At 69.0% G+C, this 115,343-nt stretch carries 100 protein-coding genes, 1 tRNA gene and 3 pseudogenes (2 of these 104 only partly in view); 63 read left to right on the top strand and 41 right to left on the bottom strand.

The window, feature by feature from the left end; translation table 11 throughout:
* The 4 genes and pseudogenes from glgX to OCQ_RS15175 form a co-directional block, all read right to left on the bottom strand.
* Window positions 1–269 carry the 5' end (the start) of a glycogen debranching protein GlgX gene (gene glgX, locus OCQ_RS15190; RefSeq protein WP_014385138.1) on the bottom strand. 1,942 nt of this gene lie to the left of the window's left edge, so only the first 269 of its 2,211 coding nucleotides appear in the window; its start codon is at window positions 267–269; its stop codon lies beyond the left edge, outside the window.
* 59 nt (window positions 270–328) lie between these two features.
* Window positions 329–2,515, bottom strand: coding sequence for an acyltransferase family protein (locus OCQ_RS15185; RefSeq protein WP_014385137.1), 2,187 nt, complete (start codon window positions 2,513–2,515; stop codon window positions 329–331).
* Window positions 2,516–2,847: 332 nt separating this feature from the next.
* Window positions 2,848–3,513 (bottom strand): annotated as a pseudogene (gene ripD, locus OCQ_RS15180) (NlpC/P60 family peptidoglycan-binding protein RipD); the annotation flags it as partial.
* Between the two features lie 332 nt (window positions 3,514–3,845).
* A complete protein-coding gene (locus OCQ_RS15175; protein ID WP_008257820.1) occupies window positions 3,846–4,283 on the bottom strand; it encodes a hypothetical protein in 438 nt (145 codons plus the stop codon).
* A gap of 62 nt (window positions 4,284–4,345) precedes the next feature.
* On the opposite strand from OCQ_RS15175, the gene OCQ_RS15170 reads away from it, so the two are divergent.
* From OCQ_RS15170 to OCQ_RS15150, 5 genes are all read left to right on the top strand, one after another.
* Complete coding sequence (locus OCQ_RS15170) at window positions 4,346–5,650, top strand: adenosylmethionine--8-amino-7-oxononanoate transaminase (protein ID WP_014385135.1); 1,305 nt, start codon at window positions 4,346–4,348, stop codon at window positions 5,648–5,650.
* Between the two features lie 144 nt (window positions 5,651–5,794).
* Window positions 5,795–6,952: an 8-amino-7-oxononanoate synthase gene (locus tag OCQ_RS15165; protein ID WP_014385134.1), complete on the top strand. Its 1,158-nt coding sequence runs from the start codon at window positions 5,795–5,797 to the stop codon at window positions 6,950–6,952.
* 9 nt (window positions 6,953–6,961) lie between these two features.
* Window positions 6,962–7,642: a dethiobiotin synthase gene (bioD, locus tag OCQ_RS15160; protein ID WP_014385133.1), complete on the top strand. Its 681-nt coding sequence runs from the start codon at window positions 6,962–6,964 to the stop codon at window positions 7,640–7,642.
* Window positions 7,642–8,151, top strand: a complete 510-nt coding sequence (locus OCQ_RS15155) for a 2'-5' RNA ligase family protein (protein WP_009954660.1) — start codon at window positions 7,642–7,644, stop codon at window positions 8,149–8,151. Before bioD ends, OCQ_RS15155 begins: the two co-directional genes overlap by 1 nt.
* A 271-nt stretch (window positions 8,152–8,422) precedes the next feature.
* Complete coding sequence (locus OCQ_RS15150; protein WP_009954662.1) at window positions 8,423–8,932, top strand: methyltransferase family protein; 510 nt, start codon at window positions 8,423–8,425, stop codon at window positions 8,930–8,932.
* Between the two features lie 66 nt (window positions 8,933–8,998).
* On the opposite strand, the gene OCQ_RS15145 is transcribed toward OCQ_RS15150, so the two are convergent.
* The 6 genes from OCQ_RS15145 to OCQ_RS15120 form a co-directional block, all read right to left on the bottom strand.
* A complete protein-coding gene (locus tag OCQ_RS15145) occupies window positions 8,999–10,414 on the bottom strand; it encodes a mechanosensitive ion channel domain-containing protein (RefSeq protein WP_038536589.1) in 1,416 nt (471 codons plus the stop codon).
* Between the two features lie 11 nt (window positions 10,415–10,425).
* Window positions 10,426–12,609: an adenylate/guanylate cyclase domain-containing protein gene (locus tag OCQ_RS15140; protein ID WP_014385131.1), complete on the bottom strand. Its 2,184-nt coding sequence runs from the start codon at window positions 12,607–12,609 to the stop codon at window positions 10,426–10,428.
* Window positions 12,610–12,660: 51 nt separating this feature from the next.
* Window positions 12,661–14,025 carry a hypothetical protein gene (locus OCQ_RS15135; protein ID WP_014385130.1) on the bottom strand — a complete coding sequence of 455 codons (1,365 nt, stop codon included), beginning with the start codon at window positions 14,023–14,025 and terminating at the stop codon, window positions 12,661–12,663.
* Window positions 14,022–14,384, bottom strand: coding sequence for a hypothetical protein (locus OCQ_RS15130; RefSeq protein WP_014385129.1), 363 nt, complete (start codon window positions 14,382–14,384; stop codon window positions 14,022–14,024). The genes OCQ_RS15135 and OCQ_RS15130 overlap by 4 nt, the downstream gene beginning before the upstream one ends.
* A 4-nt stretch (window positions 14,385–14,388) precedes the next feature.
* Window positions 14,389–16,221, bottom strand: coding sequence for a hypothetical protein (locus tag OCQ_RS15125; RefSeq protein WP_041785706.1), 1,833 nt, complete (start codon window positions 16,219–16,221; stop codon window positions 14,389–14,391).
* A gap of 113 nt (window positions 16,222–16,334) precedes the next feature.
* Window positions 16,335–16,535 (bottom strand): hypothetical protein, encoded by a 201-nt coding sequence (locus OCQ_RS15120; protein WP_009954668.1) that lies wholly within the window; start codon window positions 16,533–16,535, stop codon window positions 16,335–16,337.
* A 134-nt stretch (window positions 16,536–16,669) separates the two neighbouring features.
* Here OCQ_RS15120 and bioB point away from each other — a divergent pair, with 134 nt between their 5' ends.
* From bioB to OCQ_RS15105, 3 genes are read left to right on the top strand one after another with little or no spacing between them, the layout of a single operon-like run.
* Entirely contained in the window at window positions 16,670–17,707 is a 1,038-nt protein-coding gene (bioB, locus tag OCQ_RS15115) for a biotin synthase BioB (RefSeq protein ID WP_009954669.1), read from the top strand.
* Window positions 17,708–17,737: 30 nt separating this feature from the next.
* The gene (gene bsaP / locus OCQ_RS15110; protein ID WP_008257787.1) at window positions 17,738–17,965 is read left to right on the top strand and encodes a biotin synthase auxiliary protein BsaP; all 228 of its coding nucleotides are present in this window, start codon (window positions 17,738–17,740) and stop codon (window positions 17,963–17,965) included.
* Window positions 17,962–18,627 carry a DUF2567 domain-containing protein gene (locus tag OCQ_RS15105; protein ID WP_014385127.1) on the top strand — a complete coding sequence of 222 codons (666 nt, stop codon included), beginning with the start codon at window positions 17,962–17,964 and terminating at the stop codon, window positions 18,625–18,627. The genes bsaP and OCQ_RS15105 overlap by 4 nt, the downstream gene beginning before the upstream one ends.
* Here OCQ_RS15105 and OCQ_RS15100 read toward each other — a convergent pair.
* Both OCQ_RS15100 and OCQ_RS15095 read right to left on the bottom strand, forming a co-directional pair.
* Window positions 18,622–19,962: a lipase family protein gene (locus OCQ_RS15100; RefSeq protein WP_009954672.1), complete on the bottom strand. Its 1,341-nt coding sequence runs from the start codon at window positions 19,960–19,962 to the stop codon at window positions 18,622–18,624. The two genes, OCQ_RS15105 and OCQ_RS15100, sit on opposite strands and share 6 nt — an antisense overlap.
* Window positions 19,963–20,125: 163 nt before the next feature.
* Window positions 20,126–20,851, bottom strand: coding sequence for an NUDIX hydrolase (locus OCQ_RS15095; RefSeq protein ID WP_014942362.1), 726 nt, complete (start codon window positions 20,849–20,851; stop codon window positions 20,126–20,128).
* Window positions 20,852–20,896: 45 nt separating this feature from the next.
* On the opposite strand from OCQ_RS15095, the gene nadA reads away from it, so the two are divergent.
* Genes nadA through nadC form a run of 3 tightly spaced genes read left to right on the top strand, consistent with a single transcriptional unit; the run spans window position 20,897 to window position 24,380 of the window.
* Window positions 20,897–21,946 (top strand): quinolinate synthase NadA, encoded by a 1,050-nt coding sequence (gene nadA / locus OCQ_RS15090; RefSeq protein WP_014385126.1) that lies wholly within the window; start codon window positions 20,897–20,899, stop codon window positions 21,944–21,946.
* Window positions 21,943–23,523: an L-aspartate oxidase gene (locus OCQ_RS15085; RefSeq protein ID WP_014385125.1), complete on the top strand. Its 1,581-nt coding sequence runs from the start codon at window positions 21,943–21,945 to the stop codon at window positions 23,521–23,523. Before nadA ends, OCQ_RS15085 begins: the two co-directional genes overlap by 4 nt.
* Window positions 23,520–24,380, top strand: coding sequence for a carboxylating nicotinate-nucleotide diphosphorylase (gene nadC / locus OCQ_RS15080; protein WP_009954930.1), 861 nt, complete (start codon window positions 23,520–23,522; stop codon window positions 24,378–24,380). Before OCQ_RS15085 ends, nadC begins: the two co-directional genes overlap by 4 nt.
* Before the next feature lie 126 nt (window positions 24,381–24,506).
* Here the strand turns inward: nadC and OCQ_RS15075 are convergent, their stop codons facing one another.
* Window positions 24,507–24,920 carry a nitroreductase family deazaflavin-dependent oxidoreductase gene (locus OCQ_RS15075; protein ID WP_009954931.1) on the bottom strand — a complete coding sequence of 138 codons (414 nt, stop codon included), beginning with the start codon at window positions 24,918–24,920 and terminating at the stop codon, window positions 24,507–24,509.
* Window positions 24,921–25,028: 108 nt separating this feature from the next.
* Between OCQ_RS15075 and hisD the strand changes: the two genes are divergently transcribed.
* From hisD to OCQ_RS15030, 9 genes are all read left to right on the top strand, one after another.
* A complete protein-coding gene (gene hisD / locus OCQ_RS15070; protein WP_014385124.1) occupies window positions 25,029–26,432 on the top strand; it encodes a histidinol dehydrogenase in 1,404 nt (467 codons plus the stop codon).
* Complete coding sequence (locus OCQ_RS15065) at window positions 26,429–27,562, top strand: histidinol-phosphate transaminase (protein WP_014385123.1); 1,134 nt, start codon at window positions 26,429–26,431, stop codon at window positions 27,560–27,562. Before hisD ends, OCQ_RS15065 begins: the two co-directional genes overlap by 4 nt.
* A complete protein-coding gene (gene hisB, locus OCQ_RS15060) occupies window positions 27,559–28,191 on the top strand; it encodes an imidazoleglycerol-phosphate dehydratase HisB (protein ID WP_008257768.1) in 633 nt (210 codons plus the stop codon). Before OCQ_RS15065 ends, hisB begins: the two co-directional genes overlap by 4 nt.
* On the top strand, window positions 28,188–28,808 hold the full coding sequence (hisH, locus tag OCQ_RS15055; protein WP_008257767.1) for an imidazole glycerol phosphate synthase subunit HisH: 621 nt from the start codon (window positions 28,188–28,190) through the stop codon (window positions 28,806–28,808). Before hisB ends, hisH begins: the two co-directional genes overlap by 4 nt.
* 82 nt (window positions 28,809–28,890) lie before the next feature.
* Window positions 28,891–29,634, top strand: coding sequence for a bifunctional 1-(5-phosphoribosyl)-5-((5-phosphoribosylamino)methylideneamino)imidazole-4-carboxamide isomerase/phosphoribosylanthranilate isomerase PriA (gene priA / locus OCQ_RS15050; protein WP_008257766.1), 744 nt, complete (start codon window positions 28,891–28,893; stop codon window positions 29,632–29,634).
* Between the two features lie 7 nt (window positions 29,635–29,641).
* Window positions 29,642–30,442, top strand: a complete 801-nt coding sequence (locus OCQ_RS15045; RefSeq protein WP_008257765.1) for an inositol monophosphatase family protein — start codon at window positions 29,642–29,644, stop codon at window positions 30,440–30,442.
* A gap of 1 nt (window position 30,443) precedes the next feature.
* Window positions 30,444–31,232: an imidazole glycerol phosphate synthase subunit HisF gene (hisF, locus tag OCQ_RS15040; RefSeq protein ID WP_008257764.1), complete on the top strand. Its 789-nt coding sequence runs from the start codon at window positions 30,444–30,446 to the stop codon at window positions 31,230–31,232.
* Complete coding sequence (hisI, locus tag OCQ_RS15035) at window positions 31,229–31,576, top strand: phosphoribosyl-AMP cyclohydrolase (RefSeq protein WP_008257763.1); 348 nt, start codon at window positions 31,229–31,231, stop codon at window positions 31,574–31,576. Before hisF ends, hisI begins: the two co-directional genes overlap by 4 nt.
* 61 nt (window positions 31,577–31,637) lie before the next feature.
* Window positions 31,638–32,744 carry a calcium:proton antiporter gene (locus OCQ_RS15030; RefSeq protein WP_014385122.1) on the top strand — a complete coding sequence of 369 codons (1,107 nt, stop codon included), beginning with the start codon at window positions 31,638–31,640 and terminating at the stop codon, window positions 32,742–32,744.
* Between the two features lie 9 nt (window positions 32,745–32,753).
* Here the strand turns inward: OCQ_RS15030 and OCQ_RS15025 are convergent, their stop codons facing one another.
* A complete protein-coding gene (locus OCQ_RS15025) occupies window positions 32,754–33,212 on the bottom strand; it encodes a peroxiredoxin (protein WP_014385121.1) in 459 nt (152 codons plus the stop codon).
* A gap of 53 nt (window positions 33,213–33,265) precedes the next feature.
* On the opposite strand from OCQ_RS15025, the gene OCQ_RS15020 reads away from it, so the two are divergent.
* The 11 genes from OCQ_RS15020 (at window position 33,266) to usfY (ending at window position 45,076) form a co-directional block, all read left to right on the top strand.
* Window positions 33,266–34,804: an anthranilate synthase component I gene (locus OCQ_RS15020; protein ID WP_014385120.1), complete on the top strand. Its 1,539-nt coding sequence runs from the start codon at window positions 33,266–33,268 to the stop codon at window positions 34,802–34,804.
* Entirely contained in the window at window positions 34,797–35,477 is a 681-nt protein-coding gene (locus OCQ_RS15015) for a TIGR02234 family membrane protein (RefSeq protein ID WP_020188592.1), read from the top strand. Before OCQ_RS15020 ends, OCQ_RS15015 begins: the two co-directional genes overlap by 8 nt.
* Before the next feature lie 113 nt (window positions 35,478–35,590).
* Window positions 35,591–36,409, top strand: coding sequence for an indole-3-glycerol phosphate synthase TrpC (trpC, locus tag OCQ_RS15010; protein ID WP_008257758.1), 819 nt, complete (start codon window positions 35,591–35,593; stop codon window positions 36,407–36,409).
* Window positions 36,410–36,479: 70 nt separating this feature from the next.
* Entirely contained in the window at window positions 36,480–37,742 is a 1,263-nt protein-coding gene (gene trpB / locus OCQ_RS15005; protein WP_014385119.1) for a tryptophan synthase subunit beta, read from the top strand.
* Complete coding sequence (trpA, locus tag OCQ_RS15000) at window positions 37,739–38,554, top strand: tryptophan synthase subunit alpha (protein WP_014385118.1); 816 nt, start codon at window positions 37,739–37,741, stop codon at window positions 38,552–38,554. The genes trpB and trpA overlap by 4 nt, the downstream gene beginning before the upstream one ends.
* Complete coding sequence (locus tag OCQ_RS14995) at window positions 38,551–40,185, top strand: prolipoprotein diacylglyceryl transferase (RefSeq protein WP_014385117.1); 1,635 nt, start codon at window positions 38,551–38,553, stop codon at window positions 40,183–40,185. Before trpA ends, OCQ_RS14995 begins: the two co-directional genes overlap by 4 nt.
* Window positions 40,186–40,236: 51 nt before the next feature.
* On the top strand, window positions 40,237–40,692 hold the full coding sequence (locus tag OCQ_RS14990; RefSeq protein WP_014385116.1) for a DUF2752 domain-containing protein: 456 nt from the start codon (window positions 40,237–40,239) through the stop codon (window positions 40,690–40,692).
* Window positions 40,693–40,758: 66 nt separating this feature from the next.
* Entirely contained in the window at window positions 40,759–42,177 is a 1,419-nt protein-coding gene (pyk, locus tag OCQ_RS14985; protein WP_008257742.1) for a pyruvate kinase, read from the top strand.
* 26 nt (window positions 42,178–42,203) lie between these two features.
* Window positions 42,204–43,079: an acyl-CoA thioesterase II gene (locus OCQ_RS14980; protein ID WP_026071347.1), complete on the top strand. Its 876-nt coding sequence runs from the start codon at window positions 42,204–42,206 to the stop codon at window positions 43,077–43,079.
* Between the two features lie 143 nt (window positions 43,080–43,222).
* On the top strand, window positions 43,223–44,620 hold the full coding sequence (locus tag OCQ_RS14975) for a bifunctional lysylphosphatidylglycerol flippase/synthetase MprF (protein ID WP_014385115.1): 1,398 nt from the start codon (window positions 43,223–43,225) through the stop codon (window positions 44,618–44,620).
* Between the two features lie 144 nt (window positions 44,621–44,764).
* Window positions 44,765–45,076, top strand: a complete 312-nt coding sequence (usfY, locus tag OCQ_RS14970) for a protein UsfY (RefSeq protein ID WP_014385114.1) — start codon at window positions 44,765–44,767, stop codon at window positions 45,074–45,076.
* A 26-nt stretch (window positions 45,077–45,102) separates the two neighbouring features.
* Here usfY and cydC read toward each other — a convergent pair whose 3' ends face one another.
* From cydC to OCQ_RS14940, 6 genes are all read right to left on the bottom strand, one after another.
* Entirely contained in the window at window positions 45,103–46,776 is a 1,674-nt protein-coding gene (cydC, locus tag OCQ_RS14965; protein WP_051019743.1) for a thiol reductant ABC exporter subunit CydC, read from the bottom strand.
* On the bottom strand, window positions 46,763–48,352 hold the full coding sequence (gene cydD / locus OCQ_RS14960; RefSeq protein WP_014380352.1) for a thiol reductant ABC exporter subunit CydD: 1,590 nt from the start codon (window positions 48,350–48,352) through the stop codon (window positions 46,763–46,765). The genes cydC and cydD overlap by 14 nt, the downstream gene beginning before the upstream one ends.
* 86 nt (window positions 48,353–48,438) lie before the next feature.
* Window positions 48,439–49,443: a cytochrome d ubiquinol oxidase subunit II gene (gene cydB / locus OCQ_RS14955; RefSeq protein WP_407665065.1), complete on the bottom strand. Its 1,005-nt coding sequence runs from the start codon at window positions 49,441–49,443 to the stop codon at window positions 48,439–48,441.
* A gap of 78 nt (window positions 49,444–49,521) precedes the next feature.
* Window positions 49,522–50,994 (bottom strand): cytochrome ubiquinol oxidase subunit I, encoded by a 1,473-nt coding sequence (locus OCQ_RS14950; RefSeq protein WP_008257715.1) that lies wholly within the window; start codon window positions 50,992–50,994, stop codon window positions 49,522–49,524.
* A gap of 86 nt (window positions 50,995–51,080) precedes the next feature.
* Complete coding sequence (locus tag OCQ_RS14945) at window positions 51,081–51,686, bottom strand: HdeD family acid-resistance protein (protein WP_026071350.1); 606 nt, start codon at window positions 51,684–51,686, stop codon at window positions 51,081–51,083.
* Between the two features lie 38 nt (window positions 51,687–51,724).
* Window positions 51,725–53,056, bottom strand: coding sequence for an adenylate/guanylate cyclase domain-containing protein (locus OCQ_RS14940; protein WP_008257712.1), 1,332 nt, complete (start codon window positions 53,054–53,056; stop codon window positions 51,725–51,727).
* A 197-nt stretch (window positions 53,057–53,253) separates the two neighbouring features.
* Between OCQ_RS14940 and OCQ_RS26610 the strand changes: the two genes are divergently transcribed.
* Window positions 53,254–53,448, top strand: coding sequence for a hypothetical protein (locus tag OCQ_RS26610; RefSeq protein WP_131810781.1), 195 nt, complete (start codon window positions 53,254–53,256; stop codon window positions 53,446–53,448).
* A 341-nt stretch (window positions 53,449–53,789) separates the two neighbouring features.
* Here OCQ_RS26610 and OCQ_RS14935 read toward each other — a convergent pair.
* Window positions 53,790–53,866: transfer RNA gene (locus tag OCQ_RS14935), tRNA-Leu, on the bottom strand.
* A 113-nt stretch (window positions 53,867–53,979) separates the two neighbouring features.
* Here OCQ_RS14935 and OCQ_RS14930 point away from each other — a divergent pair.
* Window positions 53,980–54,594: an ANTAR domain-containing response regulator gene (locus OCQ_RS14930; protein WP_008257686.1), complete on the top strand. Its 615-nt coding sequence runs from the start codon at window positions 53,980–53,982 to the stop codon at window positions 54,592–54,594.
* Between the two features lie 171 nt (window positions 54,595–54,765).
* Here OCQ_RS14930 and OCQ_RS14925 read toward each other — a convergent pair whose 3' ends face one another.
* Complete coding sequence (locus tag OCQ_RS14925) at window positions 54,766–55,968, bottom strand: lipid-transfer protein (RefSeq protein ID WP_008257683.1); 1,203 nt, start codon at window positions 55,966–55,968, stop codon at window positions 54,766–54,768.
* A 5-nt stretch (window positions 55,969–55,973) separates the two neighbouring features.
* Window positions 55,974–56,456 carry a Zn-ribbon domain-containing OB-fold protein gene (locus OCQ_RS14920; protein ID WP_009954952.1) on the bottom strand — a complete coding sequence of 161 codons (483 nt, stop codon included), beginning with the start codon at window positions 56,454–56,456 and terminating at the stop codon, window positions 55,974–55,976.
* A 164-nt stretch (window positions 56,457–56,620) separates the two neighbouring features.
* Between OCQ_RS14920 and polA the strand changes: the two genes are divergently transcribed.
* The 5 genes and pseudogenes from polA (at window position 56,621) to coaE (ending at window position 64,256) form a co-directional block, all read left to right on the top strand.
* Window positions 56,621–59,281, top strand: a complete 2,661-nt coding sequence (polA, locus tag OCQ_RS14915; RefSeq protein WP_008257678.1) for a DNA polymerase I — start codon at window positions 56,621–56,623, stop codon at window positions 59,279–59,281.
* Between the two features lie 13 nt (window positions 59,282–59,294).
* Window positions 59,295–59,924 (top strand): TetR family transcriptional regulator, encoded by a 630-nt coding sequence (locus tag OCQ_RS14910; protein ID WP_029384787.1) that lies wholly within the window; start codon window positions 59,295–59,297, stop codon window positions 59,922–59,924.
* Between the two features lie 17 nt (window positions 59,925–59,941).
* Window positions 59,942–61,477, top strand: a pseudogene (locus tag OCQ_RS14905) (carotenoid oxygenase family protein).
* A gap of 103 nt (window positions 61,478–61,580) precedes the next feature.
* Window positions 61,581–63,023, top strand: a complete 1,443-nt coding sequence (gene rpsA / locus OCQ_RS14900) for a 30S ribosomal protein S1 (protein ID WP_008257673.1) — start codon at window positions 61,581–61,583, stop codon at window positions 63,021–63,023.
* An 18-nt stretch (window positions 63,024–63,041) separates the two neighbouring features.
* The gene (gene coaE / locus OCQ_RS14895) at window positions 63,042–64,256 is read left to right on the top strand and encodes a dephospho-CoA kinase (protein ID WP_008257672.1); all 1,215 of its coding nucleotides are present in this window, start codon (window positions 63,042–63,044) and stop codon (window positions 64,254–64,256) included.
* 12 nt (window positions 64,257–64,268) lie between these two features.
* Here the strand turns inward: coaE and OCQ_RS14890 are convergent, their stop codons facing one another.
* Genes OCQ_RS14890 through OCQ_RS14870 form a run of 5 tightly spaced genes read right to left on the bottom strand, consistent with a single transcriptional unit; the run spans window position 64,269 to window position 68,043 of the window.
* Window positions 64,269–64,682 carry a hypothetical protein gene (locus OCQ_RS14890; protein ID WP_008257671.1) on the bottom strand — a complete coding sequence of 138 codons (414 nt, stop codon included), beginning with the start codon at window positions 64,680–64,682 and terminating at the stop codon, window positions 64,269–64,271.
* Between the two features lie 47 nt (window positions 64,683–64,729).
* On the bottom strand, window positions 64,730–65,515 hold the full coding sequence (locus OCQ_RS14885) for an Fpg/Nei family DNA glycosylase (RefSeq protein WP_008257669.1): 786 nt from the start codon (window positions 65,513–65,515) through the stop codon (window positions 64,730–64,732).
* On the bottom strand, window positions 65,508–66,398 hold the full coding sequence (gene ligD / locus OCQ_RS14880) for a non-homologous end-joining DNA ligase (protein ID WP_008257668.1): 891 nt from the start codon (window positions 66,396–66,398) through the stop codon (window positions 65,508–65,510). The genes OCQ_RS14885 and ligD (OCQ_RS14880) overlap by 8 nt, the downstream gene beginning before the upstream one ends.
* Window positions 66,398–67,396, bottom strand: a complete 999-nt coding sequence (gene ligD, locus OCQ_RS14875) for a non-homologous end-joining DNA ligase (RefSeq protein WP_008257667.1) — start codon at window positions 67,394–67,396, stop codon at window positions 66,398–66,400. The genes ligD (OCQ_RS14880) and ligD (OCQ_RS14875) overlap by 1 nt, the downstream gene beginning before the upstream one ends.
* Before the next feature lie 5 nt (window positions 67,397–67,401).
* A complete protein-coding gene (locus OCQ_RS14870; protein ID WP_008257666.1) occupies window positions 67,402–68,043 on the bottom strand; it encodes a chemotaxis protein CheB in 642 nt (213 codons plus the stop codon).
* 86 nt (window positions 68,044–68,129) lie between these two features.
* Between OCQ_RS14870 and OCQ_RS26815 the strand changes: the two genes are divergently transcribed.
* Window positions 68,130–68,291: a hypothetical protein gene (locus tag OCQ_RS26815; protein WP_014385108.1), complete on the top strand. Its 162-nt coding sequence runs from the start codon at window positions 68,130–68,132 to the stop codon at window positions 68,289–68,291.
* 11 nt (window positions 68,292–68,302) lie between these two features.
* On the opposite strand, the gene OCQ_RS14865 is transcribed toward OCQ_RS26815, so the two are convergent.
* Both OCQ_RS14865 and OCQ_RS14860 read right to left on the bottom strand, forming a co-directional pair.
* A complete protein-coding gene (locus OCQ_RS14865) occupies window positions 68,303–68,743 on the bottom strand; it encodes a DUF402 domain-containing protein (RefSeq protein WP_014711906.1) in 441 nt (146 codons plus the stop codon).
* A 94-nt stretch (window positions 68,744–68,837) separates the two neighbouring features.
* Window positions 68,838–71,432: an FHA domain-containing protein gene (locus OCQ_RS14860; RefSeq protein WP_225346160.1), complete on the bottom strand. Its 2,595-nt coding sequence runs from the start codon at window positions 71,430–71,432 to the stop codon at window positions 68,838–68,840.
* Between the two features lie 157 nt (window positions 71,433–71,589).
* Here OCQ_RS14860 and OCQ_RS14855 point away from each other — a divergent pair, with 157 nt between their 5' ends.
* From OCQ_RS14855 to OCQ_RS14845, 3 genes are all read left to right on the top strand, one after another.
* Window positions 71,590–73,629, top strand: a complete 2,040-nt coding sequence (locus OCQ_RS14855) for a serine/threonine-protein kinase (protein WP_014380346.1) — start codon at window positions 71,590–71,592, stop codon at window positions 73,627–73,629.
* 343 nt (window positions 73,630–73,972) lie between these two features.
* A complete protein-coding gene (uvrB, locus tag OCQ_RS14850; protein ID WP_009954231.1) occupies window positions 73,973–76,150 on the top strand; it encodes an excinuclease ABC subunit UvrB in 2,178 nt (725 codons plus the stop codon).
* A gap of 57 nt (window positions 76,151–76,207) precedes the next feature.
* Window positions 76,208–77,626, top strand: a complete 1,419-nt coding sequence (locus tag OCQ_RS14845; protein ID WP_009954230.1) for an MFS transporter — start codon at window positions 76,208–76,210, stop codon at window positions 77,624–77,626.
* A gap of 11 nt (window positions 77,627–77,637) precedes the next feature.
* Here OCQ_RS14845 and OCQ_RS14840 read toward each other — a convergent pair whose 3' ends face one another.
* Window positions 77,638–79,221 (bottom strand): mannosyltransferase, encoded by a 1,584-nt coding sequence (locus OCQ_RS14840; RefSeq protein WP_009954229.1) that lies wholly within the window; start codon window positions 79,219–79,221, stop codon window positions 77,638–77,640.
* 284 nt (window positions 79,222–79,505) lie between these two features.
* Here OCQ_RS14840 and OCQ_RS14830 point away from each other — a divergent pair, with 284 nt between their 5' ends.
* Window positions 79,506–79,949 carry a universal stress protein gene (locus OCQ_RS14830; RefSeq protein WP_009954226.1) on the top strand — a complete coding sequence of 148 codons (444 nt, stop codon included), beginning with the start codon at window positions 79,506–79,508 and terminating at the stop codon, window positions 79,947–79,949.
* A gap of 18 nt (window positions 79,950–79,967) precedes the next feature.
* On the opposite strand, the gene OCQ_RS14825 is transcribed toward OCQ_RS14830, so the two are convergent.
* Entirely contained in the window at window positions 79,968–80,666 is a 699-nt protein-coding gene (locus OCQ_RS14825) for an MBL fold metallo-hydrolase (protein ID WP_041785038.1), read from the bottom strand.
* 133 nt (window positions 80,667–80,799) lie between these two features.
* Here OCQ_RS14825 and uvrA point away from each other — a divergent pair, with 133 nt between their 5' ends.
* Window positions 80,800–83,718 carry an excinuclease ABC subunit UvrA gene (gene uvrA, locus OCQ_RS14820; protein WP_014385103.1) on the top strand — a complete coding sequence of 973 codons (2,919 nt, stop codon included), beginning with the start codon at window positions 80,800–80,802 and terminating at the stop codon, window positions 83,716–83,718.
* Between the two features lie 82 nt (window positions 83,719–83,800).
* On the opposite strand, the gene OCQ_RS14815 is transcribed toward uvrA, so the two are convergent.
* Window positions 83,801–84,046 (bottom strand): hypothetical protein, encoded by a 246-nt coding sequence (locus tag OCQ_RS14815; protein WP_014385102.1) that lies wholly within the window; start codon window positions 84,044–84,046, stop codon window positions 83,801–83,803.
* A 337-nt stretch (window positions 84,047–84,383) separates the two neighbouring features.
* Between OCQ_RS14815 and OCQ_RS14810 the strand changes: the two genes are divergently transcribed.
* Both OCQ_RS14810 and OCQ_RS14805 read left to right on the top strand, forming a co-directional pair.
* Window positions 84,384–85,118, top strand: coding sequence for a hypothetical protein (locus tag OCQ_RS14810; protein ID WP_014385101.1), 735 nt, complete (start codon window positions 84,384–84,386; stop codon window positions 85,116–85,118).
* An 83-nt stretch (window positions 85,119–85,201) separates the two neighbouring features.
* Window positions 85,202–85,804 carry a class I SAM-dependent methyltransferase gene (locus OCQ_RS14805; RefSeq protein WP_009954197.1) on the top strand — a complete coding sequence of 201 codons (603 nt, stop codon included), beginning with the start codon at window positions 85,202–85,204 and terminating at the stop codon, window positions 85,802–85,804.
* A gap of 38 nt (window positions 85,805–85,842) precedes the next feature.
* Here OCQ_RS14805 and OCQ_RS14800 read toward each other — a convergent pair whose 3' ends face one another.
* Window positions 85,843–87,708: a putative bifunctional diguanylate cyclase/phosphodiesterase gene (locus tag OCQ_RS14800; protein ID WP_009954196.1), complete on the bottom strand. Its 1,866-nt coding sequence runs from the start codon at window positions 87,706–87,708 to the stop codon at window positions 85,843–85,845.
* A gap of 139 nt (window positions 87,709–87,847) precedes the next feature.
* On the bottom strand, window positions 87,848–89,218 hold the full coding sequence (locus OCQ_RS14795; RefSeq protein WP_009954195.1) for a cytochrome P450: 1,371 nt from the start codon (window positions 89,216–89,218) through the stop codon (window positions 87,848–87,850).
* Window positions 89,219–89,491: 273 nt separating this feature from the next.
* Here OCQ_RS14795 and OCQ_RS14790 point away from each other — a divergent pair, with 273 nt between their 5' ends.
* Window positions 89,492–90,334, top strand: a complete 843-nt coding sequence (locus OCQ_RS14790; RefSeq protein ID WP_225324252.1) for a class I SAM-dependent methyltransferase — start codon at window positions 89,492–89,494, stop codon at window positions 90,332–90,334.
* 40 nt (window positions 90,335–90,374) lie between these two features.
* Here OCQ_RS14790 and OCQ_RS14785 read toward each other — a convergent pair whose 3' ends face one another.
* From OCQ_RS14785 to lysX, 5 genes are all read right to left on the bottom strand, one after another.
* Window positions 90,375–92,507, bottom strand: a complete 2,133-nt coding sequence (locus tag OCQ_RS14785; protein ID WP_014380337.1) for an Rv1355c family protein — start codon at window positions 92,505–92,507, stop codon at window positions 90,375–90,377.
* Window positions 92,508–92,567: 60 nt separating this feature from the next.
* Entirely contained in the window at window positions 92,568–93,233 is a 666-nt protein-coding gene (locus OCQ_RS14780; RefSeq protein ID WP_014380336.1) for a TetR/AcrR family transcriptional regulator, read from the bottom strand.
* A gap of 135 nt (window positions 93,234–93,368) precedes the next feature.
* Window positions 93,369–93,788: a DUF6653 family protein gene (locus OCQ_RS14775; protein ID WP_026071355.1), complete on the bottom strand. Its 420-nt coding sequence runs from the start codon at window positions 93,786–93,788 to the stop codon at window positions 93,369–93,371.
* Window positions 93,789–93,792: 4 nt separating this feature from the next.
* Window positions 93,793–95,271: an alpha/beta hydrolase gene (locus tag OCQ_RS14770; protein WP_179960078.1), complete on the bottom strand. Its 1,479-nt coding sequence runs from the start codon at window positions 95,269–95,271 to the stop codon at window positions 93,793–93,795.
* Between the two features lie 77 nt (window positions 95,272–95,348).
* Complete coding sequence (gene lysX, locus OCQ_RS14765) at window positions 95,349–98,702, bottom strand: bifunctional lysylphosphatidylglycerol synthetase/lysine--tRNA ligase LysX (protein ID WP_372457224.1); 3,354 nt, start codon at window positions 98,700–98,702, stop codon at window positions 95,349–95,351.
* Window positions 98,703–99,162: 460 nt separating this feature from the next.
* Between lysX and infC the strand changes: the two genes are divergently transcribed.
* The 4 genes from infC (at window position 99,163) to OCQ_RS14745 (ending at window position 101,319) form a co-directional block, all read left to right on the top strand.
* On the top strand, window positions 99,163–99,768 hold the full coding sequence (gene infC / locus OCQ_RS14760; RefSeq protein ID WP_026071357.1) for a translation initiation factor IF-3: 606 nt from the start codon (window positions 99,163–99,165) through the stop codon (window positions 99,766–99,768).
* A 50-nt stretch (window positions 99,769–99,818) separates the two neighbouring features.
* The gene (gene rpmI, locus OCQ_RS14755; RefSeq protein WP_008257635.1) at window positions 99,819–100,013 is read left to right on the top strand and encodes a 50S ribosomal protein L35; all 195 of its coding nucleotides are present in this window, start codon (window positions 99,819–99,821) and stop codon (window positions 100,011–100,013) included.
* 88 nt (window positions 100,014–100,101) lie between these two features.
* Window positions 100,102–100,497: a 50S ribosomal protein L20 gene (gene rplT / locus OCQ_RS14750; RefSeq protein ID WP_008257634.1), complete on the top strand. Its 396-nt coding sequence runs from the start codon at window positions 100,102–100,104 to the stop codon at window positions 100,495–100,497.
* Between the two features lie 30 nt (window positions 100,498–100,527).
* Window positions 100,528–101,319, top strand: coding sequence for a TrmH family RNA methyltransferase (locus tag OCQ_RS14745; RefSeq protein WP_085978378.1), 792 nt, complete (start codon window positions 100,528–100,530; stop codon window positions 101,317–101,319).
* On the opposite strand, the gene OCQ_RS14740 is transcribed toward OCQ_RS14745, so the two are convergent.
* Entirely contained in the window at window positions 101,306–102,373 is a 1,068-nt protein-coding gene (locus OCQ_RS14740; RefSeq protein WP_008257632.1) for an oxygenase MpaB family protein, read from the bottom strand. The two genes, OCQ_RS14745 and OCQ_RS14740, sit on opposite strands and share 14 nt — an antisense overlap.
* Before the next feature lie 201 nt (window positions 102,374–102,574).
* On the opposite strand from OCQ_RS14740, the gene OCQ_RS14735 reads away from it, so the two are divergent.
* The 12 genes and pseudogenes from OCQ_RS14735 to argH all read left to right on the top strand — a co-directional run.
* A complete protein-coding gene (locus tag OCQ_RS14735) occupies window positions 102,575–103,495 on the top strand; it encodes an adenylate/guanylate cyclase domain-containing protein (RefSeq protein ID WP_014380329.1) in 921 nt (306 codons plus the stop codon).
* A 9-nt stretch (window positions 103,496–103,504) separates the two neighbouring features.
* Window positions 103,505–104,323, top strand: a complete 819-nt coding sequence (locus OCQ_RS14730) for a rhomboid-like protein (RefSeq protein ID WP_020188598.1) — start codon at window positions 103,505–103,507, stop codon at window positions 104,321–104,323.
* 139 nt (window positions 104,324–104,462) lie between these two features.
* Window positions 104,463–105,506, top strand: a complete 1,044-nt coding sequence (pheS, locus tag OCQ_RS14725) for a phenylalanine--tRNA ligase subunit alpha (protein ID WP_014380327.1) — start codon at window positions 104,463–104,465, stop codon at window positions 105,504–105,506.
* Window positions 105,506–107,992, top strand: a complete 2,487-nt coding sequence (gene pheT, locus OCQ_RS14720; RefSeq protein ID WP_014385098.1) for a phenylalanine--tRNA ligase subunit beta — start codon at window positions 105,506–105,508, stop codon at window positions 107,990–107,992. Before pheS ends, pheT begins: the two co-directional genes overlap by 1 nt.
* Window positions 107,993–108,022: 30 nt before the next feature.
* Window positions 108,023–109,082: pseudogene (gene argC / locus OCQ_RS14715) on the top strand (N-acetyl-gamma-glutamyl-phosphate reductase).
* On the top strand, window positions 109,079–110,290 hold the full coding sequence (argJ, locus tag OCQ_RS14710; protein ID WP_009954341.1) for a bifunctional glutamate N-acetyltransferase/amino-acid acetyltransferase ArgJ: 1,212 nt from the start codon (window positions 109,079–109,081) through the stop codon (window positions 110,288–110,290). The pseudogene argC and the gene argJ overlap by 4 nt, the downstream one beginning before the upstream one ends.
* Window positions 110,287–111,171, top strand: a complete 885-nt coding sequence (argB, locus tag OCQ_RS14705; protein ID WP_014385096.1) for an acetylglutamate kinase — start codon at window positions 110,287–110,289, stop codon at window positions 111,169–111,171. The genes argJ and argB overlap by 4 nt, the downstream gene beginning before the upstream one ends.
* A complete protein-coding gene (locus tag OCQ_RS14700) occupies window positions 111,168–112,361 on the top strand; it encodes an acetylornithine transaminase (RefSeq protein WP_014385095.1) in 1,194 nt (397 codons plus the stop codon). The genes argB and OCQ_RS14700 overlap by 4 nt, the downstream gene beginning before the upstream one ends.
* Window positions 112,354–113,280, top strand: a complete 927-nt coding sequence (gene argF, locus OCQ_RS14695; protein ID WP_014385094.1) for an ornithine carbamoyltransferase — start codon at window positions 112,354–112,356, stop codon at window positions 113,278–113,280. Before OCQ_RS14700 ends, argF begins: the two co-directional genes overlap by 8 nt.
* Window positions 113,277–113,771, top strand: a complete 495-nt coding sequence (locus OCQ_RS14690; protein WP_009954337.1) for an arginine repressor — start codon at window positions 113,277–113,279, stop codon at window positions 113,769–113,771. The genes argF and OCQ_RS14690 overlap by 4 nt, the downstream gene beginning before the upstream one ends.
* Before the next feature lie 27 nt (window positions 113,772–113,798).
* On the top strand, window positions 113,799–115,016 hold the full coding sequence (locus OCQ_RS14685) for an argininosuccinate synthase (protein ID WP_014385093.1): 1,218 nt from the start codon (window positions 113,799–113,801) through the stop codon (window positions 115,014–115,016).
* A protein-coding gene (argH, locus tag OCQ_RS14680; RefSeq protein ID WP_014385092.1) for an argininosuccinate lyase crosses the window boundary here: on the top strand, window positions 115,013–115,343 show its 5' end (the start). Its footprint extends 1,100 nt past the window's final position; only the first 331 of its 1,431 coding nucleotides appear in the window; its start codon is at window positions 115,013–115,015; its stop codon lies beyond the right edge, outside the window. Before OCQ_RS14685 ends, argH begins: the two co-directional genes overlap by 4 nt.

The following is a 115,343-nucleotide window of genomic DNA, read 5'->3' as shown; positions in this document are numbered from 1 at the left end:
CGAAACCCGTAGCGCTGGCCCGGGTTGATGTTGGGCAGATAGGCGTGCCAGACGTATCCGTCCACCTCCTCCAGCGGAATCCGCGATTCGCCGCCCCCGTGGTCGATCAGGCACAGCTCGACCTTCTCGGCGATTTCGGAGAACAGGGAGAAGTTGGTCCCGGCGCCGTCGTAGGACGCCCCGAGCGGATATGGGTTTCCCGGCCAGACGGTGGCGAGTTTGGGTTGTTGGTGACCGCCTGGTTCTGAAGCGGAATTGTTGGTGGACACCTATCGACCTTATCCGCGGCGCGGGATCCTCACGAACGTACGGCGGTCCGCGAGGCGGTTCACCACCAGCCGGTGTTCTCGGCGATCTGGCGGCCCAGTTCCGGCGCCATGGTCCGCATGTAGGTGGGGGACAGGTGGTGGGCGCCGTGGTAGACCAGGATGTTGCCCTCGACCGGGCGGCACACGTCGGCGCGGCAGATCGCGTCGGACATGTCGAGCACCTTGAGCTGCGGGAATTGGCTGACGAAGTCGAGGGTCTGGTTGCGGTCGGAGAGCAGGTCGGACCGCTTGATCGCGCATGACTGCGCGGTCGCGCCCCGTTTGGCCAGGCAGTCCGCCGGGTCGAACGGCTGGCCGTTCTTCACCAGCCACGGGGTGTCTCGCATCCCGAGGATGGGAATGTTGTTGTCGGACAACGTTTGCCAAATACCGATGTAGGTGGCGGGCATCACGTCGCCGGACTTGATGTTCCACGGCCGGGTGGTCGTGGTGAAGACGTAGTCGGGCCGGTCGGTGACCAGTTTGGTCATCGTCTGTTGCACCCACTCGCGGCACTGCGGGTAGGGGGCGTTGTTGCCCATGATCAGCGGGACCTGCTCGGTCGATAGCGGGCAGCCCATCTTGAGATACGTCACGACCTTGAAGTGGTGCAGCTTGCCCAGGATGTCCAGCGCGGGCAGCCAGTGCTCGGCGTGCGACCCGCCCGCCAGCGCGATCGTGCGCTCGGCGGCGGCATCGCCGTAGGTGCAGTTGACCACCGCGGGGTTGACGAAGTCGCTGATGCACCCGTCCTTGGTCGAGGCGGGCAGGTCCTGTTTCACCTCCAAGACCGTGGGCCGCATCGGCAGTTTCGGTACGCGCACGCGTTCGGTCAGGGCCCGTGCGCCGGGGTAGTCCTGCGGGTTGAGGACGCTGAGCTCCTTACCGGCCGACCGCAGCACCGTGACGTGTTGCCGCCACGTGAACGACGTCGCCGTCAGCGTGACGCCCAGCAGCACGACCGCCGATCCCAGTACCAGCGTCGGTCGCCGGAGGCGGGCCAGCCACCGGGTGGTCGGCGCGGCCGGACGGGGTGCCGGCTTCGAGGCGGCCCGGTAGCGCAGGGGGTCCTCGACGAGCCGGTTGGTCAGGTACGCCAGCACGCCCGACACCACCAGCAACACCGCGCCTTCGAGGAACGTGGCGTGCTTGTGACCGGTATAGGACAGCCAGAAGATGAGCAGCGGCCAATGCCAGAGGTAGAGCGAATACGCCATGGCGCCCAGCTCGACCAGCGGACGCGTCGCCAGCAGCCGATTGGGCAGCGGCAGCCGGCGCTCGGCGCCGCGCTCGCCCGTCGAGCCGGCTCCGACGAGGATCAGCAGCATGGCGGCGCCGACGGGCACCAGGGCCCACGGGCCGGGGAACTCGCGCACGCCGTCGATGAGCGCCCCGCATGACAGCACCGCGCCCAGCGCGACCGTCGCCAGCGCGGTGCGCAACCACATGGGCCAACGGATGCGGGTCACCAGAGCTCCGACCAGCGCCCCCAGCAGCAACTCCCAGCCGCGGGCGAAGCTGTCGTAATAGGCGGCCGTCTGGTTGTCCTGGTGCGCGATGATCGCGTAGACGAACGAGGCCAGCGTCAGCGCGCTCAGCACCACCAGGAACACGTTCTTCAGCCGGGCGCCCGGCCGACGCCCGCACAGGTACGCCAGGCCGGCGATCAAGACGAGGAAGCTGACGTAGAACTGGCCCTGCACCGACATCGACCAGATGTGTTGCAGGGGGCTGACGGCCTCGCCGGCGCGCAGGTAGTCGGAGGCGGTGTTGGCCAACTCCCAGTTCTGGTAGTAGCCGAGGCTGGCGAGGCTCTGGTCGGCGAAGGCCTCCCAGCGGGTTTCCGGCTGAACCAGGATGGTGAGCACCGCGCATCCGGCCAGCACGACGACGAGGGCCGGAACGAGGCGACGGACGAGCCGGATCACCTCGGCCACCGGCGACAGGGTGACCGCCGGGTTCAACGCGGCGCGGATCACCTTGCCGCCGAAGAAGAATCCGGACAGCGCCAGGAAGACGTCGACACCGCCGGAGACGCGGCCGAACCAGATGTGGAACACGGCGACGAGCGCGATCGCAATGCCGCGCAAGCCGTCGAGGTCGTCGCGATAGAACCCCTGCGATCCCCAGGATTCCGCGGTGGGCGCCCCCGAGTCCCCCGGATCGGCGGCGGCGATCGGTGCGGAAGGACGTGTCGGGGTCTGCATGATCGACCGCTAATTTACCCAAAACCCGCCACCCGTTCCCGACCGCGCGCGGCGGGGGAGCGAGTGGCGGGCGTCGGAAGGCAGCGGACGACCCGTGGGAATTACCGGGTCAGACCGGCGCCCGCCGGCTGCAACGGGGCCTGCTGGGTGGGCAGCTGCTGCACGGGCGCCTGCTGTAACGGCGACTGTTGTGTCGGTGCCAGCTGCAACGGCGCGCGCTGGGTCGGCACCTGCTGCGCCGGCGCCTGTTGCGTGGGGACCTGCTGCAGCGGCGCCTGTTGCGTCGGGACCTGCTGCAGCGGCGCCTGCTGGGTGGGCAGTTGCTGCTGCGGCGCTTGCGTGAACGGCGACTGCTGCACCGGCGCCTGCTGCACCGGCGCCTGCTGCAACGGCGCCTGCTGCAACGGCGCCTGTTGTGTCGGCGCCTGTTGTGTCGGCGCCTGCTGAGCCGGGCCCTGCTGGGTGGGCAGCTGCTGAGCCGGGGCCTGTGGCGTCGGCGCGGAAGCGCCGAGGATGCGGACCATGTAGGGCGTCATGCCGTTGGCGCGTACCGGCGAGACCTGCACGACGTCGCCGACCTCGAGCATCTGGTTGTTGCCCAGGTACATCGCGACGCTTTGCGTGCCGTCGGGTCCGTAGAAGATCAGGTCACCCTTGCGGGCCTGCTGCGGCAGGATCTTCTGGCCGACGCGGTAGATCGCCCCGGAGGAACGCGGCAGCTTCACGCCGGCACCGGCGTACGCGTACTGCATCAGCCCCGAGGCGTCGAAACCGACGGTGTTGGCGCCGGTACCGGTGCCGCGGGTGGGGCCGTTGATGCCGCCCCCGGCCCAGGAGAACGGCACGCCGCGCTGCGACAGACCGCGGGCGATCACCACGTCGGTGGCCTGCTGATAGTCCATCGACCTGGCGCCCGGGTCGGCGGTCGCGACGGTGGGAACCACCATCGGCGCCCCGAGCAGGGCCAAACCGATCGCGAGGGCGTAGATGCGTTTCATGTTTCTGGCCTCTCAGGCGCTCGTGGGGCCTCGACGCGGTGACCTCGCGCGTCCGCCCCCGGTTCATGGATCGGGCGACGGCCCCCACGCTGGGGCCGCGCCGTCCATGGCACTTGCGTAGTGAAGCGGCCCGTCAGAGGGCCGTATTCACATCAGTCACAACCGTAACTTTGACAACAGATGGTGTTAGCCGCCAGGGCCCCGGGGGATTATTTGTCGTACCGTGACCGGACGGTGACTGGCGCGGCCCAATCCCGTATGCGCAGTTGTGATTTCGGTCTCAGCCGGCTACGACGTAGCCATCCCGTCACGGGGCGGAGACGCCGGCCCGATCAGAGCCAATAGCGTTCGCTGAACAAGGTCAGCATCGTTCCCGCCGCCGAGCTCACCATGACCAGCGCCAGAGCCAGAACCGGCCAGAAAGACATGTACCAGCCCTTCAGGATGGACACCACCGGGCCGATGACGGCGGCGGTGAGGGCCGCCCCGATCCCGCCCCACACCACCGGGTGGATGTACAGATCCAGCCCGAAGGGAACCGGCCCGCAGGTCTCGTCCGCGCAGACATGCGCCAGGAAGCCGAAAAGCCGCGACGGCCAGGTCGTCGCCGTGGCCAGCACGGCGAGCAGGACCAGCAGGGTGACGGTGCAGACGACGTCCCACACCGCCAGCCGCACCCGGATCACCCGCGGCGCCCCGGGGGCCTCGGCGTCGTAATCCACCAGGTCGGGTGCGGGCCCTGCGCTGTCGGGCTGCTGCGGCGTGGCCATGATGTCCCATGCTTCCCGACGGCCCGGGTTTGCGCGAATCGGCTGCTTTACCCTCGATCACTATGCCCGCGGCCAAGGCCGGGCTGACGCCCGAGCAGATCAGCGCGATCGACGCCGCGCACCTGTGGCATCCGTACAGCACGATCGGCGCCGAATCCATCGCACCCGTCGTCGCGGTCGCGGCGCACGGCGCCCGGCTGACCCTGATCCGCGACGGCGAACCCGTCGAGGCGCTCGACGCCATGAGCTCCTGGTGGACCGCGATCCACGGGCACGGCCACCCGGTCCTGGACGCGGCCCTGTCCGCCCAGCTCGGCGCCATGAACCACGTCATGTTCGGCGGACTGACCCACGAGCCCGCGGCCCGGCTGGCCCAGCTGCTGGTCGAGATCACCCCGGCCGGCCTGGAGACGGTGTTCTTCAGCGACTCCGGATCCGTGTCGGTGGAGGTGGCGGTGAAGATGGCGCTGCAGTACTGGCGCAGCCTCGACCGGCCCGGCAAGCACCGGCTGATGACCTGGCGCGGCGGCTACCACGGCGACACCTTCACCCCGATGAGCGTCTGCGACCCCGACGGCGGCATGCATTCGCTGTGGACCGACATCCTGGCCCGGCAGGTGTTCGCCCCGCAGGTGCCCCGGGACTACGACGCCGCCTACAGCGCGGCGTTCGAGGCGCAACTGGCCCGCCACGCCGACGAACTGGCCGCGGTCATCGTCGAACCCGTCGTGCAGGGCGCCGGCGGCATGCGCTTCCACGACCCGCGGTACCTGCGCGACCTGCGCGAGATCTGCCGACGGCACGACGTGCTGCTGATCTTCGACGAGATCGCCACCGGCTTCGGCCGCACCGGCGAGCTCTTCGCCGCCGACCACGCCGGCGTCAGCCCCGACATCATGTGCGTCGGCAAGGCGCTGACCGGCGGCTACCTGAGCCTGGCCGCCACTCTGTGCACCACCGAGATCGCCCACACCATCAGCGCCGGCGAGGCCGGCGCGCTGATGCACGGGCCCACGTTCATGGCCAACGCGCTGGCCTGCGCGGTCTCGGTGGCCAGCGTCGAGCTGCTGCTCGGGCAGGACTGGCGGTCGCGGGTCGCCGAGATCGGCACCGGGCTGGCGGCCGGGCTCGAACCCGCCCGCGCATTGCCCGGCGTGACCGACGTCCGGGTGCGCGGGGCCATCGGCGTCATCGAATGCGCGCGCCCCGTTGACCTCGCCGTCGCCACGCCGGCGGCGCTGGACCACGGCGTCTGGCTGCGGCCGTTTCGCAACCTGGTCTACGCGATGCCGCCCTACATCTGCACGCCCGACGAGATCTCCCGGATCGCCTCGGCGATGGTGCAGGTCGCCCGCCTCGTCGGCTAGCGGTGGCGACCCGCTGCGCCCGGCGTGGACTATGCGGCGACCCGCTGCGCCCGGCGTGGACTATGCGGCGACCCGCTGCGCCCGGCGTCGCCGCGCTGGCGGTCGCCGCGGCCGCGCTGGCGATCGCCACTAGGCTGAGCCCCTATGAACGCCTCCCCGCAGGCACCGATCGACGTCTCCCCGCTGGCCTGGCTGGAGGCGGTGGAACGGCAGCGCCGCGAGGCCGGGCTGCGCCGCTCGCTGCGGCCGCGCCCCGCCGTCGCCACCGAGCTGGACCTGGCATCCAACGACTACCTGGGGTTGTCCCAACACCCCGACGTGATCGACGGTGGGGTCGCTGCGCTGCGCCTGTGGGGCGCCGGGGCGACCGGGTCCCGCCTGGTCACCGGCGACACCGAACTGCACGAGGAATTCGAGACCGAGCTCGCCGACTACGCCGGGGCGGCCGCGGGCTTGCTGTTCTCCTCGGGCTACGCGGCCAACCTGGGCGCCGTCGTCGGGCTGTCCGGCCGGGGTTCGCTGGTGGTGTCCGACGAGCTTTCGCACGCCTCGCTCGTCGACGCCTGCCGGCTGTCGCGGGCCCGGGTGGCGGTGACGCCGCATCGCGACGTCGGTGCCGTGGAGGCGGCGCTGCGATCGCGCGACGAGGAACGCGCGGTCGTCCTCACCGAAGCGGTGTTTTCCACCGACGGCGCCCTGGCGCCGCTTCGCGAACTGCACGACGTGTGCCGTCGGCATCGCGCCCTGCTCATCGTCGACGAGGCGCACGGCCTCGGGGTGCGCGGCGGCGGGCGCGGGCTGCTGCACGAGGTCGGGCTGGCCGGTGCGCCGGACGTGGTCATGACCACCACGCTGTCCAAGGCGCTGGGCAGCCAGGGCGGCGCGGTGCTCGGGCCGGCGTCGGTGCGCGCCCATCTGATCGATTCGGCGCGCACGTTCATCTTCGACACCGGACTGGCCCCGGCGGCGGTGGGTGCCGCGCGCGCCGCGCTGCGGGTGCTGCGGGCCGAACCGTGGCGCGCGGACGCCGTGCTGCGCCATGCCGGCATCCTCGCCGAGGCCTGCGGGGTACGCGAGCTACCGCAGTCGGCGGTGGTGTCGGTGATCCTCGGCGACCCCGACGTGGCGGTGGCCGCCGCGACCGCCTGCCTGGACGCCGGCGTGCGGGTCGGATGCTTCCGGCCCCCGACCGTGCCCGCCGGCACCTCGCGGCTGCGGCTGACCGCGCGCGCGTCGCTGGACGACGCCGAGCTGGACCTCGCGCGCCGGGTGCTCACCGACGTGCTCGCCGGGCTTGGCTAGGGCACCCCGGTGACGGTCCTGGTCGTCACCGGCACCGACACGGGGGTCGGCAAGACGGTCGTCACCGCGGCGCTGGCCTGCCACGCCCGCCGGGCCGGCCTCGACGTGGCGGTGTGCAAACCGGTCCAGACCGGCACCGATGACGGCGACGACGACCTCGCGGAGGTGGGCCGGCTGTCCGGGGTGACCGAGCTGGCCGGGTTCGCCCGGTACCCGCAGCCGCTGGCGCCGGTGGCCGCGGCCGAGCAGGCCGGGATGCCGCTGCCCACCCGCGAGCAGCTACTGGGGCTCATCGGGGAGTTGGACCGGCCGGGGCGGCTGACGCTGGTCGAGGGCGCCGGGGGCCTACTGGTCGAACTCGGCGAAAACGGTGTCACCGCACGCGATCTCGCCGTCGCGCTCGGCGCCCCGGCGCTGGTGGTGGTCAGCCCGTCGCTGGGCACCCTCAACCACACCGCGCTCACGCTGGAATCACTTGCCGCACACAATGTTTCGTGCGCCGGGCTGGTGATCGGGGCGTGGCCCCGGTGCCCCGGGGTGGTGGAGGCGTCCAACCGGTCCGCGCTGGCCCGGTTGGCCGCGCTGCGCGCCGCGCTGCCCGCGGGGGCGGCGTCGCTGGACGCGGCCGACTTCGCGGCGCTGTGCGCAGGCGCATTCGACCGCGACTGGGTCGCCACGCTGGCCGGCTGATGGTCCACTCCATCGAGCTGACCTTCGACCGCGACACCGAGGCCGCGATCCGAAACATCTGGGAAGCGTTGGCGGCGGCGGGAATTCCCAGCCAGGCGCCGGCCAGCCGCCCGCACGTGACGCTGGCGGTGGCCGAGGGCATCGCCGCCGACGTCGACCCGTTGCTGGCCCCGCTGAGCAACCGGCTGCCGCTGGGCTGCCTCGTCGGCGCGCCGGTGTTGTTCGGCCGCGGCAGCGCCGTTTTCGCGCGGCTCGTGGTGCCGACGGGCGAGCTGCTGGCCCTGCACGCCCGGGTGCACGAGTTGTGCGCCCCGCATCTGGTGCCCGGCCCGATGCCCAACAGCCTGCCCGGTCAATGGACCGCGCACGTCACGATCGCCCGCCGGGTCGGCGGCGCCCAACTCGGCCGCGCGTTGCGCATCGCGGGCCGGCCCGCCCAGATCGACGGCAGCTTCGCGGGTTTGCGCCGCTGGGACGGCAACAAGAAGGTCGAGCACCTGATCGGTTAGTGGCGACCGCAAACGCGGTATGGCGGGGCGCGGGGGCCACCCATCGGCGCATCGCACAGAAATTCTACGGTCGTTGACTTATCTCCGCCGATGTCGTTAGCTTGGACGCGGAGAAACTCCGCAGTCGGGGAGTTATGTGGTGCCAGGTTTCACGACGGGTCGTGCGCCGGGTCATCAAGGTGCCCGACTTCCCGCGGCGGGACGCCGTCGCCGTACCTGGCGTGAAAACCATTGGGAACGCGCGAGTTACAGGCTCTGAGCGAAGGGGAGCATGATGCGTACAACGACTGCGGCGCTAGGCAGCGCGGCGTTTTTTCTCGTCGCCCCGGGGACCGTCGCCGGACTGATCCCCTGGCTGATCACCGGCTGGCATTGCCATCAACCGCTGCCACACTGGGTGATTGCCCAGATCGTCGGGGTGCTGCTGATCTGTGTGGGCCTGGTACCGGTGGTGTCGGCGTTTGCGGAGTTCGCCAAGGCGGGCGGCACCCCAGCACCCGTCGCGGCGCCCCGACGACTCGTCGTCAGTGCATTCAACCGGTATGTCCGCAATCCGATGTACGTCGGCCTCCTGGTGGTCATCGTCGGCCAGGCCCTGCTGTTCGGCAGCCTCGGCACGGCCATCTACGCCGCGGTGATGTGGGCGGTGACGGCCTCGTTCGTGCGCTGGTACGAAGAACCCACCCTGCAGCGCCAATTCGGGACCGACTACGAGGCCTATCGGCAGGCGGTGCCCGCGTGGTTTCCGCGACTGCGCCCGTGGACGCCCGGCCCAAGATGACATCGCCCGCTGGGCCCGGCGCTCCGGCCGCACATCAGCGTTCGTCGCGCTGCGGCGCCGCCCGGCTCATGGGGTGGCCGACAGTGCGAACTCCTGCCCCATGGCCTCGTGCACCCTGGCGCGCCGCTCGTCGATGGCGCGGCCCAGGTCTTGCAGCAGCAGCGGCTTACTGGTCACCAATTCGACGAGGTGGTCGCGATCGATTTCCAGCGCGGTGATTTCGTCGATCGCCTGCGCGTCGGACAGGTTGGGCTGCCGGGTCAGCGCGGTCACCCCCAGGAACGAGCCCTCGTCCAGCCCCCCGACCGCGACCGCCGTTCCGTCCCTGGCGGTGGCGGTCAATCGCACACCGCCCGCGAGCAGAAACGTCATCTTGTCGGGAACCCGGCCGGCGTGCTCGACGATCTCGTTCGCACCGTAGCGAACGATCCTGGCGTGCGACGTCAGCGCCTGCTGATCCGGTTGGCTCAGCCGCAACGCCGGGGCCACCACGGTCCGCAAGGCCTTCTCGATGCGCTCGGGCGTCGAGATGTCGTCCTCGGCGCCGTCGAGGCGCAGGCCTTCGCGCCGCGCGGCGTACCAGAGCCAACGCAGAAACGTCGCCTGCGCGGCGGAATCGTCTGCGGGCGACCTCAACCCGACGGTGAGGAGGTACTCGGCGGCCCCGGCGGGCGTCGCGGCTGCCACGGCGTTGGGCCTGCGCTGCGGCAGCGCGTTGGCCACCCGTTCCAGCAATGCGCACACTCGGTCGGGCGGGTCGACCTCGGAAAACGTTGTGGTGATTGCCAATTGGTGGCCCCCGGGCGGGCGGCTGAGGTTGGTGAACGAGGTGGTGGCCAGCACCGAGTTCGGGGTGATCTGTAGCCCACGGCCGGTCTGGATGTGGACGGAGCGCCAGTTCGCCTCCACGATGCGGCCCCGGGCCGCGGGGGTGTCCAGCCAGTCGCCGATCCGGAATGGCTGTTCGAACAACATGAACAGCCCCGACACGATCTGGCCGACGGAGTTCTGCAGCATCAGCCCGATCACCACCGAGGTCACGCCCAGCGCGGTGAAAAGGCCGCCGACGCGGACACCCCACACGTAGGAGAAAATGACCGCCAGCCCGACTCCGATCAGCACGAACCGGGTCACGTCGAGGAAGATGCCCGGAATGCGCTGGCGCCACGTCCCTTGCGGCGCGCCCTCGAACACGGTCGCGTTGAGCCCGGACAACAGCAGCACCAACACCACGAAGCCGAACACCGTCGCGAGGACCCGAACCGAGGTGAACTGCGCCGGCATCCGCGCGACGTTGACCAGCAACACCAGCAGGGCGCCCAGTGGGATCAGGTAGCTGCGCAACAGGAACGCCGGCCGGGCCAGCGGGCTGTCCCTGCGGACCAGGCTCTGATGCCATTCGGTGAGGGCGATCAGCAGCAGCGGCAGCCCGATGACCACACCGGCGGCCCAGTACAGCGACGACGAGTCCAAGGATGTCACGGCCCTGCCCCTTACCCTTCCGACAACTTCCAGATCTGCTGCTCGACGCCGCCGACCGTGATGGTGCCCGCGGGCGTGAACTGACGGATGTCGTGCATCACCTCGTACACCTTCGAGGTGACGTAAATCCCCGTTTGCGTTGTGCTGCTGCGTGTTTGATGCGCGAGGTTGACGGCAGCGCCCCACATGTCGTAGACGATGCTGGATCGCCCGACCAGTCCGCTGATGACGTTTCCGGTGTTGATGCCGGCCCGCAGCGCCAGGTGGTAGCCCGTCCTGGCGTTGAAGCGCGCGATGATGTCTTTCATCTCGACAGCGAATTCGACGGTGCGGTGGACGCTGTCCAGGCGGGGAAAGTTCAGGCCGCAGCTGGCGAGGTAGCCGTTGTGGAGCGTGCGAATCGGCTCGATACCAAGGGATTCGGCCGCCGAGTCGAGTTCGCGGATCAGCTCGTCGACGATGCCCACCAATTCGCGCCCGGAAAGCCTGCCCGAGATCTCGTCGAGGCCGACGAGGTCGGCGAAGATGACGGTGACGTCCTGGTGCTCCTGGGCGATCGTGTGTTCGCCCTCGCGGTATCGCCGCGCCACCGGCTCGGGCATCAACGACCCGAGCAGCCGGTCGTTTTCCTTGCGTTGTTCGCCCAGCAGCTCTTCCTTGATCTGCAGGTTTCGGCTCATCTCGTTGAAAGCGGCCGTGAGTTCCCCGATTTCATCGTGGGAGGTGACCGGGATCGCGACGTCGTAGTTTCCGGCGCCGATCTCCTGGGCGCCGGCCTGCAACCTGCGGATGGGTCGCACGAAGATCTGCGCGACCAGCAGCGCCGCCACACAGATAACGAAAACCATTGCGGTGGTGGTGATCACGAGGGTCTGGGTGAGCGACATGACGCGGGCGTTGGCCTCGGCGGTTTCCCTGGTCGCGACGATCGACCAGTGCAGGTCGGAATTGGGCACGGACAGCGGGGCGTAGGCGGCGAGTTCGCGCCGGCCCAGATAGCTGGTGTCGGTGAGGGTTCCCGACTCTCCGCGGTCGGCGGCGCGCACCGCCGCGGTGGCCACGGGCTGAACCAGCGTGGTGCCGCCCCACCTGATCGCCGTGTCGACGGCGGCCGGCCGGGTTCCGGCCGCGACCGCATCCCGTTTGTATCGCTGGGGGTCCTCGAGGAACAGCCGCGAATCCGAGCGCATCAGGTGGTCCGGACCGGCGAGATACGTTTCGGCGGTGTCGCCCATGCCCGCGGCCTTCCACTGCTTGTCGGCGGTCATGATCCGATTCACCTTGGCGATCGGCAGGGGCAGCGCCAGCACCCCGGCCGCGTTGCCGGGTGGACCGATCGGTGCCGTCAACCACGCGATGGGCTGACCGAGTTGAGCCTGATAGGGCGCGAAGTCGGTGATCCACACGAAGTCCACCGAGTTGGCGGCCATCGCCTTCTCGTAGGCGTCGCGCAGGTTGGATTGGCGATACGGGCCGGTGCGGACGTTGGTACCGAGGGACGCGGATTTCTTCACGCTGTAGACGACGTTGCCGCGGGTGTCGAGCAGCAGCGCGTCCCGGTACTCGAATCGGGTTGCGATCTCGCGAAAGTAGTCGTTGAACCGCGCATTGGCGGCCGACCATGCGCTGCCGTCGCCGGCGTCGTCGGGCGCCGAGCCCGTCTGATTGGAGGACCGATTCGCCGCCACGGTGTAGTGCGCCTGCAGGTACTTCTGTGCGTTGTTGCTCGGCAGCACGGCGTCGAGTGCCAGCTTCTTGCCGGTGTCGCGCTCGATCGGTTCGATCAGCTTTTTGGTGTAGAAGTCCACCAGCGCGCGTTGCTGCCCGGGGTCGACGGGAGCGTTGGCCAGTTGGTCGAAGCCGGCGGTGAACTCGCGCACCGCGTCCAACGCGGTGGTTCCGTGGCTGTAGACGACCAGCGAATCCGACAGATCCGAGAACAGGGTCTCGATGGCCCGTTTCTGCGCCGCGCGCATCTGGGTCATCCGCTCGGAGGCCGCGGGCAACAGCGCGTTGCGCGCCGCGACGTATTCGACTGTTCCGATCACTCCCAGCGACGCCAGGCTGGCCACCAGCAGCATCAGCATCACCTTGGACTGAATGCTGAATCGGGACAGCGCTCGTAGGCGACGCCACGTCGTCCGGGCCGGGTTCTGCTCGTCCGGGGGGACCGGCTCGGTCGAGCGCCCCGCCATCAATCGAGTTCGGTCAGGGTTCGCGTTACGGAGGAGCGCACGCCGCAACGCCTACCCACCGAAGAGCAGATACAAACCGGTGAAGGTGTAGCCGACCATCACCAGCATCATGGTCAGCTGTCCGGTGAGCTGATGGCCGGCGGGCAGCAGTCGCAGGGCTTTGTCGTGGGCGGCGATCACCGCGACGATGTGCCCGGTGACCACGCAAATCACCTTGATCGCCGCCAGCAGCGGCGGATGCATGGACAACACGTAGGCCACGTGTAAGTGCGCCAGGCCGAACAGGTTCCAGCCGCGGCCGAACGGGTCGGCCAGCGCGAACACCGCCTGCTGTCCGCGCTCCACCAGATACGACAGGTAGTGCGCGAAGATGTAGCCCACCACGATCGGGATCAGCGAATGCGCCATCTGGCCGGGCAGCGCGCGGCGCCGCTCGCGGTCCACGCCGCCGGTGGCCCGCGCGGCCAACGAAAACGTCACCGCCACAACGGAAATGAAGACAATCAGCCCAGCGGTGCGTAGCGCCGACGACGCTAAAGTGGGGGACACGCCGACGTCTCGCGTGAGCCGATCGGCGAAGCCGCGCCAGGTCGGCGACGACGAGAAGCTGTCGAAGGCGGTGGACCCGAGCAGCACCGCCAGCAGCACGACGACGCCCGGACGCACCGGCAGTGACGGCAGATGGTCGAGCGGGTTGCCGACGACGATCCGCCCGGTCTCCCGATTGCGGCGAAACGGTGAGAGCCGGGAGACGGCCATGCTGTACACGCCGAACGGGTCGGCGCGCGCCAGCCAGCGCTGCCCGCACAGCCAGGCCCCGGCGAGCATCAGCACGGCGTAGGCGGCGATCCACGTCCTGATCCAGGGCAGCGACGCCGAGTTCGGGCTGGCCAGTTCCATCCAGACGAACGCGAACAGGCCGACCGCGGCGGGACGGTAGCCCCAGCCTTCCGGGTAGGACCGCCGCGGCCGGCCGATCCGCCGCGGCGTGACGCGGCGCAGCAGCAGGTACACCGTGCGCATGGGCGAAATCACCCGCCACACCGGCCCGAAGGCCAGCGACAGGGCCACCAGCCCGACCCACAGCAGCACGTAGAACGCGCCGAGCAGCGCGTTGGTCTCCGACTGGGGGCCCCAGATCCCGGCCGACACCGCCCACAGCGCGAACACCAGCGCCAGCGCCGCGGCCGCCCAGCGGCTCGCCCGGGCGTCGACGAACGCCGTCAGCGCCGCCGGCAAGGGCCTGCCCGGCTTCAGCGGATCGAACCGCGGTTGTCGCCAGGCGAAAGCGACCAGGGCGAAGGTGAACGTCAGCGCCCATGCCGCCCCGACCATCGCGTAGGCGTACGGCACCGGAAGGTCGCCCGACCCGCCGAGCCCATGCGCGAGCACCACCGCCGCGTGGGCGGAGGTCACGGCTGCACTTGGATGGTGGCGATGGTCCGGTCGAGGTGGTGCAGTTCCACCGCGACGTTGCCGGGCACCTCGACGGCGAAGTCAAACGTCTGGTGGGGCGCCGCCGCGACCTGGAACTTGTGATCGGGCGTCGAGTGCACGTGCAGCTCGTCGGTGGCGTCGCTGGTCACGTGCAGGGTGATCTGCTGGCGCACCTTGGCCTGCAGTGTGGCGTTGGTCGGGGTCACCTGACCGTGGGCGATGGTCACGTCGATCACCAGGGGAGCCGCCGGCGACTTGTCGGTGGAACCGCCGCAGGCGACCAGCCCGCAGACCAGCGCCGTCACCCACGCCGCGAGGAGAGTGCCGCGAATCGTCATCGCCCTACGCCGCCCGGGGAGCGGGCTGCTTGTCCTCGACGGGCTCCGGCTCGGTGACGGCGTTGCCGAGCCGCCCCGCACCCCACGTTAGGCCGGCGATGACCATCAGCGTCATGAACAGCACCACGATCGAGCCGGCGGTGAACAGCCACACCGGCGCGTTCTGGTCGCGTTCGCGCTGCAGGATCGTGATCTCCTGCACGAACGGGCGGTTCATCGCCGGCAACGCCGGAACCTCGGGCGCCGGGATCGCCTCGTCGGCCGGTTCGTAGATCGGCACCGCGGTCATCGTGTAGCCGTCCTGAACCCGCAACAGCGTCTTCCACGTGCCCCACACCGGAAGCGGGCGCGTCGACCTGTAGTGCCCGGGACCCACCTGCTCGAGCTCGTCGATCTGTAGACCGCGATTGTTCTCCATCCGGCCCTGCCAGGACAGGATCGTCACCCACTCCGGATGCCGGCCGACCATGTCGGACGGTTGCAGTTGGACGTCGGCCGAGACCATGCGCTGCCCGGGCGCCGCGGGCAGATCGGTCAGCGCGATGGCGGCGTTGTTCTGGCGCGGCACGACGATGTGCAGGCCGTTGGCCACCGCGCCGCCGATCACCAGCACCGTGACCACCACCACCGAGATGCCGGCGGCGCGGCCGGGGAGCCGCTGGCCGGTGAGCACCATGCCGAACAGCGCGCCGCACATGCCCATCAGCACCGCGACCGGCACCGCCATGGCCAGCGCCTCGCCCCACATGCCGACCGGCCACGGGTAGTGGTAGACCGCCGCGATCCACAGCGACTCCAGCCACAGCCCGACGGTCCCCACACCGAGGCCCGCGACGGCGCCAAATGCGATGGGGCGCTTGATCAGCGGAGTCAGCGCGATCAACTCGACCGCGAGCGCGGGGCCGAGATACAGGGGGAACCAGTTGATCGGGGCCCCCAGGATCGGCCCGACCAGCAATGCCACACCACCGCGCAGCGCGATGGCGAAGACGGCCGCGATCAGGGCCGCGCCCCGTCCCATGGTGATGCGGGCGGCCACCGCCGCCAGCGCCGCCGCGGCGGCGATCATCATGGGCTGCAGGACGAGGCGGAATTGCTCGACGCCGAAGTCGTATTCGATCTGATAGACCGACAAGCCGATGAACATGCCGCCGAACGACAGGTAGCGCAGGAACGTGATGAACGCGCCGTGCAGGACGTCGGCGCCCAGTTGGGCCTCACCCTCGCGCTCGAGCATCAGCACCGCGAACAGCGAGAAGCAGGCGCCGCCGATCATCATCAAATGCGTTGGGCCCCAAAGTGTTACGTCCTGGCCGAAGATGCGGTGCCAGATGTCGTCGAGGGGGAACCCGATCAGTGCGTACAGGCCGCAGCCGGCCATCAGCACACCGCCGACGGGGGCCTGCCAGTTCCGGGTGATGCGCACCGCCGCCGGGCCGGGCTGCTCGAAGGGCAGCACGACCGCCGTCATCCCGCCGAGGAAGATGCCGAACAGCCCGATGATGATGAAGTAGTGCGCCGGGTTGGCCAGCGGGCCGGGGTCGCGGCCGTTGCCGATATGCCAGCTGACGTCCCAGATGAAGCCGAACAGCGCGCAGATGATCGATGTGGTGAACACCAGCACCGGCAGGGCGACCCAGCTCGGTCGGTGGAATTTTTCGCCCACCTTGTCCGCGAGGCGGGCCAACCAGGTGATGCGGTGCGTGCGGTGGGCGTGGCCCACCCACAGCATCAGCAACGTGATCACCACCGCGGCGATCGAGAGCCCGATCACCTGGTCCAACCCCGCACCGCGCGCCGGTGCCTCAGCAACAATCGTCAGTTCATTCGGCCGCATCGTCGTGCCTCCCACTCGCGCCGGGCTGCCCCGGAAGATCCGATTGAAGTCAACCGCTTATTACTGTCAAGTAGGTTCGTGATTGTTTGTTTAATGCCCAGATCCGGCGCCCGTCAATCACGCTCTTGATCGGGCGTGTCGGGTTTCGACGCGTCGGAGGTGGCCTTGGTGGCGCCCGTGACGTTGCGGCCTTCGCGGCGGTCGCGCAGCGCGATGTACAGGATGACGGCGACGACGATCACCGCAGGCAGGAATGCCGGCGCCGCCAACAGCAGGTAGTGGTGCGCCAGGTATTCGACGTGCGGGGTCACCATGGTCGTATACCCAGGGATAGGCGGAGTTCTTCGGCCGTTACCCTACTTTGAACACCTTTTCATTCCGGCTGCCACCACCACGGGGCAGATGTGTCCCCACGCGCGGACACGAGAAAGAGGCAAGGGAGTACCTGGTGACCCAAGCGGCAACCCGACCGACGGCCGAAACCGGCAACGGCGAGGACATCCTGGCGGTGGCCCGGCAGCAGGTGCTGGAGGACGGCCAGGGCCTGAGCCGCGACCAGGTCCTGCAGGTGCTGCGGCTGCCCGACGACCGGCTCGACGAACTGCTGGCGCTGGCCCACGAGGTGCGGATGCGCTGGTGTGGCCCCGAGGTCGAGGTCGAGGGCATCATCAGCCTCAAGACCGGCGGCTGCCCCGAAGACTGTCACTTCTGCGCGCAGTCCGGCCTGTTCGAATCGCCGGTGCGCAGCGCCCGGCTCGACATCCCCAGCCTGGTCGAGGCGGCCAAGCAGACCGCGAAGTCCGGCGCCACCGAGTTCTGCATCGTGGCCGCGGTTCGCGGTCCCGACGAGCGGTTGATGGCCCAGGTCGCGGCGGGCATCGAGGCGATCCGCAACGAGGTCGAGATCAACATCGCCTGCTCGCTGGGCATGCTGACCGCCGAGCAGGTGGAGCAGCTGGCGGCCATGGGTGTGCACCGCTACAACCACAACCTCGAGACCGCGCGCTCGTACTTCACCAACGTCGTGACCACCCACTCCTGGGAGGAGCGCTGGGAGACGCTGTCGATGGTGCGCGACGCCGGCATGGAGGTGTGCTGCGGCGGGATCCTGGGCATGGGCGAATCCCTTGAGCAGCGCGCCGAATTCGCCGCCGAACTCGCCGAACTCGGACCCGACGAGGTCCCGCTGAACTTCTTCAACCCCCGGCCGGGCACGCCGTTCGGCGACCTGGAGGTGCTGCCGGCCAGCGAGGCGTTGAAGTCCGTCGGCGCGTTCCGGCTGGCGCTGCCGCGCGTCATGCTGCGTTTCGCGGGCGGCCGCGAGATCACCCTGGGCGACCTCGGCGCCAAGAAGGGCATGCTGGGCGGCATCAACGCCGTGATCGTCGGCAACTACCTGACCACGCTGGGCCGTCCGGCCGAATCCGACCTGGAATTGCTCGGCGACCTGCAGATGCCCCTCAAGGGGCTCAACGCCAGTTTGTAAGCGACTCGCCGCGGCTAGGGTTGGACACTTGTGGTTGGCGATCTGGGTGCTGCGGTCAGCGCCGGCGTCTACAACGTCTACACCGGCGAGTTAGGGGGCACCGCCGTGCCGACAGCGGCTCAGCTGGGCCTCGAGCCGCCCCGGTTCTGCGCGGCGTGCGGGCGCCGGATGGTGGTGCAGGTCCGCCCCGACGGGTGGCGGGCGCGCTGCTCGCGCCACGGTGAGGTCGACTCCGCCGACCTGGAGGCGCAACGGTGAGCGAGCAGGCCACCCCGGACGCCCCGGCCCCGCCCGTCGCCGTAACCCGCCGGGCGCGGGTGCGCGCGCTCGTGCTCGTCGCGGCTGGCTCGGCGGTGACCGGTCTGCTGATCGGCGCGCTGTGGGCGTGGATCGCGCCGCCGATCCGCGCCGTGGTGGCGCTCACCCGCTCCGGCGAGCGGGTGCATGACTATCTGGGCAACGAGTCCGAGCATTTCTTCGTCGCCCCCGCCCTGATGCTGGGCCTGTTGACCGTGCTGGCGGTGGTCGCGTCCGTGTGGGCGTGGCAATGGCAACAGCACCGCGGCCCGGGAATGGTCGTCGCCCTGTCGGTCGGCATGCTGACCGCCGCCGCCGCGGCCGCCGCGGTCGGGGCGGGGCTGGTGCGGCTCGCCTACGGCGCCTTGGACTTCGACGCGGTGCCGCTGAGCAAGAGCCCGTCCGTCGCCTACGTCACCCAGGCGCCGCCGGTGTTCTTCTCCGACCGTCCCCTGCAGATCGCGGTCAGCCTGATGTGGCCGGTGGGCGTCGCCGCGCTGGTGTACGCCGTGCGGGTGGCCGCGGACGCCCGTGACGACCTGGGGGCGCTGCCGCCGGAGCGCCGGGCCTCCGACGCGCTGCCCGTGGGACGGGGCGGCGCGGCGGAAGCGGCCGTGTCATAGCGGACGGCGGCGAATCCTGCGGCCCGTGACCACCTTGGCCGCGATTTTGAACAGCCGGGCCATGCCGATGTAGGTCATCGGGTTGAACATCGTCGGCCAGGTGGTTCGCACCAGGTGCTCGGTCAGCGGGCGACCCTCGAAGCGGTCCGTCAGCCAGCGCAAGGTCATCGGCGCCGACAGCGGGTGCAGCATCATGTGTTCGTTGAACGCGTCGCGGTGGTAGGTGACCCGCGCACCGCCCGCCGAATAGGCGTCGGCCAGCACGTCGATGTCGTGGACGTCGATCAGGTAGTCGTGCACGGCCTGCACGATCAGCACCGGTGGCGTCGGGACCGCGGCGCCCAGCTTGATGTGGTCGAAGACGTACGAGACTTCCGGGGTGGACAGGATCTTCTCGAGCGGCTCGTCGAGATAGTCGCCCATGTTCTTGCCGGCCATGCGGACGACGGCTCCGACGGTCGTCATCTTCTCCAGCGAGTCGAGCAGGGCGCGCCCCTCCTCGTTGGCGTGCTCCTTGATCACCCGGTCCAGATCGGGATAGATGTGCGCGAGCGCGGCCACCACCAGCGCGGGCAAGCCCGACAGGAAGCTGCCGTTGAGCCGCCGGAAGGTGTTGCCCAGGTCCCCGACGGGCGAGCCGAGCACCGCGCCCACGATGTCGAGTTCCGGCGCGTATTCGGCGCACACTTCGGCGGCCCACGCGCTGGCCAGGCCGCCCCCGGAGTACCCCCACAGCCCGATCGGGGCCGACTTGGACAGCCCGAGCCGCTCCGAGCCCAGCGCGGCCCGGATGCCGTCCAGGACCCGGTAGCCGGGCTCATACGGCGCCCCCCACAAACCGCGCAGGCCTTCGTGGTCGGGCACGGAGACGGCCCAGCCCTCGGCGACGGCGGCGGCGATCAGGAAGAGCTCGAACTGGCCGATCGCCCCGAGGGCCTTCGCCCGGCGGCGCAGCGCATAGGACGGGAAGCAGCGCGACGACACGGCGTCGATCGCGCACTGGTACGACAGCACCGGGCAGGGACGCCCCGGGGCGAGGTCGGTCGGGACGATCACCGTCGTCGCGGTCGCCTCCGGCTGGCCGTGCATGTCCATGGTCCGGTAGAGCAGCTGGACGGCCTTGATGGGCTGCGGGATCAGGCCGAGGAAGGCCAACTCGACGTCGCGCGAGCGCAGCACCGTCCCGGGCTCGGCGTGCTGGAATCCCAGCGGCGGCTGGTAGAACGGGTCGTCCGAGGGCAGCAGCGGACGCACCTTGGGCTGCAGTTCCTCGTGGGGCGGCCGGGCGATCCATTCCGCGCCATGCGTGCCTGCCAGGTTGCCGAGCTCAGCCATTGAGGCTCCCTTCGTGGCCACCCGGCATTCTCGCGTACGAACGGCAGGTAACCAAAACGTCATCGCCGCGCTGTGAGCGACTTCTCGTCACCTGCGGGCGGGCCAGACACGTCACGGGTGCCGACCGGATGGCGCGTCGCTGCAACGACGCGTTCGGGTAAGCCTAGCCGGGGACCCCGGGCGGCCTGAGCGCGGCGAATTCGTCGGTGACCCGCAACGCGGCGTCGGTGAACCGGTACAGCGCGGCCGGGCGCCCGCCGCTGCGGCCGGATTGCGCGATGGTGCCGGTCGCGGTGATGACGCCGCGCCGCGCCAGCACCCGCTGCAGGTTCGTCGCGTCGACCTGATACCCCAGCGCCGCTCCGTAGATGTCGCGCAGCGTGGAGAGCGCGAATTCCCTTGGCGCCAAAGCGAACCCGATGTTGGTGTAGGACAGTTTGGCGTTCAGCCGGGTGCGGGCGTGATCCACCATCGGGGCGTGGTCGAAGGCCATCGGTGGCAGGCGGTTCACCGGGTGCCAGCGGGTGTCCGGCGGGAGCTCGGGGCTGGCGGGGGAGGGCACCAGGCCCAGGAAGGTGGATGCGATCACCCGGGCGCCTGGCACCCGGTGCGGGTCGGAGAACACCGCGAGCTGTTCCAGATGCGCCAGTTCCTTGAGGTCGACCTTCTCGGCGAGCTGGCGGCGCACCGAGGTGATCATGTCCTCGTCGTTGCGGACCTGCCCGCCCGGCAGCGACCACGCGCCGCGTTGCGGGTCCTTGGCGCGCTGCCATAACAGCACGTTCAGCTGCGGTTTCGCCGTCGGTCGCCCCTTGGCAACCCCGTCGGTGACTTCGCGAACCTGGAACACGACCGCGAGCACTTCGTGGGCGGTGCTACGATGGGCCATGTTTTCGATTATAAGTCGAAAACCTCCTGGCTGAAAGGAGCCCCCATGGCGGTGATCAATCGCATGGACACGCTCGCCGAAGACATGGTTGCCGACATCACGAATTCGCCCACCGGCTACGCCGGCGTGGTCGCCGATGCGCAGTGGGCCGCCGAGATTCGCCGACTGGCGAAGTTGCGCGGCGCCACCGTGCTCGCGCACAACTACCAGCTGCCCGAGATCCAGGACGTCGCCGACCACGTGGGCGACTCGCTGGCGCTGTCGCGGATCGCCGCCGAGGCGGCCGAGGACACCATCGTGTTCTGCGGCGTGCACTTCATGGCCGAGACGGCCAAGATGCTCAGCCCCGACAAGACGGTGCTCATCCCGGATCAGCGCGCCGGCTGCTCGCTGGCCGATTCGATCACCGCCGACGAGTTACGCGCGTGGAAGGACGAGCACCCCGGCGCGGTCGTCGTCTCCTACGTCAACACGACGGCGGCGGTCAAGGCGTTCACCGACATCTGCTGCACGTCGTCCAACGCGGTCGACGTGGTCGAGTCCATCGACCCGGACCGCGAGGTGCTGTTCTGCCCGGATCAGTTCCTCGGCGCCCACGTGCGCCGGGTCACCGGCCGCAAGAATTTGCACGTGTGGGCCGGCGAATGCCACGTGCACGCGGGGATCAACGGCGACGAACTGGGCGACCAGGCCCGCGCGAATCCCGACGCCGAGCTGTTCGTGCATCCCGAATGTGGTTGTGCCACATCGGCCCTCTACCTCGCCGGCGAAGGCGCGTTCCCCCCGGACCGGGTGAAGATCTTGTCCACCGGCGGCATGCTCGACGCCGCGACCCAGACCAACGCGCGAAAAGTGTTGGTGGCCACCGAGGTCGGCATGCTCTATCAGCTGCGGCGGGCCGCGCCGCAGGTCGACTTCCGCGCCGTCAACGACCGCGCCTCCTGCAAGTTCATGAAGATGATCACCCCGGCGGCCCTGCTGCGCTGCCTCGTCGAGGGGGCCGACGAAGTCGACGTCGACCCCGACATCGCGGCCGCCGGCCGGCGCAGCGTGCAGCGCATGATCGAGATCGGGCAGCCGGGCGGTGGCGAATGACCGCCCGTCCCCAGTGGACTGACAGCGCCGACGTCGTCGTGATTGGCACCGGTGTCGCGGGATTGGCCGCCGCGCTGGCCGCCCACCGCGCCGGGCGCCGCGTCGTCGTGCTGAGCAAGGCCGATCAGGCGCGCGGCGCGACGGCGACCCACTACGCGCAGGGCGGCATCGCGGTCGTCCTGCCCGACAACGACGACTCCGTCGAGGCGCACGTCGCCGACACCGTGGTCGCCGGGGCGGGCCTGTGCGATCCGCAGGCGGTCTACTCGATCGTCGCCGACGGGTACGCGGCCGTGACCGAATTGGTCGGCGACGGAGCACGATTCGACGAATCCGCGCCCGGCCAGTGGGCGCTGACGCGCGAAGGCGGGCACTCGCGGCGGCGCATCGTGCACGCCGGGGGTGACGCCACCGGCGCCGAGGTGCAGCGCGCACTCGACCACGCCGCGCGCACGCTGGACATCCGCACCGGGCACGTGGCCCTGCGCGTGCTGCACGACGGCGCGGCCGTGACCGGCGTCCTGGTGGGCAACCCGCAGGGATACGGAATCATCGGCGCGCCGTCGGTGATCATTGCCAGCGGGGGGCTCGGGCACCTGTACGGCGCGACCACCAACCCGGAGGGATCCACCGGCGACGGAATCGCGTTGGGCCTGTGGGCCGGCGTCGCGATCAGCGATCTCGAGTTCATCCAGTTCCACCCCACGATGCTCTTCGCGCCCGGGGCCGCCGGCGGGCGGCGCCCGCTGGTCACCGAGGCCATCCGCGGCGAGGGCGCCAGACTGATTGACCGGCAAGGGGATTCGGTAACCGCCGGTGTTCATCCGATGGGCGACCTGGCCCCCCGCGATGTCGTCGCCGCGGCCATCGACGCGCGGATGAAGGCCACCGGTGACCCGTGCGTCTTCCTCGACGCCCGCCACATCGGGGACTTCGCCAACCGGTTCCCGACGGTGACGGCCGCCTGCCGGGCCGCCGGCGTCGACCCCGTCCGTCAACCCATTCCCGTTGTGCCCGGGGCGCATTACAGCTGCGGGGGCATCGTCACCGACGTGTGCGGCCAAACCGAGCTGCCCGGGTTGTTCGCCGCCGGTGAGGTCGCCCGTACCGGACTGCACGGCGCCAACCGGTTGGCGTCCAACAGCCTGTTGGAAGGTTTGGTGGTGGGCGGCCGCGCCGGCAGGGCGGCGGCCGCGCACGCCTCGGCGGCCGGTCCCGCCCGGGCGGTCGCACCCGAGCCCGTCGTGCACACCGCGCCCGAGCGCGCCGAGCTGCAGCGCGCGATGAGCCGCGACGCGTCGGTGGTGCGCGACGCCGCCGGGCTGACCCGGCTGTCCACCACGCTGTCGCGGGCCAAGGTGCGCGCCGTCGCGGGTCGTCGCGACTTCGAGGACGTCGCGCTGGCCGTCGCCGCCCGCGCGGTGACGGCCGCGGCCCTGGCCCGCACCGAAAGCCGGGGCTGCCACCACCGCGAGGAACACCCGCAGACCGTGGCCGAGCAGGCGCGCAGCAACGTGCTGCGACTGGCCGACGACCAGAACTCGGTGCTGGTGGAGGCCTTGGCGGCGGTCGTATGACCTCGATGTCCGACTGCGAACTCACGGCCGCGCGCGAAACCATTCGGCGCGGCCTGGTCGAGGACCTGCGCTATGGCCCCGACGTCACCACGCTGGCGACGGTGCCCGCCGACGCGGTGGCCACCGCGTCCATGGTGCCCCGGCAGCCCGGCGTGATCGCCGGCATCGACATCGCGCTGCTGGTGCTCGACGAGGTGCTCGGCGCCCGCGGCTACCAGGTCGTCGACCGCGTCGAGGACGGCGCCCAGCTGCAGGCGGGCCAGCCCGTGCTGACGGTGCGGGCCGAAACCCGCGGCCTGCTGACCGCCGAGCGGACCATGCTGAACCTCATCTGCCACCTGTCGGGGATCGCCACCACCACCGCGCACTGGGTGGCCGCCGTGGACGGCACCAAGGCCAAGGTCCGTGACACCCGCAAAACCCTGCCGGGCCTGCGGGTGTTGCAGAAATATGCGGTGCGCGTCGGCGGGGGCGTCAACCACCGCCTCGGGCTCGGCGATGCCGCGCTGATCAAGGACAACCACGTGGTGGCGGCGGGCTCGGTGGTCGAGGCGCTGCGCGCGGTCCGCGACGCGGCGCCGGACGTGCCGTGTGAGGTGGAAGTGGATTCACTCGAGCAGCTCGACGAGGTGCTGCCCGAAAAGCCCGAGCTGATCTTGCTGGACAACTTCCCGGTGTGGCAGACGCAGATGGCGGTGCAACGCCGGGATGCGCGCGCGCCGGCCGTCCTGCTCGAGTCCTCCGGCGGCCTCAGCCTGGAAAACGCCGCCGCCTACGCCGCGACCGGCGTGGACTATCTGGCCGTCGGCGCGCTGACGCATTCGGTGCGGGTGCTCGACATCGGCCTCGATATGTAGCGCGGCCGCATCGGGTGTGAAACCTGGGCGTTGAGTCTGAATCGTCGGCGCGATTCTTCGGCGTGTCGGCGCCGTGGCCGCACACTGAAAGCCACTGGCGCACACTCAAAGTCGGCGCGCCCGGTCTCAGGCGATGTCGGCGACGAAAACCCCGATCCGGCGCAGCTGCATGCGCGCCAACGCGGGCAGCCCGTCGCCGTCGGAGCCGGCGGGCAGGATCCGCGGGTTGATGAGGTGCAGCACGCGGTTGCGGCTCAACTCCACGTCCGCCTCGCCCGCGGCCAGCACGTTCTTCACCCAGTTCGTCTTGCCGTGGCCCAGCGCGATGGCCAAGGTGTTGCCCTTGCGGTACGTGGTCACGATGGTCTCGTAGGGCTTGCCGGAGGTACGGCCACGGTGCTTGATCGTCGCGGTGCCGGGCAGGTAGCGCACGATCGGCTTGACCGCCGGGTTGAAGTACTTGATCTGGAAGCGCTCGAACCAGGGCGGGAAGACCATCGGGACGCCGGGGGCGTTGTTGGGGTGATCCTTGGCGGACATGGCGGCTCCCTGGGTCGGCTCTATCGTCTCAGCGTCATTTCAGCGCGGGGCATGGCCTCTTCACCGGCACACTACCGGTCGGATATCGATTTGAGTTCCTCTGGGACAATGGACACCGTGAGCACCATCCGACCGTCGCCGATGGCCCGTATCGACCTGCGGGGCGCGGAATTGACGGCTGCCCGTTTGCGGGCGGCGCTGCCGCGTGGCGGTGCCGACGTGGAGGCGGTGCTGCCCAAGGTGCGCCCGATCGTGCAGGCCGTCGCGGAGCGCGGCGCCGAGGCCGCCCTCGAATTCGGGGAGTCCTTCGACGGGGTGCGACCCCCGGCCGTCCGGGTGCCCGCGGAGGCGCTCGAGAAAGCCCTCGCCGAACTCGACGCGGCGGTCGCCGAGGCCCTGCGCGTGATGATCGAGCGCACCCGCGCGGTGCACGCCGACCAGCGCCGCACCGACGTGACGACGACGCTCGGCCCGGGCGCGACGGTCACCGAGCGGTGGGTACCGGTCGAGCGGGTGGGCCTCTACGTGCCCGGCGGCAACGCCGTCTACCCGTCCAGCGTCGTGATGAACGTGGTGCCGGCGCAGGCCGCCGGCGTCGCCTCGCTGGTGGTGGCCAGCCCGCCGCAGGCCCAGTTCGGCGGCCTGCCGCACCCGACCATCCTGGCAGCGGCCCGGCTGCTGGGCGTCGACGAGGTGTGGGCCGTCGGCGGGGCGCAGGCCGTCGCGCTGCTGGCCTACGGCGGCACCGATACCGGGGCCGAATGGCCCGGCTTCTCCTCGGATCGCGCACGATCCGCATCGTCGCCGGGGGCAGACGCCGAGTTGGCGCCCGTCGACATGATCACCGGGCCGGGCAACATCTACGTCACCGCCGCCAAGCGGCTGTGCCGTTCGCGGGTCGGCATCGACGCCGAGGCCGGGCCGACGGAGATCGCGATCCTGGCCGATAACACCGCCGACCCCGCGCACGTGGCCGCCGACATGATCAGCCAGGCCGAACACGACGAAATGGCCGGCAGCGTGCTGGTGACCCCCAGCGAAGACCTGGCCGCGGCCACCGACAAGGAACTGGCCGCCCAGTTGCGGACGACCGTGCACCGCGAGCGGGTGGCCGCCGCCCTGGGCGGGCGCCAATCGGCGATCATCCTCGTCGACGACGTGGACGCCGGCGTCAAGGTCGTCAACGCCTACGCTGCCGAACACCTGGAGATCCAGACCGCCGACGCGGCGAGCGTGGCCGGGCGAATACGCGCGGCGGGAGCCATATTCGTCGGTCCGTATGCGCCGGTGAGCCTCGGGGACTACTGCGCCGGATCCAATCACGTCCTGCCGACCGCCGGCTGCGCGCGGCATTCCAGCGGCCTGTCCGTGCAGACCTTCCTGCGCGGCATCCACGTCGTCGACTACACCGAGGCGGCGCTCAAAGACGTGTCCGGGCACGTGATCACGCTCGCCGAGGCCGAGGACCTGCCGGCGCACGGCGAGGCGGTACGGCGGAGGTTCGAGCGATGACCGGGCCGCGGCAACCGACACTGGACGACCTGCCGCTGCGCGACGACCTGCGTGGCAAGTCGCCCTATGGCGCACCGCAATTGGCGGTCCCGGTGCGGCTGAACACCAACGAGAACCCGCACCCGCCCAGCAAGGCGCTGGTGGACGACGTGGTGCGCTCGGTCGCCGACGCCGCCGCCGACCTGCACCGCTACCCCGACCGCGACGCGGTCGCCCTGCGGACCGATCTGGCCGAATACCTCAGCGCCCAGACCGGCGTTGCACTCGGGGTCGAAAACCTCTGGGCGGCAAACGGTTCCAACGAGATCCTGCAGCAACTGCTGCAGGCGTTCGGCGGCCCGGGGCGCACGGCGATCGGGTTCGTTCCCTCCTACTCGATGCACCCGATCATCTCCGACGGCACCCGCACCGAATGGTTGCAGGCCGCCCGGGCCGACGACTTCAGCCTGGACGTCGAGGCCGCCGTCGCCGCCATCACCGACCGCCAACCCGACGTGGTGTTCGTCGCCAGCCCGAACAACCCGTCCGGGCAGAGTGTTTCGCTGCCGGATCTGCGGCGGCTGCTCGACGTGGTGCCCGGCATCCTGATCGTCGACGAGGCCTACGGCGAATTCTCGTCGGAGCCCAGCGCGGTGGCGCTGGTGGGGGAGTATCCGACCAAGCTCATCGTCTCGCGCACCATGAGCAAGGCGTTCGCCTTCGCCGGGGGACGGCTCGGCTATCTGATCGCCACGCCGGCGGTGATCGACGCGATGCTGCTGGTGCGGCTGCCGTATCACCTGTCGTCGGTCACCCAAGCCGCCGCGCGCGCCGCGCTGCGGCACGCCGACGACACGCTGGGCAGCGTCGCGGCGCTCATCGTCGAGCGCGAACGCGTGGGGGCGGCGTTGACCCGCCTGGGTTTTCGGGTGATCCCCAGCGACGCCAACTTCGTGCTGTTCGGGGAGTTCGCCGACGCGCCGGCCACCTGGCAGCGCTATCTGGATGCCGGCGTCCTGATCCGCGATGTCGGAATCCCCGGCTATCTACGGGTCACCACCGGCCTGGTCGAGGAGAACGACGCCTTCCTGCGGGCCAGCGCCCAGATCGCCGCCACCGAGCCGGCCCCCGTCAACGTAGGAGCGCCATGACCGCCGTCAACACCGACAAAGCCGCCCGCCGTGCGCGCGTCGAGCGCCGCACCAAGGAATCCGACATCGTCATCGACCTCGACCTCGACGGCACCGGCCAGGTCGACGTCGACACCGGGGTGCCGTTCTACGACCACATGCTCACCGCGCTGGGCAGTCACGCCAGCTTCGACCTGACGGTGCGCACCAAGGGTGACGTCGAGATCGAGGGCCATCACACCATCGAGGACACCGCCATCGCGCTGGGGCAGGCGCTCGGCCAGGCCCTGGGCGACAAGCGGGGCATCCGCCGGTTCGGGGACGCCTTCATCCCGATGGACGAGACGCTGGCCCACGCGGCGGTCGACGTGTCCGGCCGGCCCTACTGTGTGCACAGCGGGGAGCCGGATCACCTGCAGCACACCACGATCGCCGGCAATTCGGTGCCCTATCACACCGTCATCAACCGGCACGTGTTCGAGTCGCTCGCCATGAACGCGCGCATCGCGCTGCACGTCCGCGTTCTGTATGGGCGCGACCCGCACCACATCACCGAGGCCGAGTACAAGGCCGTGGCCCGCGCGCTGCGCCAGGCGGTGGAGCCCGACCCCCGGGTGTCGGGCGTGCCGTCCACCAAAGGTGTTCTGTGACAAAGAAATCGGTTGTTGTCCTCGATTACGGCTCGGGCAACCTGCGGTCGGCTCAGCGCGCCCTCGAGCGGGTCGGTGCGTCGGTCGAGGTGACCGCCGACGCCGGAGCCGCGGCCGCGGCCGACGGCCTGGTGGTGCCCGGCGTCGGCGCGTACGAGGCCTGCATGACGGGGCTGCGCACGATCAACGGGGACCGCATCATCGCCGATCGGGTCGCGGCCGGGCGTCCGGTGCTGGGCGTGTGCGTCGGGATGCAGATCCTGTTCGCCCGCGGCGTCGAGTTCAGCGTGGAGACCGAAGGGTGCGGGCAGTGGCCGGGATACGTGACGCGGCTGCAGGCGCCGGTGATCCCGCACATGGGTTGGAACGTCGTCGATTCCGGGCCCGGCAGCGTCCTGTTCAAGGGGCTCGACGCGGACACCCGGTTCTACTTCGTGCACTCCTACGCCGCCCAGCAGTGGGAGGGATCGCCCGATGCGGTGCTGACCTGGGCCACCCACGAGGGGCCTTTCCTGGCCGCGGTCGAGGAAGGGCCGTTGTCGGCCACCCAGTTTCACCCGGAGAAAAGCGGAGATGCCGGCGCGGCCGTCTTGAGCAATTGGGTCCAGGCACTGTGATGGCTTCCGCGAAACTGTATTCCACGACACAAACGCCGAGGGGACCCGCAGCCAGTTGCAGTCTCGGCGTGAAGGAGAAAGCGTGTTGATCTTGTTGCCCGCGGTCGACGTGGTCGACGGCCGCGCCGTGCGTCTGGTGCAGGGCAAGGCGGGCAGTGAAACCGAATACGGCTCGGCGCTCGACGCCGCTCTGACTTGGCAACGCGACGGCGCCGAATGGATCCATCTGGTCGATCTGGACGCGGCGTTCGGGCGCGGCTCCAACCGTGAACTGCTCGCCGAGGTGGTCGGCAAGCTCGACGTGCAGGTGGAGCTCTCCGGGGGGATCCGCGACGACGACTCGCTGGCGGCGGCGTTGGCCACCGGCTGCGCCCGGGTCAACCTGGGCACGGCGGCGCTGGAGAACCCGCAGTGGTGCGCGCGGGCGATCGGCGAGCACGGGGACAAGGTCGCCGTGGGGCTCGACGTCCAGATCGACAAAACCCATCCGGGCGGCACCCACCGGCTGCGGGGACGCGGCTGGGAGACCGATGGCGGTGACCTGTGGGAGGTGCTGGAACGCCTTGACCGCGAAGGGTGTTCGCGGTTCGTGGTCACCGACGTCACCAAGGACGGCACGCTGGGCGGCCCCAACCTGGAGCTGCTGGCGGCCGTCGCCGACCGCACCGACGTCCCGGTGATCGCGTCGGGCGGGGTGTCCAGCCTGGACGACCTGCGCGCCATCGCCACCCTGACCGGCCGCGGCGTCGAGGGCGCCATCGTCGGCAAGGCCCTCTACGCCGGGCGATTCACGCTGCCGCAGGCGCTGGCCGCGGTCGGAGAGTAACAGCGGCATGGACTTGGACGCGTTGGTCGAGACGGCATCGGCAATCCTCGACGACGCCACCGAACCCTTCCTCGCCGGTCACCGAGCCGACTCCGCGGTGCGCAAGAAGGGCAACGACTTCGCCACCGACGTGGACCTCGCGATCGAGCGTCAGGTGGTCGCCGCGCTGACCGAAGCGACCGGAATCGGCGTCCACGGCGAGGAATTCGGCGGCTCGGCCGTCGATTCACCCTGGGTATGGGTGCTCGACCCCGTCGACGGCACCTTCAACTATGCGGCCGGGTCACCGATGGCCGGGATCCTGCTCGGGCTGCTGCACCACGGCGACCCGGTGGCCGGGCTGACCTGGTTGCCGTTCATGGACCAGCGCTACACCGCGGTGTCGGGTGGACCGTTGCGCAAGAACGGGATCCCGCAGCCGCCACTGGCGGCCATCGACCTGTCCGACGCCCTCGTCGGCGCGGGATCGTTCAGCGCGGACGCCCGGGGCCGGTTCCCGGGCCGCTACCGGATCGCGGTGCTGGAGAATCTCAGCCGGGTCTCGTCGCGGTTGCGCATGCACGGTTCCACCGGCCTCGACCTCGCCTACGTTGCCGACGGAATCCTGGGCGCGGCAATCAGTTTCGGCGGCCACGTGTGGGACCACGCCGCCGGGGTCGCGTTGGTGCGGGCCGCCGGCGGTGTCGTCACCGACCTGGCCGGCGAGCCCTGGAGCCCCGCGTCGGATTCCGCGCTGGCGGCGGGCCCCGCCGCGCACGCCGAGATCCTCGACCTTTTGCGCAGCACCGGCCGACCGGAGGACTACTGACATGCACGCCAACCACAGCGGCCTCGCGGTCCGGGTGATCCCGTGCCTGGACGTCGACGGCGGGCGCGTGGTCAAGGGGGTCAACTTCGAAAACCTCCGGGACGCAGGCGATCCCGTGGAACTCGCGGCCGCCTATGACGCCGAGGGCGCCGACGAGCTCACCTTTCTCGACGTGACCGCGTCGTCGTCGGGACGAACCACGATGCTGGACGTGGTACGGCGCACGGCCGAGCAGGTCTTCATCCCGCTGACCGTCGGCGGCGGGGTGCGCACCGTGGCCGACGTCGACGTGTTGCTGCGCGCCGGGGCGGACAAGGTCTCGATCAACACCGCCGCGATCGCCCGGCCCGAGCTGCTGGCCGAGATGGCGCGGCAGTTCGGATCCCAATGCATCGTGCTCTCCGTCGATGCGCGCACGGTGCCGCCGGGCTCGGTGCCCACCCCGTCGGGCTGGGAGGTCACCACCCACGGCGGGCGCCGCGGTACCGGGCTCGACGCCGTCGAATGGGCTTCCCGCGGAGCCGATTTGGGGGTGGGGGAGATCCTGCTGAACTCGATGGACGCCGACGGCACCAAGGCGGGGTTCGACCTCGAGATGCTGCAGGCGGTGCGCTCGGCGGTCACCGTGCCCGTCATCGCCAGCGGCGGAGCCGGGGCGGCCGAGCACTTCGCACCCGCGATCGCGGCCGGCGCCGATGCGGTGTTGGCGGCCAGCGTGTTCCACTTCCGGGAGCTGACCATCGGGCAGGTGAAGGCGGCCATGGCCAAAGAGGGGATCACCGTTCGATGACGCTCGACCCGCGGATCGCCGCGCGCCTGAAGCGCAACGCCGACGGCCTGATCGCCGCCGTCGTGCAGGAGCGCGGGAGCGGCGACGTGCTGATGGTCGCGTGGATGGACGACGCGGCCCTGGCCCGCACCCTGGAAACCCGTGAGGCGACGTACTATTCGCGGTCGCGGCGCGAACAGTGGGTGAAGGGCGCGACCTCCGGCCACACCCAATACGTCCACTCGGTGCGATTGGACTGCGACGGGGACACCGTGCTGCTGACCGTCGACCAGGTCGGCGGCGCCTGCCACACCGGCGATCACAGCTGCTTCGACGCCGACGCGCTGCTGCAACCGGAGCGCTAGCGCGTGGCCCGCGTCACTTTCGGCGGGCGCGGGCGCGTGACTTCGACAAGAATGGCGGGCAATGTCGAAATGGGTGTCCCGGGACGTCTTGTCCTGGAACGTGGTGGTTCCGGTGCTTGCCGTCGTCGTGCTGGCAGTGATCTGGGGCGAGAAGCTGGGACCGGTGCTGGTCGCGGTGGCCGCGCTGTTTCTCGTCGGTGCCGTGGTCGCCGCGGTGCATCACGCGGAGGTGGTCGCGCACCGGGTCGGCGAGCCGTTCGGGTCGCTGATCCTCGCGGCCGCGGTCACCATCATCGAAGTGGCCCTCATCGTCGCCCTGATGACCTCCGGCGGCAACGAGGCCGCGACGCTGGCCAGGGACACCGCGTTCGCCGCGCTGATGATCACCACCAACGGGATCGCCGGTTTGTCGCTGCTGCTCGGGTCGCGGCGCTACGGCGTGACGCTGTTCAACGCCGAGGGCGCCGGGGCCGCGCTGGCCACAGTCACCACGGTGGCCACGCTGAGCCTGGTCCTGCCGGCCTTCACCACCGGGCATCCGGGCAGGGAGTTCACCTCGAGCCAGCTCGCCTTCGCCGCGATCGCCACGCTCTTGGTGTACCTGCTGTTCGTGTTCACCCAGACCGTGCGGCACCGCGACTTCTTCCTGCCGATCGCGCAGCGGGGCCAAAAGCGCGTGTTCGAGGACGAGAGCCACGCGGATCCGCCCAGCAGGCGGCAGGCGCTGAGCAGCCTGGTGCTGCTGCTCTGCGCCCTGGTGGCGGTGGTCGGCCTGGCCGAGGAGGAGTCGCCGGCCGTCGAACACGCGGTGATGGTGGCGGGTCTGCCGCAGTCGTTCGTGGGTGTGATCATCGCGGCGCTGGTGCTGCTGCCCGAGACGCTCGCGGCCGCCCGGTCGGCGCGAAAGGGCCGCATCCAGATCAGCCTGAACCTGGCGTACGGCTCGGCGATGGCCAGCATCGGGCTCACCATCCCGACGATCGCGCTGGCGTCGATCTGGCTCAAAGGGCCGCTGGTGCTCGGCCTCGGCCCCATCCAGCTGGTGCTGCTCGCGCTGACCGTGGTGATCAGCATGCTGACCGTGGTACCCGGGCGGGCCACCCGGCTGCAGGGCGAGGTGCATCTCGTGCTGCTGGCCGCCTACGTCTTCCTGGCGATCAGCCCCTGAGGGCCGCCGCTAGGACCGGGCGCGCAGCGTCGCCAGCGCCTTGTCGGCGTGGGTGTCCATGTTGAACTCGCTGGAGATCACGTCGAGCACCGTGCGGTCGGTGTCGATGACGAACGTGGTGCGCTTGACCGGCATCAGCTTGCCCAGCAGGCCGCGCTTGACGCCGAAGTGGGCGGCGACGGCGCCGTCGGTGTCCGACAGCAGCGGGTAGTCGAACTTGCGCATATCGGCGAACTTGGCCTGCTTGTCCACCGGGTCGGCGCTGATCCCCACCCGGTTGGCCCCGACCGCGGCGAATTCGGAGGCCAGGTCGCGGAAATGGCACGCTTCCTTGGTACAGCCGGGCGTCATCGCCGCGGGGTAGAAGAACAGCACGACGGGCCCGCTGGACAGCAATTCGCTGAGCTTGCGCGGCGTGCCCGTCTGGTCGGGCAGTTCGAAGTCGGCGACGGTCTCACCAGGTTTCATGGCGGACACGCTACGCGCGCGGGCTGGCCGAGCCCATCTGGGAGGATGGGTCGGTGCACGCCCACCTCGCCGCGACGACCTCACGAGAGGATTTCCGCCAGCTGGCCGCCGAGCACCGCGTGGTCCCGGTGACCCGCAAGGTGTTGGCCGACAGCGAGACGCCGCTGTCGGCCTATCGCAAACTCGCCGCCAACCGCCCGGGCACGTTTCTGCTGGAGTCGGCCGAGCACGGCCGCTCCTGGTCGCGGTGGTCGTTCATCGGCGCCGGAGCGCCCTCGGCGCTGACCGTGCGCGACGGCGAGGCGATCTGGCTCGGCGTGGTGCCGCAGGACGCGCCCACCGGAGGCGACCCGCTGCGGGCCCTGCGGGCCACCCTCGAGCTGCTGGCCACCGGGCCGCTGGCGGGTCTGCCGCCGCTGTCGGGCGGCATGGTCGGGTTCTTCGCCTACGACCTGGTGCGGCGCCTGGAGCGGCTGCCCGAGCTGGCCGTCGACGACCTGGGCCTGCCGGACATGTTGTTGCTGCTGGCCACCGACGTGGCGGCGGTGGATCACCACGAGGGCACCATCACGCTGGTCGCCAACGCCGTGAACTGGAACGGGACCGACGAGCGGGTCGACGAGGCCTACGACGACGCGGTCGCCCGGCTGGACGTGATGACCGGGGCGCTGGGCCAGCCGCTGTCGTCGACCGTCGCCACGTTCGACCGGCCCGAGCCGCGCTACCGCGCGCAGCGCAGCGTCGAGGAATACGGGAAGATCGTCGACTACCTCGTCGAGCAGATCGCCGCGGGTGAGGCCTTTCAGGTGGTGCCCTCGCAGCGATTCGAAATGGACACCGCCGTCGACCCGATCGATGTGTACCGGATGTTGCGGGTGACCAACCCGAGCCCCTACATGTACCTGCTGCACGTGCCGAATGACGCTGGGGGAACGGACTTTTCGATCGTCGGGTCGAGCCCGGAGGCGCTGGTCACCGTCGCCGACGGCGTCGCGACCACCCATCCGATCGCCGGAACCCGCTGGCGCGGGGACACCGACGAAGAGGATCAGCTGCTGGAAAAGGAGCTGCTGGCCGACGAGAAGGAACGCGCCGAGCATTTGATGCTGGTCGATCTGGGCCGCAACGATCTCGGCCGGGTGTGCGCGCCGGGCACCGTCCGCGTCGAGGACTACAGCCACATCGAACGCTATAGCCACGTCATGCATTTGGTGTCGACGGTGACCGGGCTGCTCGGCGAGGGCCGGACCGCCCTGGACGCGGTCACGGCCTGCTTCCCGGCCGGCACGCTGTCGGGCGCGCCGAAGGTGCGGGCCATGGAGCTGATCGAGGAGGTGGAGAAGACGCGCCGCGGCCTGTACGGCGGCGTGGTCGGCTACCTGGACTTCGCCGGCAACGCCGACTTCGCGATCGCCATCCGCACCGCCCTGATGCGAGCCGGCACCGCCTACGTGCAGTCCGGGGGCGGGGTGGTCGCCGACTCCAACGGCCCCTACGAATACACCGAGGCGACCAACAAGGCGCGCGCGGTGCTCAGCGCGATCGCGGCGGCCGAGACGCTGACCGAGCCCGGGGCCGGCCGCGATGGCTGAGGCCTCGGCGCGCCGCCTGAACAGTCCCTGGTTGATCCGCATCGCCCAGGCGACGCTGGTGGTGGCCGCGGGCGCGCTGTGGGTGGCCTCGCGCCTGCCCTGGGTGGTGATCCGGTCGTTCGACGGGCTGGGGCCGCCCAAGGAGGTGACGTTGTCCGGCGGGGCGTGGTCGACGGCGCTGCTGCCGTTGGCGATGCTGCTGCTGGCCGCGGCCGTCGCCGCCATCGCCGTGCGGGGCTGGCCGCTGCGCGCGCTGGCGGGGTTGCTGGCGCTGGCCAGCCTGGCGGTCGGTTACCTGGGCGTCAGCCTGTGGGTGCTGCCCGACGTGGCGGTCCGCGGCGCCGAGCTGGCGCACGTCTCGGTGATGTCGCTGGTAGGGAGCGAGCGACGGTACTGGGGCGCCGGGGTCACGGTGGCCGCCGCCGCGTGCGCCCTGATCGCGGCCGTCCTGCTGATGCGGTCCGCGTCGGACTCCGGGTCGGCCCGATCCAGCGCCATCAAGTACACGACGCCGGCGACGCGCCGCTCGATTGCCCGACGCGACGACGCCTCCGGGGCGATGCTGGAGGGGCGACAGACGCCGGAAATGTCGGAGCGGATGATCTGGGACGCGCTTGACGAGGGGCGTGACCCAACCGATGCGCCGAGCGAGTCTGACACCGAGGGTCGGTGACGGGCCGCAAGCCGCGGGCCGCTACCCTTCATTGACGTCGTCGCAATCGGCCGGGGACAACCGAGTGGCCGTGGGATGACAGCGGGGCGACAGGGCGAAGGGAAACGACAGGCATGAGTCCGGCAACCGTGCTTGACTCCATCCTCGAGGGAGTCCGGGCCGACGTTGCCGCGCGCGAAGCCCTCATCAGCCTGTCCGAGATCAAGGCCGCCGCGGCGGCCGCGCCGCCGCCCCGCGACGTCATGGCCGCCCTGCGCGAGCCCGGAATCGGCGTCATCGCCGAAGTCAAGCGCGCCAGCCCGTCGGCGGGTTCCCTGGCGACCATTGCCGATCCGGCCAAACTGGCCAGGGCGTACGAGGACGGCGGCGCGCGCATCATCAGCGTCTTGACCGAGGAGCGCCGCTTTCACGGTTCGCTCGACGATCTCGACGCGGTTCGGGCGGCGGTCTCGATACCGATTTTGCGCAAAGACTTTGTGGTGCAGCCCTATCAGATCCACGAAGCGCGTGCGCACGGCGCCGACATGTTGTTGCTCATCGTCGCCGCGCTGGAGCAGTCGGCGTTGGTGTCGATGCTGGACCGCACCGAATCGCTGGGCATGACGGCACTCGTCGAGGTGCACACCGAAGAGGAAGCCGACCGCGCGCTCAAGGCCGGGGCCAACGTAATCGGCGTCAACGCCCGCGATCTGGCCACGCTGGCGGTGGACCGGGATTGCTTCGCGCGCATCGCTCCCGGGCTGCCCAGCAACGTGATCAGGATCGCCGAATCCGGTGTGCGCGGTACCGCAGACCTGCTGGCGTACGCCGGTGCGGGTGCCGACGCCGTGTTGGTGGGCGAAGGTCTGGTCAAAAGTGGTGACCCGCGCGCCGCGGTCGCCGATCTGGTCACCGCGGGCACCCATCCGTCCTGTCCGAAACCCTCTCGCTAGTCGCTGCGTCACTGAAGAGCCCCTTCGCTGTAACGTTGAACCCCATGAGCCATCCCCGCGTAGAGCCTTGGTGATGGTGGATCTGTCCCGCCCGGACCTTCCGCTTCCGAGCGCAGCCATCGCCGAACCCACCCGCCACGAACCCGATGCGGGTGGCCATTTCGGTGTGTACGGCGGCCGCTACGTCGCCGAGGCGTTGATGGCCGTGATCGAAGAGGTCACCGCGGCCTACGAGAAGGAGCGCGTCAACCAGGATTTCCTGGACACGCTGGACTATCTGCAGGCGCACTACGCCGGGCGGCCGTCACCGCTGTATGAGGCGCCTCGGCTGTCCGAGCAGGCCGGCACCCGCATCTTCCTCAAGCGAGAAGACCTGAACCACACCGGTTCTCACAAGATCAACAACGTGCTCGGCCAGGCGCTGCTCGCTCAGCGCATGGGCAAGAAGCGGGTGATCGCCGAGACCGGGGCCGGTCAGCACGGCGTGGCGACCGCCACCGCGTGCGCCCTGCTCGGCCTGGAGTGTGTAATCTACATGGGGGCCGTTGACACCGAACGCCAGGCGCTCAACGTGGCCCGGATGCGCTTGCTGGGAGCCACGGTCGTCTCGGTCCAGAGCGGTTCGAGGACGCTCAAGGATGCCATCAATGAAGCGTTCCGGGATTGGGTTACCAATGCCGACAACACCTTCTACTGCTTCGGCACGGCGGCGGGGCCCCATCCCTTTCCCGCCATGGTGCGCGACTTTCAGCGCATCATCGGCCTCGAGGCGCGCGCCCAGATCCAGGCGCAGGCGGGCCGGCTGCCCGACGCGGTGCTGGCCTGCATCGGTGGCGGATCGAACGCCATCGGCATCTTCCACCCGTTCATCGACGATCCCGGCGTGCGGCTGATCGGCTTCGAGGCGGCCGGCGACGGCGTCGAAACCGGAAGGCACGCCGCGACCTTCAGCGGCGGTTCCCCCGGGGCGTTCCAGGGATCGTTCTCCTACCTGCTGCAGGACGAGGACGGGCAGACCATCGAATCCCATTCCATCTCAGCGGGTCTCGATTACCCCGGGGTAGGTCCGGAACACGCGTGGCTGCGCGAGAGCGGACGCGCCGAGTACCGGCCCATCACCGACTCCGAAGCGATGGAGGCATTCCGCACCCTGTGCCGCACCGAGGGGATCATCCCCGCCATCGAATCCGCGCACGCGGTGGCCGGGGCCCTGAAGGTGGCCCCCGAATTGGGGAAGGCCGCGATCATCGTGGTGAACCTGTCCGGCCGTGGGGACAAGGACGTCGAGACGGCCGCGCAGTGGTTCGGGCTGTTGGGATCCAGCGACCGATGACCGTCAAGCAGAGCGAGGCCAGCAGGCTCGGGCCGATCTTCGACGTGTGCCGCGACGACGGTCGCGCCGCGCTGATCGGCTATCTGCCGACCGGGTACCCGGATGTGACGACGTCCGTGCACGCGATGGTCGCCCTGGTCGAATCCGGTTGCGACATCGTCGAGGTCGGGGTGCCCTATTCGGATCCCGGCATGGACGGCCCGACCATCGCCAAGGCCACCGAGGCCGCGCTGCACGGGGGAGTGCGCGTCCGCGACACCCTGGCCGCGGTCGAGGCGATCGGCGCCGCCGGGGGCCACGCCGTGGTGATGACCTACTGGAACCCCGTGTTGCGCTACGGAATTGACGCCTTCGCCCGCGACCTGGCATCGGCCGGCGGATACGGCCTGATCACTCCGGACCTTATCCCCGACGAAGCCGGGCAGTGGTTGGCGGCGTCCGAGGAGCATCGGTTGGACCGGATATTTCTGGTGGCGCCCTCCTCGACGCCGCAGCGCTTGGCGATGACGGTCGAGGCGTCCCGCGGATTTGTCTACGCGGCGTCGACGATGGGCGTCACGGGAGCACGCGACGTGGTGTCCAATGCCGCGCCCGAATTGGTGGGCAGGGTCAAGGAGATATCGGACATCCCCGTCGGTGTCGGGCTGGGGGTGCGGTCGGGTGAGCAAGCCGCCCAGATCGGCGGCTACGCCGACGGTGTCATTGTCGGTTCCGCGCTGGTGTCGGCGCTGGGGGACGGGGGTTTGACCGCATTGCGCGCACTCACTGAGGAACTCGCCGCCGGTGTACGTCAAAGGGCGGCCGCGTCGTGACGAAGTTGCTCGCCTATTTTCCGAGTCCGGCGCAGGGCGTCTGGCACGTCGGGCCGCTGCCCATCCGGGCCTATGCCCTGTTCATCATCGCCGGCATCGTGGCCGCCCTGCTGATCGGCGACCGGCGCTGGGAGGCGCGCGGCGGTGAACGTGGGGTGATCTACGACATCGCGCTGTGGACCGTGCCGTTCGGGTTGATCGGTGGTCGGCTCTACCACCTGGCCACCGACTGGCGAACCTATTGGGGCCCGGGCGGAGCCGGGCTCGGGGCGGCGATCCGGATCTGGGACGGCGGACTGGGCATCTGGGGTGCGGTGGCGCTCGGGGGTGTGGGCGCCTGGATCGGCTGCCGCCGGCACGGCATTCCGCTGCCGGCCTTCGCCGACGCGATCGCCCCGGGAATCATTCTGGCGCAGGCCATCGGTCGGCTCGGGAACTACTTCAACCAGGAACTCTATGGCCGCGAGACCACGCTGCCGTGGGGGCTGGAGATCTTCTACCGCCGGGACCCCTCGGGATACATCGACCCGCATTCGCTGGACGGGATCTCCACCGGGCAGGTGGCACTCGTCGTGCAACCGACGTTCCTCTACGAATTGCTGTGGAACCTGCTGATTTTCGCCGTGCTGATCTATGCGGACCGGCGATTCACGCTGGGACATGGCCGGCTGTTCGCGCTCTATGTGGCCGGCTATTGCGTGGGCCGGTTCTGTGTCGAGCTGCTGCGCGACGACACCGCCACCCACATCGCCGGCATCCGGATCAATTCGTTCACATCGACTTTCGTGTTCATCGGGGCCGTGGTGTACATCATGGCGGCGCCCAGGGGCCGCGAAGATCCCGAGAGCCTGCGCGGAAACCAATACGTTGACGAGGAATCCGCCGAACTGGAGCCGGCGACCGTTGCGGCGACGGCGGGTGCGGCGGGTACGACGGCCGCGGCGGGTGGCGGTGACGACGACGTGCCGACCGAATCCGCGGTGGGGACCGCGGCCGTCGCCGACGCCGACGAGGCACAAGCCGAAGAGCCGCAGTCCGAGGCGGTGGCCGAGGAGGCCGAGGCGGAGCAATCCGAGGCCGAGGCGGAGGAATCCGAGGCCGACGAGCTCGAGCTTGACGACCCGGAGGCCGCGACGGAAGTCGAAGCGCCGCAAGGGGAAGAGACCGACGCGGCGGAAGCCGACACGGCGGACGCCGAAGAATCCGAGGGCGACGCCGAAGAGCCGGAGGCCGAGGCGGTGGCCGAGGAGGCCGAGGCGGAGGAATCCGAGGCCGACGAGCTCGAGCTTGACGAGCCGAAGGCCGCGACGGAAGTCGAAGCGCCGCAAGCGGAAGAGGCCGACGAGGCGGTAGCCGAAGGATCCGAGGGCGACGCGGGAGAGCCGGAGGCCGAGCCGAAGGCCGCGGCGGAGGAATCCGAGGCCGAAGAGCTCGAGCTCGACGAGCCGGAATCCGAGGCGGAAGCCGAAGCGCCGCAACCGGAACCCGCCGACGAGGCGGAAGACGAGGAACCGGAAGCCGAAAGCGCAGGAACCACTACGGAAGCGCCCGTCGCCGAAAAGATTTCGGATCAACCGGAAACCCGGCGGCGATGGGGCTCGCGTCTGCGGAACCGACTGTCGGGCCGCTGACCACCCGCTCATGACGTCGGGGCGCGGTGCATCTGGCATGCTGGAAGCACTGTGACCAACGCGAGGCCCGCCCTGCCACCCACGCATGCCGATGCGCACGGTCTGCGTCATCATCTGCGTCATCATCTCGGCTACGTCGGGGCCGCGACCGGCCTCGCGCTGGGCGGCGCGCTCGGCTACGTCGCGCTGGCCGACCCGCACAATCCCGCGTCGATCTATCCGCCGTGTCCCTTCAGGTGGCTCACCGGCTGGAACTGCCCGTTTTGCGGCGGGCTGCGGATGACGTATGACGTGGTGCACGGTGACCTGGCGGCCGCCCTCCACGACAACGTTTTCGTGCTGGTCGCAATCCCGATGCTGGCCGCGTGGCTGGTGGTTCGCCGCGCGCGCGGCGCATCGCCGCTGTCACGGCCGGCGCTGCTGACCGTCGTGGTCGCGACGGCCGTTTGGACGGTTGCGCGTAACTTGCCCGCCTTCCCGTTGATTCCGACCGTTCTTGGTGGGTAAAAGCACACTGCCCCGGCGGCGTTATGTGCACGCCCCGGGGGTCACACGCGACTATGCTGGGTCGGCGTGAGTAGACGCGGGAAGATCGTCTGCACCCTTGGGCCTGCGACCAATTCGGACGAGTTGATCTTGGCGCTGGTTGAGGCGGGAATGGACGTCGCCCGGTTGAACTTCAGCCACGGTGATTACGCCGATCACAAAGCGGCCTACGAACGGGTCCGGGTGGCCTCCGACGCCACCGGCCGTGCCGTCGGCGTGCTCGCCGATTTGCAGGGCCCCAAGATCAGGCTGGGACGCTTCGCGACCGGCCCAACCTACTGGGCCGACGGTGAGACCGTCCGGATCACCGTCGCCGACTGCGAGGGCAGCCACGACCGGGTGTCGACCACCTACAAGAAACTGGCCGAGGACGCCGCCGTCGGTGACCGGGTTCTGGTCGACGACGGCAAGGTCTGCCTGGTGGTCGATGGCATCGAGGGCGACGACGTCATCTGCACGGTCGTCGAGGGCGGCCCGGTCAGCAACAACAAGGGAATCTCGTTGCCGGGCATGAACGTGTCGGCACCGGCCTTGTCGGAGAAGGACATCGAGGACCTCACCTTCGCCCTGGACCTCGGCGTCGACCTGGTCGCCCTGTCCTTCGTGCGCTCGCCGGCCGACGTCGAGCTGGTGCACGAGGTGATGGACCGGGTCGGGCGACGGGTTCCGGTGATCGCCAAGCTGGAAAAGCCCGAAGCCGTCGACAATCTGGAAGCCATCGTGCTGGCCTTCGACGCCATCATGGTGGCCCGCGGCGACCTCGGCGTCGAGCTGCCACTGGAAGAGGTTCCGCTGGTGCAGAAGCGGGCCATCCAGATGGCCCGGGAGAACGCGAAACCGGTCATCGTGGCCACCCAGATGCTCGATTCCATGATCGAGAACTCACGCCCGACCCGCGCCGAGGCCTCCGACGTCGCCAACGCCGTCCTCGACGGCGCCGACGCGGTGATGCTGTCCGGGGAGACGTCGGTGGGCAAGTATCCGATGGCTGCCGTGCGGACCATGTCGCGCATCATCTGCGCGGTCGAGGACAATTCCACGGCCGCCCCGCCGCTGACCCACGTGCCGCGCACCAAACGCGGCGTGATCTCCTATGCGGCCCGCGACATCGGCGAGCGGCTCGACGCCAAAGCCCTGGTCGCCTTCACCCAATCCGGCGACACGGTCAAGCGGCTCGCGCGCCTGCACACCCCGCTGCCGCTGCTGGCCTTCACCGCCTGGCCCGAGGTGCGCAGCCAGCTCGCCATGACCTGGGGCACCGAAACGTTCATCGTCCCGATGATGACCTCCACGGACGGCATGATCCGCCAGGTCGACAAGTCGCTGCTCGAACTCGGTCGCTACAAGCGCGGCGACCTGGTGGTCATCGTCGCCGGCGCGCCACCTGGCACAGTAGGGTCGACCAACCTGATCCACGTGCACCGGATCGGGGAGGACGACGTCTAACGCCCGGACCCGAAGGAGAGGCCGCCATCAGCACCGATTCTGATTTCCAGGAACTGCTGGCGACACTCGACCTCGATCGTCTCGATGATGACCTGTTCATCGGCTCGCATCCCAGCAAGAACCCGATGCGGACGTTCGGTGGTCAGCTCATGTCGCAAGCGTTCGTCGCGGCCAGCCGGAGCCTGGTTCGCGGCGACCTGCCGCCGAGCGCGCTCTCGGTGCACTTCATCAACGGTGGCGACACCGGCAAGGACATCGAATACCGCGTGACCCGGCTGCGCGACGAGCGGCGGTTCGCCAACCGGCGCGTCGACGCGACGCAAGACGGCACGTTGCTGTGCTCGGCCATGGTCTCCTACATGGCCGGCGGCCGGGGCCTCGAGCACGGCATCGAGCCGCCGCAGGTCGCCGAACCGCACACGCAACCCACGATCGGCGAGCTGTTGCGCGGGTACGAGGAGACGGTCCCGCACTTCGTCAACGCCCTGCAGCCCATCGAGTGGCGCTACACCAATGACCCGGCGTGGGTGATGCGGACGAAGGGGGATCGGCTGCCCCACAACCGGGTCTGGGTCAAGGCACTGGGCGAGGTTCCCGAGGACCCGGTATTGCACACGGCGACAATGGTGTACTCCTCGGACACCACGGTGCTGGACTCGGTCATCACCACGCACGGCCTCTCCTGGGGCTTCGACCGCATCTTCGCCGCGTCTGCCAACCATTCCATCTGGTTTCACCGGCAGGTCAACTTCAACGACTGGGTGTTGTACTCGACGTCGTCGCCCGTGGCCGCGGATTCGCGTGGCCTGGGCACCGGGCACTTCTTCGACCGGTCCGGGCAGCCGCTCGCCACGGTGGTGCAGGAGGGCGTGCTGAAGTACTTTCCGTCTTCTCCCCGATAAACCGTTACCCAATAGCTGCAGGATATCCGCGCGAATCTCTCCCGAATGGGCCGTGATCGGGCGTAGCTTTGACGTAGCCGGGTATTCGGTGCAGAGGCGGCAGACATGCCGCCCAGCTGTTGTCAGCGCATCGGGAGGTGAGTGTGAACGGGCCGGTGGTGGACGTCACAGCACGACCTCGCGTGCGCGAACGTGTTGTCGTTTCGGCCGATTCGCGGGCGGCCCGGCTGATCGGCGCCCTGGCGCTGCTGTGCGCGGCGTGCTGGCTCATCGAGATACTCGCCCGCCACCACAGCCAACCCAACTGGCATTTCGCCGACCGGTTGGCGTGGTCGTTGACGGTCCTGGTCGCGGTGGCGTGGATCGCGCGCGGCGTCTTCCTGGGCCGCCCGGTGACGACGATGCACGCCATTGCGGCCGCGTTTTTCGTGCTGGCGGGGCTGGGCATGCACGTGCTGTCCTTCGATCTGCTCGGTGACGTCGTGATCGCCAGCTCGGGCCTGGTGTTGATGTGGCCGATGACCTCACACCCGCGGCCCGCCGACCTGCCGCGCGTGTGGGAATTGATCAAGGTGACCCGCGATGACGCGTTGGCGCCGTTCACCATGCAGACCGGCAAGAGCTACCACTTCACCGCCGACGGCTCCGCGGCGCTGGCCTACCGGACGCGGATGGGAATCGCCGTGGTGAGCGGCGATCCCATCGGCGACGAGAAGCGTTTCGGCGAACTGGTGGCCGATTTCGCCGCCACCTGTCATGCCCACGGATGGCGCATCGCGGTCGTGGGGTGCGGCGAGCGGCGGCGTGAACTGTGGACCGACCCGGCCACCCTGGGACAAACGTTGCGGGCCATACCGATTGGGCGCGACGTCGTTGTCGACGTGTCGGGCTTCGACATGGTGGGCCGCAGGTTCCGCAACCTGCGTCAGGCGGTTAAGCGCACCCATAACTGCGGTGTCACAACCGAAATCGTCGCCGAGCAGGAGCTCGACCACACGTTGCTGGCCGAGCTGACCGAGGTGGTGCGGGAATCGTCCAAGGGGGCGCGCGCCGACCGCGGATTCCACATGAATCTCGACGGCGTCCTGGAAGGCCGTTTCCCGGGGATACAGCTGATCATCGCCAGGGACGCCACCGGCAAGGTGCAGGCCTTTCACCGATACGCCACGGCCGGCGGCGGCAGCGACATCACCCTCGACGTCCCGTGGCGACGCCGCGGCGCCCCCAACGGGCTCGACGAGCGACTCAGCGTCGACATGATCATGGCCGGCAAAGACAATGGGGCACAGCGGGTTTCGCTCGCCTTCGCCGCTTTCCCCGAGATATTCGACGACAAGAACCGCGGCTGGACCCAGCGCGTGTTCTACCGGCTGATCCACATCCTCGACCCGCTGATCGCGCTCGAGTCGTTATACCGATACGTGCGCAAGTGGCACGCGCTCGACGCGCGGCGCTACGCGCTGATCTCCATGACACAGATCGTCCCGCTACTGTTCGTGCTGCTGTCGCTGGAGTTCATGCCGCGCCGCCGACACCTCTGAGCGTGCCGCCGGCCATGATGGACAGCCTGATTGGCAGCGGCCGTCCAGTTACCCGACAGCACATTCTCACCCTTCGTCGCTACCGTTGAAGAGGTAGGCACCCCCCGGATACCGCGGTGGACACTCGGGGAAAGGCACTTTGTCATGGGTGACACGTTTCGCGACCCCATCGACCATGCGAGGACGACCAGGCCGCATGCGGGTGAGTCGCTGATCGACGTGATGAGCTGGCCTGGCTACCTGTTCATGCTGGTGGGCGTGATCGCCGTCTTTCGGTGCCTCGTCGCCCTCGGCACCGGCCACGAAGGCCGCAGCCTGATCGGCGGCGCGATCGCGATCGCGGCGATCACGGTCGGGTTGGTGTGGCTCAAGGTCGAACGCGGGCGGGTCCGCAAGCTCGAGAACCGCTGGTATGACGAGCACCCGGACGCCCATCGGCAGCGCCCGGCCAGCTGACCGCTGCCCGGCTGACACGCGGTGGTTCAGGCTTTGTGATCGACACGCAGTTCGTCGCAGCCAATTCCCTTGGGCAGGTGGTGAGTGGCCACCACCACGGTGCGCTCGGGGGACAGCAGCCGGGAATCCTGGGCCAACAGGTCGCGCAGGACCTTGTCGGCGTCGGTGACGTCGAGGTGTTCGGTGGGTTCGTCGAGCAGCACGATCCGCGCGGGCGATAGGACCGCCCTGGCCAGCAACAGCCGCCGGCGCTGGCCCGCCGAAAGGGATTGCGCGCCACCGATCAACACCGTGGCCAAGCCCTCGGGCAAGCCGGCGAGCCACCCGCCCAGCCCGACGGCGCCCAGGGCCGCGGTGAGTTCGTCGTCGCGGCAGTCGCCGCGGGCGACCAGCAGGTTGTCCCGGATCGTGGTGGCGAAAATGTGGGCGTCCTCCGCGAAAAAGCCGATGGCGCAGCGCAAATCGGCTTCGTCGAACCGAGTCACGGCGACGCCGTCGAGCAGCACCTGCCCTTCGCGCGGCGGCAGCAACCCGGCGAGCGTCATCAGCAGCGTCGTCTTCCCCGAGCCGCTGGCGCCGGTCACCGCCAACCGCGCGCCCGGGGGCAGGTCCAGCGCGACGCGGATCGAGCCTGCCGCGCTGTGACCCGAACGCACGTCCGCGGACAACCGGCAGGTGCCGACCGGCCTCGGTGTCGTCTGCGTGGCGTCGACGGTCTCGCGCGGGCCCTCGGCCGCCAACTCGAGCAACCGCCGCGCGGCGATCCGCGACCGGGTCAGCTGCACGGCCGCCGCCGGCAGCGGCGTCATCGCCTCGAACGCGGACAGCGGCAGCAACATCAGCACGGCGAGCGTGGTGGGCGCGACCGCGGATGCCAACCCGATCCCGGCCACCACCGCACCCAGCACGCTGGCCCCGACGGCCGCCGTGGGCATCGCCTCGGCAATGGCGGCCGGTTTGGCCGCGGTGTCCAGGGCGTCACCCCAGGCGCGGTGCCGGCGTTGCGATTCGGCGATGACGCCGGGGAGCAGGCCGGCGACGCGAAGCTCGGGCGCGTGTTCGAGCGCGACGAGCGCCGAGGTGTCGCGCTCGGAATGCTGCTGCCGCGCGATCTCCTCCTGGGTCGCGGCGGCCCGCCCGGCGAGGCGAGGGGCGACGAAACCGGCGATGAGCAGGCAGATGGCGAGCACGACGGCCGCCGCCGGCGAAATGGCGGCGACGACCGCGGTGGCCGCGAGCGCCAGCACCGCCGCGACGCCGATCGGGACCAGGGCGCGCACCAAGACGTTGGCCAGCTCGTCGACGTCGGCGCCCACCCGGGACACCAGCTCACCGCTGTGCAGCCGGACGGCGGCCGCCGCGGGCCCACGCGCCAGCCGCTGATAGACCTGCACCCGGGCGGTGCCGGCGGCGCGCAGGGCCGTGTCGTGGGTGACCAGGCGCTCGCAGTAATGCAGCACGGCCCGCGAGATCGCGAACAGGCGCACCGCGACCGCGGCGACCGAGAGGTCGAGCACGGGCGGCATCTGCCAGGCGCGGGTGATCAGCCACGCCGCAACACCGGCCAGCGCCAGCGCGCTGCCCAGCGAGAGCACCCCGAGCGTGATCGCGGCCAGCACGCGCGGCAACCGGGGCCGCAGCAGCACCGCGGCGGCAAGTAGGGGTTCAGGGCGAGTCGCCGCCGAATCAGACCGGGGCATAGTGCACCCCACGGTCGGCGATCACCTCGACGACCCGATCGCCGATGGCCAGCACCGGCTCGCGGTGCCCGACCACGATCACGGTCGCACCGGCGCGCGCCCGCGCCGCGATGGCCCGCAAGACCCGTTCCTCGGTGCGCGCGTCCAGGTGCGCGGTCGGCTCGTCGAGCAACAGCACGTCGGCCGTCGATCCGAGGGCCCGCGCGAGACCCAGCCGTTGCCGCTGTCCCAAAGAAAGCCCGACGCCGCCGCGCCCCAGCACGGTGTCGCCCCCTTCGGGAAGTTCGGCCAACACGGCGTCGAATCCGGATACCGCACAGGCGGTTTCGCGGTCCTCGAGCTCTCCGAGCAGCGCCAGGTTGTCATCGACGGTGCCGGGAACGAGCACCGGGCGTTGGGGCAGCCAGGACAGCTGAGCCCACCACCGGGCCGGCTCGAGATCCGCGACATCGACCCCGGCGACGGTGACCCGGCCCGACGAGGCCTCGGTGATGCCGGCGATCGCCTGCAGCGTGGTGCTTTTCCCGGCACCGTTGCGCCCGGTCAGCACGGTCACGGCGCCGGGCTCGATCACCGCGTCCAGATCCCACGGTGCCCGACCGTCGCGGCCGGCGACGGTGAGACGTTCGAGGCGGATCGGCGCGCCGCGCGCGGTCACCGCCCGGGTGCGGCCCTTGGCCGGGGCGTGCTCGCCGATGAGGGCGAACGCCGCATCGGCCGCGGCCCTTCCGTCTTGAGCGGCATGGAACTCCACGCCGATGCGGCGCAGCGGCCAGTACACGTCCGGCGCCAGCAACAGCACCGTCAAACCCGTGGTGAGGGTCATCTCGCCGAACACCAGGCGGAGCCCGATTCCGACGGCGATCAGCGCCACCCCCAGGGTGGCCAGCAATTCCAGCACCAGAGCCGACAGGAAGGCGATCCGCAGCGTCGCCATGGCCGAACGCCGGTGCGCGGCAGCGAGTTCGGCGATGCGCTGTTCGGGGCCCGCGCCGCGTCCCAACGCCCGCAGGGTGGGGATCCCGGCGATCAGGTCCAGCAGCCGCGCCTGCAGGGTGGTCATCGCGGCCAGGGCGGCCGCCGAGCGGTCCCGGGTCGCCAGCCCGATCAGCACCATGAAGACCGGTATCAGCGGCAGCGTGATCGCCACGATCGCCGTCGATTTCAGGTCGTAGGCCGCGATCACGGCGACGGTGGCCGGCGTCAGGATCGCGGCGAGCAGCAACGTCGGCAGGTATCCGGTGAGGTAGGGCCGCAGGCCGTCGAGTCCGCGGGTGACCACCACCGCGGCGGCGTCGCGTTGCGCCGCGAGCTCGCCGGGCTGCCTGGCGGTCACCGCATCGAGCACCCGGCCGGACAGGTCCGCGATGACGGCGCTGGCCCCCCGCTGCCCCAACCGGCCCTGAAACCAATGCGCTATCGCGCGAATCACCCACAGCGCCAACAGGAGTGACAGCGGACCCCACCAGGCGTGCAGGCCGCGCGCGGGGGGATCGGCGACGACGCGTGCGACGATGCGCGCCAACACGATCGCCGAGCCGATCGCGCAGCCGGAGATCAAAACCCCGCAACCCACCGCGGCGACCAGATAGCGGCGCAGCGCCGCCGATGCCCGCCACAGTCTCGGGTCCAGTGGCGCCCGGCTCGCGCGGTCGTTACCGCTCAGGACGGGCGCCTTGCCAGACCGATGGGTGCGGGTATCCGCTCGGCCGAGATCCGTTGCCGGAACACCCAGTACGTCCATGCCTGGTACACCACCGTCAACGGCGCCATGAAGGCGGTCACCCACGTCATGACCTTGAGCGTGTAGTGCGTCGACGACGCGTTGTAGATGGTGAGACTCCACTGCCTGTTCAAGGTCGAGGGCACCAGGTTCGGATACAGCGAGCCGAACAACAGGATCACCACGGCCGCCACGACCAGCGCGACGCACGTGAACGCCCAGCCGTCGGAGGCCCGCCGCCACACCAGCAGCACCGCGGCCAGTTGCGCGACCACCGCGGCGGCCAGCACCGCCCAGGTCCAGTCTTTGCCGTACGCCAGTTGCGTCCAAAGTCCAAAGCCCGCAACCAGTCCGGTCACCGGAAGCGAGAGCCACACGGCGAACCGGTGGGCGTCCTCACGGATGGCGCCGGACGTCTTCAACGCGACGAACACCGCTCCGTACAGCAAGAACAGACCGGCGGTCGCCAAGCCGCCCAACACCGTATAGGGGTTCAGCACGTCGGCGACCGACAGGTGAATGTGGCCCGCGGCGTCCACCGGAAGCCCGCGGACCAGGACGGCGAACGCGACACCCCACAAGACTGCCGGCAGCCACGAACCGGCGGCGATGCCGAAATCCGCCCAGCCGCGCCACTTTGTGTCGTCGATCTTGCCGCGCCACTCGATCGCCACGGCACGCACGATCATGCCGAACAGGATCGCCAGCAACGGCAGGTACAGCGTCGAGAACACGGTGGCGTACCACCCGGGAAAGGCGGCGAACATCGCCGCGCCGCCGACGATCAGCCACACCTCGTTGCCATCCCAGACCGGGCCGATGGTGTTGAGCGCCGTGCGCCGCAACGGTTCGGCTTCACCGATGCCCACGCGCGCGAACGGCTCCATCAACATGCCCACGCCGAAGTCGAAGCCCTCGAGGATGAAGAACCCCAGGAACAGCATCCCGATGATGCCGAACCACACTTCTTGCAGTCCCACTGCGATCAGCTCCTTTCGGCGTCGATAAGCCCCATCACGCCCTTAGTAGGCGAACGACAGGGGCGCCACCTCGTCAGCGTCGGGCGCCTGCGGGGGAGCGGGTTCCGCGTCGTGTTCCAGCGGCCCTTCGACGGTGTAGCGCTTGAGCAGAAAGAACCACACGACCGCCAGCACCGCGTAGACGACGGTGAAGGTCACCAGCGACGTGATGACCATGCCCGGCACGTGGTTCGACACGCCTTCGCGGACGGTCATCCGGACCAGCGGGTCACCGGTCGGGTTCGGCGCCACCACCCATGGCTGCCGACCCATCTCGGTGAACACCCAACCCGAGATGTTGGCCAGAAACGGCGTGGGGATGGTGAGCAGCGCGAACCAGGAAACCCAGCGGCCCTTGGGGGTTCGCCCGGCGCGGGTCAACCACAGCACGGCCAGGGCGAACGCCACGGGGAACACCAGGAACCCGATCATCAATCGGAACGACCAGTAGGTGACGAACAGGTTCGGCCGGTAGTCGTCGGGTCCGAAGCGGTGCTGGTACTGCTGCTGCAGCTCGTTCACTCCCTGCAGCGTCACGCCGCTGAGCTTGCCCTCGGCCAGGAACGGCAGCACGTAGTGCACCTTGATCACTTCCGTGACGCTGCCGCAGTTGTTGTGGGTGCCGATGGTCAGCACCGAGAAGTCGGGGTCGGTTTGTGTGCGGCACAACGCTTCTGCCGACGCCATCTTCATCGGCTGCTGAACGAACATCAGCTTGCCCTGGCGATCGCCGGTGAAGAACAGGCCGACCGCGGCGAGCAGCACTACGCCGCAGCCCAGGATTGCCGCGGGGCGAAACATGGTGCGGGCCTCGGTTTCCGCTGTGGGGGCGGTGGATTCGGTCCTGCGTGAGCGCACCATCCACCACGTGCTGACGGCGGCGACGAAGGTGCCGGCGGTCAGCAGCGCTCCCGCCACGGTGTGTGAAAACGCCGCTTGCGCAGTGTTATTGGACAGCAGGGCGAAAATGCTGTCCAGCTCGGCGCGCCGTGTCGCCGGGTTGTAGTGCGCGCCGACCGGGTGCTGCATGAACGAGTTCGCCGCGATGATGAAGAACGCCGAGGCGTTGACACCGATCGCGACGATCCAGATGCAGGCCAGGTGGAGCAGCTTCGGCAGCCGGCTCCAGCCGAAGATCCACAAGCCGATGAACGTGGATTCGAAGAAGAAGGCGAACAGCCCTTCCATCGCCAGCGGTGCACCGAAGATGTCGCCGACGAACCGCGAGTACTCGCTCCAGTTCATCCCGAACTGAAATTCCTGGACGATGCCGGTCGCCACACCGATGGCGAAGTTGATCAAAAACAGCTTGCCGAAGAACTTGGTCAGCCGGTACCACGCGGTGTTCCCGGTAGCCACCCACACCGTCTGCATGATGGCGATCAGTGGGGCCAAACCGATCGTGAGCGGCACAAAGATGAAGTGGTAGACGGTAACAATACCGAACTGCCACCGCGAAATATCGACGACATTCATCTGTCATCTCCCGACTGCGGAGGCCCGATCAACGGCTACGACAGAGTGTAGTAGATGGGTCGGCGCCTGCGCCACCGGCGCCCGCGTCAGCTGCCGAGGGAGTTGGACGCCTTGCGGATGCCGAAGGCCGAAATGACCTCGAAGATCCCGATGACCACGAACCACGCGCCGACCACGATCGCCAGGGTGACAATCGATTCGAACGGCGACGCCACGACCACGATGCCGGCGAGGAGGCTGAGCACGCCGAGGAAGATGTTCCAGCCCCGGCCCGGCAGGTGCGGGTCGCTGACGGCCGAAATCGTCGTGGCGACACCACGGAAGATGAAGCCGATGCCAATCCAGATGGCCAGCAGCAGAATTGCGTAGCCCTGACCGAAGTGGCGGAACGCGAGCAACGCCAGAATCAGCGACGCGGCCCCGCTGATGAACAACAGAACTCGGCTCCCCGCCGAGACGTGCAGTGAGAACGCGAACACGACCTGCGCGATACCGGTGATGAGCAGGTACACGCCGAAGGCGACGGCGGCCACCAGGATGGAAATTCCCGGCCACGCCAATACCAGGACACCGAGGACGATCGACAGAATTCCCGACAGCAGAGCGGATTTCCACAGATGCGGCAGCAAGCTTGGAACGGGGTGGGTTCCAGGAGAGCCAGGGGAGATAGTCATGGCCGCAGTCTGACACAAACGCGGGCCCTGGTACAGGGACCGTACAGGGGCTTTGATCAGACGTGGACGGTGTGTGGTCGCCCGGTGAGCAGGTCGGCGGGCTCTTCGTCCGCCTTGCGGCCGATGAGGTACCAGGTGCGCATAACGCCCTTGCCCTTGACTTCGATGCGGCCGCGCTCCTGCAGGACGAACTCGTTCTTGAGTCGCTCGTACATCGCCTCGGGCACCTGGATTCGGCCCACCGAATCGGTGGATTCCATCCGCGACGCGACATTGACCGCGTCGCCCCAGACGTCATAGAAGAAGCGGCGCGAGCCAACGACGCCCGCGACCACGGGCCCGCAGGCCATGCCCATCCGCAGCGCGACCGGATCGCCGTGCGGATCCTTCAGTGCGGCAGCGACATTGGCCATGTCGAGCGCGAAATCGGCAAGAGCGAAGGCGTGATCCGGCCGAGCCCGCGGGACCCCGCTGACCACCATGTAGGAGTCGCCGCTGACCTTGATCTTCTCGAGGCCGTGTTTGTCGACCAGTTCGTCGAAGGCGCCGTACAGCCGGTTCAAGAACCGCACCAGGTCGGCCGGGGTGGTGGTGCTGGCGCGTTCGGTGAACCCGACGATGTCGGCGAACAGGACGGAGACCTCGTCGTACTTGTCGGCGATGACGCTGCGCGACGAGCTCTTGAGACGCTCGGCGATGCTGCCCGGCAACATGTTGGCCAGCAGCGCTTCCGAGCGCTCGTACTCGGCCTCCATCACCGCCTCGGCGCGCTGCGTGTCGCGCAGCGCGAACCACACCGCCACGAACACCATCACGCAGGCCGAGACGATGGTGACCACGAAGGTCATGGATTGCGCCCACGCCGGCTGTAATCCGGTATCGCGGGGGACCAGGAACTCCAGGGCGATCACCAGCCCGGCCCCGACCGCCGTCAGGCCGGCCGCCAGCACGGTGTGTTCGATGCCCAGCAACAGCACCACCAGGCACGCCCCGACCAAAAAGAAGAACTGCGCGCCCGTACCCGTGCCGGCGTCCCAGGTGCTGACGAAGACCGTGACGTAGGCGGCGCCGATGAAGGTGAGCGGCGCGATGAGGTCACCGAAACGGTGCAGCCACGGCACCGCGGCGAAGATCATCGCGGCGAGGGCGTTGAGCGAGATGATCTGCCACGTCCAGACTCCGGTGATCAACTGCAAAGCGACGAAGTCGACGCAGACCAGCACGGCCAGCCACGCGGCGATCGCGAGCACCCGGTATTGGCGCGCGGCGCTGTCGGCGTAGTGCTGGTTGCGTGCGCGCGACTGGGCCCGCGCCGCGGCTACACAGTCCGGGCGCTTCGACGAGCCGTCTGGCCATCGCGGTGGGCCACCACAATCCTTGGCCGCCACGCAGCAAGCCTAACCGCTGAGCAGGGTATTTGTCGGCTGTCTAATGAATATCACCGTTTTCGCCCCCGTAAGTTTCCGGATCTGATAACCATCTAGTTATCGGGTTTTTGTCGGGTTTACGAGTCATTTGGTTCGGTTATTCAACACGTGTTGGACGCTCTGCGTGACGCGTGTTCGCCTCGACTAAGGGGTGCCTGATGGCGGTTCTCAGAAGAATCGTTCTTGCGTCGCTCATTGCCCTTACCGCCATGCTGATGGACGGCTGCAGCGTCGCCTGTAGTGATCCGAGTTGGCTGCTACGGGTGGCCGGCGATTCCATCGGCAATTACACCGCGGGGCCGGAGGTTTCGGCATCCGGCCAGGTGTGTGTCACGCGATCATTCGGCGACTGACGGTTCCGAACCCGCCCGGGGTTCCCGCGGATCGCCGGGACCGCTAGCGGGGCCGACGGTGGACGTCACCGATTCGATTCGGGATCGTCGCCACCGAAATCGCGATCGGCCGCGTCCTGCCCGCGCCGAATTATGAATTCAAGTGATCTTTTGCGCGCCATATTCTTGCCTGCAATACGAAGAGCTATAAATGCGCAGAGTTTATAAATGCGGCCGAATTCATACCATTGGAAGGTATTGGACTCGATATGGAAACTTGTGAACCGGTTGCGTCGGCCGGAACCGCTACTTCGGTACCGAAGAAAGCCGGCCGAGCCGATGGCGCCACCGACCGCGGTCGCTGGTGCCCTCGGTGAGATTCGAACTCACACTGGACGGGTTTTGAATCCGTTTCCTCTGCCAGTTGGGATACGAGGGCGTGCCGGCCTCTTACCTTAGAGGCAGCCTCCCACCATAGAGGATTTGGTGTCCTCACCTGCCACACCGCCCCCGCGCACGCTGGTCTGAGGCGTTCGCGACACAATATTCGTCATGACAGGCCCCACGACCGACACCGACGCCGCTGTGCCGCGCCGGGTCCTGATCGCTGAAGACGAAGCGCTCATCCGACTGGATCTCGCCGAGATGCTCCGAGAGGAGGGTTACGAGATCGTCGGCGAGGCCGGCGACGGGCAGGAAGCCGTCGAGCTGGCCGAGCGCCATCGGCCGGACCTGGTGATCATGGATGTGAAGATGCCGCGCCGTGATGGCATCGACGCGGCCTCGGAGATCGCCAGCAAGCGCATCGCACCGATCGTCGTGTTGACCGCGTTCAGTCAGCGCGACCTGGTCGAGCGGGCCCGGGATGCGGGGGCGATGGCCTACCTGGTGAAGCCGTTCACCATCAGCGACCTGATCCCGGCCATCGAATTGGCCGTCAGCCGATTCGGTGAGATCGCCGAGCTGGAACGCGAGGTGGCGTCACTGTCCGATCGGCTGGAGACCCGCAAGCTCGTGGAGCGCGCCAAGGGGCTGCTGCAGACCGAACAGGGGATGACCGAGCCCGAGGCGTTCAAGTGGATTCAGCGGGCAGCCATGGACCGGCGAACCACGATGAAGAGGGTGGCCGAGGTCGTCTTGGAGACCCTGGACCCGCCCAAGGAATAGCTCTCGGAGTACCCCGAGGAGCACCCGATCCGTCGAGTGTGAATCGTTGGCTTTGGATGTGAACCCCCGGCGGCGACACGCCGACAATCCGCGCCCACGCTTCACACTGAAAGCCGTGGCTTCACACTCAAAACCGTGGCCGCACAACGCAAGCCAACGCGGCGGCAATCCCTAGCGGGCGACGATCACCGACGAACCGTGCCCGAACAGCCCCTGGTTGGCGGTGATGCCGACCGTGGCGTTTTCCACCTGCCGGCCCGTGGCCCGACCGCGCAGCTGCCACGTCAGCTCGCAGACCTGAGCGATCGCCTGCGCGGGGATGGCCTCGCCGAAGCAGGCCAGCCCGCCGGACGCGTTGACGGGCACCCGGCCGCCGATCGTGGTGGCGCCGCTGCGCAGCAGCGCCTCGGCCTCGCCCTTGGGGCACAGGCCCAGGTGTTCGTACCAGTCGAGCTCGAGCGCGGTGGACAGGTCGTAGACCTCGGCCAGGCTCACGTCCTCGGGCCCGATGCCCGCCTCGGCATAGGCCGCGTCGAGGATATGGTCCTTGAACGCCCGATCGGGTGCGGGCACCGCGGCGGTGGAATCCGTTGCGATGTCCGGCAATTCGGGCAGATGCTGCGGATAGTTCGGGGTGACCGTGCTGACCGCCCGCACCGACGGCACACCGGCCAGCGAGCCGAGGTGTTCGCGGGCGAACTTCGCGCTGGCCACGATCAGCGCGGCCGCGCCGTCGGAGGTGGCGCAGATGTCCAGCAGCCGCAACGGGTCGGCCACCACCGCGCTGGCCAGCACGTCCTCGACCGACACCTCCTTGCGGTACCGGGCGTTCGGGTTCTGCAGGCCATGCCGCGAGTTCTTGACCTTGACCTGGGCGAAATCCTCGAGCGTGGCGCCGTAGAGGTCCATCCGCCGCCGCGCCAACAGCGCGAAGTACACCGGGTTGGTGGCGCCGATCAGGTGGAACCGCTGCCAGTCGGGATCGTTCTTGCGCTCACCGCCGACCGGGGCGAAAAAGCCCTTCGGCGTGGTGTCGGCGCCGATGACGAGGGCGACGTCGCAAAAGCCGGCCAGGATCTGGGCGCGGGCGCTCTGCAGCGCCTGCGAACCGCTGGCGCACGCGGCGTAGCTCGAGCTGACCGGCACGCCGTTCCACCCGAGCTTCTGGGCGAACGTCGCGCCCGCGACGAACCCGGGGTAGCCGTTGCGGATGGTGTCCGCGCCGGCCACCAACTGGATCTGTCGCCAGTCCAGGCCCGCTTCGTTCAGCGCGGCCCGGGCCGCGGCCACCCCGTATTCGGTGAAGTCGTTGCCCCACTTGCCCCAGGGGTGCATCCCGGCGCCCAGGATGTACAGCGGTTCGGGAGCGCTCATGGTCGTCATTTGCGCCGCTCCTTCTCATCGCTTCGCTCTGCATCGTCGCCGGCGCGCTTCCACGCGTGCACGATGCGCTGCACGCCGTCGTCGTCGGTGTAGAGCGGCATGGTGGTCAGTTCCATCTCCATGCCGACCTTCAGGTCGGCGGCCAGCGTGCCCTCGACCACCTTGCCCAGCACGATCAGGCCCTCCTCGGCCAGCTCCACGGCGGCGACGGCGAACGGCTCAAAGGGGTCCGGCGACGGGTAGGGCGGCGGTGGCGCGTACCGGTTCTCGGTGTAGCTCCACAACTTTCCCCGCGTCGACAGCGCGACCGATTCCAGCGTGTCGCTGGCGCAACCCGGATTGGGGCAGTTGTTCGCCCGCGGCGGGAAGACGTAGGTGCCGCACTCGGGGCACTTGCTGCCGATCAGATGCGGGACACCGGCGTCGTCGGTGGCGAACCATCCATCGACCGCCGGTTCTTGTCGGATGACTTCTGGCACCGGGCCAGCGTACCCAGCCCGCGCACAAAACTGAAACGTGTTGCAGTTCTGCGGACGGCGCGGTCGGGGCGCGCAACTCGTCACACCGGGTGCCTAAAGTGAAAGCCGTGCCCGCCACGAAAACCGCTACGAAGGCCAGCGAGGAACAGACCAGGCCGACGCTCATGCTGCTGGACGGCAACTCCCTGGCGTTCCGGGCGTTCTATGCGCTGCCCGCCGAGAACTTCAAGACCCGCGGGGGGCTGACCACCAACGCGGTCTACGGCTTCACCGCCATGCTGATCAACCTCCTGCGCGACGAAGCCCCCACCCACATCGCCGCGGCCTTCGACGTGTCGCGGCAGACCTTCCGCTCCGAGCGCTATCCGGAGTACAAGGCCAATCGGTCGGCGACGCCCGACGAGTTCCACGGCCAGATCGACATCACCAAGGAGGTCCTGGCCGCCCTGGGCATCACGGTGCTCGCCGAGCCGGGCTTCGAGGCCGACGACCTGATCGCCACCCTGGCCACCCAGGCCGAAAACGAGGGCTACCGCGTGCTGGTGGTCACCGGCGACCGCGATTCGTTGCAGTTGGTCAGCGAGAACGTGACGGTCCTCTACCCCCGCAAGGGGGTGAGCGAATTGACCCGCTTCACCCCGGACGCGGTCGTCGAGAAGTACGGACTGACGCCCACGCAGTACCCCGACTTCGCCGCGCTGCGCGGCGACCCCAGCGACAACCTGCCCGGCATCCCCGGTGTGGGGGAGAAGACCGCCTCCAAGTGGATCGGCGAGTACGGGTCGCTGCAGGCGCTGGTCGACAACGTCGATTCGGTGCGCGGCAAGGTGGGCGACGCGCTGCGCGAACATCTGGCCAGCGTGATCCGCAACCGCGAGCTCACCGATCTGGTCAAAGACGTGCCGCTGGCCCAGACTCCCGACACGCTGCGGCTGCAACCGTGGGACCGCGACCAGATCCACCGGCTCTTCGACGACCTGGAGTTCCGGGTGCTGCGCGACCGGCTGTTCGAAACCCTGGCCGCGGTGGAGCCCGAGGTCGACGAGGGCTTCGACGTGCGCGGCGGCGCGCTGGAAGCCGGCGAGCTGGCGGTGTGGCTGGCCGAGCACAGCTCGGGGAAGCGCTTCGGGCTGGCCGTCGTCGGCACCCACCTGGCCTACGACGCCGACGCCACCGCGCTGGCCATCGTCTCCGCCGACGGCGAGGGCCGCTACATCGACACCGCGACGCTGGATCCCGAAGACGAGGCGGCGCTGGCGTCCTGGCTGGCCGACCCCGGGCCGCCCAAGGCGCTGCACGAAGCCAAGCTGGCCATGCACGACCTGGCCGGGCGGGGCTGGACGCTGGCCGGCGTCACCTCCGACACCGCGCTGGCGGCCTACCTGGTGCGCCCCGGGCAGCGCAGCTTCTCCCTCGACGACCTGTCGCTGCGCTACCTGCGTCGCGAGTTGCGGGCCGAAAACCCTGAGCAGCAACAGCTTTCGCTGCTCGACGACACCGACGGCACCGACGACCAGGCGGTGCAGACGCTGCTTTTGCGTGCCGTGGCGGTGCTGGATCTGGCCGACGCGCTCGACGAGGAGCTGGCCCGCATCAACTCCACCTCGTTGCTCAGCGGCATGGAGCTGCCGGTGCAGCGGGTGCTGGCGGGGATGGAAAACGCCGGCATCGCCGTCGATTTGGAGTTGCTGACCGAACTGCAGAGCGACTTCGCCCACCTGATCCGCGACGCGGCCGAAGCGGCGTACGCGGTGATCGGCAAGCAGATCAACCTGGGCTCGCCGAAACAGTTGCAGGCGGTGCTCTTCGACGAGCTGGAGATGCCGAAGACCAAGCGCACCAAGACCGGATACACCACCGACGCGGACGCGCTGCAGTCGCTGTTCGACAAGACCGGTCACCCGTTCCTGCAACATCTGCTGGCCCACCGCGACGCCACCAGGCTCAAGGTCACCGTCGACGGGCTGCTGAATTCGGTGGCCTCCGACGGGCGCATCCACACCACGTTCAACCAGACCATCGCGGCCACCGGCAGGTTGTCCTCGACCGAGCCGAACCTGCAGAACATTCCGATCCGCACCGAGGCCGGCCGGCGGATCCGCGACGCGTTCGTGGTCGGCGACGGCTACAGCGAGCTGATGACCGCCGACTACAGCCAGATCGAGATGCGGATCATGGCCCACCTGTCCAAGGACGAGGGACTCATCGAGGCGTTCAACACCGGGGAGGACCTGCACTCGTTCGTCGCCTCCCGCGCCTTCGGCGTGCCGATCGAGGAGGTCACCGCCGAACTGCGCCGCCGGGTCAAGGCCATGTCCTACGGGCTGGCCTATGGATTGAGCGCCTACGGGCTGTCCGCCCAGCTCAAGATCTCCACCGAAGAGGCCAAAGACCAGATGGAGCAGTACTTCGCCCGGTTCGGCGGAGTCCGCGACTACCTGATGGCCGTGGTGGAACAGGCCCGCAAGGACGGCTACACGTCGACGGTGTTCGGCCGCCGCCGCTATCTGCCCGAACTCGACAGCAGTAACCGCCAGGTGCGCGAGGCCGCCGAGCGGGCGGCGCTCAACGCGCCCATTCAGGGCAGCGCCGCCGACATCATCAAGGTGGCGATGATCGAAACCGACAAGGCGATCAAGGACGCCGGGCTGTCCTCCCGGATCCTGCTGCAGGTGCACGACGAGCTGCTGTTCGAGGTCGCGGCGGGGGAGCGCGAGCAGCTCGAAGCGTTGGCCCGCGACAAGATGGGCGGCGCCTACCCGTTGGACGTCCCGCTCGAGGTTTCGGTGGGCTACGGCCGCAGCTGGGACGCTGCGGCGCACTGACAGGCCACCGTCGATGCCCCCGGCAAAGCGCAGTCGTGGTCGCCCGGCGGGCTCGCGGGTGGATCCCGGCGCGCGGCGCTCGGAGCTTCTCGACGCCGCCGAGCGGGTGATCCGCGCCAAGGGGCCGTCCGCCGGACTGGTCGACATCGCGGGCGAGGCCGGCTTCGTCCGCTCGGCGGTCTATGCCATGTACCCCGGCCGTGACGCGCTGCTGGCCGAGCTGAGCAAACGCACCTCGCAGCGGCTGCTCGCCGAAATCACCACTCGGGCAGCCGGTTCCACCGACCTCAGGGAGCGGATGGCGTTGTTCTTCGACGTGATCAGCGCGTGGATGGAAGCCGAGCCGAATCTCTACCGGGCCCTCACCGGTGACCCGTCGACCAGTGTCTTCGAGCAGCTGGCCGGCGCGGTCGAATGGATGCTGGCGTCGTCGTCGGGCTCCGAGGCCGCGCGCATGGCGGCGGCGCCCTGGTCGCGGGCCATCGTCGGGTCGGCGGTGGCGGCCGCGGAGTGGTGGTGCCGGACGGGAACCATGCCGCGGGAGGCGCTCGTCGAACACCTCACCGCGCTGTGCTGGGACGGCGGGGCGGCCCTGCCGTTCAACGCCGACGACATCAAGACCATTGACAACGCCCAGCGATAATAGACACACTGTCTTTTATGGTTCTGGCAGACGTTCAAGCTCCGTCGCGCTACTGGGAAAACATCGTCGGCGAAACCGACGTCGACGTCACCGAAATCACCGGAACGATCCCCGACGGGCTCCTCGGCACCCTGTACCGGAACGGGTCGGGCCGCTGGACGCTCGGATCGACGCAGGTCGAGAGCATTTTTGATGCCGACGGGATGGTCAGCGCGTTCGTGCTCGACGGGTCGGGGGTGCGTTTCCGCAACCGCTTCGTCCGCACCAAGCACTACCTGAAGTCGACGGCGGCCGGACAGCTGGTGGACCGCGGCTTCGCCTACCAGCGCGACGGCGGCACGTTGGCGAACGCGCTGCGGCTTCCGGCCAACACCGCCAACACCAGCGTCATGGTCAACCGCAACCAGCTGCTGGCGCTCTGGGAGGGCGGACCGCCGCACGAACTCGATCTCGACACCCTGGACACCATCGGGCCGTCAAACCTCGGCGGGGCGCTCAAGGGTGCGGTCCGGGCCTATTCGGCGCACTACACCTACGACCCGGCCACCAACACCAAAATCAACTTCGGGTTCGACCCGTACTTCCCGCGGATCGACCTGCGCCACGCGCTGCGCGGGGCCCGCGGTCGCGAGCGGTGGCGCCGGCTGCGGGAGCTGGCGGGCGAGGCGGTGCCGCGGATGCGCCTGCGGCTCTACGAGACCGGCGCCAACGGTGTGACCCGCTACCTGCGGGCGGTGCCGCTGCCGGGGATGGGCGTGGTGCACGACATGGCGTTGACCCGGCGCTACGCGATCTTCGTGGTGTCGCCGCTGCGGATCAACCCGTGGGCGCTCGTCGGCCACCAATCCTATTGAGACTCCATATTTTTCAAGCGGGATGCGCCGTCGTACTTCGTTCTCGCGCCGCGCGACGGGGGCCGGGTGCGGGTGGCCGAGACCGATCCGTTCTATCACTGGCATTTCACCAACGCATATGACGACGGCGACGATGTCGTCGTCGAGCTGCCACGGTTCGTGCCGCAGACCTACGCGGGCATGAAGAAATACACCGCCCACATCCGCTCCGACATCGCCCAGCTCGACGACTACGGGGCCATCGACGACGCCGTGGTGCTGACGCGGTTCCGGATCGCCCCGTCGGGGCGCGTGTCCCGCGAGCCGTTGGCCGATTTCGGGTGCGAGTTCCCCCAGATCGACCAGCGGCGTTCCGCGACCCGGCACGACGTCTCCTACGTGACCGTCCAGGACCCGGCCAGGTTTGCAGGCCAGGGAATCGCCCGCATCGATCACAGCACCGGCGCGGTCCAGACCTATTGTCCGCCCGGGGACGTGCTGGTGGAGCCGACGTTTGTGCCGCGACCCGGCGGAACGGCCGAGGACGACGGCTGGCTACTCACCGTCGGATACCACGAATCGCAGCATCGCAGCAGGTTAATGGTGGTCGACGCGGCCCACGTGGCCGACGGCCCGATCGCCGAGGCGTGGCTGCCGTTCCACGTGCCGATGAGCTACCACGGCGCCTTCACCAACCGGGTGGCCCATCGAACCGGGTGAGCCGCCGGGACTGGGTTTGGCCAGCGTGTGCACAGTCGAGTAGCCTCGATGGGTAAATCCCAATTGTCCCTACGACCAAACCTGTCCGGAGCACCCCAACAATATGCCGAGTCCCGCCGTCACCTCGCCCCAAGTAGCCGTCAACGACATTGGCTCCAGCGAGGACTTTCTCGCCGCAATAGACAAAACGATCAAGTACTTCAACGATGGCGACATCGTCGAGGGCACGATCGTCAAAGTGGACCGGGACGAGGTGCTCCTCGACATCGGCTACAAGACCGAGGGGGTCATCCCCGCCCGCGAGCTCTCGATCAAGCACGACGTCGACCCCAACGAGGTCGTTTCCGTGGGCGACGAGGTCGAGGCCCTGGTTCTCACCAAGGAGGACAAAGAGGGCCGCCTGATCCTGTCCAAGAAGCGCGCGCAGTACGAGCGCGCCTGGGGCACCATCGAGGCGCTCAAGGAGAAGGACGAGGCCGTCAAGGGCACCGTCATCGAGGTGGTCAAGGGTGGCCTGATCCTCGACATCGGGTTGCGCGGCTTCCTGCCCGCCTCGCTGGTCGAGATGCGCCGGGTGCGCGATCTGCAGCCGTACATCGGCAAGGAGATCGAGGCCAAGATCATCGAGCTGGACAAGAACCGCAACAACGTGGTGCTGTCGCGCCGGGCGTGGCTGGAGCAGACGCAGTCCGAGGTGCGCAGCGAGTTCCTCAACCAGCTGCAGAAGGGCGCCATCCGCAAGGGTGTCGTCTCCTCCATCGTCAACTTCGGTGCGTTCGTCGACCTCGGCGGCGTCGACGGTCTGGTGCACGTCTCCGAGCTGAGCTGGAAGCACATCGACCACCCGTCCGAGGTGGTCCAGGTCGGCGACGAGGTCACCGTCGAGGTGCTCGATGTCGACATGGACCGCGAGCGGGTTTCGTTGTCGCTCAAGGCGACTCAGGAAGACCCGTGGCGCCACTTCGCCCGCACCCACGCCATCGGCCAGATCGTGCCCGGCAAGGTCACCAAGCTGGTTCCGTTCGGCGCGTTCGTCCGCGTCGAGGAGGGCATCGAGGGCCTGGTGCACATTTCGGAGCTGGCCGAGCGCCACGTCGAGGTCCCCGACCAGGTGGTTGCCGTCGGCGACGACGCGATGGTCAAGGTCATCGACATCGACCTGGAGCGCCGCCGGATCTCGTTGTCGCTCAAGCAGGCCAACGAGGACTACACCGACGAGTTCGACCCGGCGAAGTACGGCATGGCTGACAGCTACGACGAGCAGGGCAACTACATCTTCCCCGAGGGCTTCGACTCCGAGACCAACGAATGGCTCGAGGGATTCGACAAGCAGCGCACCGAGTGGGAGGCCCGCTACGCCGAGGCCGAGCGCCGGCACAAGATGCACACCGCGCAGATGGAGAAGTTCGCGGCGGCCGAGGCGGCCGGCCACACGGCCGGCGAGCAGTCGCCGGGCAACGGTGCGCCCGCCGAGAAGGCGGGCGGATCGCTGGCCAGCGATGCCCAATTGGCCGCGCTGCGGGAGAAACTCGCCGGCAACGCGTGATCCTGACCTGAGGACGCCATGCTGCGTATCGGGTTGACCGGTGGCATCGGCGCCGGCAAGTCGGCGCTGTCGTCCACGTTCGAGCGATGCGGCGCCGTCATCGTCGACGGGGACGTCATCGCGCGTGAGGTGGTCCAGCCGGGCACCGAAGGGCTGGCGGCGCTGGTCGAGGCGTTCGGTGCCGACATCCTGCTGCCGGATGGATCGCTGGATCGACCGGCGTTGGCCGCCAAGGCCTTTCGCGACGACCAGGCCCGCCAGACGCTGAACGGAATCGTCCACCCGCTGGTGGGCCGGCGCCGCGCGGAGATCATCGCCTCGGTGCCCGAGGATTCGGTTGTGGTCGAGGACATTCCGCTGCTGGTGGAGTCCGGGATGGCGCCGCTGTTCCCGCTCGTGGTCATCGTGTACGCCGACGTCGAGGTGCGGCTGCGGCGACTGGTCGACCAGCGCGGCATGGCCGAAGACGACGCCCGCGCCAGGATCGCCGCGCAGGCCAGCGACGAGCAGCGCCGCGCGGTCGCCGACATCTGGGTGGACAACTCGGGCAGCCCGGAAGACCTGGTGCAACGCGCCCAACAGGTGTGGGACAACCGCATCGTGCCGTTTGCTCACAACCTGAGCACGCGTCAGATCGCCCCGGCGCCGGTCCAATTGGCGCCGCCCGACCCGACCTGGCCGGACCAGGCGCAGCGAATCCTCAACCGCCTGAGGACGACCTGCGGGCAGCGGGCGTTGCGCGTCGACCACATCGGGTCGACGGCCGTGCCGGATTTCCCCGCCAAGGACCTCATCGACATCCAGATCACCGTCGAATCCCTGGCCGTCGCCGACGAACTCGCCGAACCCTTGTTGTCCGCCGGGTACCCGCGCATCGAGCGCATCGTCGGCGATGTCGCCAAGAGCGACGCGCGCAGCACCGTCGGCCGCTACGACCGCGATGACGATCCGGCGTTGTGGTCCAAGCGGATTCACGCCTCGGCGGATCCCGGCCGGCCCACCAATGTGCACATCCGGGTGGAGGGGTGGCCCAATCAGCAGTTCGCCCTGCTGTTCCCCGACTGGCTGACCGCCGATCCCGATGCGCGGGCGGAGTACCTGAGCGTCAAGCGCACCGCCGAAACCGACGGCGGGGGAGACATTGCGGCCTATGTTGCCGTCAAGGAGCCGTGGTTTCTCGACGCCTACCGGCGGGCCTGGGAGTGGGCCGACGCGACGGGCTGGCGTCCCTAGCCACTACGCCACTCACGGCAGGGGCGCCCCGCACTGCAGCGCGCCGTTGTTGGGATCGGCGTTCCCCGCCACCGGCCGGACCATTTGGTCGGCCTGGACGAAAACGTTGTCGTCCACGTCGATCTCGCAGTGCACGTTCGCCGAGTACGGGAAGTGCAGCACGATGCGCATGCCGGCCTGCTGCGGATCGGACAATACGGTGTCGGCCTCGAATGCGTTGCCGGGCATCGAGCTCAGCCCGGCCGTGTTCGTCTGGCCGCCGTTGATGACGAACGTGGCCTGACTGCCGGTCGTGACGCCGTCGATCCTGGCCCGATAGGTGATGTTGTGCAGGTCCGCGCTCGCCGTCGCCGGATACAACTGGGCCCCGGCGGCGATCACCGTCACCGCGGCGACCGGCAGGAACCTGTGGCCTTTGCAGCTCATAGCCGGTGACATTACAACCCGCGTGATTTCCGAGCCAGATCGTTTGGCTACGGCTGGCAGCGCGGACACCACAGCGTCGCCCGTCCGCCCACCCGGGCGCGCTCGAGCCGCGTCCCACAGCGGGGGCAGCGCGGGTCGGGCTCGTCACGCACCCTGGTGAGCCAGCGCGGCAGGCCGGGCACCCGGCCGTGGCGCACCGCGGTGCGCAGCACCCGGGTCATCGCGGCGTGCAAGGCCTTTACGTCGTCGTCGCCCAAGTCCGCGACCGCCACGGTCGGTCGGGTTTTGGCCCGCCAACAGATCTCGTCGACCAGCAGGTTGCCGAGGCCGGCGAGCACCGACTGGTCCATCAGCGTGGGTTTGAGCTGCCGCGAGCGGGCCGACCGCGAGGCCAGCACCGCGCGGAACTCGCGCAGGCCGAGACCCAACGCGTCGGGTCCCTGCGGGCCGGTGATGTGCCCGATGTCGTCGGCATCGTCGGCCAGCCACACCCCGCGCAATTTGCGGAGGTCGGCGTAGCGCAGCTCGCCCCCGTCCAGCGACACCACCAGCCGCTCGTAGGGGTCGTGGGCGGCCCCGTCGGGGGCATAGTAGGGCCGGCCGGTCATGCCGCTGTGGATCAGCAGCGCCGGGCCGTCGGTGGGGAGCACCAACCACTTGCCGTGCCGGCGTGGGTCCGCGAAGCGGTGACCGGTCAACCGGCGCGCCAGCGCTTGTCCGGTGGTGTTGCGCAGGATCCCGGGATCGTGCACCTGCACGTGCCGGATTCGCCGCCGCGGCAGGGACGCGGCCAGTTGCCGCCGAAACCCTTCCACGTCGGGCAGCTCAGGCACGTAGCCTCGCCAATCGGCGCAGCGGGCCGGCCAGTGAGCGGGCGTGCCGCGACATGTGCGCCCACGGATCCGGTTGTCCGGCAAGCCGTTTGGGTACGTCGCGGATGGTGAACCGGTCGGCCCGCAACCGCCCGGCGTCCAGCTCGTCCCATTCCAGCGGTGTGGCTACCGGTGCGCCGTTGCGGGCCCGAACCGAATACGGCGCAACCGCCGTCTGCGCGTAGGCGTTTCGCATGATGTCGAGGTATACCCGCCCGTCGCGCTTGTCCTTGCGAGCCTCGACGGTGCGATGCGCGGGATCGTCCGCGGCGACCACTTCGCTGACGTCACGGGCGAACTGCCGGGCGGTGTCGAAATCGGTGTCGGCGCGCAAGGGGGCGACCACGTGCAGCCCCCGCGAGCCGGTGGTCTGGACGTAGCACGCCAGGCCCAGGTCCCCGAGCACCCCGGCGGTGGCGCGTGCGGTCGCTCGCACCACGGCGAAGTCGCCGTCGGACGGGTCGAGATCGAAGACGAGTCGGTCCGGGTGGTCCAGCCGGGCCCGGCGCGACTGCCACATGTGCAGGGTGATGCAGCTTTGATTGGCCAGCCAGCGCAGCGCCTCCGGCCGTTCGACGACCGGATGCTCTACGGTGCCGCCCTCCTTGGCCACCCGGACACTGCTCATCCAGTCTGGTAGCGAATCGGCGAAATCCTGCTGGATGAACCCTGTTTCGGCGATGCCGCGGGGATAGCGCTGCACGTTGAGGGCCCGGCCCCGCAGGTGCGTCAACATGGTGTCGGCCACCTGGTCGTAATAGGCGGCGAGATCGCGTTTCGTGATCCCGTCGGCGGGAAACAGGACGCGGTCCGGGTGGGTGATCTCGACGTCGACGCGGGCCATCAGTGCGTCTCCCGCACCACTTCGCCGGGCTCCTTGTCGGTGCGCATGCCGAGGTAGCGCGGATGGCGCAACTTGCCATCACGCGTCCACTCGCTGAATCCGATCTGAACCACCATCTCGGGGGATACCCAGTTCGCGCCGGCCTCGCGCACCAAACCGCGGGCGAACGGCGGCCTGTCCCGGGTGATCGGCGACAGGCGCGCGTGCAGCCGGCGCAGCGTGGCGTCGTCGAAACCGGTGCCGACCTTGCCCGCGTAGACCAGGTCCCCGCCGTCGTAGTAGCCGAGCATCAGGGCGCCCAACTCGACTCGACTGCCCTTGGGACTGGTGTAGCCCCCCACCACGAACTCCTGATCGCGCACGCATTTGAACTTCAGCCAGTTTTTCGAGCGACCGCCCTGGTAGGTGGAGTCGGCCCGCTTGGCGATCACTCCCTCGTCCCCGCGCTCACATGCGCGCCGGTAGGCGGCGATCCCGTCCCCGACGCGGTGCGGTGCACAGCGCAGCGGGTCGGCAAAGTCGATCGCTTTGCGCAGCAACCTCTTTCGCCAGAGGAGCGGCACCTCGACGGTGGACATGCCGTCGAGATGCAGCAGATCGAATACGTAGTAGAAGACACGCACCGGCGACGCCCGGGCCACGTCGGGGTCGGTGAGGCCCAGCCGACCCTGCAGCCGGGCGAAGCTGGTCCGCCGGCCGTCGAAGGCCACCACCTCTCCGTCCACGACGAACCGCGTGACCGGTTGCGCGGCAAGCGCATCCACCAATTCGGGATAGGTTCCATTGAGCGGCTGACGATTACGCGACAACAGCCGGACCCGATCGCCGTCGCGGAACGCCAGGCAGCGCATGCCGTCGAACTTGCGCTCGAAGATCCAGCCCGGATCGGAGAACCGGTCGTCGGTGAGGGTTGCCAGGGTGGGCGAGCGCCAGTCGGGCACGGGTTCGTCGTACAGCGCTTCGCGCACCGCACCGGGCAGGCTCGCGAAGTCCGTCATGCCGACTAGTTAAGACATGCCCACGGCGGCACGGGAACCGTCAGCAGTTCGGCGCCCCCGGGTGCGGTGGTCAGGGCGAGCACCGCCGCCGCGAGGCGATCGGGCGGCAGCACGAAATCCACGCAGCCGGTGGCGATCGCGTGCGCCGGCATGCTCGACGCCTCGGCGGTCGCCGGGTCTTGGACGAGCACGCGCCCGCCGTTGCGCTTGACCGCGCGACATCCGTTGGCGCCGTCGGCCAGCCGCCCGGTCAGGATCACGGCGACCGTCGGCACCAGCGCGGCGGAGCTGGTCAGGACGGCGTCCCCGACGCTGGCCTTGGCCGCTTCCTCGGCGAGCATCCAGGCGCCGTCCGCATCGATGGTTGCCGTCTTTCCGGCGGGCACGATGGTGATGCCCGGTTTGTCCGCCGGCGCCCCCGGCTCGGCGACTCGAATCGGCAGAGAGCTCGCGCGGGACAAAATCTGGGCCAGCGGATCGTCGCCGCTGAGCGTGGGGCGGCGATGCTGGGCGACGACGACGGGTACCGCAAAATCACCCGGCAGACCCGCGAGCACGGTGCCCAGGGCTTTCATGCCGCCCAGCGACGCCACCAGCACCACTCGCCCAAACGCCGCCTGGACGGGCTTGTGTTGGGTCGCGGACATAGCGCCAGGGTAATCCTTGTGTCGGGGCGCCGACATAGTTCCTGGAACCGTGGGTCGCCGTCGAACGTGCCGCATCCCGAGCCACCGTGTCCCAGACGGCACAACGCATCCAGGCCCAGCACCTGACCCGCTACAGCCGCGGCATCGTGACCATCACCGACCGTCAGGGGCTGGAACGACTAGCCTGCGGCTGCTACCGCATCGTCAAAGACGAGTTCGACAGCATCACCAACCACCGGCCAGGGTAGTGCGGTCGCGCTCAGCGGCCGCGCCAGGTGAGCTCCATGCCGCCGGCGGCCAGCCACCGCGACAGGTCATAGCCGTTGCGGGCCAACCCATCCACGGCGGCCACGGCGCGTCGCACCGCCAGCTCCGCGACCTCGGGGGTCAGCAGGCCGTGGCGGACCGCATCGAGCAACTCGTCGATATCGCACAGTTCCGCGCGGGCGCCGCTGCGGACCTCGATGTCGAGGTAATGATCCTCGGCGCGCCACACCTCGGGCCCAGGCGTGTATTCGCCCACATCCAGGTAGTAGTCGTGGTCGCGTTCGTGGCCGGGGTTGAAGTGAAAGACCGTGGCGCGCAGGCCCAACGACGGCAGCAGCCACGATTCGAGGTAGTGAAACTGGGCGCGGCCGGGGGTGGGGCGGGCGACGTAGAGACCCCACGGGTGCACCGCATACTCGTCCACGGCCCGCACGATTCCCTTGGGATCGGTGTTGGTGCGGCCCACTAAGTCGAACGTCTCGTGTTTCGGTGGGTGAATCTCGCTGTTCCTCCTGAATGATCACACCCTACCGGCGCAACCGGATCTTCCACCGCACAAACCCGCCATACAACAGTGACAGCGCGGCCAGCATGGCCATGTCCAGCAGCCAGGTCTTCGGCGCGTGCTGCCAGAACCGGTCCTGGGACAGCAGCGAATCGGGCACCAGGTGCCGCAGGTCCACCGTCGACGAGGCGGCGGCGTAGCCCCAGCGCGCCGGCATCGCCCACGACAACTGGTTCAGGCCGAGCCGGCCGGTCACGGGCACCATGCCGCCGCACAGCACCAGCTGCGCCATCACCGTCACCACGAACAGCGGCATGATTTGCTCGCTCGAGCGCACCAGCGACGAGATGGCCAGGCCCAGGATGGCCGAGGCGACGCACGTCGCGGCCACCGTCGCGAACAGCTCGACCGTGGCCCCAATCGTGGAGTGGCCGAACAGATTTGCGCCGCGCGTCGGTGCGCCCTTGCCGGCCACCACGATCGCCGTGACGATCGCCGACTGCAAAATGGCGAACGCGCAGAACACCGCGGACTTGGCGAGCAGGTATGCGGTGGTCGACAGGCCGACCGCCTGCTCCCGCTGGAAGATGGCCCGTTCGCCGACCAGATCGCGAATTGTCAAGGCGGTGCCCATGAATGCCGCGGCCGGCATCAGCAGGGCCAGTATCTGTGCGGCCTCGTCGGGCGTTCCCGCATTGGGCCCCGGCGCATGAAATCCGTTGCTGCCCGGGACGGTCAGGGACAGCGAACCCAATACGAAGGGCAGTAGCGCCAGGAAGACGAAGTAGGCGCGGTCGGCGACGACGAGGCGGAACTGCCGCCGGGCGATGGTCGAGATCTGGCGTCGCACGCTGGTGTGCACCGGCTCACCCAGGCCGCTCGGCTCATCGGCCTTGTCCGGCATGCGCTTTTGGGCCTCGCTGCGTTCCACGAAGCGGCGATTGGCTTCGTCCGGGTCGGCGCCGACCTGGGTGAAGATCTTGGCCCAGTTGGTGGTGCCCATCGCGTCGCCGATCTGCTCGGGCGAGCCGCGGTAGGCCGTCTTGCCGCCGGGGGCCATCAGCAACACCTGGTCGCAGACGTCCAGGTAGGACAGCGAGTGCGTCACCACCAGCACCACACGACCGGCGTCGGCCAACTGGCGCAGCATCGTCATGACCTGCAGGTCGAGCGCGGGGTCCAGGCCGGACGTGGGCTCGTCGAGGATCAGCAATGACGGGCCGGTCAGCAGTTCCAGCGCCACCGACGCGCGTTTGCGCTGCCCGCCGGACAGCTTGTCGACGCGGGTGTCGGCGTGTTTGGTCAGGTCGAGCTCCTCGAGCACCTGGGCGACGACCCCGGCGCGGTCGGCCTTTCCGGTGTCGGGCGGCAGCCGCAGCTCGGCGGCGTAGCCCAGCGCCTGGTTGACGGTCAGCTGGCGATGCACGACGTCGTCTTGGGGGACCATGCCGATCCTGCTGCGCAGGGAGGCGTACTCGGCGTGAATGTTGTGTCCCTCGAACGTAACTGAGCCCGAGCTGGGTGTGGTGTAGCCGGCGATGAGCCTGGCCAGGGTGCTCTTTCCGGCGCCCGACCCGCCGATCACCGCGGTGAGCGTTCCGGGACGTGCGACCAGCGAGATGTCGTCGAGCAGTTGTTTGCCGTTGTCGACGACGTACTTGACGTTGCGCACCTCGAGCCCGCCGCTCCGCGACGCGGCTTCGCTGCGCTTGGTGAGCGTGCCGCCACGGAACACCAGGTCGACGTTGCCGATGGTGACGACGTCGTCCTCGGACAGGATCGCCGACCCGACCCGGGTGCCGTTGACGAACGTGCCGTTGACGCTGTTGTCCCGGATCTCGGTGCCCAGCGGTGTGGGCACCAAGGTCGCGTGCCGGCGCGACGCCAATACGTCGGGGACGACGATGTCGTTTTCGGGGGCGCGCCCGATGGTCAGGGCGCCGGTCGTGCCCGCGGCGGACGACGCGCGCGGCGAGAGCAATCTCACAAAGCGCGTCGCCAGGTTCGACACGTCGGCCGTCTTTGCGTCGATCACCGTGAATTCCGTTGCCGGCGCGGCCCGCAACCTGGCGGGCGAGCCGGGATCGATGACGGTCAGCTCCTCCGGTGGTGCGCCGCGCACTGGCGAAGGCGCCGCGAGCGGCAGCGGGGGCGCGGGGCGAGGCAGCGGACCTCGGGGAACGCCGCGGCGCGGCGGGGGCCGATGATGCGTCGGATTCGTTTGCTCGCCAACCGCGGACCACGTCAGGGTCGGTGGCCCGGAATCGTGGCTGGGCCGGGTGCGGGCCGGGCGGGTCGCCTGGCCCTGCCGGGGCCCGATCGCGAAGGTCAGGTGCGGGCCGCGCGGGTTTCCGACGTGAATGCTCTGGCCGTCGTGGATATCGATGACCGGCATCCGGTAACCGTTGAGATAGGTCCCGTTCAGCGAACCGTTATCGATTGCCAGCCAGCGGCCTTGATCGAAACGCAGGATCAGATGCGCGCGCGAGATGCGCGGATCGGCGATCTGCACGTCGGCCTGCGCGTCGCGTCCGACGACCACTTCGTGTCCGGCCGCGAAGGATCGTTGGGACCCGTCGTGCCGAATGGTCAGCAGAGGCGGGGCGGGTCGAGTCACCACTCAAGTATCGGGTCGCGCCGGCCGTGCTTCTATGGGATCCGGCTGTGACTTCCCTTTGTTTCGGCACGGCTATTCATAGCTGTTTCATAGTCGGCGGAGTCGAATCGCCTACGGCCGTGCGGCATTATTCGATCGGAGGGGGACCAACGCATTGATGGATGAGCACAAGCGAACGACCCGGCGCATCGGCACCGGGCGACGACTGCTGACCAACCCGCGCCAGGCCCGCGACGCCCTGCGCGCGGGTTTTCACTCGTTACCCGCGATGCCGATCGGGCAGCTGTTTCGCCGGATACCACCGGTGAGTTCCCTGCCGAACGCGGAACCCCAAGCGGCGCAACCACACAGCGATTCCGGTGCGGTGGGGAATGGTGCGTCGTTTGCCGGCTACACGATCTTGCGGCAACTGGGCGCCGGTGGCATGGCCGAGGTCTACCTGGCATTGCATCCCCGGCTGCCGCGCCGCGACGTGATCAAAGTCCTCGCCGAGGCGGTGACGGCCGATCCCGAGTTTCGCGAAAGGTTCAATCGGGAGGCCGATCTCGCGGCGACGCTGTGGCATCCCCACATCGTCGGCGTCCACGACCGCGGCGCTTTCAACGGGCATCTGTGGATCTCGATGGACTATGTCGAGGGCACCGATGCGTCGCGGTTGGTCAAGCAGAGCCACCCCGAGGGCATGCCGATCCACGAGGTGTGTGCCATCGTGCAAGCGGTCGCGGGTGCGCTGGACTACGCGCACGACCGTGGCCTGCTGCACCGCGACGTCAAGCCCGCCAACATCCTGCTCACCCACCCGGAAGACGGGGAACGCCGAATCCTGTTGGCGGACTTCGGTGTCGCGCGCCACCTGGGCGACGTGAGCGGGATCACCGAAACCAACGTCGCGGTGGGAACCGTGGCCTACGCCGCGCCCGAGCAGCTTGCCGGCGCTCCGATCGACGGGAGGGCCGACCAATACGCGTTGGCCGCAACGGCTTTCCATCTGCTGACCGGTGCGCCACCGTTTCAGCATTCCAACCCGATCGCGGTGATCAGCCGGCACCTGCACGAGACGCCTCCCCGCCTCAGCGACTTTCGGCCGGAGCTGGCGGAGCTCGACGACGTGTTCTCGACGGCGCTCGCCAAACGGCCCGAGGACAGGTTCGCGCGGTGCCGGGAGTTCGCCACCGCCGTCAGCGCGCGGGTTTCCGAAGCCCGCCGCCCGCCGCCGCGCACCGCCCCGTTGGCGCCGCACCGCCGGCGCGGGCTCGCCGCCTTGAACCACCGGTTCTCGTCGAAAACCCGGTGGGCCGCGGCGCTGGTGTGCGCGGTGCTCGTCGCCGTCGCGGCGACCTGGTCGATCCTGTACTCGTTTGAGCCCACCACGCCGCCGCCCAGCCCCGCGCTCGCCTCCAAACCGTCCCTGCCCGCTCCCAGCGCCGCACCCGCCGCCGGGGGACCGGCGCTGAATGGGACCTATCGGCTGGACTATGACCAGACCAAGCGGACCACCAACGGCATCGGCATCCGGCACGGCGGAGCCACCACCGACTGGTGGGCGTTCCGGTCGGCCTGCACGACCAACGGATGCGCGGCCACCGGGACCCAGCTGGACGATGCCACCCACCAACTGGCCAGCACCACCGGCGGCGGCCAGGCCGACACGTTGCGCTACGTGGGTGGCTACTGGCAAGGCGCGCCCGAGCAGCTGCGAGTGGGCTGCGCCCAGCCGAACGGACACGCGCCTGCCACCCAGCAGGAAACCGTCGCGTGGTCGCTGGCGCCGCAGGCCGACGGCACGCTGCGGGGCACGCAGACCGAGACCGTGCTCAGCAACGAGTGCGGCGCTCAGGGGGCGGTGGTCCGGGTGCCCGTGGTGGCCACCCGGGCCGGCGCCGCGCCGGCCGGCGTGGCGTTGGGCGACCCCACCCAGGTCATCAACGCCTCGACCACCGCGTCCGCCCCGGCGCCGCCCGTGCTGGGCGGGTTGTGCGCCGATGTCGGCAAGGTCGCCTACGACCCGACCAACAACGAGCAGATCGTGTGCGAGGGCAGCAGCTGGGCCAAGGCCCCGATCACGATGGGCGTGCACGCGGCCGGTAGCTCGTGCGACCGGCCGGGCACCTCGGTGTTCGCCATGAGCACCTCCAGCGACGGCTACCTGCTGCAATGCGACCCGGTCACCCGGACGTGGACGCGTCCCGCGGGTTAGCCGAGGACGGCCGCGGGGGCCGTCCTGTACTACTTTCTGGTCGACTTCGAGGAAAACCAGCCGTCCTCGTCCTCCCGCCAACCGGGAGAGCCAGACACTATTTGGTGGTTCGGCTATCCGCGCGAGAACCTCCCTGACCGGACGTCGAGCATCTCTGAGGCGTATCGGTATACGCCGTCGACCGGAGCGCCCCCGTCTAGCGCCAGCCAAAACCAAGCTCGACCAAAGACGCAGCCTCGTCTTTACCAAGATCCTCCATGAGCGAATCCCTCAACCGTCAGGACGACGACCTGCAAAGACCAGCTCCAAGGCACTTGTCGGTGATCGCCTCTACCCTGGTGGCATGGCATTCGCCACGGAACATCCGGTAGTCGCTCATTCGGAATATCGCCCGGCCGAAGAGGCCGTGGCGGGGCTGGTGCGCGCCGGCGGCCGCTTCGAGGTCGTCAGCCCGCACGACCCCGCCGGGGACCAGCCGGCGGCCATCGACGAGCTGGAGCGCAGGATCAGGGCGGGGGAGCGCGATGTGGTGCTGCTCGGCGCCACCGGCACCGGGAAGTCGGCCACCACCGCTTGGCTCATCGAGCGCCTGCAGCGGCCCACCCTGGTGATGGCACCCAACAAGACGCTGGCCGCCCAGCTGGCCAACGAGCTGCGGGAGATGTTGCCGCACAACGCCGTTGAGTACTTCGTGTCGTACTACGACTACTACCAGCCCGAGGCCTACATCGCGCAGACCGACACCTACATCGAAAAGGACAGCTCGATCAACGACGACGTCGAGCGCTTGCGGCACTCCGCGACGTCGTCGCTGCTGTCGCGGCGCGATGTGGTCGTGGTGGCGTCGGTGTCGTGCATCTACGGCCTGGGCACCCCGCAGTCGTACCTGGATCGCTCGGTGGAACTGCGGGTCGGCAACGAGGTGCCCCGGGACGGGTTGCTGCGGCTACTGGTCGACGTCCAGTACACCCGCAACGACCTGTCCTTCACCCGCGGCTCGTTCCGGGTGCGCGGCGACACCGTGGAGATCATCCCGTCCTACGAAGAACTGGCGGTGCGCATCGAGTTCTTCGGCGACGAGATCGAGGCGCTGTATTACCTGCACCCGCTGACGGGCGACGTGATCCGCCAGGTCGACTCGCTGCGCATCTTCCCGGCCACCCACTACGTGGCCGGCCCCGAGCGGATGGCCCACGCCATCTCGACGATCGAAGAGGAACTGGCCGCCCGGCTGGCCGAACTCGAGGGCCAGGGCAAGCTGCTCGAGGCGCAGCGCCTGAGGATGCGCACCAACTACGACATCGAGATGATGCGCCAGGTCGGATTCTGTTCGGGCATCGAGAACTACTCCCGCCACATCGACGCCCGGGGGCCGGGCTCGCCGCCGGCGACCCTGCTCGACTACTTTCCGGAAGACTTTTTGATGGTCATCGACGAGTCGCACGTCACCGTGCCGCAGATCGGCGGCATGTACGAGGGCGACATGTCGCGCAAGCGCAACCTGGTCGAATACGGGTTCCGGTTGCCGTCGGCGTGCGATAACCGCCCGCTGACGTGGGAGGAGTTCGCCGACCGGGTCGGGCAGACGGTGTATCTGTCGGCCACCCCGGGCCCCTATGAGCTCAGTCAGTCCGGCGGCGAGTTCGTCGAGCAGGTCATCCGGCCCACCGGCCTGGTGGACCCGAAGGTGGTGGTCAAACCGACCAAGGGGCAGATCGACGACCTGATCGGCGAGATCCGCAAGCGCACCGACGCCGACCAGCGGGTGCTGGTCACCACGCTCACCAAGAAGATGGCCGAGGACCTCACCGACTACCTGCTCGAGATGGGCATCCGGGTGCGCTATCTGCACTCGGAGGTCGACACGCTGCGCCGGGTGGAATTGCTGCGCCAGCTGCGGCTCGGCGAGTACGACGTGCTGGTCGGCATCAACCTGCTGCGCGAGGGCCTGGACCTGCCGGAGGTGTCGCTCGTCGCCATCCTGGATGCCGACAAAGAGGGCTTCCTGCGGTCATCGCGCAGCCTGATCCAAACCATCGGCCGCGCCGCCCGCAACGTCTCCGGCGAAGTGCACATGTACGCCGACACGATCACCGACTCGATGAAGGAAGCCATCGACGAGACCGAACGGCGCCGGGCGAAGCAGATCGCCTACAACGAGGCCAACGGGATCGACCCGCAACCGCTGCGCAAGAAGATCGCCGACATCCTCGACCAGGTCTATCGCGAGGCGTCTGATACAGAAGCCAGCGTGGTGGAGATCGGCGGGTCAGGGCGCAATGCGTCCCGCGGTCGGCGCGCACAGGGCGAGCCGGGCCGCGCGGTCAGCGCCGGGGTGTTCGAGGGCCGCGACACGACCAGCATGCCCCGCGCCGAACTGGCCGACCTGATCAAGGACCTGACCGCGCAGATGATGGCCGCCGCCCGGGACTTGCAATTCGAGCTGGCCGCGCGGTTCCGGGACGAGATCGCCGACCTGAAGAAGGAACTGCGCGGGATGGACGCCGCCGGCCTGAAATGAGTTTGCTGGCAACCGATCTGCGCCGGGTAACCCCGCGGCACCCCATACGGTAGAGGGGTGACCGACGCGGCGACTATCACCGGCGGCTGGCGAGAGCTGCTGGGCGCCCGGTATCTGAGGACGTCAATCCTGCTAGCCGGTGGGGTAGCGCTGTACGCCACCAACGAGTTCCTGACCACCAGCTTGTTGCCCAACACGATCGCCGAGATCGGCGGAAGCCGGCTCTACGCGTGGGTGACGACGCTGTACCTGGTCGGGTCGGTGGTCGCGGCGACGATGGTCAATCCGATGCTGCTGCGCGTCGGGGCGCGGTCGTCGTATCTGTTCGGACTCGCCGTGTTCGGCATCGCCAGCATGGTTTGCGCGGCCGCGCCGACCATGCATGTTCTGATTGCTGGCCGCGCGATGCAGGGGGTGGCCGGGGGCTTGCTGGCCGGCCTGGGCTACGCGGTGATCAACTCCGCGCTGCCCCGCTGGCTGTGGACGCGGGGCTCGGCGCTGGTGTCAGCGATGTGGGGCGTCGCGACGGTGGTCGGGCCCACGACGGGCGGCCTGTTCGCGCAGCTCGGGATCTGGCGGTGGGCGTTCGTCACGATGGCCGTCCTCACCGTCTTGATGGCCCTGCTGGTGCCGGTCGCGCTGGCCAGCGTCGACCCGACGAACGGCATCCCGCGGATGAAGGTGCCGGTGTGGTCGCTGCTGATCATCGGTGTGGCCGCGCTGGCCGTGAGCGGCGCGCAGATTCCCCGCAACACCGTCGCGACCTACGGCCTGCTTGCGGCCGGCATCATGCTGGTCGGCCTGTTCGTGATCGTCGACTGGCGCATGCACGCGGCCATCCTGCCGCCCAGCGTGTTCTCTCCCGGCCCGTTGAAGTGGATCTACCTCACCATGGGTGTCCTGATGGGCGCGGCGATGGTGAACACCTATGTGCCGCTGTTCGGGCAGCGGTTGGCCCACCTCACGCCGATCGCGGCCGGCTTCCTGGGCGCGGCCCTCGCCCTCGGCTGGACCGTCAGCGAAATCGTCAGCGCCTCGCTGGAAAATCCGCGCACGATCGGGCGGGTGGTCATGGTGGCGCCGCTGGTGGCCGCGTCCGGCCTGGCGCTGGGCGCGGTCGCCCGGCACGGCGACGGGTCAAACTGGACCGCCGCCCTGTGGGCGGTGGCCCTGCTGGTCGCCGGCATCGGCATCGGGATGGCCTGGCCGCACCTCTCGGCCCGCGCGATGGCCTGCGTCAACGATCCGGCCGAGGGCGGCGCCGCCTCCGCGGCGATCAACACCGTCCAGCTGACCTCCGCGGCGATCGGCGCCGGACTGGCCGGAGTGGTCGTCAACACCGCCACCGGTGGCGAGGCGGTCGCGGCCCATTTGTTGTTCACGGTCTTCACCGCGGTGAGCGCCGCGGGTGTGGCGGTGTCGTACGCCGCGACCCGGGCCACGCGCCAGGCGCGGCCGGTCGCCAGCGTGGGCTGACCCGTCGGGGATTACCGGGTGGATTTCACCACCTGCGAGTAATGGAATTGCCAACGCTCGACGATGTGGAAGCCCAGGTAGCCCGGGAATCGGTATGCCGGGGCGCGCCCGAATGCGCTTCCGGGCGGGAGCGATTGTCCCGCTTGGTGATCCGGCAGCGAGGCGTCTTTATTGGTAATGGTCCAGATGGTGGGGCATTTGTCGATTTTGGCCGTGGTCAGCCAGACGGCCACATGGCCGTCCCACAGCGAGCCGACCTTCGGGCCGTACACGCCGCGCTCGACGTCGATCAGCGACCGGAAGGCCGCCGGCCGGGTGGCCAGCAGCGCCCGGATCGGGCCGGGCCGCCACGGCACGGTGTTGTCCACCATCAGGCAGTCGCCGGGGGCGGCGTGTGCGGCGATCAGGTCGGCGACCTGGCTGTAGTCCCAGCCCTCCTTGGCGTACGGCCAACGCTGGACGAACAGGTAATTGGGCACCGCGGCGATGACGAACAGCAGCACCGCGCCGACCATCGGCCAGGGCCGGCGGGCCAGCGTGACGATGCAGACGGCCAGGACGATGGCCATCGCGGGCGCGGTGAAGATCAGGTAGCGCGGGTAGTAGATCGGCTCGCTGACGGCGGAATAGATGACGACCAGCGCGGTCGGAATGACCATCCACACCACACAGAAGGTCAACAACCGGCGCAGGTCACCGGCCGGGGCCGGCGCGCCGGCCAACCGGGCCAGCGCCGCCGCGACGATCACGACCGCGCTCAGCACCGCGAAGGCGACGCTGTGGTCGAAATACTGCCGCAGGATGATGTCGAACGCGTAATGCCAGCTCACCGGGTAGATCCAGCCGACCTGCCACACCTGGCCATGGGCGAACAGCGCGAACGGGATCATCGCCCCGACCGCGACGGCAGAGCTGGTGGCCCACCACACGACCGGGGACCTGCGGGACCCTCCGGGAAGCAACAGCGGCAGGATCGCGCCGTACACCGGCACCAGCAGCACCAGGTTGACGTTGAGCAGGATCGACAGCGCCAATGCCAGCGCGTAGCAAATCCACCAGCGGGGCCGATTGCGCCGGACGGCGGCCACGAACAACACCGTCAGCCATACGGACGCGGCCGCGACGAAGCCATAGGAACGCGCCTCCATGCCGGCCCACGTCGTGCGGGGCAGGATGGCGAAGACGACGCCCGCGCACACCGCCGTCGGGCGCGTCGCGAACTTCTTGGTGAACACCGTGACCCCGGCGGCCGCGGCGCCCACGGCAAGGGCGCTGGGCAGGCGCGAGAAGAACTCGGTGGGCGGAAACAGGGCGAACCAACCGTGCATCACCAGGTAGTACGCACCGTGGACGGCGTCGATGTGGCCCAGCAGCCGCCACAGCTCGGGCAGCGTCCGGCTCGCCGCGGCCGAAATCGTGGCCCCCTCGTCGAACCACAGCGAAGGCCGGCAGGCCCAGGCGGCGCTGACGGCCGTGGCGAACAGGGCGATCGCCCACGGATCGAGCAACCTGCCGCGGGGGCCCGCTGCGACGGTTTTATCGACAACATCCCCGGCGCGCGGCTCGAAAATCGGCTCGAGGGTGGGCATGGACATGATGCTTGTTACTGTAGGGCGCGGTCGGTCGAACCGGTCACCAACAGCACCCGCCGCATTTGCAGTTCGCGCCCGTATTCACGAAAAGCGGCGTCATGCAATGCTTTCCGTCGCCGAATCGCGCATTCGATTGTTTTGCCATTTCCGATATTGTCCGTTGGCCCAGCCAGGCGCCGCAAATTGCGGGGGCGCCACGCCACACTGTGTCGCAAATCTTTCTCCTCTGCGCCGAGCAAACGCGATACTGTCTTGGGTTGGCTGACCAACCGAAACTGGGAGGGTAAATGGGCGCCTATCGGACTGTGGTGGTAGGAACCGATGGCTCGGACTCGTCGATGCGTGCGGTAGAGAAGGCGGCGCAGATCGCCGGACCGGACGCCAAGCTGATCGTCGCCTCGGCGTACTTGCCGCAACACGAGGACGCCCGGGCCGCCGACGCCCTCCGGGACGAAAGCTACAAGGTTTCGGGCACCGCGCCGATTTACGCGATCCTGCGCGACGCCAAGGACCGCGCCCAGGCGGCGGGTGCGCAGAACATCGACGAACGCCCAATCGTGGGGGCGCCGGTCGATGCGCTCGTGCACCTCGCCGAGGAAGAGCAGGCAGATCTGCTCGTGGTCGGCAACGTCGGTCTGAGCACCATCGCCGGCCGGCTGCTGGGATCGGTGCCGGCCAACGTCTCGCGGCGGGCCAAGACCGACGTGTTGATCGTGCACACCACGACGTAACCGCCCGGCCGGCTGGGGCTACCAGCCCCGCGCGCGCCATTCGCTCAGATGGGGGCGTTCGGCGCCCAACACCGTGTCGTCGCCGTGGCCGGGGTAGATGACCGTCGCGTCGTCATACACGTCGAACACCCGGGTGGTGACGTCGTCGAGCAGCTGGTCGAAATCGCCGGGCTGCCACGTCTTGCCGACGCCGCCCGGGAACAGGCAGTCGCCGGTGAACAGCTGCGTGACCCCACCGGTCGCGGGTCCGTCCAGGGCCAGCGCGATCGATCCGGGGGTGTGCCCCCGCAGGTGGATGACGTCGAAGTTCAGCTCGCCGATCCGCACGGTGTCGCCGCCCGCCAGCAAACGGTCGGGTTTGACCGGCAGCGCCTCGGCGTCGATCTCGTTCGCGGCGGTCGGCGCGCCGGTCGCCTTCGCCACGGCGTCGAGCGCCTGCCAGTGATCGAAGTGCTGATGGCTGGTCACGATCAGCGACACCTTCGGTGCGTGCTGCCGGATCAGGCCGATCAGGTCGTCGGCGTCGTTGGCGGCATCGATGAGCAGGGTTTCGCCCGTGGCGGAACACGTCACCAGATACGCGTTGTTGTCCATGGGGCCCACCGACGCCTTTATGATCGTGGCGCCGGGTAGGGTCCGGCGGGCCGCGGTACCAGGGTCGACGTGTCCCGTGTAGGTGTCGACAAGCTTGTCAGTGGGGCCGTCCTGGGCAGTCATAGCGGCCACGTTACTGGTCACAGACTGCTTGTCGGTATGGGCACATAGCATGGAATGCGCCGTGCGCAACTCCGATCCGGGATCGGCATTGTGGCTGCGGAAAAGTAGCAGATAGTTCCTGAGAGGGGCGGCGTTGGCTGACCGTCTGATCATCAAGGGCGCCCGCGAGCACAACCTGCGCGGCGTCGACCTCGACCTGCCCCGCGACGCGCTGATCGTCTTCACCGGGCTGTCGGGTTCGGGCAAATCGTCGCTGGCCTTCGACACGATCTTCGCCGAGGGGCAGCGGCGTTACGTGGAGTCCCTGTCGGCCTACGCCCGCCAGTTCCTCGGGCAGATGGACAAGCCGGACGTCGACTTCATCGAGGGCCTGTCCCCGGCGGTGTCGATCGACCAGAAGTCCACCAACCGCAACCCGCGATCGACGGTCGGCACCATCACCGAGGTCTACGACTACCTGCGGCTGCTGTACGCCCGCGCCGGCACCCCGCACTGCCCGGTGTGTGGCGAGCGCATCGCCCGCCAGACGCCCCAGCAAATCGTCGACCAGGTGCTGGCGATGCCGGAGGGCACCCGGTTTCAGGTGCTCGCGCCGGTGGTGCGCACCCGCAAGGGCGAGTTCGCCGACCTCTTCGAAAAGCTCAACGCCCAGGGCTACAGCCGGGTCCGGGTCGACGGCGTCGTGCATCCGCTGACCGATCCGCCGAAGCTGAAGAAGCAGGAGAAGCACGACATCGAGGTCGTGGTGGACCGGCTCACCGTGAAGGCCAGCGCCAAGCAGCGGCTCACCGACTCGGTGGAGACCGCGCTGAACCTGGCCGACGGCATCGTGGTGCTGGAGTTCGTCGATCACGAGCACGACGCCCACAACCGCGAGCAGCGGTTCTCCGAGAAGCTGGCCTGCCCGAACGGGCACGCGCTGGCCGTCGACGACCTGGAGCCGCGGTCGTTCTCGTTCAACTCGCCGTACGGCGCCTGCCCGGAATGCAGCGGCCTGGGCATCCGCAAGGAGGTCGACCCCGACCTGGTGGTGCCCGACCCCGAGCGCACCCTGGCCGAGGGCGCGGTGGCGCCGTGGTCGACGGGCCACACCGCGGAGTACTTCACCCGGATGATGGCCGGGCTGGGGGACGAGCTGGGCTTCGACGTCGACACCCCGTGGCGCAAACTGCCCGCCAAGGCCCGCAAGGCGATCCTCGAGGGCTCCGACCACCAGGTGCACGTGCGCTACCGCAACCGGTACGGCCGGACCCGCTCCTATTACGCCGATTTCGAGGGCGTGCTGGCGTTTTTGCAGCGCAAGATGGCGCAGACCGAATCCGAGCAGATGAAGGAGCGCTACGAGGGCTTCATGCGTGACGTGCCCTGCCCGGTCTGCGAGGGGACCCGGCTCAAGCCGGAGATCCTGGCGGTGTCGCTGAGCGCGGGCAATCGCGGCAAGAAGTCCATCGCCGACGTCTGTGAGCTGTCGATCTCCGATTGCGCAGACTTCCTCAACACCCTCACCCTGGGGCCGCGCGAGCAGGCGATCGCCGGGCAGGTGCTCAAGGAAATCCAGTCGCGGCTGGGATTTTTGCTCGACGTCGGTCTCGAATACCTGTCGCTGTCCCGCGCGGCCGCCACGCTGTCCGGTGGTGAGGCGCAACGCATTCGGCTGGCCACCCAGATCGGGTCCGGGCTGGTGGGCGTGCTGTACGTGCTCGACGAGCCATCCATCGGGCTGCATCAGCGCGACAATCGTCGTCTCATCGAAACCCTCACTCGGCTAAGGGGTTTGGGCAACACGCTGATCGTCGTCGAGCATGACGAGGACACCATCGCGCACGCCGACTGGATCGTCGACATCGGCCCGCGGGCCGGTGAGCACGGCGGCCAGATCGTGCACAGCGGCACCTACAGCGAGCTGCTGGCCAACAAGGAGTCGATCACGGGCGCCTACCTGTCGGGCAAGGAAAGCATCGAGATGCCGGCGATCCGGCGTCCCGTCGACCGGCGCCGTCAGCTCACCGTCGTCGGCGCCCGCGAGCACAACCTGCGCGGCATCGACGTCTCGTTCCCGCTCGGCGTGCTCACGTCGGTGACCGGCGTGTCCGGTTCCGGCAAGTCGACTCTGGTCAACGACATCCTCGCGGCGGTGCTGGCCAACCGGCTCAACGGCGCAAGGCTGGTCCCCGGCCGCCACACCCGGGTCACCGGGCTGGACCACCTGGACAAGCTGGTGCGGGTGGATCAGTCGCCGATCGGCCGCACGCCGCGGTCGAACCCGGCCACCTACACCGGCGTGTTCGACAAGATCCGCACCCTGTTCGCGGCGACCACCGAGGCCAAAGTCCGTGGCTACCAACCGGGCCGGTTCTCGTTCAACGTCAAGGGCGGCCGCTGCGAAGCGTGCACCGGTGACGGCACCATCAAGATCGAGATGAACTTCCTGCCCGACGTGTATGTGCCGTGCGAGGTGTGTCAGGGGGCCCGCTACAACCGGGAAACCCTCGAGGTGCACTACAAGGGCAAGACCATCTCCGAGGTGCTGGACATGTCCATCGAGGAGGCGGCGGAGTTCTTCGAGCCGATCACCGGCATCCACCGCTATCTGCGCACCCTGGTCGACGTCGGTCTCGGTTATGTGCGGCTCGGCCAGCCGGCGCCGACGCTGTCCGGCGGCGAGGCGCAGCGCGTGAAACTGGCCGCCGAACTGCAAAAGCGATCCACCGGGCGCACCGTGTACATCCTCGACGAGCCGACCACGGGTCTGCATTTCGACGACATCCGCAAGTTGCTCAAGGTCATCAACGGCCTTGTCGACAAAGGCAATACGGTCATCGTCATCGAACACAACCTGGACGTCATCAAGACCTCGGACTGGATCGTCGACATGGGGCCGGAAGGCGGCGCCGAGGGCGGAACCGTTGTCGCGGAAGGCACTCCGGAGGACGTCGCGGCGGTGCCGGAGAGTTACACCGGGAAGTTCCTCGCCGAGGTCATCGGGCGCAGCGCGCCGCCGGCCAGCGCTCCGACGCGCCGGCCGGCCCGCCGCCGTAAAGCCACCGCCTGAGCCCGCTTTCGCGACAAGGCCCGAATGACGTTGTCGGGCAGGGCATCTGGCGAGCACTGAGGGGACACACGCCCGGCGTCGCTCACGGCTGGTCGTCGCGCCGCATCGACTCGCGGATCTGGGCCAGCCGCTCGGCCGCCGCGCGACGGCGCTCGTCGTACTCGGCCTCGACCGATCGTCCCTCGGGTGACTCCGCGTCGAGTTCGGCCGAGCCCTGTGCCGTCGCGTACCGGGCCTCGATCTTGTCGCGCACGGACTCGAACGTCGGCGTACCGGCGTCGTCGTATCCGGCGTCGGCGGCACCTTCAGTGCTGGGTTCGTCGGGCATGCCGCCACGGTACTGCGCGCCGCGGTCGAAATCGGCAACATCCGTTGTCAGTTCTTGGAGTCGCTGCGGTTCGCATTTCCCGTGCTCTAGCCCCGACCGGCGTTAACCATAATTCGGCCGCGGTCGCGTGTTACTGAACAGTAGCTGACGTTTTCGCCAAATCCCGTGCGGCGCCTAACAAGCCCGCGTTGATATTTTCCGCCCGCGCTGCACAGCCGCCATTAGCTTGTTATGTCACAATCTCCTTGGTTATTTGTCGCGAGTCGAATTGAGAAACGATTCAAGACGCGTTCACGAAATAGTTCAGTTCGCACGGTTAATAGGTGGAGGCAAACCCATGGAAGCGGCTCAGCTCGAAGCAAGAGTGTTTGATGCCCCGCGGTCGGACGTTCGGTCCGGCTGGCGCGATCACGCGACGGGATGTTGGGTCGTCGCGTCCACGCCGAGGGGGGAGCCCGATCTGTGGAATCAATACCTGGAAGGCGCAGCGCACAGCTATCGCAGGCACGGCTTGGATTGGGTGCTCGACGTGGACGCGATTTCGGACGGCGCGGACACGGCGCTGTTCTTCGCGGCCCTTGACCCGGAGGGGCGCGTGGTCGGGGGCACGCGCGTCGTGGGGCCGTTGCGCTCGCCCGAGGACTCCCACGCTCTGGTGGAGTGGAAAGGCAATCCCGGCCTTTCCCTGCTGCGTCATATGATCGCCAACCGGCTTCCGTTCGGCGTCGTGGAGGTGAAAAGCGCCTGGGCCAATTCCCGCGAATATGGCAATCAGTCGCTTTCCCGAGTATTGGCCCGCACGGCCCTGCCGACGATGACGCTGCTGGGTGCTCAATTTGTGATGGCTACCGCGGCGGCCCATGTGCTGGAGCAGTGGCAATCCTCCGGGGGCGTCGTGGCCGCACGCGTTCCGGCGGCCGCCTATCCGAATGAAAACTATCGAACCAAAGTGATGTGGTGGGACCGTCGCACCCTTTCCGCTCATGCCGAGCCGGCGCAATTCAAGCTGATGTGCGCCGAGAACGCCGAAATCCTCAGCCGCTTTTCGGCATTGGAAGAAATCACGTGTTGATGGCACGGTCCCGGTTGGCCGCGAAAGTGGTAAACCGGGAAGGTGGTGTCGGGCCGGTTGCCGCGGATGCCATCATTGCGGCTATGGCATCTCGACACACGCGATTTCGGTTCTTCTACCGCGTCGGCTTCACGCCGTGGGAAGGACACCCGATCGGGCAGGGGCTGCGGGATCTGGTCGAGGGAACTGGTGACACGCCGGCGCTGCCCAAGGGGCGGGCTCTCGACGTGGGATGCGGCACCGGGGACTGCGCCATCTATCTCGCCCAGCAGGGCTGGCAGGTCACCGGGGTCGATTACGTCGCGAAACCGCTTGAAAAGGCGCGGGCGAAAGCGGGCAAAGCCGATGTCTCCATCAATTTTGTTCGTGCCGATGTGACGCAGCTGAGTCAGTCCGGGATCGGGACTGGCTTCCAGTTGATCGTCGACAACGGTTGCATCCACAACATGAGTGGCGGCGACCGTGAGGCGTACGTCCGGGAAGTCAGCGCCGTGGCGGCGCCCGACGCGCGGCTGTTCATCGCCGCGTTCCCTCCCGGCGGCCGGTTCGGCGTGCCGGGGATCGATCACCCCGAGATCGAACGACGTTTCACTCCCGGCTGGACGCTGTTATTCAGCGGCGACGAGCAGGAACTCGACGACAGGAAGACCCCGGCGTATTACTACCTGTTCCAACGTCGCGCCTGAGTGCCCGACCGTCTCCCGTGCTGCACTTTCTGGCGGATCTAAACCGCGTTTCCCGTTCCAGGAAACCGCGTGCTGGAGAAGTTCATCGGGATGACGCGTTTGGCCAGGAGTGATTCCATCGCCGCGCTGTCGATGGGGCGGGACAGCAAAAAGCCTTGCGCGCGATGGCAGCCCAGGCTGAGCAGCCTTTCGGCCGCGGCCACGGTTTCCACCCCTTCGGCCACGACATCGAGCCCGAAGGCGTCGGCCAGGGCCATCGTCGAGCGCACGATCGCCAGATCTCCGGCGTTGGTGTCGAGATTCTGGACGAAACCCTTGTCGATCTTGAGTGAATCGACGGGAAGAGATTTCAGATATGTCAACACGCTGTAGCCGGTGCCGAAGTCATCGATCGCGATCTGTACGCCAACATCCTTCAACCCGAACAACGTCTGACGTGTCGCGTCGATGTCTTGGACCACAACGCTTTCGGTGATCTCCAGACATACGGTGCTGGGATCAAGACCGAACTCGTCGAGGGTGGCGGCGACCGTGTCAACGATACCGGCCGTGACGAGCTGCACGGGAGATACGTTGATTCGCAGCACCGTGCCCTTGCCGACACCGTGCGAGCGCCATAGTCCGAATTGCGCACACGCGGAGCGCATGACGAGGCGGCCGAGCTTGGCGCCGAGGTTGATCGATTCCACGACCTGGATGAACGAATCAGGCATCAACAGGCCCAGAGTTGGGTGTTGCCAACGGATTAGCGCCTCGGTGCCGAGAATCTCGCCGGTACGCATGTCGAATTCCGGAAGGTAGTGGAGGACCAGCGCACCGCCACCGCCCTCGATCATCCCTTCCAGATGCAGCTCGATGTCGTTGCGGATCATGTCCGTTGTAGACATCTCCGGGCGGAAGGTTGCGACGTTGTTGCCGCCGGAGGCCTTGGCCGACCGGGTGGCCTGGTCGACCCGCCGTAGCAGGTCTGACGTGGTCTCGTCCCCGGGTAGGCCTGCCGCGACGCCGATACTTACGGTGCGACTGAGCATTTCGCCGTCGATGGGGATCTGTTGGTGAACCCGACCGTGCAATGAGTGTGCGAACGCTTCGGCGGCCTCGACGTCCATGGCCGCGGACGGCACGACGCCGAACTCGTCGCCGCCGAAGCGGGCGATGACGGAGGGAACGCGGGTGGCCTCACGTAGTAGCGCGGCGAAGGACTCGATGAATCGGTCGCCGGCGTCTTGGCCGAGGCGACTGTTGATGACCTTGAAGCGGTCGATGGCGAGGAACACGACCGACACCGGGCCGGGCTGTCCCTTCGCCAGCCGGTCGTCGAGGTGTGCGATGAGCGCCCTTCGGTTCAGCAGCCCGGTGAGTTCATCGTGCTCGGCGAGGTAGTGAATTTGCTGTTCGGCGACGACGCGGGCTTGCAGCTGCGCAAAAAGCGCGGCGATCGCCTGTAGCGCATTGAGTTCTTCGGGTAGCCATTCGCGGTCTCCGAGTTTGCCGAAGGCGAGTGTGCCGGTGGTGACGTCGCCGGACAGCAGCGGAACGGCGGCCAGCGAGACGGCGGGAACTCCGGTGCCCGCTTCGATGCGGTTCTGATAGTCGGCGTTCTCCGGCTCGGGGCGGACCACCTCGGGCACCTTGAGGTGTTCGGTGCGCGCGAAGATGGAGTCGGCGTCGGCGAAATACACCAACCCGATCGGGTCGGGGTCGGCGTTACGCGGCGGGAATTCGGCGATGAGGATGGTCGCGCGGATGGTGTGATCGTTGTGGCGCAGGAAGCTGAAGTCCACCCCCAGGTCGCGAACCAGGTTGCCGAGCACGCGTTCGCTGATTGAGGCGGAGTCCGCCGCGGTGGCCGCCATCAACTCGGCGGCGGCAGCGGTGACCAGGTGGTCCAGTGTGCCCGACATTGCCCTAACGGTAGCGGTAACCGGTGCGCCGCGTTTGGCATTGCCTAGTGCGTCTAGCAATGATTCGCTCACGTTGACGCCCGAGTGTGATCGGGGTCGCGTGGACTCGGTAGCGACGGGGAAGGCGCGGCGGGCTGGGTTAGCGGCGCGGTCGGACGCGCGCGCGGATCGGACCGCCGGCGATCATGGTGAAGTGCAACGCGAGCGGAAATTCGTCGTCGAGTGAGCGAATTTCGACTCCCCGGATGAGTGTCGCCAAGGCGAGTGTGACTTCGAGCATGGCGAAATGGTCGCCGATGCACGAGCGGGGGCCGCCGCCGAAGGGCACGTATTGCCACCGATCGAGAGCCTTGAAGTTCTCCGGGCTGAATCGTTCCGGGTCGAATCGAAGCGGGTCGTCCCAAAGCTGCGGGTCGCGTTGTACGGCCATTCGCCCCACGATGAGCATCGTGCCCTTGGGCACCCGGTAGCCGCCGACTTGGACGTCGCGGGATGCCATGCGTGTCCCCGTAGGCGCCGGGGGGCACAGGCGCAACGATTCCCGTATGACCTGCACCGTGTAGCCGAGCTGTGGAATGTCGTCGGACGTCAGCGGCCGATCCGGCAGGGCCGCGACTTCCGCGGCCACGCGGTTCTGGCAATCGGTGTGGTGTCCCAGAGACCACAGCGCATACGTCAACGCGGTCGTCGTGGTGTCGTGGCCGGCGAAGAGGAACATGACGAGCTCGTCGCAAATCTCGTCATCGGACAACCGTTTTCCGGTTTCTGGATCCTCGGCGGCGAGCAGGGCATGGACCAGGGGCGCGACTCGTGTCGGATCGGCGCGACAGTCCCGCAGGATCTCCCGTGTCAGCGCGTGAAGTTTGGCGCTCGCCGCTCGCGCGCGATGACGCGCGGGTGTGGGCAACCAGCGCGGCGCACGGAGTGGGCGCGTCGCGCGCCTGACCGCGTAGGCCAACGCGATTCGCAGTGGCTCGACGACCTCGTCGGCCCGTTGTTCCAGGTCGAGCCCGAGCACCGATCGGCCCAGCGCGCGCAACGTGATCGTGCGGCATTCGGCGTCCAAATCGATCAGGGCGTCCTCGTGCCAGCTTTCGCTCACCGATTGCGCCGCCTGCTCCATGTGGCCGCCGAACTCGCTCACCCGCTGCTTGGTGAACACCGGCTGTAGGGTGCGCCGGCGTGGCTTCCATTGCTCGAAGGGAAGATCGGTGAGGCTGGCGCCGATGACGCGGCGCACTTGGTCGAAGACCGGGGTGGTCTTGTCCACGGAATCGTCTTTGGTGCTGAGGATGTCGCGGATGGCCTCCGGAGACGTCGCCAACACCATCGGGGGCATCAGCCATCGCGGCCCTAACTTGAACGACGTCACCCGCCCGCCGGCGTCACGCAGCCGTTCGGTTCCCGTGCTGAATTCCCGTACCGCCGCGAGGCGCTGACGGTAAGGCATCGGATTCACCGGCGGCAGGGGCAGGCATTCGATGCCGTCACTTGCAAGGGCCTGAACCACGCCTACCTCCTGCGGAAATGCTGTTGCCTACGCCGGTCGAACGACCGCGCAGGCCGAAAGCTTGCCGGCCCCCGCTGACCGGACAAGTATTCCAGGACGTCCGTTTCGACGCAGCGAAATTCAACGGGACGCCGGTGCAGACTGCGCGGACAGGTTAATAATCATTTGCGACACTTCGGCCGGGTAGCTGACTGCCGCCAGAGCCTGACGAGAAATCGATCATGCGGACCCCATGAAAGGTTGAGGGTGAAGAGAATTCGGCCGCTGTGGCGAATGCCTGGGATCGTTTTGCGTGAGCGGTCGCATCCGCCGGGGCGGGAGCGCATTCCTGAGCCGATGGTGGTGGACGATCCGGAGTCCGTCGCACAGTTCCACACCGGTGGCGCATCCAACCCCGGCATGTGCGCGGTGTACGACTTGTGCGCTCGCGCGCTTGATGCGCTGCTGCCTCCAGGCGGCCGCCTGCTGGATCTCGGCGTCGGCTCCGGTCGTGCGTTGAGCGCCGTCCTGCGCCGACGACCCGACGTTCGGGCCACAGCCGTCGATCTCGCCCCCAACATGCTGTCCACGGCGCGGGCGCTGTTCGACGCCGAAGGGATCGGAGAACGTGTCGAACTGCGTCGGGAGGACATCACCGCGTTGCCGGAGCGGGTTTCAACGGCCCCGTGGGACGCCGTCTCGTGCATGTGGACCTTGCATCAGCTACCCGATTTCGACACCTTGCGCGGCGCCCTTCGACAGATCGAAGCGATCCAACGCCGCAGTGGGGCCGCAGTGTGGATTTCCGATTTTCAGCGACTCCGGGACCCGGCGGCCGCCCCCAGCATGCTGGCGATCGCCGACCCCGACTCGCCGGCCGTCCTGCGCCAAGACGCCATTGCGAGCGAGGCGGCGGCGTTCACCATCGCGGAACTGTCGAATGAGCTTGCCGCAGCGGGTCTGCAAGCAATGCACCGCGGTCATTCGACACCGGTGCCCTACCTGCAGGCGTACTGGATGTACGGGGCGCGCGGCGGACCGAGCGCGCTGACCGGCGCGCGGGACCCTCGGCTGAGTCGTCAAGCCCGCCGCGAGTCGGCTTTGTTGCGATGGGGATTCACGGCGAAACCGTTCTGAGGTCCGATGGCCCCGGCGCGCTCGTCGCACGACGGGCGCATCACGGGCGCCCCGAACGGACCCGGCTCGGGCTGCGGCGACTGGACACCGACGGTGGCGGCGCGGAGGCCAAGCGCAAGACCAGCACGATCGATTCCTCGGGATCGGTCGCGATCAGGCGCGCAAATCCGTCTTGTAATCGGGCTAATTCGTCGCCGAAAGCGGCCGATAACTCATTGAGATCAGCAGCATTCCGCGCATGCAGAAAGACCGGCGACAGCGGCCTGACGGCGAGGCCTTCGCGCTGGGCAACGATCCATACCGCCTCGACCGCCGACCCGCCGCGGGCGTAGTCACGGAGGCGCCCCCCGGTCACGGTGAGCACGGCCAGGGCGGAGCCGGCGAGGACTTCGTCGCGCATCCCGTCGCCCAGCGCGCTGCCGGCGTCCCATTCCGCAAGATAAGCCATGACGTCGGCCCGGCGCACGATATCCATCAGCGCCAAGTCGCTGGCGTCGAGTTCGAGCGAGCGCACGTCGATACCGGTGTCGGGGTCGGGGTCTCCGGGCCAGCGCAGTTCCGAGACCATCTCCGCGTGCAGATGCGGCGTCAAGTACCGGATGCGGTCGGCCGCGCCGAAAATCGTTGCGGCCCGCGAAAGCTCGTCTCGCCCGGTGAGCAGGTGCAGGCGTGCGCCCTCCCGCTCGGCCGTGACGGTGAGTAACTTGGTCGTCTGATCGTCGAGCGGTTGAGGTGTGCCGCGATGCCGGTTGGTCTCCCGCACGATCATCGGTTCATAGAGATCGGCCAGGGCCGGGTCGCTGCCGGTTCCAAAGTGCATGGTGGCCCGCAGCGGAGACCCGGCGCCGTCTTCGGATACGGTCACCGGGCCGAGCACCCCGCGGGCGGCGGCGGCGATTCTGACGTTGTACAGCGCCGCGCCCACCGCGACGGCGCTGCCGCGGAAGCCCACGTCCATCGTCGAAGTATGTTCTGTGGCAATACTTATGGTGAGCTCGGTCGGTTGCGCGTCGATGCGCCACGGCTGACTGTTTCCGCCCGAGGGGGCGCGCATGGCGGCGGCGACAATCGTGTCGTCGACCGCGGGGGCCGCCGGGTCGTCTCCCTGGTCGTTGTCACGCGCAGGGCGATGCTGGGCCGCGTCGACCTCGCGCAGCTGGTCGAGCGCCCAGCCTGTGTCGATGCGGCACCGGCCGGATCGAAGCTGTTCGCCCAGTCCGATTCTGCGGACGGCCTCGGCCAGGGCCGAGGCGCCCACAATGACATCGGATGCCAGCTGCGGCCACGTCGACAGCGACCGGTCGATCTCGATGAGCGATGCGGCGGTGCGCGGCGAGATGTGCTCGGCTTCGTCGTAACGCAGCATGTGAGGGAGCTTGTCCCGGGTACTCATGCCTGCCACCAGCTCGACGTCGAGCCCGTCCAGCAATCCGTGCATGATCGGGCGTTCGGGATGTTGATCGAAGCGTTCAACATCGACCCGCCCCCGGTCGCTGGTCGCCATCAACACGGGGATACGCCTGTCACGGGCCGCCAGCCGCAAGGCGACCTTCATGTCGAGCGAATCGCATTCTTCGACGGCGATGTCCAGTCCATCCAAGAACGCATCGATGGTGTCTGCGGTGATTCCGGTGTCGAGCACATCCACCGCCAGGTAGGGATCGAGCTCGGCGATCCTGCGCGCCGCCACCTGAGCTTTGTTCAACCCGAGGTCGAACACAGTGGCCGGCACCCGATTCAGATTCGATAGTTCCAAATGATCGAAATCCGCCAGGCGAAGCCGGCCACACAATCCCTGGACCGCCAGGGTGTGCGCGATGACATGCCCGACGCTCAGGCCGGCGACGCCAATGGTCAGCGAGCTGAGCCTGGCCTGTTCCGCAATGGTGATGTTGTTCCTGTTGCGATCAAGTCGTAACGCCCGAAACCCCCGCGGCCCCAACACCGCAACGACGGCGCGCCGCCACGGGTAGTACGCCCACCGGGTTCCCTCGCCGAGGAGGGTCGAATCCGGTGGCGGGTGGAGGCCGCGCAGATTGGCCAGCTGCGCGTCGAGCCGGTCGACGACCTCGACGGTGGGATCGGTTCGAAGTCGGTCCAGTACCAGACGATCGCCGGGCTCTTCGGGGTCGAGAATTTGTGCGCTATGCGCGGTTACCGTGCGCTCGTCCATGGTGTTTCGTGTATAGCACCTGACCGGCGTGCCGGCCGTCTTAACGCTGCGTTTGGCCGCTCACCGGGCGATGACGTCCTTGTCCTGCAGCTCGGTTTCCTCGGCGAATTGCCCGCGCCGTATCAGGCTCGTGACCGCGGCGTCCCACCGTCGCAGCTGTGGCGCGCTGAAGAACGACTCACCCAGGTAAAGCTCGATGTAGGGATGCAGAATGATGGCGCCAATGCGCAGGATGAGCGGGTTGAGCACCCCCCAATCGGGATCGAGGTCGGGCCGAAGCTTGCCCTGTTGCCCGAACTGATCACCCTGCCCCGCGCTGATACCCACCAGACCGGTGAAGATGACCGAACCCAATGCGCCACCCTCGGCGAGCGCACGCCCGAGGTAGGACATCACATCGGGACGTTCGACCATCAGCGCGGTCAGCCGCCGCCCTGCCTCGTTGAGATTGTCGGACGGCGGTTCGGGCAGCGTAGCGGGTTCCAATGCCTCACTCACCGTTTGCAGGACGTATTGATCGACGGCGGCGCTCAGCGCGGCCTTGGTGCGAAAGTGGTGCTGTACCAGCCCAATCGAAACGTCCGCGGTCTCGGCGACCGCGCGCAACGTCGTGGCGGCGATGCCGCGAACGGCAAAGCAGCTCAGCGCGGCGTCGCGAATCCGCTCCTTGGGCGAAGGGTCTGCTGGAGGGGGCGGGTCGTACGGAAACAGCCGGGTGGGTCCCACGGCCGGACAATACACCCGCATCGCCTCACGATACGGAGGTATCGGATAACCATACCTGCGTATCGTCACCGCGCTTACGTGGCGGCTGCCGTCCTCGGCGACGAACGGTGTTCTCGCCCACAAGGTCCCGTGAGGCTACCGCGCCCGCCGCTCGAGATACCGGACCATCTGCTGCCAGTACACCAGGGTCAGCGCCATCTGCACGGCGACCGCGATCAGCGCCGGCCGCAGCCGGTGGCGGCGGGCGGCGAGCACCGCGCCCAACGCGGCGGCCGACGTCGCCGCGCTGACCAACGCCGCCGCATCGCGGGGGCGACGACTGATCCACAGCTCCTCGCCCAGCATCGCCCGCGTCGACCATGCGCGGTGATGGGCGGGCTTGCCGAAAACGAACGGGTTCGCGGCCAGCCACAGCGCGATCCACGCCGCGTGGCTCCACCGCCGCGTCCACGGCGGCACCAGGATCAACGGCGTGCTCGCCCACCGGCTCCACGCGCTCCACGGATGGCAGTGCCGCGCGAAGACCGCACGCCGAACGCGCGCAACGGATACCACCGAGCTACCGCATCGCGGTCTTGGAACGTTCGGCCGGAACGACGACCGGGGCGCCGGCGGCCGGGGCGGAGGGCAACGGCGTCCGCGAAATGCCCGGGGTGCCCAGCGCTCCGGCCAGCCAGGGCAGCGCGGCGGCGAACACGCGGTCCGCGAACGGCCAATCGTGCCGGCCGGGCTGCGGAACGACGGCGCAGTCGATTCCGTTGGCGCGGCCGAGCGCGCACAGCGAATAGGCGGCCGCGGTCTGATTGGCGGGGTTGGCGGCCGCCTCGCGTCCGGCCAGACGGATGGCGCCGCTGTCGGTCAATGTGATGTCCCGGCGCGCCGTCGGCGGACCGTCCGACGAAATCGCGAACCAGCCGGCGACGTCGCGGTACGGCCCATGCCGGGTGATCACCGTGGACGGATCGAAAGCCGCCCAGGCATCGGCGTTTCCGCCGAACAGCCGGGTGATGGTCTGGGCCTTGTTGCCGGCATTGGGGAAGAAGTCGCCGGCGACGTCGACGAACGCGCTGAACATATCGGGATGCATGACGGTCAAGTCCACGGCGCAGGTCCCGCCCATGGACCAGCCCGCCACACCCCAGTTGGACCGCAGCGGGCTGACACCGAACGCCGAAACCATATAGGGCACGACGTCTTTGGTGAGGTGGTCGGCGGCGTTGCCCCGAACCCCGTTGACGCATTCGGTGTCGTTGTTGAAGGCGCCGCCGGAGTCCACGAACACGAACACCGGCGCCTTGCCGTCGTGCGCGGCCGCGAAGTCATCGATCGTCTTGACCGCGTTGCCCGCACGGGTCCAGTCCGCCGGCGTGTTGAACTGCCCGCCGATCATCATCACGGTCGGCAACGGCGGCGGCGGGGACGTGGCGAACCATTCGGGCGGCAGGTACACGAGCTCGCCACGGTGTTTGAAGTGCGACCCGTCCGAGGGGATCGCGACGGGCACCACGGTGCCGTGCGGTGGCCGGGTTCCCTTGGCGGCCATGGCGGTAACGGTCGCCTGGTCGGTCTGATCGGGCAGCGGGCCCGACGTCAGCTGGCTCCACGCGGACTGGACGGTGGGGAAGTAGCCCACCCACAGGTTGAGCACCAGCGCCGCGCTCAGCAAGCACAACGGCACGGCCAGCATCCCCGCGCCGCGCCGCCAGCGGCGCGCGCTGCCCCAGCCCAGCACCAGCACCGCCGCCGCCACGCCCGTCAGCGCGATCCACACCCACAGCGCCGTCGGCGCCGGCTCCTCGGAGAGTCCATGGTCGACGACGTACCAGTGGGTCAGGTAGGCGGCGCCGCCGCCGCTCAGCGCCGCCACCGGCATCCGCACCGCGCGCCAGCGACGCGACCGCCACCCGACCGCCAACGTCAGCACGACGGCGGCCAGCACCTGGATCGTCGTCGGCACCCAGCCATGCATCAGCGAGGTGTGACTAAGGGCCAGGAACTGCGCGGGCGCACCGTTCGTCGAGGCTGTCACGTGAGTCATTGTGATCTATTGTTTACCGGCCCGGAACCTGTTTGCCTAATGTTCGCCCACTACGAGCGCAGTGTTGCTGACCTCGATCAATGGGGTTTGGCCAGCGGGAACGGCAGCGTCTCCCGGATGCTGCGACCCGTTATGAGCATGACGAGGCGATCGACGCCCATCCCGAGTCCGCCGGTGGGCGGCATCGCGTATTCCATCGCCTGCAGGAAGTCTTCGTCGAGCTCCATCGCCTCGGGATCCCCACCCGCGGCCAACAGCGACTGCTCCTGCAGGCGGCGACGCTGTTCCACCGGATCGGTGAGCTCGCTGTAGGCGGTGGCCAGCTCGACACCCCACGCCACCAGGTCCCACCGCTCGGCGACGCCGGGCTCGCTGCGATGCGGGCGGGTCAGTGGCGACACCGACGTCGGGAAGTCGATATAGAACGTCGGCTCCTCGGTCCGGTCCTCGACCAGATGCTCGTACAGCTCCAGCACCACCGCCCCGGCGTCCCAGTGCGCCCGATACGGAATGTGCGCGGCATCCGACAGCTTGCGCAGCGCGGGCAGCGGCGTGGCGGGGTCGATGTGCTCGCCGAGTGCTTCGGAGACGGCGTCGTACACGGTCTTGACCGCCCACACGCCGGAGATGTCGACCGGCTTGAGGCCGCCACCGGTGCCTTGGTCGCGGGGGCGCATGACGGCCTGCTCGCCGTGGGCGGCCTCGGCGGCGTTCTGGATCAGCTCGCGGCACCCGTCGATCCAGACCTTGTAGTCGGCGTGCGCCTGATACGCCTCCAGGAGGGTGAACTCCGGGTTGTGGCTGAAGTCCACGCCCTCGTTGCGGAAGGCCCGGCCCAGCTCGAAGACCCGCTCGACGCCGCCGACGCATAACCGCTTGAGGTAGAGCTCCGGCGCGATCCGCAGGAACAGGTCCATGTCGTAGGTGTTGATGTGCGTGACGAACGGCCGGGCGGTGGCTCCGCCGTGGATCTGCTGCAGGATCGGGGTCTCGACTTCGATGAACCCCTTGTCGAACAGCGTCTGCCGGACCGAGCGCAACACCTCGCTGCGTGCCGTGATCAATTCGCGAGACTCGGGATTGACCGCCAGGTCGACGTAGCGGGTCCGCACCCGGGCCTCCGGATCGGTGAGCCCCTTCCACTTGTTGGGCAACGGCCGCAAGCACTTACCGATCATCCGCCAGTCGCCGACGATCAGCGAGCGGGTTCCCTTCTTGGAAAAGCCCATGTGGCCGGAGACCTCGACCAAGTCGCCAAGATCGATGGCCGCCGTGAAGTCGGCCGTTCGCCCGCGCTGCAACTGCGAATTGTCCAGCAGCACTTGCATTTCCCCCGACCAGTCACGAAGGTGGGCGAATAGCACCCCGCCGTAGTCGCGTATTCGCAGTATCCGGCCGGAGACGGTGATCGTCTCCCGGTCGTCCGTGTCGAGCGCCGCGGCGACGGTGTGACTGGGCGGATGGCCCACCGGATACGCGTCGATGCCCTTGCGCCGCAACACCTTCAACTTGGCCAGGCGCACCCGAACCTGCTCGGGCAGCCGGGATCTCGCCTCTTCCTCGTCGGCCGACTCCTGGCGCCTCTGCAGCCCGCTGACGTCCGGCGCGCTCCCGTCGTGGTGCAGCAGCCCGGACGCGGCCAGCCGGGCGGGGACGGCCGGGTGGTGACCCGTGTGCGGCTTGCGCCGGCCGAACGGCAGGACGAGGAAGCCCTCGGCCAGCGCCGAGGCGACCCCGACCCGCGGGATCAGGCGGGCGTCCTCGTAGCAGGCATACCGCGGCACCCATTCGGGCTGGTACTTCATGTTGGAGCGATACAGCGTCTCCAGCTGCCACCACCGCGAGAAGAACAGCAAAAACCCGCGCCACAGCCGCGCGACGGGGCCGGCGCCCAGTTGGGCACCCTGTTCGAAAGCCGAGCGGAACATCGCGAAGTTCAGTGAAATGCGGGTGATGCCAAGGTTTTCCGCGTTGAGTGCGAGGTCGCTGACCATCAGCTCGATGGTGCCGTTGGGGGACTGGGGCGATCGGCGCATCAGGTCCAGGGAGACGCCGGTGGTTCCCCACGGGACCAGCGACAGCATCGCGACGACGGCGCCGTCCCGGTCCAGGGCCTCGACCAGCAGGCAGTCCCCGTCGGCGGGGTCGCCGAGGCGGCCCAGCGCCATGGAAAACCCGCGCTCGGTTTGGGTGTCGCGCCAGGCGTCGGCGCGGGTGATGGTGTCGGCCATCTCGTCGGCGCCGATGTCGCGGTGCCGCCGGATCCGCACGGTCAGGCCGGCCCGGCGGGCGCGGGTCACGGCCTGTCGGACTCCGCGCATGTCGGGGCCGGACAGCTTGAAGTCGGCGGTCCGCAGGATGGCCTCGTCGCCGAGCTCCAGCGCGTTCAGGCCGGCTTCGCGATATGTCCGCGCCCCCTGGGTGCTGGCGCCCATGACGCCGGGCGCCCAGCCGTAGGTTTGGCACAGACCCAGCCAGGCGTCGGCGGCCTGGGACCACGCCCGGGGATCGCCGATCGGGTCGCCGCTGGCCAGGCAGACGCCGACCTCGACCCGGTAGGTGATGGCGGCGCGCCCGCTCTGGGCGAAAACCACCGACTTGTCGCGGCGGGTGGCGAAGTAGCCCAGGGAGTCGTTCTTGCCGTACAGCTCGAGCAGCCCGCGGATGGCCGATTCGTCCTCGCCGGTGAGCGCGTTCTCCGCGCGCTGAGATTGAAAGAGCACGATCGTCGCCATGATCAGCGCGAGCGCGCCGAACAGACCGAAGATCGCGTTGAGGAACACGTGCGGCCGGCCGGTGAACAGGTCCGGATCGGCGAGCGCGAATCCGACCACCCGGTTGGCCACGTAGGGCAGGCGATCCGGGCGGGCCAGCGTTCCGGGGAACAACTCGACCAGGCCCCAGGACACCAAGATCCCCACCACATCGCCGGCCACCAGCACGCCGGCCGCCTTGACCAGCGCGCCCCGGCGGACCTTGGCCCAGAACTCCCGATAGGCCAACACCAGCAGGACGATCGCGACGATGTGCAGGGCGAACCCGAGATTCTCGCCCAAGATCTCGGCGGCGGTGTTGTCCCCGGCGGCGATATCGGCGGCGTTCAGGCCGGCGGCGAGAATCATGTTGCCCAGCAACAGCAGCCAGGCGATCCGCTTGCGCGCGGTCAGGGCCGCGGCCAACAAGGCCAACACGAACGACCACGCGATGCTGGTGTCGGGGAAGTTGAACAGATAGTCGTTGATGAACTCGCGCGGAACCTTGATCAGGTAACGGATCAGGGGGGACACACTGCCCAGCAGCGACACGGTGGCGATGACACCCACGGTCCATCCGGCCGCCGCGGGCACCCAGCGATACCGCGAGTTCGATCGGCTACGGGGCCCCAAGTGCGGCCCCGAACGGGGGCCTGAACGAGGAGAAGCGAGTGTCACAGACCGCGAGGATATGCCCTCAATCCGTGAAAAGCTTGCCGAAGCGCTAAGAGTGGCGGGCGCGAGTTTGCACGCGTTTTTCGGGGCCGGTCGGTGGCCGGCGCGGCGCCGCCGACCGGCCGAAGTGCTAAAAGGCACCTCAAGGCTGCTAAACTGACGCCTGCGACCATCCCGGCGAACGCCAGGAACAGTTAAGTGGAGTCCCACTCCCACCGCGAACCGACGAGATCCCTGTGCGGATCTGCGGAAGGTTCGACGGTCCGGTCACAGGCAGCGCGTATGCCTGTTCCGCGTCCAGCGCGGGCGGCCCGAGTAGCCCTCGGCCGCGATCGGTCGGCATTGGGCCCTGCTTGTGCAGGGCTTTTTTGCTCGTGGTGTGGTGTTTCCGCCGCTGCTTCCCGACGAACCCAGGCAACGGTCGTCACCGCAGGACATAGAGAAGCCCAACAAGGGAGGCCCCATCAGCACTGAGACCCGCGTCAACGAGCGCATCCGCGTACCTGAAGTCCGATTGATTGGCCCAGGGGGAGAGCAGGTAGGCATAGTGCGCATCGAAGACGCACTGCGCGTCGCTGCGGACGCCGATCTGGACCTTGTCGAAGTTGCCCCGAACGCCAGGCCGCCGGTCTGCAAGATCATGGACTACGGCAAGTTCAAATACGAAGCGGCGCAAAAGGCGCGCGAATCCCGCCGCAACCAGCAGCAGACCGTCGTCAAGGAACAAAAGCTGCGACCCAAGATCGACGATCACGACTACGAGACCAAAAAGGGCCACGTCATCCGCTTCCTGGAGGCGGGATCGAAGGTGAAGGTCACGATCATGTTCCGCGGACGTGAGCAGTCGCGGCCCGAGCTGGGCTATCGGTTGCTGCAGCGCCTGGGCGCGGACGTCGCCGAATACGGTTTCGTGGAGACGTCGGCCAAGCAGGACGGCCGCAACATGACGATGGTGCTGGCGCCGCACCGCGGCGCGAAGACCCGCGCCAGGGCGCGGCACCCCGAAGAGGTGGGGGGCGCAGCGGCACCGGATTCCGACGCCGCCGACGCCGAACCGTCGTCGAACTGACCTAGTCGAACTGACCTAATAACGAGAACCGAGCGAGAACCAGAGGAAACATGCCCAAAGCCAAGACCCATAGCGGGGCGTCAAAGCGCTTCCGGCGCACCGGAACCGGCAAGATCGTCCGGCAGAAGGCCAACCGCCGGCACCTGCTCGAGCACAAGCCGACGAAACGGACCCGGCGGCTCGACGGCCGCACCGTGGTGGCCGCCAACGACGCCCAGCGGATCAATCGGCTGCTGAACGGCTGATCACCACGCCGGCCAGACCCGCATCGCGAGCTGGCACGGCGAACCCATTTATCGACCCACTACGCATGAACGAGAGTAGGAACATCCAATGGCACGCGTGAAGCGGGCGGTCAACGCCCACAAGAAGAGGCGCAGCATTCTCAAGGCCTCGAAGGGCTATCGCGGCCAGCGATCCCGGCTCTACCGCAAAGCCAAAGAGCAGCAGCTGCATTCGCTGCAGTACGCCTATCGCGACCGCCGCGCGCGCAAGGGCGAGTTCCGCAAGCTGTGGATCTCGCGGATCAACGCGGCGGCGCGCGCCAACGACATCACCTACAACCGGCTGATCCAGGGCCTCAAGGCCGCCGGCGTGGAGGTGGACCGCAAGAACCTGGCCGACATCGCGGTCGCGGACCCGGCCGCCTTCACCGCGCTGGTCGACATCGCCCGCGCGGCGCTGCCCGAGGACGTCAACGCCCCCTCGGATTCGGGAGAAGCCGCCTAACCGGCCCGACCGAAGATGCCCGACCGGCAGGTGCTGACCGAACGTTCGGCCAGGGTCGCCGCGGCGGTCAAACTGCATCGCCACGTCGGGCGCCGTCGGGCGGGGCGTTTCCTCGCCGAAGGCCCGAACCTGGTCGAGGCGGCCTCGCGTCGCGGCCTGGTCCGCGACGTCTTTGTCACCGAGGTCGCCGAGCAGCGCCATGCGTCGTTGCTGGCGGGGCTGGACTGCCCGGTCCACCCGGTCACCGAGCGCGCCGCGAAGGCGCTCTCCGACACGGTCACCCCGGCGGGGCTGGTCGCGGTGTGCGACATGCCGGCGACCCGCCTCGACGACGTGCTGGCGGGCGCGCCGCAGCTGCTCGCGGTGGCCGTCGAGATCGGCGAGCCCGGCAATGCCGGCACCCTGATCCGCCTCGCGGACGCGATGGGCGCGGCGGGCGTGATCCTCGGCGGCCACAGCGTCGATCCGTACAACGGCAAATGCCTGCGCGCCTCGGCCGGCAGCATCTTCTGCGTCCCTGTCGTCGTCGCGCCGGACGCCCTCGCCGCCGTGGACGCGGTGCGTGCCGCGGGTCTGCAGGCGCTCGCCACCACCGTGGACGGTGAGCGACGGCTGGACGAGGCCGGCGAACTGCTGGGCAGGCCGACGGCGTGGCTGTTCGGGCCCGAATCCCACGGCCTGCCAAGCGAAATCGCGTCGGCGGCCGACCACCGGCTGCGCATCCCGATGTCCGGCGGCGCCGAGAGCCTGAATGTGGCGTCGGCCGCGGCCATCTGTCTGTACCAGAGCGCGCGGGCCCTGAAGCTGCCTACGCGGCCTTGACCGCGCGCTTCGGGCGGCCCCGCCCGGCGCGCAGGCCGGCCAGCGACAACGTCGTGTGCACCAGCGATCCGGCCCGCTCCAGCAGCGCCCGGGCGGGTTGCAGGGCGGGGTCGAACGGCAACTTGGGCGGCGGCGGGAAGTAGTGCATCGGCAGCCCGCGGCGGTCGCGCGGCGGCGCCATGAACGGCGGGGCCTCGACCAGCGGCGCGTCGCTGGGCAGCCGTCCCTCGGCGCGGCGGTAGGCGGCCAGCGCGCGCGGGTGCAGCCGGATCTCGTCGGGCACCGCCAGGAACGCGAGTTCGACGATCTTGCCGAACAATCGCAGCAACACCTCGTCACCCGGAGTCCAACGCATACCGGCTTTTTCGCGGACCGCGGGCTCGAACAGCCCGGCCGCGATCCAGCGCTGCCCGGCCACCAGCGGTTTGAAGATCTGGTCCCAGATCGGTGTCGGCATCAGCACGAACCTGGGTTTGGGAATGCGGATGTCGAAGATGTCGAGGACCGCCTGGTTGATCTCCAGCTCCTCGCGACCGACCCGCTCCCAGTACTCCTGGAATTCGTCCCACGACCCGGGCACCGGCCGCATGCTCATCCCGTACATCCGGTACCACTGCACGTGCTCGTCGAACAGCTGCCGCTTCTCGGCCTCGGTCAGGCCGCCGCAGAAGTACTCGGCCACCTTGACGATCAGCATGAAAAACGTGGCGTGCGCCCAGTAGAAGGTGTCGGGGTCGAGCGCGTGATAGCGGCGGCCCTCGGCGTCGACGCCCTTGATCGTGCGGTGGTAGCCCTTGATCTGCTGCCCGGTCTGGGCCGCGCGGTCGCCGTCGTAGACCACGCCCATGATCGGGTAGACCGACCGGGCCACCCGCTGCAGCGGCTCGCGCAGCAGGATCGAATGCTCCTCGACGGCGGCGCCCAGTTCGGGGTACATGTTCTGGATCGCACCGATCCACACGCCCATCATTCCGGTGCGCAGATCGCCAAAATACTTCCAGGTCAAAGAATCTGGTCCGAGCGGATCAGCGGGGGTAGTCGATCTGGCAGTCATCGCGGCCTCCTGCACCGATTGGCCTCACGATAACTTTTGACAACGAGTGTTGTCTACGATTTCGGTGATGTGTCCCCGCAGCTGTTATCGAGGTTCCACACCGGTGTGCCGCCACCGTGATCAGGCGGTGAGGTGCGACTTGTGACACACCCGCCGGGGCCGTCGTTGCCTGCCTCTGACGAAACCAAATAACCTGGCCAGGTGGAACTCGCGCGTCGCGATCTGAAGCCGGGCGAGCCCGACGAATCCCGCGCGGCGCACTCCGCTTCGCGGCGCACGCCGCTGTCGGTGCACAACGCGACCCAATGGCTGCACGGCCGCAATCACAGCCCCGGGGCGGTCGCCCTGGTCCGGCGGGCACGCCGGCTGTTGCCGGGGGACCCCGAGTTCGGCGATCCGTTGTCCACGGCCGGCGACGGCGGTCCGCGCGCCGCGGCGCGCGCGGCCGACCGGCTGCTGGGGGACCGCGACGCGGTGTCGCGTGAGGTCAGCCTCGGGGTGCTGCAGGTGTGGCAGGCGCTGACCGAAGGCGTTTCCCGCCGGCCGGCCAATCCGGAGGTGACGTTGGTCTTCACCGACCTGGTCGGGTTTTCGACGTGGTCCCTGCGGGCCGGCGACGACGCGGCGCTGGCGCTGTTGCGTCAGGTGGCGCGGGCCCTCGAGCCGCCGCTGCTCGACGCCGGCGGGCACATCGTCAAACGCATGGGTGACGGACTCATGGCCGTGTTCGGCGATCCGACGGTCGCCGTGCGGGCCGTGTTGGCCGCCAAGGAGGCGGTCGGATCGGTCGAGGTGGAGGGCTACACACCGCGGATGCGCGTGGGGATCCACACCGGACGACCGCAGCGGCTGGCCTCGGATTGGCTCGGCGTGGATGTGAATATCGCCGCACGAGTTATGGAACGGGCCACCAAAGGTGGAATCATGGTGTCGAGTTCAACGTTGGATCTCATACCGCAAAGCGAGTTGGACGCATTGGGCGTCGAGGCCAAGCGGACCCGCAAACCGGTTTTCGGGCCGAAGCCCGCCGGCCTGCCCGCCGATTTGGCGATATATCGCCTCAAGACTTTTAGGGAGTTGTCAGGCTCTGATGACACAGCCGAAACAAAACCGCAGCCATAATGGGTGCCAATGCTAGGGGGCATCGTGTCCCGGCTCGCCCGGGTCCAATTCACCGTGGGGTATGCGGCGCTGCTGCTTGCCATCAGCTGCGCCATCCTGGTGCTCGGCCCGGACGCACATGACGTCATCGTCGCCCGCGCCAGCACCAACCTGCACAACCTGGCCCACGGGCACCTCGGCACGCTGCTGGGCAGCGCGCTGGTCGTCGACGCCGGGCCGCTCTACTTCTGGCTGCCCTTCCTGACCTGCCTGCTGGCGCTGGCGGAGCTGCATTTGCGCACCATCCGGCTGGTGGTGGCGTTTCTCGTCGGCCACATCGGCGCGACGCTGCTGGTGGCCGCCGCCCTGGCCGGGGCGGTCGAATTCGGCTGGCTGCCCGTGTCGATCACCCGGGCGAGCGACGTCGGGATGAGCTACGGCGCGCTGGCGGTGCTCGGCGCGATGACGGCGGTGATCCCGTCGCGCTGGCGGGCCGCCTGGGTCGGCTGGTGGGTGGCGGCGGGCATCGCTTCGGCGATCGTCGGCGGCGACTTCACCGACGCCGGTCACACCGTCGCGGTGATCCTGGGCGTGCTCGTGTCGGCGCGGTTCCGGCAGCCGATCCACTGGACACCGGCGCGGTACCTGATGCTGGCGGCTTCCTCGGGCTTCGGTTTCCTGATGCTGGCCCACCACTGGGGGACCATGGCGGCGACCCCGGTGTTCGGTCTCCTCGGCGCCGTGGTCGCCTACGCGGGGGCGAAGTACGTCACCGGCCGGGGCCTGCCGGTCGCGCCGCTGGACGGCGACGACACGCTGCCCGGTCCGGCGCCGGCCGTCGCCGGCTGAGTCCCGCCGCGCAGTTGCCCAGCGCCCGCCGGGCGCCGCGGATCCGATCACTATGATCAGCAGTCGTCCCGTGCCGCGCGGAATGCACCATCGATGCGGGCAGCCCTAATAGCCTCGTCAGCAAGGAGAGTGTCGCCGCGTGGGTGAGCAACCCGTCGACCTGTCGCCCGAAGCGTTGACCGCGGCGGTCAACGCCGCGCGGCAGGCCTTCACCCGGGCCGACGACCTCGACGCGCTGGCGCGCGCCAAGACCGAGCACCTCGGCGACCGCTCACCGCTGGCGCTCGCGCGCCAGGCGCTGGGGAGCGTTGCCAAAGACCAACGCGCCGATGCCGGCAAGCGGGTCAACGCCGCGCGGGGCGAGGCCCAGCAGGGGTACGACGAACGCCTCGCGGCCCTGCGCGCCGAACGCGACGCCGCCGTGCTCGTCGCCGAGCGCATCGACGTCACGTTGCCGTCGACGCGGCAGCCGACCGGGGCGCGGCACCCGATCACGATCCTCGCCGAACACGTCGCCGACACCTTCATCGCCATGGGTTGGGAAGTGGCCGACGGCCCCGAGGTCGAGAGCGAACAGTTCAACTTCGACGCGCTCAACTTTCCCGCCGACCACCCCGCGCGCAGCGAGCAGGACACCTTCTACATCGCGCCCGAGGATTCTCGGCAGCTGCTGCGCACCCACACCTCGCCGGTGCAGGTGCGCACGCTGCTGGCCCGCGAGTTGCCCGTCTACATCGTCTCGATCGGCCGCACGTTCCGCACCGACGAGCTCGACGCCACTCATACCCCGGTCTTCCACCAGGTCGAGGGCCTGGCGGTGGACCGCGGCCTGTCCATGGCGCACCTGCGGGGCACGCTCGACGCGTTCGCGCGCGCCGAGTTCGGCCCCGAGGCGCGGACCCGCATCCGCCCGCACTTCTTTCCGTTCACCGAGCCCTCCGCGGAGGTCGACGTGTGGTTCGTCGGCAAGAAGGGCGGCCCGGGCTGGGTGGAGTGGGGCGGCTGCGGGATGGTGCATCCAAACGTGTTGCGGGCGGCCGGAATTGACCCCGAGGAATACTCCGGCTTCGCGTTCGGCATGGGCCTGGAACGAACGCTGCAGTTCCGCAACGGGATTCCGGACATGCGCGACATGGTCGAGGGCGACGTCCGGTTCTCGCTGCCGTTCGGGGTGGGTGCCTGATGCGCGTTCCGTACAGCTGGCTGCGCGAGGTCGTGAACGCCGGCGCGCCGGGCTGGGACGTGGCCCCCGCCGAGCTGGAGCAGGCGCTGGTGGACATCGGCCACGAGGTCGAAGAGGTTCTCACCCTCGGCCCGGTCGAGGGCCCGCTTACGGTGGGCCGCGTCACCGACATCGAGGAACTCACCGGTTTCAAGAAGCCGATCCGGTTCTGCCACGTCGACGTGGGCGAGGATAAAGACCGCGAGATCGTCTGCGGCGCAACCAACTTCGTGGCCGGTGACCTCGTGGTGGCGGCGCTGCCGGGCACCACGCTGCCCGGCGGATTCGCCATCGCCGCGCGTAAGACCTACGGCCGCACCTCGGAGGGAATGATCTGCTCGGCGGCCGAACTCGGTTTGGGCGCCGACCATTCCGGGATTCTGGTGCTGCCGCCGGGCACCGCCGAAGCCGGCGCCGACGGCCACGCCGTGCTGGGCCTCGACGACGTGATCTTCCACCTGGCCATCACCCCCGACCGCGGTTACGGCATGTCGCTGCGGGGCCTGGCGCGCGAGGTCGCCTGCGCCTACGACCTGGACTTCGTCGACCCCGCGGACGTCAAGCCGTTGCCGGCCAACGGGGAGGCCTGGCCGCTGACGGTGCAGCCCGACACCGGCGTGCGGCGGTTCGCGCTGCGCCCGGTCACCGGCATCGAGCCGGCTGCCGTGTCACCGTGGTGGCTGCAGCGCCGCCTGCTGCTCTCGGGCATCCGCCCCACCTCCCCGGCGGTCGACGTCACGAACTACGTGATGCTCGAGCTGGGCCACCCCCTGCACGCCCACGACCGTAACCGCATCACCGGCGGCTTCGGCGTGCGCTTCGCCCGTCCCGGCGAGACCGTCGTCACCCTCGACGACATCGAACGCAAACTGGAACCGGCCGACGTCCTGATCGTCGACGACACGGCGACCACGGCGATCGGCGGCGTGATGGGCGCGGCGAGCACCGAGGTGCGCGCCGATTCCACCGACGTGCTGCTCGAGGCCGCGGTCTGGGATCCCGCCGCGGTGTCGCGCACCCAGCGCAGATTGCACCTGCCCAGCGAGGCCGCCCGCCGCTACGAGCGGGGCGTGGATCCGGCCATTTCCGTTGCCGCGCTGGACCGCTGCGCCACGCTGCTCGCCGAGATCGCCGGCGGCGCGGTGTCCGACACGCTGACCGATTGGCGGGGCGACCCGCCCCGCGACGAGTGGGCCGGGTCGCCGATCGACATCGCCGCCGACCTGCCCGGCCGCATCGCCGGTGTGGCCTACGCTTCGGGCACGGCCGCCAAGCGGCTGTCCCAAATCGGTGCCGGCGTCGCCGAACGCGGCGACACGCTGACGGTCACCCCACCCAGCTGGCGACCCGACCTGCTGCAGCCCGCCGACCTCGTCGAGGAGGTGCTGCGGCTCGAGGGCCTGGAGGTCATCCCGTCGGTGCTGCCGTCGGCGCCGGCCGGCCGCGGGCTGTCCGCCGTGCAACAGCGCCGCCGCGCCATCGGCAGGTCGCTGGCCCAGTCCGGGTACGTCGAGATCCTGCCGACGCCTTTTCTGCCCGCCGGGGCGTTCGACCTGTGGGGGCTGCCGCCCGACGATCCGCGGCGCGTCACGACCGACGTGCTCAACCCGCTGGAGGCCGACCGCCCGCACCTGGCCACCACCCTGCTGCCGGCGCTGCTGGAAGCCTTGGTGCGCAACGTATCCCGCGGTTTGGTCGACGTTTCGCTCTATGCCCTTGCGCAGGTGGTGCAGCCGACAGCAGAGACCCGCGGCGTGACGCCGATCCCCGTCGACCGCCGGCCCACCGACGCCGAGATCGCCGCGCTCGACGCGTCGTTGCCGCGCCAACCCCAGCACGTCGCCGCGGTGCTGACCGGCCTGCGGGAAGCGCGCGGCCCCTGGGGGCCGGGCCGGCGCGCCGAGGCCGCCGACGCGTTCGAGGCGGTGCGCATCATCGCCCGCGCCGCCGGCATCGACGTCCGGTTGCGGGCGGCGCAGCAGCTGCCGTGGCACCCGGGCCGCTGCGCCGAGGTGCTCGTGGGCGACACGACGGTCGGGTACGCGGGCCAGCTGCACCCGGCCGTGACCGAGCGCTCCGGGCTGCCCAAGGGCACCTGCGCCCTCGAGCTCGATCTCGACGCCGTGCCCCTCGCCGCGGCGCTGCCCGCGCCCCGGGTGTCTCCGTTCCCGGCCGTCTTCCAGGACGTCAGCCTGGTGGTGCCGGCGGACGTACCGGCTCAGGCGGTGGCCGACGCCGTGCGCGAAGGCGCGGGCGAGCTGCTGGAAGACCTGCAGCTGTTCGACGTTTTCACCGGCCCGCAGATCGGGGAGGACCGCAAGTCGCTGACCTTCGCGCTGCGGTTCCGGGCGCCGGACCGCACGCTGACCGAGGACGACGCCACCGCGGCCCGCGAGGCCGCCGTGCGCCGGGCCGCCGAGTCGGTCGGCGCCGAGCTCCGCGCCTGATGGAATGGATTTGCAAACTACTGCATAACCATGCAAAATCGTCGAAATGGCCGACGTGATCAAGGTGGCAGTTGCCGGTGCCAGCGGCTATGCGGGCGGTGAAATCCTCCGCCTGCTGCTCGGGCACCCGGCCTACGCCCAGGGGCGCCTGTCGATCGGCGCGCTGACCGCCGCTGCCAGCGCCGGCAGCACGCTCGCCGAGCACCATCCGCACCTGACGCCGCTGGCCCAGCGCGTCGTCGAGCCGACCGAGCCCGCCGTGCTCGCGGGCCACGACGTGGTGTTCCTGGGCTTGCCGCACGGCCATTCGGCCGCGCTGGCCTCTCAGCTCGGCCCCGACACCGTGATCATCGACTGCGGCGCGGACTTCCGGCTCACCGACGCCGCCGCGTGGGAGCGGTTCTACGGCACCCCGCACGCCGGCAGCTGGCCCTACGGGCTGCCGGAGCTCCCGGGCGCGCGCGAGCGGCTGCGCGGCGCGCGCCGCATCGCGGTTCCCGGCTGCTACCCGACCGCGGCGCTGCTGGCGTTGCTGCCCGCGCTGGCCGAGGACCTCGTCGAGCCCGCCGTCACGGTCGTCGCCGTCAGCGGCACCTCCGGGGCCGGGCGGGCGGCCAAGACCGACCTGCTGGGCGCCGAGGTCATCGGGTCGGCGCGCGCCTACAACATCGCCGGGGCGCACCGGCACACCCCGGAGATCGCCCAGGGGCTGGGGGCCGTCACCGGCCGCGACGTGACGGTGTCATTCACCCCGGTGCTGATCCCGACGTCGCGCGGGATCCTGGCCACGTGCACCGCCCGCACCCGTGCGTCGTTGCCGCAGCTGCGGGAGGCCTACGAAAAGGCTTACGACGCAGAGCCTTTCATCTACCTGATGCCCGACGGTCAGCTGCCCCGCACGGGTGCGGTGATCGGCAGCAACGCGGCGCACATCGCCGTCGCGGTGGACGAGGCGGCCCAGACATTCGTGGCGATCGCCGCGATCGACAACCTGGTCAAGGGCACGGCCGGGGCCGCCGTGCAGTCGATGAACCTGGCACTGGGTTGGCCGGAGACGGAAGGCCTTTCGGTGATCGGGGTGGCGCCGTGACGCGCACCGAGACGCCGCGGTTGCTGCGCGAGCAGGGCGTCACCGCGCCGGCCGGATTCCGGGCGGCGGGCATCGCCGCCGGCATCAAGGCCTCGGGCAAGCGCGACCTGGCCCTGGTCTTCAACGAGGGGCCCGATTACGCGGCCGCCGGCGTGTTCACCCGCAACAGGGTCAAGGCCGCGCCGGTGCTGTGGAGCCAGCAGGTGCTGAGCACGGGCGCGCTGCGCGCGGTGATCCTCAACTCCGGCGGCGCCAACGCCTGCACCGGGCCGGGCGGGTTCCAGGACACCCACGCCACGGCCGAGGCCGTCGCGGCCGCGCTGTCGGACTGGGGCACCGAGACCGGGGCCATCGAGGTCGCGGTGTGCTCCACCGGGCTGATCGGCGACCGGCTGCCGATGGACAAGGTGCTGTCCGGCGTGCGCGCGATCGTGCAGGACATGGCCGGCGGCCTGTCCGGAGGCGACGATGCGGCCCAGGCCATCATGACCACCGACACCGTGCCCAAACAGGTTGCGCTGCACCACCCGGACAGCTGGACGATCGGCGGGATGGCCAAGGGCGCGGGCATGCTCGCGCCGTCGCTGGCGACCATGCTCTGCGTGCTGACCACCGACGCGGCCGTCGACGCCGCCGCACTGGACTCCGCGCTGCGCCACGCCACCGCGCGCACCTTCGACCGGCTCGACATCGACGGCGCGTGCTCGACCAACGACACGGTGCTGCTGCTGGCCTCCGGGGCCAGCGGGATCGCCCCGGACCAGCGCGACCTCGACGACGCCGTGCTGCGTGTCTGCGACGACCTGTGCGCGCAGTTGCAGGCCGACGCCGAGGGCGTCACCAAGCGCGTCAACGTCACCGTCACCGGCGCCGCCTCCGAGGACGACGCCCTGGTCGCCGCGCGGACCATCGCCCGCGACAGCCTGGTCAAGACGGCGGTGTTCGGTTCGGACCCCAACTGGGGCCGGGTGCTCGCCGCCGTCGGCATCGCGCCCATCGCCCTGGATCCCGATCGGATCACGGTGTCGTTCAACGGCTCCACGGTCTTCGCCGACGGGGTGGGGGCGCCGGGGGCGCGCGAGGTGGATCTCTCGGGAGCCGACATCGACATCGCCGTCGATCTGCGGCTCGGCGACGGACGGGCCACCATCCGGACCACCGACCTGTCCCATGGTTACGTCGAAGAGAATTCGGCCTACAGCTCATGACCCGCGCCAGCGACTTATCCACCGCGGTCAAGGCGCAGGTGCTCGCCGAGGCGCTGCCCTGGCTCAAGCAGTTGCACGGCAAGGTCGTCGTCATCAAGTACGGCGGCAACGCCATGACCGACGACACGCTGCGGCACGCATTCGCCGCCGACATGGCGTTCCTGCGCAACTGCGGCGTGCACCCCGTCGTCGTGCACGGCGGCGGCCCGCAGATCAGCGCGATGCTGCGCCGGCTCGGCATCCAGGGTGACTTCAAGGGCGGATTCCGGGTCACCACACCGGAAGTGCTCGACGTGGCGCGGATGGTGTTGTTCGGCCAGGTCGGCCGCGAGCTGGTCAACTTGATCAACGCGCACGGACCGTACGCGGTCGGCATCACCGGCGAGGACGCCCAGCTGTTCACCGCCGTGCGGCGCAGCGTCACCGTCGACGGCGTGGCCACCGACATCGGCCTGGTGGGAGACGTCGAGCGGGTCAATACCGCCGCGGTGCTGGATCTTATTGCCGCACGGCGCATTCCGGTGGTGTCGACGCTGGCGCCGGACGCCGAAGGTGTGGTGCACAACATTAACGCCGACACCGCCGCGGCGGCGCTGGCCGACGCGCTGCACGCCGAGAAGCTGTTGATGCTCACCGACGTCGAAGGCCTGTACACGAGTTGGCCCGACCGCGATTCGCTGGTCAGCGAAATCGACACGGCCACACTGTCGCAACTGCTACCCACGCTGGAGGCGGGCATGATTCCCAAGGTCGAGGCGTGTCTGCGGGCCGTGACCGCGGGCGTGCCGAGTGCGCACGTCATCGACGGCCGGGTCGAACATTGTGTGCTGGTGGAGCTTTTCACCGACGCGGGCACGGGCACCAAGGTGGTACCGGCATGAGTAATACCGACGCCCTGAAGCGGCGCTGGGAAGCCGTGATGATGAACAACTACGGCACCCCCGCGATGGCCCTGGCCAGTGGCGACGGGGCCGTGGTCACCGACGTCGACGGCAAGAGCTACCTCGACCTGCTGGGCGGCATCGCGGTCAACATCCTGGGCCACCGCCACCCCGCGATCATCGAGGCCGTCACCCGGCAGATGGCGACGCTGGGCCACACGTCCAACCTGTACGCGACCGAACCCGGCATCGCGCTGGCCGAGGAACTGGTGGCCCTGCTGGGCGCGCCCGAGGAAACGCCGGCGCGGGTGTTCTTCTGCAACTCCGGCACCGAGGCCAACGAGGTGGCCTTCAAAATGTCCCGGCTCACGGGCCGCACGAAACTGGTTGCCGCGCACGAGGCTTTCCACGGCCGGACGATGGGATCGCTGGCGCTGACCGGGCAGCCGAGCAAGCGGGCGCCGTTCGCCCCGCTGCCCGGCGACGTCACCTACGTGCCGTACGGCGACGCCGCGGCGCTGGCCGCGGCGGTCGACGACGACACCGCGGCGGTGTTTCTGGAGCCGATCATGGGGGAGAGCGGCGTCGTCGTCCCGCCCGAGGGATACCTGGCCGCCGCGCGCGATGTCACCGCGCGGCACGGCGCCCTGCTGGTGCTCGACGAGGTGCAGACCGGGATGGGCCGCACCGGAACGTTTTTCGCCCACCAGCATGACGGCATCACCCCTGACGTGGTCACGCTGGCCAAGGGGCTCGGCGGCGGCCTGCCCATCGGGGCGTGCCTGGCCGTCGGGCGCGCCGCCGAGCTGATGACGCCGGGCCTGCACGGCAGCACCTTCGGCGGCAATCCGGTCTGCACCGCGGCGGCGCTGGCGGTGCTGCGGGTGCTGGCGTCCGACAACCTGGTCCGCCACGCCGAGGTGCTGGGCAAGTCGTTGCGGCACGGCATCGAGGGGCTCGGTCACCCGCTCGTCGACCACGTGCGCGGGCGCGGACTGCTGTGCGGGGTGGTGCTCACCGCGGCGCGGGCCAAGGACGCCGAGGCGGCCGCGCGCGAGGCCGGGTTCCTGGTGAACGCCGCCGCGCCCGACGTCATCCGGCTGGCGCCGCCGCTGATCATCACCGAAGACCAGCTCGACGGGTTCATTTCCGCGCTGCCGGGAATTCTCGAGGGGGCCGCACGTGGTTAGGCATTTCCTGCGCGACGACGACCTGTCGCCCACCGAGCAGTCCGAAGTGCTGCAGCTGGCCGCCGAGCTGAAGAAGGACCCGTTCAGCGCCCGCCCGCTGGAGGGGCCGCGCGGGGTCGCGGTCCTGTTCGACAAGAACTCCACCCGCACCCGGTTCTCGTTCGAGGTGGGCATCGCCCAGCTCGGCGGGCACGCCGTCGTCGTCGACGCCCGCAGCACCCAGCTGGGCCGCGACGAGACCCTGGAGGACACCGCGCGGGTGCTGTCCCGCTACGTCGAGGCCATCGTCTGGCGCACGTTCGCCCACGAGCGACTCGAGGCGATGGCCGGGGCCGCGACGGTGCCGGTGGTCAACGCGCTGTCCGACGAGTTCCACCCCTGCCAGGTGCTCGCCGACCTGCAGACCATCGCCGAACGCAAGGGAGCGCTGCGTGGCCTGCGGATGACCTACCTCGGCGACGGCGCCAACAACATGGCGCACTCGTTGATGCTCGGCGGGGTCACCGCCGGCATCCACGTCACGATCGCCGCCCCGGACGGCTTCGCCCCCGATCCGGCGTTCGTGGCCGCGGCCCGCCGGCGCGCCGAGGACACCGACGCCTCGGTCACCGTCACCGCCGACGCCGGGGCGGCCGCGCGCGGCGCCGACGTCCTGGTCACCGACACGTGGACGTCGATGGGACAGGAGGGCGACGGCCTGGACCGGGTCAAACCGTTCCGGCCGTATCAGATCAACGCCGACCTGCTGTCGCTGGCCGACCCGGAAGCCGTTGTGCTGCACTGCCTTCCGGCTCATCGCGGCGACGAGATCACCGACGAGGTGATGGACGGCCCGGCCAGCGTGGTCTTCGACGAGGCCGAGAACCGGTTGCACGCCCAAAAGGCGCTGCTGACATGGCTTTTGGAGCGGCGGTCATGACCCGCTCGAAAACCACGCCCGAAACCACCCGGGCCGGGCGCCAGGACCGCATCGTGGCGATCCTGTCGTCGGCGTCGATCAGCAGCCAAAGCGAACTGGCGGCCCGGCTGGCCGGCGAGGGCATCGAGGTCACCCAGGCCACCCTGTCGCGCGACCTGGAGGAGCTGGGCGCGGTGAAGCTGCGCGGCGCCGACGGCGGCGTCGGCGTCTACATCGTTCCCGAGGACGGCAGCCCGGTGCGCGGCGTGTCGGGCGGCACCGCCCGGCTGTCCCGGTTGCTCGGCGAGCTGTTGGTGTCGGCCGACTCCAGCGCGAACCTCGCGGTGCTGCGCACCCCGCCCGGCGGTGCCAACTATTTGGCCAGCGCGATCGATCGCGCGGCGCTACCGTACGTCGTCGGCACCATCGCCGGCGATGACACCGTCTTCGTGGCCGCCCGAGAGCCGATGACCGGCGCCGAACTGGCCACCACATTGGAAAAACTCACGTAAGCGATTTCAACCTAAGGAGATTGGTTCATGTCAGAACGCGTCATCCTGGCGTATTCCGGCGGTCTGGACACCTCGGTGGCCATCAGCTGGATCGGCAAGGAGACCGGCCGTGAGGTCGTAGCGGTGGCGATCGACCTCGGCCAGGGCGGCGAAGACATGGAGGTCATCCGCCAGCGGGCCCTGGACTGCGGGGCGGTGGAGGCCGTCGTCGTCGACGCCCGCGACGAATTCGCCGAGGGTTACTGCCTTCCCACCATCCTGTCCAACGCCCTCTATATGGATCGCTACCCGCTGGTGTCGGCGATCAGCCGGCCGTTGATCGTCAAGCACCTGGTGGCGGCGGCGCGCGAGCACGGCGGCAGCATCGTCGCGCACGGCTGCACCGGCAAGGGCAACGACCAGGTCCGGTTCGAGGTCGGATTCGGTTCGCTGGCACCCGATCTCGAGGTGCTGGCGCCGGTCCGCGACTACGCCTGGACGCGCGAGAAGGCGATCGCGTTCGCCGAGGAGAACGCCATCCCGATCAACGTCACCAAGCGCTCGCCGTTCTCGATCGACCAGAACGTGTGGGGCCGCGCGGTGGAAACCGGCTTCCTGGAACACCTTTGGAACGCGCCCACCAAGGACGTCTACGCCTACACCGAAGACCCCACGCTGAACTGGAGCACCCCAGACGAGGTGATCGTCGGGTTCGAGCGCGGCGTGCCGGTGACGATCGACGGCAAGCGGGTGTCGGTGCTGGACGCCATCGAGGAGCTCAACACCCGCGCCGGCGCGCAGGGCGTCGGCCGCCTCGACGTCGTCGAGGACCGGCTGGTGGGCATCAAGAGCCGCGAGATCTACGAGGCGCCCGGCGCCATGGTGCTCATCACCGCGCACACCGAACTCGAACACGTCACGCTCGAGCGCGAGCTGGGCCGGTTCAAGCGGCACACCGATCAGCGTTGGGCCGAGCTGGTGTACGACGGGCTGTGGTACTCCCCGCTCAAGGAGGCGCTGGAGAGCTTCGTCGCCAAGACCCAGGAGCACGTGACGGGCGAGGTGCGAATGGTGTTGCACGGCGGCCACATCGCGGTCAACGGGCGGCGCAGCGCCGAATCGCTGTACGACTTCAACCTGGCCACCTACGACGAGGGCGACAGCTTCGACCAGTCGGCCGCGAAGGGTTTCGTCTACGTGCACGGCCTGTCGTCGAAGATCGCGTCCCGCCGGGACCAGACGGTGACGGGCCCGGCCGAAGCGTGAGCACCCGCGAGGGATCGCTGTGGGGCGGGCGGTTCGCCGACGGCCCGTCGGACGCGCTGGCCGCGCTGAGCAAGTCCACCCATTTCGACTGGGTGCTGGCCCCTTACGACATCGTCGCCTCGCGGGCCCACGCCGTGATCCTGTTCCGGGCCGGGCTGCTGACCGAAGAGCAGCGCGACGGGCTGCTGGCCGGCCTGGACCAGCTCGCCTCCGACGTCGCCGACGGCAGCTTTTCGCCGCTGGTCACCGACGAGGACGTGCACGCGGCGCTGGAACGCGGGCTGATCGACCGCGTCGGGCCCGAGCTGGGCGGGCGGCTGCGGGCCG

Source organism: Mycobacterium paraintracellulare (assembly GCF_000276825.1).
In the GTDB taxonomy this organism is placed as follows: domain Bacteria; phylum Actinomycetota; class Actinomycetes; order Mycobacteriales; family Mycobacteriaceae; genus Mycobacterium; species Mycobacterium intracellulare.
This window is presented reverse-complemented; position numbering and strand designations above follow the sequence as displayed.

Coding starts and splice junctions, on each gene's coding strand:
- OCQ_RS15185 (WP_014385137.1), bottom strand. CDS start 2,515: ATGCAGACCCCGACACGTCCTTCCGCACCGATCGCCGCCGCCGATCCG.
- OCQ_RS15175 (WP_008257820.1), bottom strand. CDS start 4,283: ATGGCCACGCCGCAGCAGCCCGACAGCGCAGGGCCCGCACCCGACCTG.
- OCQ_RS15170 (WP_014385135.1), top strand. CDS start 4,346: ATGCCCGCGGCCAAGGCCGGGCTGACGCCCGAGCAGATCAGCGCGATC.
- OCQ_RS15165 (WP_014385134.1), top strand. CDS start 5,795: ATGAACGCCTCCCCGCAGGCACCGATCGACGTCTCCCCGCTGGCCTGG.
- OCQ_RS15155 (WP_009954660.1), top strand. CDS start 7,642: ATGGTCCACTCCATCGAGCTGACCTTCGACCGCGACACCGAGGCCGCG.
- OCQ_RS15150 (WP_009954662.1), top strand. CDS start 8,423: ATGATGCGTACAACGACTGCGGCGCTAGGCAGCGCGGCGTTTTTTCTC.
- OCQ_RS15140 (WP_014385131.1), bottom strand. CDS start 12,609: ATGGCGGGGCGCTCGACCGAGCCGGTCCCCCCGGACGAGCAGAACCCG.
- OCQ_RS15130 (WP_014385129.1), bottom strand. CDS start 14,384: ATGACGATTCGCGGCACTCTCCTCGCGGCGTGGGTGACGGCGCTGGTC.
- OCQ_RS15125 (WP_041785706.1), bottom strand. CDS start 16,221: ATGCGGCCGAATGAACTGACGATTGTTGCTGAGGCACCGGCGCGCGGT.
- OCQ_RS15120 (WP_009954668.1), bottom strand. CDS start 16,535: ATGGTGACCCCGCACGTCGAATACCTGGCGCACCACTACCTGCTGTTG.
- OCQ_RS15100 (WP_009954672.1), bottom strand. CDS start 19,962: ATGGCTGAGCTCGGCAACCTGGCAGGCACGCATGGCGCGGAATGGATC.
- OCQ_RS15095 (WP_014942362.1), bottom strand. CDS start 20,851: ATGGCCCATCGTAGCACCGCCCACGAAGTGCTCGCGGTCGTGTTCCAG.
- nadA (WP_014385126.1), top strand. CDS start 20,897: ATGGCGGTGATCAATCGCATGGACACGCTCGCCGAAGACATGGTTGCC.
- OCQ_RS15085 (WP_014385125.1), top strand. CDS start 21,943: ATGACCGCCCGTCCCCAGTGGACTGACAGCGCCGACGTCGTCGTGATT.
- nadC (WP_009954930.1), top strand. CDS start 23,520: ATGACCTCGATGTCCGACTGCGAACTCACGGCCGCGCGCGAAACCATT.
- OCQ_RS15075 (WP_009954931.1), bottom strand. CDS start 24,920: ATGTCCGCCAAGGATCACCCCAACAACGCCCCCGGCGTCCCGATGGTC.
- hisD (WP_014385124.1), top strand. CDS start 25,029: ATGGACACCGTGAGCACCATCCGACCGTCGCCGATGGCCCGTATCGAC.
- OCQ_RS15065 (WP_014385123.1), top strand. CDS start 26,429: ATGACCGGGCCGCGGCAACCGACACTGGACGACCTGCCGCTGCGCGAC.
- hisB (WP_008257768.1), top strand. CDS start 27,559: ATGACCGCCGTCAACACCGACAAAGCCGCCCGCCGTGCGCGCGTCGAG.
- OCQ_RS15045 (WP_008257765.1), top strand. CDS start 29,642: ATGGACTTGGACGCGTTGGTCGAGACGGCATCGGCAATCCTCGACGAC.
- hisF (WP_008257764.1), top strand. CDS start 30,444: ATGCACGCCAACCACAGCGGCCTCGCGGTCCGGGTGATCCCGTGCCTG.
- hisI (WP_008257763.1), top strand. CDS start 31,229: ATGACGCTCGACCCGCGGATCGCCGCGCGCCTGAAGCGCAACGCCGAC.
- OCQ_RS15030 (WP_014385122.1), top strand. CDS start 31,638: ATGTCGAAATGGGTGTCCCGGGACGTCTTGTCCTGGAACGTGGTGGTT.
- OCQ_RS15025 (WP_014385121.1), bottom strand. CDS start 33,212: ATGAAACCTGGTGAGACCGTCGCCGACTTCGAACTGCCCGACCAGACG.
- OCQ_RS15015 (WP_020188592.1), top strand. CDS start 34,797: ATGGCTGAGGCCTCGGCGCGCCGCCTGAACAGTCCCTGGTTGATCCGC.
- trpC (WP_008257758.1), top strand. CDS start 35,591: ATGAGTCCGGCAACCGTGCTTGACTCCATCCTCGAGGGAGTCCGGGCC.
- trpA (WP_014385118.1), top strand. CDS start 37,739: ATGACCGTCAAGCAGAGCGAGGCCAGCAGGCTCGGGCCGATCTTCGAC.
- usfY (WP_014385114.1), top strand. CDS start 44,765: ATGGGTGACACGTTTCGCGACCCCATCGACCATGCGAGGACGACCAGG.
- cydC (WP_051019743.1), bottom strand. CDS start 46,776: ATGCCCCGGTCTGATTCGGCGGCGACTCGCCCTGAACCCCTACTTGCC.
- cydB (WP_407665065.1), bottom strand. CDS start 49,443: ATGCTGTTCCTGGGGTTCTTCATCCTCGAGGGCTTCGACTTCGGCGTG.
- OCQ_RS14950 (WP_008257715.1), bottom strand. CDS start 50,994: ATGAATGTCGTCGATATTTCGCGGTGGCAGTTCGGTATTGTTACCGTC.
- OCQ_RS26610 (WP_131810781.1), top strand. CDS start 53,254: ATGGCGGTTCTCAGAAGAATCGTTCTTGCGTCGCTCATTGCCCTTACC.
- OCQ_RS14930 (WP_008257686.1), top strand. CDS start 53,980: ATGACAGGCCCCACGACCGACACCGACGCCGCTGTGCCGCGCCGGGTC.
- OCQ_RS14925 (WP_008257683.1), bottom strand. CDS start 55,968: ATGAGCGCTCCCGAACCGCTGTACATCCTGGGCGCCGGGATGCACCCC.
- polA (WP_008257678.1), top strand. CDS start 56,621: ATGCTGCTGGACGGCAACTCCCTGGCGTTCCGGGCGTTCTATGCGCTG.
- OCQ_RS14910 (WP_029384787.1), top strand. CDS start 59,295: ATGCCCCCGGCAAAGCGCAGTCGTGGTCGCCCGGCGGGCTCGCGGGTG.
- rpsA (WP_008257673.1), top strand. CDS start 61,581: ATGCCGAGTCCCGCCGTCACCTCGCCCCAAGTAGCCGTCAACGACATT.
- coaE (WP_008257672.1), top strand. CDS start 63,042: ATGCTGCGTATCGGGTTGACCGGTGGCATCGGCGCCGGCAAGTCGGCG.
- OCQ_RS14890 (WP_008257671.1), bottom strand. CDS start 64,682: ATGAGCTGCAAAGGCCACAGGTTCCTGCCGGTCGCCGCGGTGACGGTG.
- ligD (WP_008257668.1), bottom strand. CDS start 66,398: ATGGCCCGCGTCGACGTCGAGATCACCCACCCGGACCGCGTCCTGTTT.
- ligD (WP_008257667.1), bottom strand. CDS start 67,396: ATGACGGACTTCGCGAGCCTGCCCGGTGCGGTGCGCGAAGCGCTGTAC.
- OCQ_RS14870 (WP_008257666.1), bottom strand. CDS start 68,043: ATGTCCGCGACCCAACACAAGCCCGTCCAGGCGGCGTTTGGGCGAGTG.
- OCQ_RS14855 (WP_014380346.1), top strand. CDS start 71,590: ATGGATGAGCACAAGCGAACGACCCGGCGCATCGGCACCGGGCGACGA.
- uvrB (WP_009954231.1), top strand. CDS start 73,973: ATGGCATTCGCCACGGAACATCCGGTAGTCGCTCATTCGGAATATCGC.
- OCQ_RS14840 (WP_009954229.1), bottom strand. CDS start 79,221: ATGTCCATGCCCACCCTCGAGCCGATTTTCGAGCCGCGCGCCGGGGAT.
- OCQ_RS14830 (WP_009954226.1), top strand. CDS start 79,506: ATGGGCGCCTATCGGACTGTGGTGGTAGGAACCGATGGCTCGGACTCG.
- OCQ_RS14825 (WP_041785038.1), bottom strand. CDS start 80,666: ATGACTGCCCAGGACGGCCCCACTGACAAGCTTGTCGACACCTACACG.
- OCQ_RS14815 (WP_014385102.1), bottom strand. CDS start 84,046: ATGCCCGACGAACCCAGCACTGAAGGTGCCGCCGACGCCGGATACGAC.
- OCQ_RS14810 (WP_014385101.1), top strand. CDS start 84,384: ATGGAAGCGGCTCAGCTCGAAGCAAGAGTGTTTGATGCCCCGCGGTCG.
- OCQ_RS14805 (WP_009954197.1), top strand. CDS start 85,202: ATGGCATCTCGACACACGCGATTTCGGTTCTTCTACCGCGTCGGCTTC.
- OCQ_RS14800 (WP_009954196.1), bottom strand. CDS start 87,708: ATGTCGGGCACACTGGACCACCTGGTCACCGCTGCCGCCGCCGAGTTG.
- OCQ_RS14790 (WP_225324252.1), top strand. CDS start 89,492: ATGCCTGGGATCGTTTTGCGTGAGCGGTCGCATCCGCCGGGGCGGGAG.
- OCQ_RS14785 (WP_014380337.1), bottom strand. CDS start 92,507: ATGGACGAGCGCACGGTAACCGCGCATAGCGCACAAATTCTCGACCCC.
- OCQ_RS14770 (WP_179960078.1), bottom strand. CDS start 95,271: ATGACTCACGTGACAGCCTCGACGAACGGTGCGCCCGCGCAGTTCCTG.
- rpmI (WP_008257635.1), top strand. CDS start 99,819: ATGCCCAAAGCCAAGACCCATAGCGGGGCGTCAAAGCGCTTCCGGCGC.
- rplT (WP_008257634.1), top strand. CDS start 100,102: ATGGCACGCGTGAAGCGGGCGGTCAACGCCCACAAGAAGAGGCGCAGC.
- OCQ_RS14740 (WP_008257632.1), bottom strand. CDS start 102,373: ATGACTGCCAGATCGACTACCCCCGCTGATCCGCTCGGACCAGATTCT.
- OCQ_RS14730 (WP_020188598.1), top strand. CDS start 103,505: ATGCTAGGGGGCATCGTGTCCCGGCTCGCCCGGGTCCAATTCACCGTG.
- pheT (WP_014385098.1), top strand. CDS start 105,506: ATGCGCGTTCCGTACAGCTGGCTGCGCGAGGTCGTGAACGCCGGCGCG.
- argB (WP_014385096.1), top strand. CDS start 110,287: ATGACCCGCGCCAGCGACTTATCCACCGCGGTCAAGGCGCAGGTGCTC.
- OCQ_RS14700 (WP_014385095.1), top strand. CDS start 111,168: ATGAGTAATACCGACGCCCTGAAGCGGCGCTGGGAAGCCGTGATGATG.
- OCQ_RS14690 (WP_009954337.1), top strand. CDS start 113,277: ATGACCCGCTCGAAAACCACGCCCGAAACCACCCGGGCCGGGCGCCAG.
- OCQ_RS14685 (WP_014385093.1), top strand. CDS start 113,799: ATGTCAGAACGCGTCATCCTGGCGTATTCCGGCGGTCTGGACACCTCG.